90 protein-coding genes and 1 pseudogene (1 of these 91 only partly in view) are annotated in these 115,343 nt (G+C 52.8%); 47 read left to right on the top strand and 44 right to left on the bottom strand.

What is annotated here, in order from left to right:
* Window positions 1-68: 68 nt before the first annotated feature.
* Entirely contained in the window at window positions 69-1,754 is a 1,686-nt protein-coding gene (locus ACK3CJ_RS08045; protein WP_409525918.1) for an IS1634 family transposase, read from the top strand.
* Between the two features lie 321 nt (window positions 1,755-2,075).
* On the top strand, window positions 2,076-2,708 hold the full coding sequence (locus ACK3CJ_RS08040) for a C39 family peptidase (protein ID WP_409525917.1): 633 nt from the start codon (window positions 2,076-2,078) through the stop codon (window positions 2,706-2,708).
* A gap of 264 nt (window positions 2,709-2,972) precedes the next feature.
* Here ACK3CJ_RS08040 and ACK3CJ_RS08035 read toward each other — a convergent pair whose 3' ends face one another.
* The 6 genes from ACK3CJ_RS08035 to ACK3CJ_RS08010 form a co-directional block, all read right to left on the bottom strand.
* On the bottom strand, window positions 2,973-4,868 hold the full coding sequence (locus ACK3CJ_RS08035) for a propionyl-CoA synthetase (RefSeq protein WP_409525916.1): 1,896 nt from the start codon (window positions 4,866-4,868) through the stop codon (window positions 2,973-2,975).
* Between the two features lie 98 nt (window positions 4,869-4,966).
* Window positions 4,967-5,857 (bottom strand): 3-hydroxyisobutyrate dehydrogenase, encoded by an 891-nt coding sequence (gene mmsB, locus ACK3CJ_RS08030; RefSeq protein ID WP_409525915.1) that lies wholly within the window; start codon window positions 5,855-5,857, stop codon window positions 4,967-4,969.
* Window positions 5,858-5,931: 74 nt separating this feature from the next.
* Window positions 5,932-7,032, bottom strand: a complete 1,101-nt coding sequence (locus ACK3CJ_RS08025; protein WP_409525914.1) for an enoyl-CoA hydratase/isomerase family protein — start codon at window positions 7,030-7,032, stop codon at window positions 5,932-5,934.
* Between the two features lie 13 nt (window positions 7,033-7,045).
* Window positions 7,046-7,822 carry an enoyl-CoA hydratase gene (locus ACK3CJ_RS08020; protein ID WP_409525913.1) on the bottom strand — a complete coding sequence of 259 codons (777 nt, stop codon included), beginning with the start codon at window positions 7,820-7,822 and terminating at the stop codon, window positions 7,046-7,048.
* Window positions 7,823-7,836: 14 nt separating this feature from the next.
* Window positions 7,837-8,991: an acyl-CoA dehydrogenase family protein gene (locus ACK3CJ_RS08015; protein ID WP_409525912.1), complete on the bottom strand. Its 1,155-nt coding sequence runs from the start codon at window positions 8,989-8,991 to the stop codon at window positions 7,837-7,839.
* Window positions 8,992-9,055: 64 nt separating this feature from the next.
* Complete coding sequence (locus ACK3CJ_RS08010) at window positions 9,056-10,549, bottom strand: CoA-acylating methylmalonate-semialdehyde dehydrogenase (RefSeq protein ID WP_409525911.1); 1,494 nt, start codon at window positions 10,547-10,549, stop codon at window positions 9,056-9,058.
* 236 nt (window positions 10,550-10,785) lie between these two features.
* Here ACK3CJ_RS08010 and ACK3CJ_RS08005 point away from each other — a divergent pair, with 236 nt between their 5' ends.
* Window positions 10,786-11,685 (top strand): AraC family transcriptional regulator, encoded by a 900-nt coding sequence (locus tag ACK3CJ_RS08005; RefSeq protein ID WP_409525910.1) that lies wholly within the window; start codon window positions 10,786-10,788, stop codon window positions 11,683-11,685.
* Here ACK3CJ_RS08005 and hemH read toward each other — a convergent pair whose 3' ends face one another.
* From hemH to ACK3CJ_RS07970, 7 genes are all read right to left on the bottom strand, one after another.
* Window positions 11,686-12,774 (bottom strand): ferrochelatase, encoded by a 1,089-nt coding sequence (gene hemH / locus ACK3CJ_RS08000; RefSeq protein ID WP_409525909.1) that lies wholly within the window; start codon window positions 12,772-12,774, stop codon window positions 11,686-11,688.
* 152 nt (window positions 12,775-12,926) lie between these two features.
* On the bottom strand, window positions 12,927-14,063 hold the full coding sequence (locus tag ACK3CJ_RS07995; protein WP_409526564.1) for an acetyl-CoA C-acyltransferase: 1,137 nt from the start codon (window positions 14,061-14,063) through the stop codon (window positions 12,927-12,929).
* Window positions 14,064-14,161: 98 nt separating this feature from the next.
* On the bottom strand, window positions 14,162-15,157 hold the full coding sequence (locus ACK3CJ_RS07990) for a branched-chain amino acid ABC transporter permease (protein WP_409525908.1): 996 nt from the start codon (window positions 15,155-15,157) through the stop codon (window positions 14,162-14,164).
* Between the two features lie 2 nt (window positions 15,158-15,159).
* Window positions 15,160-16,047 carry a branched-chain amino acid ABC transporter permease gene (locus tag ACK3CJ_RS07985; protein ID WP_409525907.1) on the bottom strand — a complete coding sequence of 296 codons (888 nt, stop codon included), beginning with the start codon at window positions 16,045-16,047 and terminating at the stop codon, window positions 15,160-15,162.
* A gap of 104 nt (window positions 16,048-16,151) precedes the next feature.
* Window positions 16,152-17,363, bottom strand: a complete 1,212-nt coding sequence (locus ACK3CJ_RS07980; protein ID WP_409525906.1) for an ABC transporter substrate-binding protein — start codon at window positions 17,361-17,363, stop codon at window positions 16,152-16,154.
* A gap of 137 nt (window positions 17,364-17,500) precedes the next feature.
* Window positions 17,501-18,223 carry an ABC transporter ATP-binding protein gene (locus tag ACK3CJ_RS07975; protein ID WP_409525905.1) on the bottom strand — a complete coding sequence of 241 codons (723 nt, stop codon included), beginning with the start codon at window positions 18,221-18,223 and terminating at the stop codon, window positions 17,501-17,503.
* Window positions 18,223-18,996: an ABC transporter ATP-binding protein gene (locus ACK3CJ_RS07970; protein ID WP_409525904.1), complete on the bottom strand. Its 774-nt coding sequence runs from the start codon at window positions 18,994-18,996 to the stop codon at window positions 18,223-18,225. The genes ACK3CJ_RS07975 and ACK3CJ_RS07970 overlap by 1 nt, the downstream gene beginning before the upstream one ends.
* A gap of 298 nt (window positions 18,997-19,294) precedes the next feature.
* Between ACK3CJ_RS07970 and ACK3CJ_RS07965 the strand changes: the two genes are divergently transcribed.
* From ACK3CJ_RS07965 to ACK3CJ_RS07930, 8 genes are all read left to right on the top strand, one after another.
* A complete protein-coding gene (locus ACK3CJ_RS07965) occupies window positions 19,295-19,732 on the top strand; it encodes a MerR family transcriptional regulator (RefSeq protein WP_151705429.1) in 438 nt (145 codons plus the stop codon).
* 14 nt (window positions 19,733-19,746) lie between these two features.
* On the top strand, window positions 19,747-20,913 hold the full coding sequence (locus ACK3CJ_RS07960; protein WP_409525903.1) for an isovaleryl-CoA dehydrogenase: 1,167 nt from the start codon (window positions 19,747-19,749) through the stop codon (window positions 20,911-20,913).
* 21 nt (window positions 20,914-20,934) lie between these two features.
* Complete coding sequence (locus ACK3CJ_RS07955; protein ID WP_409525902.1) at window positions 20,935-22,542, top strand: carboxyl transferase domain-containing protein; 1,608 nt, start codon at window positions 20,935-20,937, stop codon at window positions 22,540-22,542.
* A gap of 12 nt (window positions 22,543-22,554) precedes the next feature.
* Window positions 22,555-23,373 carry an enoyl-CoA hydratase/isomerase family protein gene (locus tag ACK3CJ_RS07950; protein WP_409525901.1) on the top strand — a complete coding sequence of 273 codons (819 nt, stop codon included), beginning with the start codon at window positions 22,555-22,557 and terminating at the stop codon, window positions 23,371-23,373.
* Window positions 23,363-25,402, top strand: a complete 2,040-nt coding sequence (locus ACK3CJ_RS07945; protein ID WP_409525900.1) for an acetyl/propionyl/methylcrotonyl-CoA carboxylase subunit alpha — start codon at window positions 23,363-23,365, stop codon at window positions 25,400-25,402. Before ACK3CJ_RS07950 ends, ACK3CJ_RS07945 begins: the two co-directional genes overlap by 11 nt.
* Window positions 25,402-26,307 (top strand): hydroxymethylglutaryl-CoA lyase, encoded by a 906-nt coding sequence (locus ACK3CJ_RS07940; protein WP_409525899.1) that lies wholly within the window; start codon window positions 25,402-25,404, stop codon window positions 26,305-26,307. The genes ACK3CJ_RS07945 and ACK3CJ_RS07940 overlap by 1 nt, the downstream gene beginning before the upstream one ends.
* 28 nt (window positions 26,308-26,335) lie before the next feature.
* The gene (locus ACK3CJ_RS07935; protein WP_409525898.1) at window positions 26,336-26,914 is read left to right on the top strand and encodes a peroxidase-related enzyme; all 579 of its coding nucleotides are present in this window, start codon (window positions 26,336-26,338) and stop codon (window positions 26,912-26,914) included.
* 220 nt (window positions 26,915-27,134) lie between these two features.
* Complete coding sequence (locus ACK3CJ_RS07930) at window positions 27,135-28,826, top strand: AMP-binding protein (RefSeq protein WP_409525897.1); 1,692 nt, start codon at window positions 27,135-27,137, stop codon at window positions 28,824-28,826.
* Between the two features lie 85 nt (window positions 28,827-28,911).
* On the opposite strand, the gene ACK3CJ_RS07925 is transcribed toward ACK3CJ_RS07930, so the two are convergent.
* The 4 genes from ACK3CJ_RS07925 to fabV form a co-directional block, all read right to left on the bottom strand.
* Complete coding sequence (locus ACK3CJ_RS07925) at window positions 28,912-29,661, bottom strand: substrate-binding periplasmic protein (protein ID WP_409525896.1); 750 nt, start codon at window positions 29,659-29,661, stop codon at window positions 28,912-28,914.
* A 245-nt stretch (window positions 29,662-29,906) separates the two neighbouring features.
* Entirely contained in the window at window positions 29,907-31,181 is a 1,275-nt protein-coding gene (locus tag ACK3CJ_RS07920; RefSeq protein ID WP_409525895.1) for a hypothetical protein, read from the bottom strand.
* 38 nt (window positions 31,182-31,219) lie between these two features.
* Complete coding sequence (locus ACK3CJ_RS07915; RefSeq protein ID WP_409525894.1) at window positions 31,220-32,503, bottom strand: hypothetical protein; 1,284 nt, start codon at window positions 32,501-32,503, stop codon at window positions 31,220-31,222.
* A 417-nt stretch (window positions 32,504-32,920) separates the two neighbouring features.
* Entirely contained in the window at window positions 32,921-34,114 is a 1,194-nt protein-coding gene (fabV, locus tag ACK3CJ_RS07910; protein WP_409525893.1) for an enoyl-ACP reductase FabV, read from the bottom strand.
* A gap of 238 nt (window positions 34,115-34,352) precedes the next feature.
* On the opposite strand from fabV, the gene codA reads away from it, so the two are divergent.
* The 6 genes from codA (at window position 34,353) to ACK3CJ_RS07880 (ending at window position 41,702) form a co-directional block, all read left to right on the top strand.
* Window positions 34,353-35,603 carry a cytosine deaminase gene (codA, locus tag ACK3CJ_RS07905; RefSeq protein ID WP_409525892.1) on the top strand — a complete coding sequence of 417 codons (1,251 nt, stop codon included), beginning with the start codon at window positions 34,353-34,355 and terminating at the stop codon, window positions 35,601-35,603.
* A gap of 123 nt (window positions 35,604-35,726) precedes the next feature.
* Window positions 35,727-36,986 carry a hypothetical protein gene (locus ACK3CJ_RS07900; RefSeq protein ID WP_409525891.1) on the top strand — a complete coding sequence of 420 codons (1,260 nt, stop codon included), beginning with the start codon at window positions 35,727-35,729 and terminating at the stop codon, window positions 36,984-36,986.
* Window positions 36,987-37,077: 91 nt separating this feature from the next.
* Window positions 37,078-37,866 (top strand): potassium channel family protein, encoded by a 789-nt coding sequence (locus ACK3CJ_RS07895; RefSeq protein ID WP_409525890.1) that lies wholly within the window; start codon window positions 37,078-37,080, stop codon window positions 37,864-37,866.
* A gap of 6 nt (window positions 37,867-37,872) precedes the next feature.
* Complete coding sequence (locus ACK3CJ_RS07890; RefSeq protein WP_409525889.1) at window positions 37,873-38,424, top strand: cysteine hydrolase family protein; 552 nt, start codon at window positions 37,873-37,875, stop codon at window positions 38,422-38,424.
* Window positions 38,421-38,936: a GNAT family N-acetyltransferase gene (locus ACK3CJ_RS07885; RefSeq protein ID WP_409525888.1), complete on the top strand. Its 516-nt coding sequence runs from the start codon at window positions 38,421-38,423 to the stop codon at window positions 38,934-38,936. Before ACK3CJ_RS07890 ends, ACK3CJ_RS07885 begins: the two co-directional genes overlap by 4 nt.
* 144 nt (window positions 38,937-39,080) lie before the next feature.
* Entirely contained in the window at window positions 39,081-41,702 is a 2,622-nt protein-coding gene (locus ACK3CJ_RS07880; RefSeq protein ID WP_409525887.1) for a DUF2339 domain-containing protein, read from the top strand.
* A gap of 114 nt (window positions 41,703-41,816) precedes the next feature.
* On the opposite strand, the gene ACK3CJ_RS07875 is transcribed toward ACK3CJ_RS07880, so the two are convergent.
* On the bottom strand, window positions 41,817-43,586 hold the full coding sequence (locus ACK3CJ_RS07875) for an acyl-CoA dehydrogenase C-terminal domain-containing protein (RefSeq protein WP_409525886.1): 1,770 nt from the start codon (window positions 43,584-43,586) through the stop codon (window positions 41,817-41,819).
* A 190-nt stretch (window positions 43,587-43,776) separates the two neighbouring features.
* On the opposite strand from ACK3CJ_RS07875, the gene ACK3CJ_RS07870 reads away from it, so the two are divergent.
* From ACK3CJ_RS07870 to ACK3CJ_RS07860, 3 genes are read left to right on the top strand one after another with little or no spacing between them, the layout of a single operon-like run.
* The gene (locus tag ACK3CJ_RS07870) at window positions 43,777-44,235 is read left to right on the top strand and encodes a MaoC family dehydratase (protein WP_409525885.1); all 459 of its coding nucleotides are present in this window, start codon (window positions 43,777-43,779) and stop codon (window positions 44,233-44,235) included.
* Between the two features lie 3 nt (window positions 44,236-44,238).
* Window positions 44,239-45,762 carry a PAS domain-containing sensor histidine kinase gene (locus ACK3CJ_RS07865; RefSeq protein ID WP_409525884.1) on the top strand — a complete coding sequence of 508 codons (1,524 nt, stop codon included), beginning with the start codon at window positions 44,239-44,241 and terminating at the stop codon, window positions 45,760-45,762.
* A gap of 35 nt (window positions 45,763-45,797) precedes the next feature.
* Complete coding sequence (locus ACK3CJ_RS07860) at window positions 45,798-46,415, top strand: response regulator transcription factor (protein ID WP_409525883.1); 618 nt, start codon at window positions 45,798-45,800, stop codon at window positions 46,413-46,415.
* Here ACK3CJ_RS07860 and ACK3CJ_RS07855 read toward each other — a convergent pair.
* From ACK3CJ_RS07855 to ACK3CJ_RS07845, 3 genes are read right to left on the bottom strand one after another with little or no spacing between them, the layout of a single operon-like run.
* Window positions 46,399-47,184, bottom strand: a complete 786-nt coding sequence (locus ACK3CJ_RS07855) for an alpha/beta fold hydrolase (RefSeq protein ID WP_409525882.1) — start codon at window positions 47,182-47,184, stop codon at window positions 46,399-46,401. The genes ACK3CJ_RS07860 and ACK3CJ_RS07855 overlap by 17 nt on opposite strands.
* Window positions 47,184-47,597: a PaaI family thioesterase gene (locus ACK3CJ_RS07850; protein WP_409525881.1), complete on the bottom strand. Its 414-nt coding sequence runs from the start codon at window positions 47,595-47,597 to the stop codon at window positions 47,184-47,186. Before ACK3CJ_RS07850 ends, ACK3CJ_RS07855 begins: the two co-directional genes overlap by 1 nt.
* An 11-nt stretch (window positions 47,598-47,608) precedes the next feature.
* Window positions 47,609-49,261 carry an AMP-binding protein gene (locus ACK3CJ_RS07845; RefSeq protein WP_409525880.1) on the bottom strand — a complete coding sequence of 551 codons (1,653 nt, stop codon included), beginning with the start codon at window positions 49,259-49,261 and terminating at the stop codon, window positions 47,609-47,611.
* 256 nt (window positions 49,262-49,517) lie between these two features.
* Here ACK3CJ_RS07845 and ACK3CJ_RS07840 point away from each other — a divergent pair, with 256 nt between their 5' ends.
* From ACK3CJ_RS07840 to pntB, 4 genes are all read left to right on the top strand, one after another.
* The gene (locus ACK3CJ_RS07840; RefSeq protein WP_409525879.1) at window positions 49,518-49,997 is read left to right on the top strand and encodes a DUF523 domain-containing protein; all 480 of its coding nucleotides are present in this window, start codon (window positions 49,518-49,520) and stop codon (window positions 49,995-49,997) included.
* Between the two features lie 100 nt (window positions 49,998-50,097).
* Complete coding sequence (locus ACK3CJ_RS07835; RefSeq protein ID WP_409525878.1) at window positions 50,098-51,813, top strand: proline--tRNA ligase; 1,716 nt, start codon at window positions 50,098-50,100, stop codon at window positions 51,811-51,813.
* A 274-nt stretch (window positions 51,814-52,087) separates the two neighbouring features.
* Window positions 52,088-53,656 (top strand): Re/Si-specific NAD(P)(+) transhydrogenase subunit alpha, encoded by a 1,569-nt coding sequence (locus tag ACK3CJ_RS07830; protein WP_409525877.1) that lies wholly within the window; start codon window positions 52,088-52,090, stop codon window positions 53,654-53,656.
* A 10-nt stretch (window positions 53,657-53,666) separates the two neighbouring features.
* Window positions 53,667-55,055, top strand: coding sequence for a Re/Si-specific NAD(P)(+) transhydrogenase subunit beta (gene pntB / locus ACK3CJ_RS07825; RefSeq protein WP_409525876.1), 1,389 nt, complete (start codon window positions 53,667-53,669; stop codon window positions 55,053-55,055).
* A 37-nt stretch (window positions 55,056-55,092) separates the two neighbouring features.
* Here the strand turns inward: pntB and ACK3CJ_RS07820 are convergent, their stop codons facing one another.
* The 5 genes from ACK3CJ_RS07820 to ACK3CJ_RS07800 form a co-directional block, all read right to left on the bottom strand.
* Window positions 55,093-56,064, bottom strand: coding sequence for a GlcNAc-transferase family protein (locus ACK3CJ_RS07820; protein ID WP_409525875.1), 972 nt, complete (start codon window positions 56,062-56,064; stop codon window positions 55,093-55,095).
* Window positions 56,065-56,277: 213 nt separating this feature from the next.
* Window positions 56,278-58,596 carry a retention module-containing protein gene (locus ACK3CJ_RS07815; RefSeq protein WP_409525874.1) on the bottom strand — a complete coding sequence of 773 codons (2,319 nt, stop codon included), beginning with the start codon at window positions 58,594-58,596 and terminating at the stop codon, window positions 56,278-56,280.
* A gap of 688 nt (window positions 58,597-59,284) precedes the next feature.
* Window positions 59,285-59,512 carry a type I secretion C-terminal target domain-containing protein gene (locus tag ACK3CJ_RS07810; RefSeq protein WP_409525873.1) on the bottom strand — a complete coding sequence of 76 codons (228 nt, stop codon included), beginning with the start codon at window positions 59,510-59,512 and terminating at the stop codon, window positions 59,285-59,287.
* 6 nt (window positions 59,513-59,518) lie between these two features.
* Complete coding sequence (locus ACK3CJ_RS07805; RefSeq protein ID WP_409525872.1) at window positions 59,519-59,686, bottom strand: hypothetical protein; 168 nt, start codon at window positions 59,684-59,686, stop codon at window positions 59,519-59,521.
* 95 nt (window positions 59,687-59,781) lie between these two features.
* Window positions 59,782-67,797, bottom strand: coding sequence for a retention module-containing protein (locus ACK3CJ_RS07800; protein ID WP_409525871.1), 8,016 nt, complete (start codon window positions 67,795-67,797; stop codon window positions 59,782-59,784).
* 652 nt (window positions 67,798-68,449) lie between these two features.
* Here ACK3CJ_RS07800 and ACK3CJ_RS07795 point away from each other — a divergent pair.
* From ACK3CJ_RS07795 to ACK3CJ_RS07770, 6 genes are all read left to right on the top strand, one after another.
* Window positions 68,450-70,546: a BTAD domain-containing putative transcriptional regulator gene (locus ACK3CJ_RS07795; RefSeq protein WP_409525870.1), complete on the top strand. Its 2,097-nt coding sequence runs from the start codon at window positions 68,450-68,452 to the stop codon at window positions 70,544-70,546.
* A 157-nt stretch (window positions 70,547-70,703) separates the two neighbouring features.
* A complete protein-coding gene (locus tag ACK3CJ_RS07790) occupies window positions 70,704-72,053 on the top strand; it encodes a TolC family outer membrane protein (protein WP_409525869.1) in 1,350 nt (449 codons plus the stop codon).
* Window positions 72,054-72,158: 105 nt separating this feature from the next.
* Window positions 72,159-74,300, top strand: coding sequence for a type I secretion system permease/ATPase (locus ACK3CJ_RS07785; protein WP_409525868.1), 2,142 nt, complete (start codon window positions 72,159-72,161; stop codon window positions 74,298-74,300).
* A complete protein-coding gene (locus tag ACK3CJ_RS07780) occupies window positions 74,300-75,730 on the top strand; it encodes an HlyD family type I secretion periplasmic adaptor subunit (RefSeq protein WP_409525867.1) in 1,431 nt (476 codons plus the stop codon). The genes ACK3CJ_RS07785 and ACK3CJ_RS07780 overlap by 1 nt, the downstream gene beginning before the upstream one ends.
* Before the next feature lie 4 nt (window positions 75,731-75,734).
* On the top strand, window positions 75,735-76,328 hold the full coding sequence (locus ACK3CJ_RS07775; protein ID WP_409525866.1) for a response regulator transcription factor: 594 nt from the start codon (window positions 75,735-75,737) through the stop codon (window positions 76,326-76,328).
* Between the two features lie 57 nt (window positions 76,329-76,385).
* A complete protein-coding gene (locus ACK3CJ_RS07770) occupies window positions 76,386-76,727 on the top strand; it encodes a tryptophan synthase subunit beta like protein (protein WP_409525865.1) in 342 nt (113 codons plus the stop codon).
* A 48-nt stretch (window positions 76,728-76,775) separates the two neighbouring features.
* On the opposite strand, the gene ACK3CJ_RS07765 is transcribed toward ACK3CJ_RS07770, so the two are convergent.
* Window positions 76,776-78,683, bottom strand: coding sequence for an EAL domain-containing protein (locus tag ACK3CJ_RS07765; protein ID WP_409525864.1), 1,908 nt, complete (start codon window positions 78,681-78,683; stop codon window positions 76,776-76,778).
* A 59-nt stretch (window positions 78,684-78,742) separates the two neighbouring features.
* Entirely contained in the window at window positions 78,743-79,444 is a 702-nt protein-coding gene (locus tag ACK3CJ_RS07760; RefSeq protein WP_409525863.1) for a transglutaminase-like cysteine peptidase, read from the bottom strand.
* Between the two features lie 326 nt (window positions 79,445-79,770).
* Here ACK3CJ_RS07760 and ACK3CJ_RS07755 point away from each other — a divergent pair, with 326 nt between their 5' ends.
* Complete coding sequence (locus tag ACK3CJ_RS07755; RefSeq protein ID WP_151704454.1) at window positions 79,771-80,049, top strand: ArsR/SmtB family transcription factor; 279 nt, start codon at window positions 79,771-79,773, stop codon at window positions 80,047-80,049.
* A 26-nt stretch (window positions 80,050-80,075) separates the two neighbouring features.
* Here ACK3CJ_RS07755 and ACK3CJ_RS07750 read toward each other — a convergent pair whose 3' ends face one another.
* On the bottom strand, window positions 80,076-82,814 hold the full coding sequence (locus ACK3CJ_RS07750; protein WP_409525862.1) for a GNAT family N-acetyltransferase: 2,739 nt from the start codon (window positions 82,812-82,814) through the stop codon (window positions 80,076-80,078).
* Window positions 82,815-83,204: 390 nt separating this feature from the next.
* On the opposite strand from ACK3CJ_RS07750, the gene ACK3CJ_RS07745 reads away from it, so the two are divergent.
* Window positions 83,205-83,399 carry a PA3496 family putative envelope integrity protein gene (locus ACK3CJ_RS07745; RefSeq protein ID WP_409525861.1) on the top strand — a complete coding sequence of 65 codons (195 nt, stop codon included), beginning with the start codon at window positions 83,205-83,207 and terminating at the stop codon, window positions 83,397-83,399.
* Between the two features lie 132 nt (window positions 83,400-83,531).
* On the opposite strand, the gene ACK3CJ_RS07740 is transcribed toward ACK3CJ_RS07745, so the two are convergent.
* The 4 genes and pseudogenes from ACK3CJ_RS07740 to ectA form a co-directional block, all read right to left on the bottom strand.
* Window positions 83,532-84,962, bottom strand: a complete 1,431-nt coding sequence (locus tag ACK3CJ_RS07740; RefSeq protein WP_409525860.1) for an aspartate kinase — start codon at window positions 84,960-84,962, stop codon at window positions 83,532-83,534.
* Between the two features lie 60 nt (window positions 84,963-85,022).
* Complete coding sequence (locus ACK3CJ_RS07735) at window positions 85,023-85,409, bottom strand: ectoine synthase (protein WP_409525859.1); 387 nt, start codon at window positions 85,407-85,409, stop codon at window positions 85,023-85,025.
* Window positions 85,410-85,455: 46 nt separating this feature from the next.
* A complete protein-coding gene (gene ectB, locus ACK3CJ_RS07730) occupies window positions 85,456-86,730 on the bottom strand; it encodes a diaminobutyrate--2-oxoglutarate transaminase (RefSeq protein ID WP_409526563.1) in 1,275 nt (424 codons plus the stop codon).
* Window positions 86,731-86,850: 120 nt separating this feature from the next.
* Window positions 86,851-87,282 (bottom strand): annotated as a pseudogene (gene ectA / locus ACK3CJ_RS07725) (diaminobutyrate acetyltransferase); the annotation flags it as partial.
* 259 nt (window positions 87,283-87,541) lie between these two features.
* Here ectA and ACK3CJ_RS07720 point away from each other — a divergent pair.
* The 13 genes from ACK3CJ_RS07720 to ACK3CJ_RS07660 all read left to right on the top strand — a co-directional run bounded on the left by ACK3CJ_RS07720 (window position 87,542) and on the right by ACK3CJ_RS07660 (window position 101,329).
* A complete protein-coding gene (locus ACK3CJ_RS07720) occupies window positions 87,542-88,057 on the top strand; it encodes a MarR family winged helix-turn-helix transcriptional regulator (protein WP_409525858.1) in 516 nt (171 codons plus the stop codon).
* A gap of 176 nt (window positions 88,058-88,233) precedes the next feature.
* Window positions 88,234-89,295 (top strand): histidinol-phosphate transaminase, encoded by a 1,062-nt coding sequence (hisC, locus tag ACK3CJ_RS07715; protein ID WP_409525857.1) that lies wholly within the window; start codon window positions 88,234-88,236, stop codon window positions 89,293-89,295.
* A gap of 310 nt (window positions 89,296-89,605) precedes the next feature.
* A complete protein-coding gene (dctP, locus tag ACK3CJ_RS07710) occupies window positions 89,606-90,631 on the top strand; it encodes a TRAP transporter substrate-binding protein DctP (protein WP_409525856.1) in 1,026 nt (341 codons plus the stop codon).
* A gap of 87 nt (window positions 90,632-90,718) precedes the next feature.
* Window positions 90,719-91,294 (top strand): TRAP transporter small permease, encoded by a 576-nt coding sequence (locus ACK3CJ_RS07705; RefSeq protein ID WP_409525855.1) that lies wholly within the window; start codon window positions 90,719-90,721, stop codon window positions 91,292-91,294.
* A 31-nt stretch (window positions 91,295-91,325) separates the two neighbouring features.
* On the top strand, window positions 91,326-92,609 hold the full coding sequence (locus ACK3CJ_RS07700; protein ID WP_409525854.1) for a TRAP transporter large permease: 1,284 nt from the start codon (window positions 91,326-91,328) through the stop codon (window positions 92,607-92,609).
* A 10-nt stretch (window positions 92,610-92,619) separates the two neighbouring features.
* Window positions 92,620-93,060 carry a universal stress protein gene (locus ACK3CJ_RS07695; protein WP_409525853.1) on the top strand — a complete coding sequence of 147 codons (441 nt, stop codon included), beginning with the start codon at window positions 92,620-92,622 and terminating at the stop codon, window positions 93,058-93,060.
* 330 nt (window positions 93,061-93,390) lie between these two features.
* A complete protein-coding gene (gene doeA, locus ACK3CJ_RS07690; RefSeq protein ID WP_409525852.1) occupies window positions 93,391-94,578 on the top strand; it encodes an ectoine hydrolase DoeA in 1,188 nt (395 codons plus the stop codon).
* 100 nt (window positions 94,579-94,678) lie between these two features.
* Window positions 94,679-95,710 carry a N(2)-acetyl-L-2,4-diaminobutanoate deacetylase DoeB gene (gene doeB / locus ACK3CJ_RS07685; protein ID WP_409525851.1) on the top strand — a complete coding sequence of 344 codons (1,032 nt, stop codon included), beginning with the start codon at window positions 94,679-94,681 and terminating at the stop codon, window positions 95,708-95,710.
* 26 nt (window positions 95,711-95,736) lie between these two features.
* A complete protein-coding gene (locus ACK3CJ_RS07680; protein WP_409525850.1) occupies window positions 95,737-96,207 on the top strand; it encodes an Lrp/AsnC family transcriptional regulator in 471 nt (156 codons plus the stop codon).
* Between the two features lie 214 nt (window positions 96,208-96,421).
* The gene (locus tag ACK3CJ_RS07675; protein WP_409525849.1) at window positions 96,422-97,888 is read left to right on the top strand and encodes an NAD-dependent succinate-semialdehyde dehydrogenase; all 1,467 of its coding nucleotides are present in this window, start codon (window positions 96,422-96,424) and stop codon (window positions 97,886-97,888) included.
* 57 nt (window positions 97,889-97,945) lie between these two features.
* Window positions 97,946-99,349, top strand: coding sequence for an aspartate aminotransferase family protein (locus ACK3CJ_RS07670; RefSeq protein WP_409525848.1), 1,404 nt, complete (start codon window positions 97,946-97,948; stop codon window positions 99,347-99,349).
* Window positions 99,350-99,364: 15 nt separating this feature from the next.
* Window positions 99,365-100,348, top strand: coding sequence for a hydroxyectoine utilization dehydratase EutB (gene eutB, locus ACK3CJ_RS07665; protein ID WP_409525847.1), 984 nt, complete (start codon window positions 99,365-99,367; stop codon window positions 100,346-100,348).
* An 18-nt stretch (window positions 100,349-100,366) separates the two neighbouring features.
* Window positions 100,367-101,329, top strand: coding sequence for a cyclodeaminase (locus ACK3CJ_RS07660; protein WP_409525846.1), 963 nt, complete (start codon window positions 100,367-100,369; stop codon window positions 101,327-101,329).
* 16 nt (window positions 101,330-101,345) lie between these two features.
* Here the strand turns inward: ACK3CJ_RS07660 and ACK3CJ_RS07655 are convergent, their stop codons facing one another.
* The 3 genes from ACK3CJ_RS07655 to tnpC form a co-directional block, all read right to left on the bottom strand.
* On the bottom strand, window positions 101,346-102,512 hold the full coding sequence (locus tag ACK3CJ_RS07655; RefSeq protein WP_409525845.1) for a DUF5610 domain-containing protein: 1,167 nt from the start codon (window positions 102,510-102,512) through the stop codon (window positions 101,346-101,348).
* Window positions 102,513-102,960: 448 nt separating this feature from the next.
* The gene (locus ACK3CJ_RS07650; RefSeq protein ID WP_409525844.1) at window positions 102,961-103,200 is read right to left on the bottom strand and encodes an HTH-like domain-containing protein; all 240 of its coding nucleotides are present in this window, start codon (window positions 103,198-103,200) and stop codon (window positions 102,961-102,963) included.
* Between the two features lie 65 nt (window positions 103,201-103,265).
* Complete coding sequence (gene tnpC, locus ACK3CJ_RS07645; protein ID WP_409524409.1) at window positions 103,266-104,702, bottom strand: IS66 family transposase; 1,437 nt, start codon at window positions 104,700-104,702, stop codon at window positions 103,266-103,268.
* A gap of 646 nt (window positions 104,703-105,348) precedes the next feature.
* Here tnpC and ACK3CJ_RS07640 point away from each other — a divergent pair.
* Window positions 105,349-106,907, top strand: a protein-coding gene (locus tag ACK3CJ_RS07640) for an IS3 family transposase (RefSeq protein WP_409522522.1) whose coding sequence is annotated in 2 segments (ribosomal slippage) — window positions 105,349-105,835 and window positions 105,835-106,907 — 1,560 coding nt in all. Because the reading frame shifts where the segments join, the coding sequence is not laid out codon by codon here.
* An 18-nt stretch (window positions 106,908-106,925) separates the two neighbouring features.
* Here the strand turns inward: ACK3CJ_RS07640 and ACK3CJ_RS07635 are convergent.
* The 3 genes from ACK3CJ_RS07635 to ACK3CJ_RS07625 all read right to left on the bottom strand — a co-directional run bounded on the left by ACK3CJ_RS07635 (window position 106,926) and on the right by ACK3CJ_RS07625 (window position 109,987).
* The gene (locus ACK3CJ_RS07635) at window positions 106,926-107,591 is read right to left on the bottom strand and encodes an Abi family protein (protein ID WP_409526562.1); all 666 of its coding nucleotides are present in this window, start codon (window positions 107,589-107,591) and stop codon (window positions 106,926-106,928) included.
* A gap of 487 nt (window positions 107,592-108,078) precedes the next feature.
* The gene (locus tag ACK3CJ_RS07630) at window positions 108,079-108,963 is read right to left on the bottom strand and encodes a DUF6216 family protein (RefSeq protein WP_409525843.1); all 885 of its coding nucleotides are present in this window, start codon (window positions 108,961-108,963) and stop codon (window positions 108,079-108,081) included.
* 463 nt (window positions 108,964-109,426) lie between these two features.
* On the bottom strand, window positions 109,427-109,987 hold the full coding sequence (locus ACK3CJ_RS07625) for a DUF1285 domain-containing protein (protein WP_409525842.1): 561 nt from the start codon (window positions 109,985-109,987) through the stop codon (window positions 109,427-109,429).
* 148 nt (window positions 109,988-110,135) lie between these two features.
* Between ACK3CJ_RS07625 and ACK3CJ_RS07620 the strand changes: the two genes are divergently transcribed.
* Complete coding sequence (locus tag ACK3CJ_RS07620) at window positions 110,136-111,098, top strand: methylenetetrahydrofolate reductase (protein ID WP_409525841.1); 963 nt, start codon at window positions 110,136-110,138, stop codon at window positions 111,096-111,098.
* Window positions 111,099-111,102: 4 nt separating this feature from the next.
* Here ACK3CJ_RS07620 and ACK3CJ_RS07615 read toward each other — a convergent pair whose 3' ends face one another.
* The 5 genes in view from ACK3CJ_RS07615 to phrB are tightly spaced (at most 50 nt apart) and all read right to left on the bottom strand, a layout consistent with a single transcriptional unit that may run on beyond the window.
* Window positions 111,103-111,807 (bottom strand): retropepsin-like aspartic protease family protein, encoded by a 705-nt coding sequence (locus ACK3CJ_RS07615; protein ID WP_409525840.1) that lies wholly within the window; start codon window positions 111,805-111,807, stop codon window positions 111,103-111,105.
* 25 nt (window positions 111,808-111,832) lie between these two features.
* Window positions 111,833-112,207, bottom strand: coding sequence for a translation initiation factor Sui1 (locus ACK3CJ_RS07610; RefSeq protein ID WP_409525839.1), 375 nt, complete (start codon window positions 112,205-112,207; stop codon window positions 111,833-111,835).
* Window positions 112,208-112,254: 47 nt separating this feature from the next.
* Complete coding sequence (locus ACK3CJ_RS07605; RefSeq protein ID WP_409525838.1) at window positions 112,255-113,580, bottom strand: deoxyguanosinetriphosphate triphosphohydrolase; 1,326 nt, start codon at window positions 113,578-113,580, stop codon at window positions 112,255-112,257.
* A 25-nt stretch (window positions 113,581-113,605) separates the two neighbouring features.
* Window positions 113,606-114,727, bottom strand: coding sequence for a succinylglutamate desuccinylase/aspartoacylase family protein (locus ACK3CJ_RS07600; RefSeq protein WP_409525837.1), 1,122 nt, complete (start codon window positions 114,725-114,727; stop codon window positions 113,606-113,608).
* Window positions 114,728-114,777: 50 nt separating this feature from the next.
* Window positions 114,778-115,343: the end of a deoxyribodipyrimidine photo-lyase gene (gene phrB, locus ACK3CJ_RS07595; RefSeq protein ID WP_409525836.1), read on the bottom strand. The gene runs 844 nt beyond the window's last position; only the last 566 of its 1,410 coding nucleotides appear in the window; its start codon lies off the right edge, out of view; the stop codon is at window positions 114,778-114,780.

The raw sequence follows: 115,343 nt of genomic DNA, 5'->3' as shown, positions 1-115,343 counted from the left end.
CATGTAATGGCATGTCTGTGGATAACTATTTCCTTTTAATAGTGCTTTAAAATTGATATAGTCATGGCATGTTTGTCAAAGTCACTACATCCGGTCCCCGCAAATACGTTCAGCTCGTGGAAGCCTATCGAGACGAGAACGGCCGCCCGAAGCAACGTACGATTGCCACACTGGGGCGGCTGGACAAGCTCGGCGACGAGCTGGAGTCCGTTGTCGAAGGACTCTGCCGTATCACGGGTCGCTCACTACCCGATAAGCCCGACGTTGCGTTCGAGTCATCCCGTGCGCTCGGCGACGTCTGGGCGTTGACTCAGCTCTGGAATGCCCTGGGCTTTGATCAGTTACGCAAGGTCTTTCGGGGTACCCGGCACAGCATCCAGATTGAGTCGCTGATCCGCATCATGGTCATGAACCGGCTGACCTCACCCGACTCCAAACTGGGCGTCCTGCGCTGGCTGGAGACCGTGTGCATACCGGGTGTCAGCGGTATGGACAAGATCGATCATCAACACCTGCTGCGCGCCATGGATGCGCTCAATGAGCATCAGGCTGCGGTAAATGACAAAGTAACAGAGCTGCTGCGGCCCTTGATTGATCAGGAGTTGTCTGTTGTATTTTACGACATGACCACGATTCGAGCAGAAGGTCTGACACAACAGGCGAACGAGTTGCGTCAATATGGACGCTCCAAAGAGGGCGGCATCCGGCGTCAGGTCATGCTGGGTATGGTCCAGACTGCGGATGGCTTGCCGCTGTACCACGAAGTGTTCGAAGGTAACACCGCCGAGGTCAAAACCCTGCAGCCCACGGTGCAGACCATCATTGAGCGCTTTCCGGTTAAACGTATTATCGTGGTGGCTGACCGTGGCTTACTGTCGATCGATAACCTGGAAGAGCTGCAACAGATCACCCTGCCCAGCGGCCAGCCACTGGAGTTCATTCTGGCCGTGCCGGGGCGGCGATACGGCGACTTTGAACCGATACTGGAACCGCTGCAGAGCAGCGTGTTCGCCGACGCCACCGCAGAAGTGATCACAGAATCCAAATGGCAGAAACAACGCCTGATCATTGCTCATGATCCCCGACGGGCGGCGGATGAAATTGCCACCCGTGATGCGCGAATCGAAGCGCTTGAGCAGGAAGCGGAACGGCTTGCCGCCAAGCTGGATCGACAGGATGAGGGCGAGAAAGCGCGTGGCCGCAAGCTCTCAGACGGTGGGGCCACGGCCCGTCTGTATAAAGAAGTCAGCGAGTCTGGCTTGGCAAAGATCGTTAAAGTCAATCTGAAGAGTCCACTGTTCAGCTATGATGTGGATGCTTCTGCCTTGCAGCAAGCGCGCCTGATGGATGGCAAACTGCTGCTGGTCACCAACGTGCAGGATCTGGCGCCTGACGAAGTGGTCAGACACTACAAGTCGCTGGCGGATATCGAGCGTGGCTTCAAGGCGTTGAAATCAGACATTGAGATCGGGCCGGTGTACCACCGGTTACCGGAACGTATCCGGGCACATGCGATGATCTGCTTCATTGCGCTGGTCCTGCATAGAGTGATGCGGATGCGCCTCAAGGCAGCAGACTCAGCGCACTCACCGATGAGAGCCCTGGCGCAGTTGCGTCGTATCCAGTATCACCAGGCAAGCCTGAATGGCAGCCCTGTCACAGGTCTCTCATCCATGACGAGTGAGCAGTTGGATATACTCAAAGCACTGAACATCGAAAAACCGACGGTTAGCACTGATTATCTGAGTTTGTAGTGGAACGTTTTTGATCGCGATCTATATAAATCAGTTACTTATACGCTGAACTGTTGAACTCGGGGGGGCTGGGTTTTGCGCTGAATGACCGGCTTTCTGTCGGATCGAGATTTTCTTATTCACATCGCTCGAACCAGAAAGTAGATGGCGACACCATACAGGGCTCATCAACAGATCCGATGGACCTGACGCTCTCTTTTTCATATGCCCTGTCAAACGAGTGGGTGATAGTGCCGCAAGTGGCTTATGCGCTGAATGACGATGCCGGTACACCAGGCATTGCCCTGAGCCTGAAAAGGAAGCTGTAAGGTGGGCTGGAGAATGAAAGTGCTACGCTACCTGCTTGTCGGCGGTTGCCTGCTGTGGAGTATGAGTTCATTGGCGCAACCGCCATCGGTAACATCCATGAAAGCGCTGAAAATGTCCGGTATCGAGCGCCAGACACAAGACTACTCCTGTGGTGCTGCTGCCTTGTCAATTTTACTGACAGATTACTTTGATGATCCGTTGGATGAACTGACATTGTTGACCGATATGCTGTCGAGACTCAGTCCTGAAGAGGTGCAGCTGCGTATTTCTGATGGATTCTCCATGCTGGATATGAAACAACAAGCTGAGCGGCTGGGCTATATGGCAGAAGGTATTTTATTACCTCAAGAGTCTGTCCAGCATCTGGCTGGCCCTGTCATTATTCTGGTTCAGCTTGATGATCTGAAGCATTTTGTTGTCCTGAAAGGCATCACGGCAGGCCGCGCCTACCTTGCCGACCCGGCAAGAGGGAATCTGCGAATACCGCTGTATGAGCTGCTCGAGCAATGGAAAGGTGAAACGCTGGTATTGGGTAGGGCAGATATCGGACTACCGAAATATCATGGCCTGGCATTACCGACGGGTAGTGCCAGAGCGCCTGAGACAGATGTGGTGAGGTCGCTCAAATTTTCACCGATTCATTGACGTTACTGCCTAGCCCGGACTCTCCGAAGGACGGTGTGGTCGGGCCTGGCTGACCGTCTGCCGCCAAGGCCGAAAAATGCTCCTGCATTTTCGGCATTCCCGCCGTCTATGGCGGTCAGGGCGGCAGCCGAGCCCTCAGGGACGAGTTCACGGCGTGTGACAGAGCCGACCACATCGACTCAACGCCTGGAGAGTGCGATTGCCCTGCCCAAACAACCGTTCAGCTGGTTTTCGAGGCCCACTCGGTTCTGTAAACCACCAGCTTCAGTTGCCGATAAAACCCGCCTTTATCAGGTAAGCCTCTATCTCAGGCAGAATCGACTCATCATCTATGGTCGATGGCATCTTATAGGACTCACTGGCCGCGATCTTGCGCAACACCGCGCGCAAAATCTTTCCCGAGCGGGTCTTCGGAAGGCGCTGCACCACGATTGCACGGCGAAAACATGCCAATGCCCCGACCTGATCACGTACCATCTCGACCAGCTCATGTTCCAAGTCGGACTCGACTACCTCCACACCCGCCTTGAGGACGACCAGCCCGACCGGTATCTGGCCGCGTAGCTCGTCCGTAACACCAATCACCGCGCACTCGGCCACTGCAGCATGTGCAGAAACCACCTCTTCCATCTCTCCGGTGGAGAGTCGATGGCCAGACACATTAATCACATCATCCGTGCGACCGGTGATGTAGATATAGCCATCCTCATCCTTATAGCCGCCATCTCCGGTGTGATAGTAGCCAGGAAAGGCGGTCAGATAGGAGCCGGAGAAACGTTCATCATTGCGCCAGATGCTCCAGGCAAAACCGGGCGGCATCGGTAGCTTGACGCAGATATTACCCGACTGCATCGCATCCACTTCACTGCCATCGCCATCCAGCACCCGTATATCATAGCCGGGAATCGGCCGGTTGGTAGAACCCAGACGTGGAGCAGAGGGTTGATCCCACCCCATCATCGGTGCCGTCATCGGCCAGCCGGACTCAGTTTGCCACCAGTGATCCAGCACGGGTACCTGCAGCAGATCATCCAGCCAGTAGTAGGTGGAGGAGTCCAGTTTTTCGCCCGCAACAAAAACCCAGCGCAGACTACTCAGATCATATTTCCTTGCCAGATCCCCATTCGGATCCTCCTTGCGAATCGCCCGGAAGGCGGTCGGAGCACAGAACATGGAGTTGACCCCATACTCCCCGATCACACGCCAGAAAGTACCGGCATCCGGTGTTCTGACCGGTTTTCCTTCAAAGAAGATCGCGCTGCACCCACCCATCAGTGGGCCATATACGATGAATGAATGGCCAACCACCCAACCGATATCGGACGCGCCCCACCAGACATCACCAGCTTTCATGCCATAAACATTGTGCAGCGCATACTTGAGTGCCACCGCATAGCCGCCGGTATCGCGGACGATCCCTTTGGGCTGGCCGGTGGTACCTGAGGTGTAGAGAATGTAGAGCGGATCACTACCCTTGACCGGTACGCAGTCGGCGGGCTCAACTCCCTGCTGCACTTCATACCAGTCAAGATCGCGTGCTGGATCCATCTCTGCCTTCAGCATTGGACGCTGACAGACCAGTGTATGAGTGGGCTTGTGACGGGCCAGGCTGATCGCTTTATCCACCAACGGCTTGTAGGCGATCTTCTTGTCAAACTCGATACCACAGGAGGCTGTCAGAATCAGTTTGGGCTCGGCATCATCGATACGCAGCGCCAGCTCATTCGCTGCAAAACCTCCGAATACCACCGAATGTACCGCCCCTAAACGGGCACAGGCCAGCATCGCCACGGCAGCTTCGGGGATCATCGGCATATAGATCACGACAGTGTCGCCCTTGCCGACAGAGAGTTTTTTCAGCGCACCGGCAAAATGGACCACCCGCTCATGCAACTGGCTGAAGGTGATCGCCTCTTTGGTATCGGTAACCGGTGAGTCGTAATAGAGCGCCACCTGATCGCCACGCCCCTGCTCGATCTGATGATCAAGCGCCAGATAGCTCATATTCAGTTCGCCATCCGGATACCAGCAATAGGTACCATTTCCGGTTGGCTGCAGGAAGGTCTGCGGTGCCTTGAACCAGGCCAGTGTCGCCGCCTGTTCAGCCCAGTATTGCTCGGGGTTATCTAGATAAGCCTGATACTGATCCTTGTAGATCATCTGCCACCTCTGATTATTATTGTTTGCAGAATCACTGGGCGGCCATTACGCCGCCCATCTGACTGATTAGCTGATGCTGACTGGATAACGGATGCTGATCACTTATCCTTGTACAGCTTGATCAGGCTGGAAAAATCCAACCCACCATTTCCAGCCGTCTTGTGCAGATTGAACAATGCACGTGCAGCAGAACCCATCGGGGTGGGTGCAGCGCTGTGCTGACTCAGATCCATCGCCAGGCCCAGATCCTTGTACATCAGATCCACCTGGAAACCGCCCTGATAGTCGCGTGAAGCCGGTACGTTCTCCATCACACCCGGCACAGGATTATAGACCTGCAAAGCCCAGTTATTACCGGAGCTCTGCTTCATGATCTCAGAGAGAATCGCCGGATCGAGCCCGTTCTTGATTCCCATATTCAGTGCTTCACAGGTGCCGGCCATGAGGATACCGAGCATCATGTTGTTGCACACTTTAGCGATCTGACCGGCGCCATGATCACCGGCATGGAAGATGTTCTTACCCATCGCCTTCAACACAGGCTCGGCACGGGCAAACTGCTCAGCAGTACCGCCGACGATAAACGTCAGTGTACCCGCCTGCGCGCCACCGACTCCGCCGGATACCGGCGCATCAACGAAATCGATCCCTTTTTCGGCAGCCGCTGCGGCAACACTGCGCGCGGTCTGCACGTCGATGGTTGAGCTGTCGATCACCAGTGTACCCGGTGCAATATGGTTGAACAGCGCATCCTCACCGCTGACCAGCAACCCCTGAACATGGCGCCCGGCCGGCAGCATGGTGATAACGAATTCTGCACCGGCTACGGCAGTGACGGCACTCTGCGCCGCCTCACATCCGCCATCGACGGCATGCTTGAGCGCCTCTGCCGACAGATCAAACGCTTTTACCTGGTGTCCGGCTTTGGCCAGGTTCACGGCCATCGGCCCACCCATATTGCCCAGACCAATAAATGCAATTAACGCCATGATACTATCCCTCTGTTTTTATTCTGTTTTATTGGACAAGCCACTGCAGGTCAGCTGATAAATTTCTAAGCTCTTTACAAATCCTGCAGCGGGTTTACCGGCCAGGGTGATTTGAACAACCCAGCCACAAATTCCGGTTCGACCTTATCCAGAGAACTGAATACCCAGTTCGGTTGATTGTCCTTATCTACCAGCAAGGCTCGCACGCCCTCGGCGAACTCCTCGTGTCGGCAACACTGCACCGACAGAATCAACTCCTGCTGGAACACCTCTTTCAACGACAGGTGACGTGACCGTTTCAACTGCTCATGGATCATAACGATCGACAGCGGGCTGCCATGAGTGATCGCTCGTTTTGCGCGCAACACCCATTTATCATCCGACTCAAGTGCACTGAGTGCAGCCACCATACCCTGCACGGTGTCATGATCTGTGATCTGACGTATCAGCGCTTCGTGCTCGCGAATCGGCGCAGGCATCTCGGCAAGACTGGCTGCGGCTTCCTGCTCCAGCTCACGCAACACCTGACTGATCAAACCACCGGCGTCACCATTCCAGCTCAGGGTTTGCAACCGCTGCAGAAATCCATCACGCATATCGGACCTGAGCGCACGATCCGCGAGGCCAAGATACAGTGCATCAGGTGCATTGATCGGATTACCGGTCAGCCCCAGAAACAATCCACTGCGCCCCGGCATCCGGTTCAGAAACCAACTGCCGCCAACATCAGGATAGAGCCCAATAGTCACTTCCGGCATCGCCAGATGTGAGGTTTCAGTGACCACACGATGGCTGCAGCCATTCATCAGCCCCATGCCGCCGCCCATCACGATACCGCTGGCCCAGCAGATCACCGGTTTGGAGTAAGTATGCAGGGTATAGTCCAGGCGATACTCACGGGTGAAAAAGGCTTCCGGAAAATCTGGGTCACCATCCCCCTTGATAGAGCGGTATAGATTAACGACATCACCACCGGCACAGAACGCCTTGCTGCCGGCGCTGTCGAGAAAAACGGCCACTACACGTTCATCCTGCTGCCAGCGATCCAGCTGTGGCTGAATCAGATCGATCATCTCCAGCGTCAGCGCATTCAGCGAGCGCTCGGCATTCAGGCAGATCTCACCAATCAGATGACCATCAGCCGTTGGGTGTTCAGTAAAAAGGACACAGCTCATATTGATCTCCAGATCAGCGATTTTTCCATTGCGGTTTGCGCTTTTCGAGAAAGGCATTTACCCCCTCACGCTGATCTTCGGTGTGGAACAGATCAACGAACAGCTCCCGCTCCAGAATATAGCCCTGATCCAGCGTGCGAGTGCGGCCTGATTGGATCAGCGTCTTGCATGCCGATACTGCCGAAGGGCTCTGGCTACCGACCTGTTCCGCCAGTGCCAGCGCCTGCTCCAGCGACTGACCCCGCTCAACCACCTCTTCCACCAGACCGATCGCCAGTGCTTTATCCGCCTTGACCTGTTCACCGCAGAGAATCATCCGCTTGGCCCAGCCTTCGCCGACCAGCAGCGTCAGATTCTGCGTGCCACCGGCACAGGGCAGCAATCCGACCTTGGCTTCAGGCAGCGCCATGACCGCCTGCTCCTCGGCAATGCGCAGATCACACGCCAGCGCAACTTCCAGCCCACCACCCATCGCATAACCATTGATCGCAGCGATGGAGACACCCCGGAAGCGGCTCAGCGTCTCGAATGCCTGGCCGAACAGGCGCGCCATATCACGCGCGACACTGCGATCACCATCGGCAAACAGCTTGAGATCGGCGCCGGCTGAGAAAAACTTCTCACCCTGGCCTGTCAGTACCAGACTCCAGATATCACGATCGGCATTCAGCTCTTCGATAATACTGACCAGCGCCTGCAGGCTGTCTGCCGTCCAGGTGTTGGCCGGCGGGTTATTCATGGTCAGCAGTGCTACGTGACCGCGTTTTTCTACCCGAATCGCATCGGACATATCGCTTATCTCCCTCACAGTTCGTTGCTGGCATCCGCCAGCAGACGGCGTGCAATGATCACACGCATGATCTCGTTGGTGCCTTCCAGTATGCGATGAACACGACTGTCACGCAGATAGCGCTCCATCGGATACTCCTTGATATAGCCATTGCCACCGTAGAGTTGCAACGCCTCGTCACAGATCTGATAACCGGCATCGGTCGCAAAGCGTTTGGCCATGGCACAGTAAGTGCTGGCGTCCGGATCCTGTCGATCCAGTTTGCTGGCCGCCAACCTGACCATCTGCCGCGCGGCCACCAGTTCAGTCGCCATATCCGCCAGACGGAACTGCAGTGCCTGAAAATCCGCCAGACGCTGACCGAACTGCTTGCGCTCCAGCATATATTCACGCGCCTTGTTCAGCGCCTGCTGCGCCGTGCCGACCGAGCAGGCAGCGATATTGATACGCCCGCCATCCAATCCCTTCATTGCCAGCACGAAACCTTCACCTTCCTCACTGAGCAGGGCATTGGCCGGTACTTGGACATCCTCAAAGGTGATCATCCGTGTCGGCTGGCTGTTCCAGCCCATCTTGTCCTCTTCGCGCCCGTAGCTGATGCCGTTGGCTTTGGCGTCCACAGCAAATGCCGATACGCCACGCGCACCAGGACCACCGCTTCTCGCCATCACCACTAACAGGTCAGTACTGCCGGCGCCGGAGATAAACATCTTGCTGCCGTTGATGACATAGTGATCACCTTCACGACGAGCGGTTGTCTTCAAAGACGCGGCATCCGAACCGGAGTTGGGCTCAGTCAGACAGTAGGAGCCCAACAAGGCACCGGTCACCAGCCCCTCACCCCAGCGTTCGATCACCTCTGGTGTACCAAAGCTGGTCACCATCCAGGTCACCATGTTGTGAATAGTCAGATACGCCGTGGTCGAGGTGCATCCCATCGACAGACGTTCAAAAATAATGCTCGCATCCAGGCGGCTCAAACCGAGTCCGCCGACACTCTCAGGTGCATAGATGGAGCAGAAACCGAGCTCACCTGCCTTGCGCAGCACATCGACCGGAAAGGTGTGTTCATGATCCCACTGGGCGGCATGAGGCTCCAGCTCGTTTCGCGCAAACGCCGATGCCATATCGGAAAACGCAACCTGATCTTCGTTTAATTCAAAATCCATCCTATCCCCCTGAAACAGGGCGCCGAGCGCCCTGAGACTGATGACTTCACTGACTCAGAACTGACTATCTGAGCTGAATCGTCATATTGGGACCAGAGGCGATATCGTCCTCAAACCAGCGCGCCGTAACGGTTTTGGTTTCGGTATAGAAACGTACCGCCTGCTTGCCATAGGCGTGCTGATCGCCGTAGAAAGATTTACGCCATCCAGTGAAGGAGAAGAACGGCAGTGGCACAGGCACAGGCACGTTGATACCGACCTGACCGACCTGGATCTCGTGCTGATACTTGCGCGCTGCAGCACCCGATGCCGTGAAAATAGAGGTACCGTTACCATAGGGGTTCTCGTTGATCAGCTTGATCGCCTCCTCCAGCGTGTCCACCTCCAGCACGATCAGTACCGGCCCGAAAATCTCTTCACGATAGATCGACATATCAGTCGTCACATTGCGGAACAGGGTTGGCCCCACCCAGTTGCCATCCGGGAAGCCGGGCACAACGCATTCACTGCCATCCAGCAGACATTCAGCACCGGCATCCTTACCTTCCTGAATAAAGCGCAGCACACGCTCTCTTGACTGAGGATTGATCAGAGGTCCATAACCCGCTTTCGGGTCATCCCAGGCACCGGGGGTCACTTGCGCCAGTGCATCCTTCAGATCAGAGATCCACTCACTCGCCTGGCCGACAAAAACTGCTACCGAGATCGCCATGCAGCGCTGTCCACCCGCACCGACAGAAGCGCCCACCAGGTTGTTGATCACCTGCTGTTTCTGCGCATCCGGCATTATCACCATATGGTTCTTGGCACCGGCAAATGCCTGAACACGTTTCATGTGATCGGTGCCGGTTTTGTAGATATGCTCACCAACCGCCACAGAGCCGACAAAGGAGATCGCCGGCGTATCCGGATGAACCAGCAACTGATCCACCACCTCTTTGGTGCCATGCACCACCTGCAACAGTCCATCCGGCGCGCCGGCTTCCTGGAACAACTCAGCCAGACGCATCGGCGTCAGCGGGTCCTGTTCGGAGGGTTTCAGGACAAAACTGTTACCGCAGGCGATCGCCATCGGGAACATCCACAGCGGGATCATCGCAGGGAAATTGAACGGCGTGATGCCGACACAGACCCCCAGAGGCTGGGTGTAACTGTAGCAATCCACTTTGCGCGCCACGTTCTCAACTGTTTCACCCATCGACAGGGACGCGATGTTGCAGGCATGTTCAACCACTTCAATACCGCGCCAGACATCACCCTTGGCATCTTCGAAGGTTTTACCGGTTTCGCCACTCAGAATCGTGGCGATCTCATCATGATGCTCCTTCAGCAGTGCCTGATAGCGCAGCATGACACGGGCACGCTCAGATACGGGCACCTCTTTCCAGGTCTCGAATGCCGCCTTGGCAGAAGCTACCGCCTGATCCACCTCTTCAGGTGTGGCGCAGGGCACCTGAGCAATCACTTCCTGAGTGGCCGGGTTAGTCACGGGAATCCACTGGCTGGTCTGACTCTGCACCATTTTGCCGTTGATCAGGAGAGGAACTTGATGTGTCATGGTCGATACCTTCAATTAATGATTTATTGTTATTCATTGCACTTTACTGTGTTAGTTACGCCCTTAGGCAAAGGGTTCTTACGTATACGTCAAGCAAGGTGCTGAAATCGTTGTCATGCCTCTATTTTTATCACAGGGGCGGGAACGCAAGGATTGATAATATTGCTGATATGATGGACTATATTGCGCATCAATAAGGGAAATTACCCATACCAAGGTATAAGAGGTGACACAATATGAGCCATCCTTCCGACTGGCCCTTGCCACAGGACAGTATTCGCTTTGTACTGCCACGGAGAATGGTATCCCAACTTGCAAATCACCCCTTGAGCAGACAACTCTACCCATTGGGTATCGGTTACTATCAATATGCCAAAGGGCATCAGATGTCGCGCCAGCAACATGATGACAACCTGTTGATCTACTGTCTGGAGGGTCAAGGGAGGCTGGAGGCCTGCGGTAAAAAGAGAATAATCCAGCCGGGTGAACTGATGCTGCTGGCAAAAGGTATCGAGCACACCTACCATGCAGACCCCTATCGCCCCTGGACCATCTACTGGATCCACTTTGATGGTGAGCTGAGCCAGGATTTCATCGACCAGATCAATTCCGACGCTCAGAACCCGGTTGTTCCGCTGGGTCTGCATTCAAGACTGGTGGCCGACTTTGAGGCGCTGCTGGATACCCGCCAGGCCAGTCACCATCTCAATGCGTTTCTGCACAGTGCCAATCTGCTGCGCCAGATAATGACACATATTGTGCTGCTCAAACCGCTGGGCAAGCGGCAAGCCAACGACACGTTCGATCTGGAGAAGATTCACAGTCTGATGCAGGCACGGCTGCATGAGCAACTGGACGTCGACACGCTGGCAAATGCCATTTCGATGTCCAAGTTCCACTTCATCAAGAAGTATGGTGAACTCACCGGAACCACCCCGATCAACCACTTTATCCAACTCAAGATAGAACGCGCCTGCCACCTGCTGGATGTCACCAGCAAGAGCATCGCTGAAGTGGGCTGGGCGATTGGCTATGAAGATGCCTATTATTTCTCGCGTATTTTCAAGAAAATCATGGGGATATCACCCAGCCACTATCGCCGTATCCGGCTGGGCGAATCCTCCTACAAGAGCTGATCAACTGCTCTGCGCACCGGCAGCATTGGCCAGCACGGCTGCCTGCTCCGTATCTCTGGCTGGTGATGAGAGCCAGTGCTCCAGATGAGGTCTGACCAGCTCTGCCAAGGCATCAATATGTACCGGCTCGGCATTCAATGCAGGGATATATTCATAACGTTGACCACCAGCATGTACAAAGTACTCACGATTCTCTTCCTCTATCTCCTCCAGTGTCTCCAGACAATCCGCTGAGAAACCGGGGCAGAACACCTGTACCGACGTGATACCTTCGCCCGGAAGTGCCTTCAGGGTCATATCCGTATAGGGCTTGAGCCACTCTTCACGACCGAAACGCGACTGAAAGGTGGTGCGGTATTGACTGGCATCCAATCCCAGCCGCTCGGCAAGAAGTCGCGACGTTTTAAAACACTCACAATGGTAGGGATCACCATTAAGGAGATAGCGCTTCGGGATACCATGATAGGAGAGCAGCAGCAGATCCGCCCTGCCCTTGTCAGCCCAGTAAGCTTCTATATGCTTTGCCATCGCTTCGATATAGGGTGGAAAATCATGGTAGTGACTGATGAATGTCAGATCCGGAAGCCAGCGACGCTGCATGAAATCCGCTGCAACAGCATCAAAGGTCGACCCGCTGGTGGAGCCTGAGTACTGAGGATAGAGGGGCAATACCAGCAAGCGAGTCACCCCCTGCTGTTGCATTTTATCCAGCACCGAACTGATCGACGGATTACCATAACGCATGGCAAACTCGACTACCACACGATCACCATGGATCTGCTGCAACTGCTCTCGCAGCGCAGTGCACTGATCCTGAGTATGCAGCAGCAGCGGCGAACCGCGCTCGGTCCAGACCTTGCGATAAGCAGCGGCTGATCGGCGTGGACGGATATTCAGAATCACACCGTTCAGTATCAGCCACCAGACAGGCCGTGGCACTTCGACAACACGAGGGTCTGATAGAAACTCTTTGAGATACCTGCGCAGGGCTGACGGGGTTGGTTCATCCGGTGTGCCAAGATTGGTGATCAATACACCCAGCTTGTCAGCCTGACGATGAGAGAAATTTTCTACACCCTTGAAGCCCATGAAATCCTTCCTGTTTCGCGTGAAATTGCAGCCTGCTGTCAGGCTCCTGGAGATAACTAAACGCTATTTAACCAGAAATCAGATCACAGTTCGGCAAGTTTTCGTTCTCACCGCACTGTGACCCTGCAAGATCCGACAGGAATTGATGGCGATCAGATCAACTCGATCGCCACAGCTGTTGCCTCACCTCCGCCGATACAAAGCGAGGCGACACCACGCTTCAGGCCACGACGTTGCAGTGCATACATCAGCGTTACCAGAATACGTGAACCGCTGGAGCCGATCGGATGCCCGAGGGCGCATGCACCGCCGTTGACATTGACCTTTTCAGGATCCAATCCCAACTGCTGCTGGGCCAGCATGGTAACCACAGCAAAGGCTTCGTTGATCTCATACAGATCGACGTCATCTTTACTCCAGCCTGCCCTGTCCAGCACCTTGCTGACAGCACCGATCGGCGCCAGTGTGAACTCATCCGGCAGTTGTGCATGAGTTGAGTGGGCAACGATACGTGCCAGTGGTGTCAGTCCACGACGCTGCGCTTCACTCTCGCGCATCAGAACCAGTGCCGATGCACCATCGGAGATGGAACTGGCGTTTGCAGCCGTAACTGTTCCCTCCTTGGCAAAGGCGGGTTTCAGCGTACGGATCTTGTCCACCTTCGCCTTACCGGGCTGCTCATCGATCTCGACCAGCAGATCCCCACCTCGACCACTGACCGTCACAGCGGTGATCTCATCCGCAAAGTCACCCTGTTCAATGGCCCGCAGTGCACGGGTCAGTGATGAGATGGCAAAATCATCCATCGACTCACGTGTCACCTGATACTGGTCTGCGGTTTTCTGCGCATAGCTGCCCATCAGACCACCCTTGTATGCATCCTCCAGACCGTCCAGGAACATGTGATCCAGCACCTGACCATGCCCCATGCGCATCCCTTCGCGCGCCTTGGGCAGCAGATACGGCGACTGACTCATGTTTTCCATGCCACCCGCAACCATGACATCGGCGCTGCCAGCCAGCAATTGATCATGTGCCAGCATCACCGCCTTCATACCGGAGCCACACATCTTGTTGACAGTCGTGCAGCCTGCTGCGACCGGAATACCGGCAGCCAGCGATGCCTGTCGTGCTGGTGCCTGTCCCAGCCCTGCTGGTAACACACACCCCATCACGACCTCATCCACCTGATCAGCAGTAATACCTGAGCGTTCAACAGCTGCTTTGATGGCTGCTGCACCCAGCGCAGGCGCTCTTACGGAGCTGAGAGCGCCCTGCAAACCACCCATGGGTGTGCGAGCGGCACCAACGATTACAATAGCTTCTGACACTTTGATTACCTCGACTCAGCTCTGATAATACCCAAACACACTTATTCGACAGCGGATCAATTGAAGTTCTTCTTCATGAACCTCTGCACCTCACCGACAATTCCTGCACGGAATGCCAGTACACAGACAACAAAGATCGCACCCAGTATCACGTTAACCCAGTCACCAAGGGCGCTCTGCGCCAGTTGATGTTCCAGGCTGACCACAAAAGCCGCGCCGATAACTGGCCCCAGCAGCGTACCGACCCCACCCACCAGCGTCATCAGTATCACTTCACCAGACATATGCCAATGAGCGTCAGTCAGTGATGCCAGCTGGAACACTATCGTTTTAACCGAGCCTGCGAGCCCCGCTATCGCAGCAGACAGAACAAAGGCCACCAGCTTGTATCTATCCGTGTTGTAACCCAGCGAAGTGGTTCTTGCTTCGTTCTCTTTGATCGCCTTGAGCACATAACCAAAGGGCGAGTTAATGGTTCGCTGAACCAACGCAAAGCCCAGTACGAAAATCGCCAGCACAAAATAATACATGGCCATATTGTTCTGCAGATCGATAAACCCGAACAGGTTCCCACGAGGAATACCGTGCATCCCATCCTCACCACGAGTGAATTCAGATTGCACAAAGAAGAAGAAGACAAGCTGCGCCAGCGCCAGTGTAATCATGGCAAAATAGATACCTTGACGACGTATCGCGACCAATCCGAAGAAAAAGCCAAGAACCGTTGCTGCAAAGGTACCTGCCAGAATACCTATCTCCGGCGGCAGGCCACTGTAGGTTGTCAGCAGATAGCCGGTCGTATACCCCCCGGTGGATAGAAAAGCCGCATGCCCGAATGAGAGCAACCCGACATAGCCCAGCAACAGGTTGAAAGCCACAGCAAACAGCGCGAAGCAGAGGATCTTCATCAGGAAGACCGGGTAGACCACAAAGGGTGCTGCAATTGCCAGCGACAATAATACCAACTGAAGTATCAGGCGGCGACGGTCAGATCTGCGCTGCTGCTCCAGGCCGACATTATGCACAGCAACAGTAGAGAGAGCTTGTGACATGGTTACGCCTCCTTACCAAATAGCCCTGCTGGACGCAGCAGGAGTACAATCACCATCACCAGAAATATCACGGTAGTGGATGCTTCCGGATAAAACACCTTGGTCAGGCCCTCAATGATTCCCATCGCCAGGCCGGTCAGAACAGCACCGATAATTGACCCCATGCCGCCGATCACGACCACCGCAAATACGATGATCAGGATATTGGCCCCCATCACCGGTGTGACAGAATAGATCGGCGCGGCCAGTACACCCGCAAAGGCTGCCAGCATCACCCCAAAGCCATAGGTCAGGGTGACCAGTAGCGGCACATTGATCCCGAAAGCCTGCATCAATGGCGCATTTTCAGTCCCGGCTCGCAAATAGGAACCAAGCTTGGTTTTTTCAATCATGAACCAGGTACCGAAGCAAACCACCAACGCGGCCACAATCACCCAGGCTCGATAGTAAGGCAGGAACATGAACCCGAGATTCACCCCGCCCTTGAGTGCATCAGGAATCGCATAGCGCATACCTGAAACACCGTAAATATTGGTAAATACCCCCTGGATCACCAATGCGATACCAAAGGTCAGCAACAAACTGTAGATATGATCTTCATGCGCAATACGGCGCAACAGAAAACGCTCCAGAATAATTCCGAAGATGCCGACCAGTATTGGAGAGACAAACAGTGCAACCCAATAGTTGACACCCAGAGTATCGAGCAGCACCACCGCACACAAAGCACCCAGCATATACAGGGCACCATGAGCAAAGTTGATGATCTTGAGCAGGCCAAAGATAACGGCTAGCCCCAGGCTCAGTAAGGCATAGAAAGCCCCGTTAATCAGGCCCAGTAATAACTGTCCATACAGAACAGCCAAAGGCACTCCGAATAGCATGGTCATGTAATACAACCTCAAAATATGGCTTGTCAGGCAACCGGCATCCCGCCAGCCTCTGATCGACATGCCCCACCGTGTGGTGAGGCATGTCGTGTCAGTTTACCGAATCAGTTGTTAACCAGTTTGCACTGGCTTTCAGACAGCGGACGGTATGCCTCATCACCAGGAATGGTACGAATGATCTTGTACAGATCCCATTCACCGGTGGACTCAGCAGGTTTTTTCACTTCAGCCAGATACATATCATGGATCATGCGGCCATCTTCACGGATATAACCGCCTTTGGCGAACATGTCATTGATTGGCGTGGCGATCATCTGTGCACGAACCGCCTGAGCTTCATCAGTGCCAGCTTCCTTGACTGCATTCAGGTAGTGCATGGTGCTGGAGTAGATACCGGCCTGAACCATGGATGGACGCACATTGGTGCGCTCATAGAAACGATCGGACCAGGCACGTGCATCTTCATCCATATCCCAGTACCAGCCGGTAGTCAGCTGAATACCCTGAGCGGTTTCAACACCCAGCGCATGAACATCGTTGAGGAACAACAGCAGTGCAGCCAGCGTCTGACCGGACTGCGTCAGGCCGAACTCACCCGCCGTGGTGATAGCGTTGATTGTGTCGGAACCAGCATTAGCCAGTGCCACGACATTCGCACCGGACGTCTGAGCCTGCAGGATGAAAGAGGAGAAGTCGTCTGTCGGGAAAGGATGGCGAACTGCCTGTGAGACCTTGCCCCCATTAGCTTCGACAACCTTGGTTACATCGCCTTCCAGTGCGTGGCCAAACGCATAGTCAGCAGTCAGGATGAACCAGTCATCACCACCCTCATCCACAACGGCTTTAGCTGTGCCGTTAGCCAGTGGATAGGTATCATACACATAGTGAATATGGTTGGCCGTGCAGTGTTCGTTGGTGATACTGGAGGCAGCGGAACCAGACACAATACCCAGACGGTTGCTCTGCTCGAGAATCTTGGTTGCAGCAATAGTAACGGAAGACGCCACCATGCCGGCCACCAGATCGACCCCGTCATTCTCGACCCACTGACGAACCGTGCTGGATGAGACGTCCGGGCTGTTTCGATCATCAGCGCTCACTACAGTGATTTTTGCGCCATTGACCGTACCTCCGAAGTCTTCAACTGCCATTTGCAGGGCGGTCAGGCCGTTTGGACCTGCCAGATCACGATAAGTACCCGACATATCCGCCAGATAGGCGATGCGAACTTCATTATCGCTGATGGTAGCCTGTGCAGCACTGGCCATAAAAGTAGATGCGATTGCTGCAACTAACGTCTTCTTGATCATTTTCATTGCTTTCTCCGTCGCCGTACCGGCTATTGTTTTTGTTTTCTGGTAACTCTGCGAAGCCCTACAATCCCTCAGCAAAACCTGAGTTAGTTTGCAGGCATCCTGACGGTCACACGCACCTTGCGAGTTCCGCCCAGCACCTAAACACCCAGATAGGTATTCAGTAAGTCCTTCTTGGATTCCAGTTCATGGGCACCAATCTCATGCACTATCTGACCATGCTCCATCAGGTAGTGTCGGTCTGCCAGCGGAGCCGCAAAACGGAAGTTCTGCTCCACCAATACAATCGTCAGCCCTTTGGCCTTCAACCGCATCAGTACCTCTGCCAGTTTTTGCACGATAACCGGAGCAAGACCTTCTGTGATCTCATCCAGCAAAAGCATGTTTGCACCGGTGCGCAGAATACGGGCCATCGCCAGCATCTGCTGCTCACCACCTGACAAGCGTGTTCCCTGGCTGCGTCTGCGCTCATACAGATTGGGGAACATGTCGTAAATCTCATCCAGACTCATACCGTCGCTGCGTACCTTGGGTGGCAGCAGCAGGTTTTCCTCAACGTCCAGGCTGGCAAAAATGCCACGCTCTTCAGGACAGTAACCGACACCCAGTTGCGCAATATGGTGCGGGGCTGTCTGAATGGTTTCGTTACCATTGATCATGATGGAGCCGGTTCTGCGGCCCACCATATTCATGATTGATTTCAGTGTTGTGCTGCGACCTGCGCCATTACGACCAAGCAGCGTGACCAGCTCGCCGCGACGGACAGTCATGTCGATCCCATGCAGAATATGAGACTCACCGTAAAAGGCATGCAGGTCGGCAATGCGAAGCTGCTCGTAATCAGGTTTAACTGCATTAGTCATCAGTGAGCTCCCTCAACTTCAGCTTCTTCACTACCCATATACGCCTCACGCACCTGAGGATTGGCAGACACGGTCTTGTAATCGCCCTCCGTCAGTACCGACCCGCGCGACAGCACGGTAATCCGGTCACACAGCTTGCTGACGACTCCCAGGTTATGCTCAACCATCAGTACAGTTCGACCCACTGCCGCGTGGCGAATCAGCTCAACCACTCGATCAACGTCTTCATGGCCCATCCCCTGAGTCGGCTCATCCAGCAGCATCAATTCAGGCTCCATCGCCAGTGTGGTTGCCAGTTCAAGCGCGCGCTTGCGGCCATAGGAAAGTTCAACCGTCTGCGCATTGGCAAACTCCTCCAGCCCCACGGACTTGAGCAACTCATAGGCCCGCTCATTCAGGCTGTTAAGTACTTTCTGAGATTTCCAGAAATGGAAGCTGTGCCCTTCAAAGCGTTGCAGTGCCACACGAACATTCTCCAGCGCGGTCATATGCGGAAAGACAGCAGAGATCTGAAAGGAGCGCACGATACCCTTGCGGGCAATCGCTGCCGCTTTCAGTGAAGTGATATCGTTACCATTAAACAGTATCTGTCCTGAGGTAGGGGTCAGAAACTTGGTCAGAAGATTGAATACAGTGGTCTTGCCCGCTCCGTTAGGACCGATCAGAGCATGTATATGGCCACGCTGAATCGACAGATTGACATCATCGACCGCAATAAAACCCTTGAAACCCTTGACCAGATTGTGGGTTTCGAGCACGTAGTCTGTACTCATGTACACCAAGCCTCTTTTTATTTTTGTTAAAGGGGCAAATTCCCTGCTTGCGACTTACCTTAACGTAAGCCTGAGATGCAAACTAGCAATTTCCATTAAGGGATTACAACTACTACTTTAGTCTAATATACCCACAAAAAACACCACATAACAGCCTATTTATACTTTAAATTCAAATAATTAAAATAAAATTAGCACTTCTTTAAGTGAGGATATTTTTTTATTTTTCACTTTACGTTAACGTCAACTTTGATTAACCTGATTTCAACAATCCAGGTGCTATCCATGAATAAGACCTATGAATAAAAAGAAATCCTTTTCCATCAGCGAGCTTGCCAGCGAGTTTGACGTCACCACTCGCAGCATCCGCTTTTATGAAGATCAGGGGCTGCTGAAACCCACGCGCCGCGGGCAGACACGTATCTACAGCTCAAAGGATCGCGTCAGGTTGAAGCTGATCCTGCGCGGCAAGCGTCTGGGCTTCTCGCTGGCTGAAACCCGCGAACTGTTCGATCTGTGGGATGAAACCCTCGTCGGCAGCGAAAAGCAGCTCAAACTGATGTTAGCTACAGTTGACAGCAAGCGTGCGCAACTGGAGCAACAGATGAAAGATATCGCCATGGTTCAACTGGAGCTCGACAGTGCCGAGATGCGCTGTCGCGAAGCACTCAACGAACTGAAACAGCAACAGCTCTCCGACAAGCAGGCTGATCAGCAGCCACTTGAACAGCTATAACAAAGGTAATGGACATGATCTCTCAATACTCTGAACTGAACTTCGGCCTGGGCGAAACCATCGACATGCTGCGTGAGCAGGTCAACAGTTTTGCTGCCAATGAAATTGCGCCACGTGCCGAAGCGATAGATCGCGACAACCTGTTTCCTAATGATCTGTGGCGCAAGTTTGGCGATATGGGCTTGCTGGGTATCACCGTCAAGGAGGAATACGGCGGTGTCGATATGGGTTATCTGGCACATGTGATTGCGATGGAAGAGATCAGCCGTGCGTCTGCATCCGTGGGTCTGTCCTATGGAGCTCACTCCAACCTCTGTGTTAACCAGATCCATAAGAACGGCTCTGAAGAGCAGAAGCAAAAGTATCTGCCGAAGCTGCTCAGCGGTGAACATATCGGTGCACTGGCGATGTCTGAACCGAATGCCGGCTCCGATGTGGTATCGATGAAACTGTCGGCCCGTGATGCCGGTGACCACTACGTCCTGAATGGCAACAAGATGTGGATCACCAACGGCCCGGATGCCAATGTCTATGTAATTTATGCCAAGACCGATATCAGTGCCGGCCCTAAAGGGATCACGGCTTTTATCGTCGAGCGTGATACTGAAGGCTTCACTCAGGCACAGAAGCTGGACAAGCTCGGTATGCGCGGCTCCAACACCTGCGAACTGGTGTTCCAGGATTGCAAGGTACCTAAAGAGAACATTCTGGGTCAGCTGCACGGTGGTGTACGCGTGCTGATGAGCGGTCTGGACTACGAGCGCCTGGTCCTGTCTGGTGGTCCTCTGGGCATCATGCAGGCAGCGATGGATATTGCTGTTCCCTACATTCGCGACCGCAAGCAGTTTGGTCAGGCGATCGGCGAGTTCGAACTGGTTCAGGGCAAGATTGCTGATATGTACACGCGCATGAATGCAGCCAGATCCTATGTCTACATGGTGGCGATGGCGGCTGATCGCGGCGATACCACGCGTAAAGATGCGGCTGGTGCGATCCTCTACTCGGCCGAGATGGCCACCCAGATCGCGCTGGATTCCATCCAACTGCTCGGTGGTAACGGCTATATCAATGAATACCCGACAGGCCGCCTGCTGCGTGATGCCAAGCTGTATGAGATCGGCGCCGGCACCTCCGAGATTCGTCGTATGCTGATCGGCCGTGAGCTGTTCCTCAACAAATAATTCGGATATCAGGAGCTGCCCATGACGATATTGCAGAGCAAGATCAACACCCGGTCCGATGAGTTTCGGGCCAACCATGAGTCGATGGCCAGTGCGGTTGCCGACCTGCGCGATAAAGTCGCCACCATTGAACAAGGCGGTGGCCCCAGCTATCAGGAGCGCCACCTGGCACGCGGAAAACTGCTGCCACGTGAGCGTATCAACCGCCTGCTCGACGAAGGATCACCCTTCCTCGAGCTGTCGCAGATGGCTGCCTACAATGTCTACGGTGAGGATGTCCCGGCGGCCGGTATCATCACCGGTATCGGTCGTGTCTCCGGTATCGAGTGCATGATTGTTGCCAACGATGCGACTGTTAAAGGGGGTTCCTATTACCCGCTGACAGTGAAGAAACACCTGCGCGCTCAGGAGATCGCCGAGCAGAACCATCTGCCGTGCATCTATCTGGTCGATTCCGGCGGCGCCAACCTGCCCCGCCAGGATGAGGTGTTCCCCGATCGCGATCATTTCGGCCGTATCTTCTACAATCAGGCACGCATGTCCTCCAAGGGGATTCCTCAGATCGCAGTAGTAATGGGGCTGTGTACTGCGGGCGGTGCCTATGTACCGGCGATGGCGGATGAATCGATCATCGTGCGCAACCAGGGCACTATCTTCCTGGCGGGACCTCCGCTGGTGAAAGCCGCTACCGGTGAAGTGGTCAGTGCCGAAGAGCTCGGTGGTGCCGATGTGCACTGCAAGGTGTCCGGTGTTGCCGATCACTATGCCGAGAATGACCTGCACGCGCTGCAGATTGCGCGCCGCTGTGTCGCCAATCTGAATCGCCGCAAAAAAGTCGAACTGGATATTGTGGCACCGGTTGAGCCGCGCTTCAGTACCGAGGATATCTACGGCATCGTCGGCACTGATCTGCGCAAGCCCTATGATGTGCGCGAGATCATCGCCCGCATCGTGGATGGCTCCGAATTCGATGAGTTCAAGAAACTTTACGGCCAGACTCTGGTCACCGGCTTTGCACACATCTATGGCTATCCTGTCGGCATCATCGCCAATAATGGCATATTGTTCGGCGAATCTGCACAGAAAGGCGCTCACTTCATCGAGCTCTGCTGTCAGCGCAATATCCCCTTGCTGTTCCTGCAGAACATCACCGGTTTCATGGTGGGTCGCAAATATGAATCAGAAGGTATCGCCAAGCACGGCGCCAAGATGGTGATGGCCGTCGCCTGTGCCAATGTGCCCAAGCTGACTGTTCTGATCGGTGGCAGCTTCGGTGCCGGCAACTATGGCATGTGCGGTCGCGCTTACAATCCTGATTTCCTGTGGATGTGGCCCAACGCCCGCATCTCGGTAATGGGAGGTGAGCAGGCAGCCGGCGTAATGGCGACCGTCAAACGCGAAGGCCTTGAGCGTACCGGCAAGGAGTGGTCAAAGGAGGACGAATCCAGCTACAAACAACCGATTATTGATACCTACGAGCATCAGGGTCACCCCTACTACGCCAGTGCGCGCCTGTGGGATGACGGTGTCATCGACCCCATCCAGACGCGTGAAGTGATCGGCATGGGCCTGTCAGCCACACTGAACCGACCCGTGACGGAAACCCGTTTCGGCGTGTTCAGAATGTAATCGGAGACAGCCATGAGTGATAAAACAGAAGTGGTCCTGCTCAAGCGCAACCCGAATGGGGTTGCCGAGCTGATCCTGAACCGCCCGGATAAGCACAACGCTTTTGATGACACCATCATCCAGTCTCTGATCAGCCGACTGGAAGAGGTTGAGCAGGATAATGATATTCGCGTTCTGGTGCTGCGCTCCAACGGTCGCAGCTTCTCAGCAGGGGCTGATCTCGGCTGGATGAAGCGCATGGCGCAGAACAGCCATCAGGACAACCTGGAAGATGCCGGCCATCTGGCGAAGCTGATGGAGCGCCTGAACCATCTCAGCAAACCGACCATCGCTCTGGTTCAGGGTGCTGCCTATGGTGGTGCCGTGGGCCTTGCAGCCTGCTGCGATATCGTGATCGCCAGCGAGCAGAGTCAGTTTTGCCTCAGTGAAGTGCGCATCGGTCTGATACCTGCCGTGATCAGCCCCTATGTTGTGCGCGCCATTGGCGAGCGTCAGGCGCGGCGCTATTTCGTCACGGCGGAGCCCTTCTCGGCACGTGAGGCACAGCAGTTCGGCCTGGTGCATGAAGTGGTCGCAGACAATGCACTGCTGGACGACGCCTGCCAACGCTATATCGACGTGATGAGCAAGAACAGCCCCTGCGCGATGCAGGCAGCCAAATCACTGATCCATGCGGTCAGCCATAAAGTGATCACTGACGAGGTGATCGATGATACCGCACGCCGTATCGCCGATATTCGCGTCAGTGAAGAGGGACAGGAGGGCCTGAGTGCATTCCTGAACAAGCGCCAGCCTAACTGGATCCAGGAGACAGATAACCATGTTCAGTAAAATTCTGATAGCCAACCGTGGTGAGATCGCCTGCCGGGTCATCCAGACCGCACACAGGCTGGGCGTCCGCTGCGTGGCAGTCTATTCCGAGGCGGATCGCAATGCCCGTCACGTAGCCATGGCGGATGAAGCCTTTCTGCTGGGTCCAGCTCCCAGCAATGAAAGCTACCTGCGTATCGACAAGATCATCGAGATCGCAAAGCAGAGCGGTGCTCAGGCAATCCATCCGGGCTATGGCTTCCTGTCGGAAAATACCGACTTTGCACAGGCCTGTGCTGATAACAATATCGTCTTTATTGGCCCACCCTCCTCCGCTATCGCGGCGATGGGTTCCAAGTCAGCGGCCAAGTCGATCATGCAGGATGCCGGTGTACCCCTGGTACCCGGCTATCACGGTGCCGATCAGTCACCTGAACTGCTGCGCAAGGAGGCTGAAAAATGCGGCCTGCCCCTGCTGCTCAAAGCAGTTGCCGGTGGCGGCGGTAAAGGGATGCGCGTAGTTGAGTCGCTGGATGAGTTTGACGCTGCACTGGCAGCCGCTCAACGCGAAGCGAAAAACGCTTTCGGCAATCCTGACATGCTGATCGAACGCTACCTGACCCAGCCACGACATGTCGAGATTCAGGTGTTCTGCGATGCGCATGGCAATGGTGTCTATCTGGCTGAGCGTGACTGCTCGGTACAGCGCCGCCATCAGAAGGTACTGGAAGAAGCACCGGCACCTGGTCTGTCGGATACCACGCGCAAGGCGATGGGTGAATCAGCTGTTCGTGCAGCGCAGGCGATCGACTATGTCGGCGCCGGTACGGTCGAGTTCCTCTACGATGTCGATGGCTCTTTCTTCTTCATGGAGATGAATACCCGTCTGCAGGTGGAGCACCCGGTCACTGAGATGATCACAGGTCAGGACCTGGTGGAGTGGCAGCTGCGCATCGCCTTCGGTGAGCCACTGCCATTGCTGCAGGAACAGATCCGTATTCGCGGTCATGCGCTGGAAGTACGTGTCTATGCAGAAGATCCAGACAACGATTTCCTGCCAGCCACCGGTACCCTGCGTTATCTGCGCACCCCGGATGAGAGCGCTCACGTACGCGTCGACACCGGCGTGGTTGAGGGTGACGAGGTCAGTATCCATTATGACCCGATGATCGCGAAACTGATTGTCTGGGACGACAGCCGCGAGCAGGCGATCAATCGTATGGTACAGGCGCTGGAGCACTATCGCATCAGCGGTGTCAAAAACAACATCCGCTTTCTGCATGCACTAGCCGATGCCCAGCCCTTCCGCGAAGAGCAACTGGATACCGGCTTCATCACCAAGCATGAAGCCCTGCTCTTCCCGGCGCCCCGCCTCGACCCACATCGGGCGCTGGTATTGGCGGCTGGATTCTTCCTGCAGAAAAGCAAGACACAAACACAGCGCAGCAATGATCCCTGGTCGCCCTTCGGCCGCCAGAACAGCTGGCGCATGAACTCCCAGTACGCCAGACCGATGCAGTTGATGGTTGGTGAAACCCTGCACGATCTGAAGATTCTGGAGCGAGATCAGGGTTATCAGGTCTGTGTCGGTGGCAGCGTCTATGACCTGAATGCGTCACTCCAGGATGATCACCTGCAGGCCGTCATCAACGGCCACCGCATGAGTGTTCACGGCCATGTGCACGACAATCAACTGACTCTGTTCCATGAAGGCGAGAACTTTGTCTGCACCCTGCATTATGAAGATTTCGGCAGTCAGGATCAGGCAGCAGAGGGTAGCCTGCAGGCACCGATGAATGGTGCCGTTGTTGCCGTGATGGTGAAAACAGGCGATGACGTGAAAGCCGGACAGACCCTTGTCATCATGGAAGCGATGAAGATGGAGCATGCGATCAAGGCACCCAAGGCAGGTGTGGTGAGCGAGATCTACTTCCTGGAGGGTGACATGGTTGCAGAGGGTGCAGAGCTGATTGCCGTGACTGTTCATGACGAGACTGTTCATGACGGGACTGAGCATGACAAAGCAGAGAATAAAGAGGAGGAAAAGTAATGGCCTTTCCGACTCAGGTACGCCTGTTTGAGATGAGCCCCCGTGATGGTCTGCAGAACGAAGCAGGCCCGGTGATTGCCACCGATATCAAGGTTGAACTGATCAACCGCCTGAGCGCCTGTGGCCTGACCCATATCGAGGCCGCCAGCTTTGTGTCACCCAAGTGGGTCCCCCAGATGGGGGATGCTGCAGAGGTGATGGCAGGTATTGAGCGCAAATCCGGTGTGGTGTACTCCGCCCTCACTCCCAATTTGAAAGGGATAGAGGGAGCGATCGCTGCACAGGCTGATGAGGTGGCGGTTTTCAGTGCTGCCTCCGAAGCCTTCACCCAGAAGAACATCAACTGCACCATCGCCGAAAGCCTTGAGCGTTTCGTGCCGGTGATTGAAGCAGCCAAGGCTCAGGGGATACGAGTGCGTGGTTATGTCTCCACCGTACTCGGCTGCCCCTATCAGGGCGAGATAGCGCCAGCTCAGGTCGCAAGCGTCGCACGTGAATTACTCGATATGGGCTGCTATGAGATCTCACTGGGTGACACCATCGGTGTCGGCACGCCCCTGAAAGCCAAGCGGATGCTGGAAGCCGTGACGCGGGAAATTCCGGTTGAAAAGCTGGCCGCTCATTTCCATGACACTTACGGCCAGGCACTTTCCAACCTCTATGCCGTGCTGGAAGAGGGTATCAGTGTAGTCGATGCCTCCGTGGCCGGCCTTGGTGGTTGCCCCTATGCAAAAGGTGCCTCCGGCAATGTCGCCAGCGAAGATGTGATCTACCTGCTGCAGGGGTTGGGCATTCAGACCGGTGTCGATCTGCAGCAACTGGTCAACACCGGCTACTGGATCACGCGCCAACTGGGCCGACCTAACGGCTCCAAGGTCGCTCAGGCACTGGGTGAGAAAATCTAACTCAAGCAAATAAGATATGGAGCAACTGATGTCACAGTCAGAACGGATTACAGCACTCGACCTACCCATCCCACAGACCGCTGATCTGCCGGAGAATGTGCAGAAGTACTTTGCCAAGTGTGATGAAAAGCTCGGCATGATCCCCAATGTGCTCAAATCCTATAGCCAGAATCTGGCCCAGTTTGAGGTGTTCACACGCTTTTACAATGAAATGATGTTTGGCGAGAGCGTTCTGACCCCGCTTGAGCGGGAGATGATCGCCGTGGTGGTCTCCTCCGAGAACAAATGCTTCTACTGCCTCACCGCCCATGGTGCCGCCGTACGTGAATATTCCGGCAATCCGATGCTCGGCGAGCAACTGGTCATGAACTACAGAACAGCAGAGCTTGATGCACGTCAACGCGCCATGCTCGACTTTGCCTGCAAACTGACCCAGTCACCCGATGCCATCATCGAGAGCGATCGCGCAGCGCTGCGTCAGGCTGGATTCGATGACCGGACCATCTGGGATATCGCCAATATTGTCGGTTTTTACAATATGACCAACCGGATCGCCAGTGCGGTGGAGATGCAACCGAACCCGGAGTACCACGCACGCTTCCGTTAAACCAGATTTTTCAGGCCTTCACCTGTTGATTTCTGAATTGGTAGTTTAGAGCGTATTCCGGAGGCCTTGAGTGAGTGTATGCCGCAGGGACGCGGCATCCAAGCCTACAGGGATGTATCTACGGCGCCTCACTCAAGGCGTCTGGACTACGCCTGCACATATAAACAGTTGACAGTGAAGCCAAGAATCCAGGAATAACAAAAACAATTGGAGTCAGAACATGAGTAAAACGCTACCCAGCTATACCAGTGGCACAGCAGAACAGCCTCTGATCGGCATGACGATCGGCGACATGTTTGACGCAACCGCCAATCGCTACCCGGACAATGACGCGCTGATCGTACTGCACCAGAATATTCGCTGGAGCTACCGGGAACTGCAGGCAGAAGTGAACCGCTGCGCCCGCGCCCTGCTCAGTATCGGTGTCAAACCCGGTGATCGCATCGGCGTCTGGTCACCCAACCGCTATGAGTGGACAGTAAGCCAGTTTGCCACCGCCAAAGTCGGCGCAATACTGGTCAATATCAACCCCGCCTATCGCCTGCATGAGCTGGAGTATGCGCTGAACCAGTCAGAAGCACGCTTCCTGATCTCGGCAGACAGCTTCAAAAGCTCAGACTATCGCCATATGATCTACGAACTGGCCCCAGAGCTGAAGATGTGCGCAGAAGGCCAATTGAAATGTGCCAAGCTGCCGCATCTTCAAGGCGTTATCAATCTGGACAGCAACAAGCACCCAGGCATGTGGAGCTGGAACGAGTTCATGCTCGGCAGCGAAGCAACCTCTCAGGAAGCGGTCGATGAGGTCCAGGCGCAACTGCAGTTTGACGATGCGATCAATATTCAATACACCTCCGGCACCACCGGCTTCCCGAAAGGGGCTACGCTGTCACACCACAATATTCTGAACAACGGCTTTTTTGTGGCCGAGAGCATGCGCTTCACCGATCAGGATCGTCTGGTGATACCGGTACCTCTGTACCACTGCTTCGGCATGGTGATGGGTAACCTGGGCTGCGTCACACACGGCGCCACCATGATCTACCCTGAAGAGGGTTTTGAGCCAGGCGCCGTGCTACGTGCTGTGCATCAGGAGCGCGCAACAGCGCTGTATGGCGTACCGACCATGTTTATTGCCGAACTGGAGCACCCTGAATTCAACGATATGGATCTGTCATCCCTGCGCACCGGCATCATGGCCGGCTCCATCTGCCCGACCGAGGTGATGAAGCAGGTGATCGAGAAGATGCATATGAGCGAAGTCCAGATCGCCTACGGCATGACCGAGACCAGCCCTGTTTCCACCCAGACAGGTGCGGATGACCCGATTGCCAAGCGCGTCTCCACTGTCGGTCGTACCCAGCCCCACCTTGAAAGCAAGGTGATCGACCCTGCCACAGGCCGCATCATGCCTCGTGGCGAGATCGGCGAGCTATGCACGCGTGGTTACAGTGTGATGCTGAAATACTGGAATAACGACAAGGCGACTGCCGAAACCATCGACGAAGCTGGCTGGATGCACACAGGTGATCTGGCGATCATGGATGATGAGGGTTATATCCAGATCGTAGGCCGCATCAAGGATATGGTGATTCGCGGTGGAGAGAACGTCTACCCGAAAGAGGTGGAGGAGTATCTCTACACCCACCCGGCCATATCCGATGTACAGGTGACCGGCGTACCCGACAAGAAATATGGTGAAGAGCTGATCGCCTGGGTAAAACTGCACCCGGGTGCAGAGGACGTAACGGCAGAAGCGCTGCGTGAATTCTGCAAAGGCAAAATCACTCACTTCAAGATCCCGCGTTACTTCAAGTTTGTCGATCAGTTCCCGATGACGGTGACTGGCAAAATACAGAAGTTCAAGATGCGTGAGATCTCCATTGAGGAGTTGGGGCTGAAGGACGATTAATCAGTTCTTCTCTGGATCAGCTGGAGGTTAGCAGGAGAGGTGTCTGAAGCACCTCTCCTGCTGCGCTCTGATACGCAGATTGCAACTAACGAGCAAATATTGCATCAAACGTACCGTCGCTCTTTATCGACCTCAAGCCAGCATTGAATTTTTCCAGCAAGTCGGTGGCATCATTATTGGCTCTGGAAAAAACCAGATAAGACTCAGAGGCTTTCAGCGGCTTCTCACTGATTGTCACTCTCGCCAACTCATCCTCAGACAGTTTTTCCTGAAACATCTGCCACCCCACTACCTCATCCATCGGCAGCATATCTATCCGACGTGACATCAACATCAGCAAACCCTGTTCATCAGACGAAATCACCTGCAGATGCAATAACTTACGCTGACCTAATGACCAGAATTCGGGGGTGTAGGTGTAGCCCTGGGTTGCCCCGAAGGTAAGATGAGAGAGGTCAGACAGCTCCTGCCAGTTCGGGACTGCAAGATCCTTGAGGTGAAAAAATACTTCGCGATGCTCATGAATCGGGTCGCTAAGCAGATAATCCTTTTCCAGATCAGGGCTGTAATACCAGAATGAGCTGGCATCACTCCCCCCGACCACAACACTTTCCAGCGCTCTGGCCCAGGGCAGAAACTGATACTCGGCCACCACACCCTCACGCCTGAAGGCCTCGGTTATCGCCTGATTGATCAGGCCATAATGTTCATGCTGCTCTGTCGTGAAAGGTGCGTACTCACCGGTGCTGATTGTGATATGAAGCTCATCGGCCTGGAGGTTGGCACTCAATATCAGCAGTACACTGCCCAGTAATCTGATCAAAGCTGACAACATGACGACATGTCCAAAAATGGGATGTCTAAGTATTGATCAAAAATGATGATGGCGCTTTAACTCTGGCGACAAAAAGCTGTCTGTATACTCCTTTATACGTATGGAGGATGCTTTATTTTCGGGGCGGGTCACAGCTTAGCGGGTAATCGCTGCTTCACTGCAACTGGCTGATCATCCGTGAAAATAAAAAGGCGCTCATAAGAGCGCCTTTTACAGCCATTACAACACCTCAACGTGTGTCAATATCAGTGTTCAACATGCCTTTTCATGATGGCATAGTTGGCTAGAACGCTCCCGCCCTGCAGAGTGCCATTTTGAAAGCTGGTAAGCTTATAGGCGACAGCAGCACGGCCATACCTGGCTGGACTCCACCTCACATAGCTCACGCCCTCAATCAACTCATTGCTCGCAATGGCGTAATGTCTCACATCACCCTCATCAATGATCATGGCGCCCTGGTCACCGAAGCTGACCACATTCACGCCATAGCACAGCGCCGGCTCAACCTGAACAGGTGGAGGAAGTGGGGTTACGTCAGCGAGAAACTCCAACAGACCCTCCTGATGACTCAATGCAGGTACCCTATCCATCTGCCACAGAGCCACGTGTGCTGGTGTAAGACTCAGACTTGCTTCTCCCGGCTTGGCAGGAAATACGAATGAATCACACTGTCTCAGTTCACCATTGATCATCACTTCACCCCATGATGATGGCTCTTCATATCCAATTAAGGGGTAGCTGATGATCCAATCTGTCTGAGCATTGATACTTGCATCCATCGTGACATCATTACCGAGCATGTCCTCAGATACCTGTAACAGCTGATTCAAACGATACGCCCCCTCCCTCGTACTGCTCAGATCAGGCTTGTCTGCCTGTGGCTTAGGGTGCACAGGGTTGTGCATGAACTCACGAAACGCAATAGCCGGATATTCAGTTGCCAGCCCCTTGGCGACATTCACCAGCATCATTTCGCCAGACAGTTCAGCATAGGGGGCTACCAGTGTTTGTTGTGCAACACCTGATAGCCAGCGCCCATCTCGCGACCAGTCACCTATCTGGTCGCAGCTTTCACCCACTGTTTCCGCTGATGTTGGCAAAGCGTATACCTCGATCATCCCCATAGAGGTCGACAGGGCAATTTCTGCACCGGCTCCCTCTATCTGAGTTGACCCTGTCACCAGACAGCCACCCTCGGCTACCCTCAGCACACTCCCATTGCCTTGCGCACTCAGGCTGGCACGCCAGGTTGAGCTGTTATAGACATTGAAGCTGGTGACCTTCTCGCCATTATATCCTTCACGGATCAAGACGCGGAAAGCGCCGCTGTCACCCGGCTGATGGCTGATATTCAGATAGGAGTCCCACCCCTGCTGCGTACTGAAAAAGGAAAACAGCAGTACCTCTCCCACCCCATCATCACCCAATACCTGAGCCTGACCCGGCAGTGCGTTTAACAGCAGGCTTCCAGCAGCAAGCGCTTGCAGGCCCCAGGTTTTGATCTTTGATTGACTTTTCATCATCTCATCCTTGTTTCTATTCTGTCATTGTCAAACTATCAGGGATTCTGTGTCTGATGCTGCTGCATCACGGCGTAGTTGGCCAGTACACTGCCACCTGAGAGCATCCCATTTACCAGGGTCGTCAGTCTGAATGCCACTACCGGCTGAGGCTGTGCCATTGTCCACTTGACCCTGTTGGATTGACCGACTAATAGATCTGCGGGGATACGGTTAAGCAGGCTGCTCTGCTCATCAGCCAACCAGGATTGCTTATCACCGAATGCAACGAAGTTAACGGCATTGCACAGCGACACATCCGCTTCAGGCGAAGCGTTGCTTACCTGAGAGTCGGTCCCGGCACTGCTGATCAACATCCCTGTTTGCACCGCGGGAACCAGCGTAACAGAGGGGCGGCCAGCTTTGGCCGGCAGCCCGAAGGTATCACAATAGCGTTGAACGCCATTCAGTGTGACCTGATAGGGCTTGGTATAGCCATAGCCCTGCAACGGGTAGCTGATGATCCAGTCAGTGCGCGCATCGACGCTGTCCAGTAACGTGACATCATTCGTTAATGAGGAGGCGCGCAGGGCATCGGCAACCAACTCCAAGCCTTCTGCCGGGGTAACATCACCCCACAGTGGGGGATCAAAACTGTTCAAGCGCGGCCTGGCATCTGTCAGGTTGGGGTGCGCACTGGAAGGGGCTGTATGAGGCAAGCCTGCATTGAATCGGTTTAGACCAACTGGAATATACTGAGCGGCAAGCCCCCTCTGAACATTGATCAGAATCATTTCGCCAGTCAATGTGCTAGGGTAACCAATGCTGGGAGCGTTTGCTGACCAGCTTCCTCCCGGCCCCCAACGCCCTGAAATTGTAGAGCAACTGAGGGAACGGATGTTTTCCCATTCAACAAAATTTCCGCTTTCAGCATCACCTTCTGAATAGACTTCAACCATCCCTACAGATGCACCGATCTGAATTTCAGCGCCAGCTCCCTCTACAAAGCCGTCCTCATGGACCAGACAGCTCCCTTCGGCCACTCGCAGGGTGGTACCACCTGCCTGCTGGCTGAGACTGGCACGCCAGACAGAGCTGTTATAGACATTAAAGCTTCTGACTACGGTTCCCGACTCTGCATCACGAAACACAATGCGGGCAAAGCCATGTGGGCTTTGAATATTCAGATAGGAATCCCAGCCCTGCTCAGTGGTATAAACCGGGAAAAGCAGAATATTGCCTCTACCGGACTCAACAGTGACTGCCTGAGCAGACAGACTACCGAGCATGGCAGCAGTGGCAATACCTAATTGCAGAGTGTGTTGTTTGAAGTGCTTCAGCATGATCAGATCCTTGATTCTATTCAGACATCCATGCCCTTTTGATGGCTTAAGTTCAAGCCAGCACTACTGATAAGGCTGCTTATAAAAATCAGCAAGCGTATATCAAACGCATACAGCTTTCGGGAGGCTGTCCGAGAATAGCGACCGTAGCGAGGTCGAAACTGATTCAGTCAGATTTTTCGGTCATTTGAGGCGAATAGTGGTTCTATTCAACGAAAATGAGCGGAAAATCTTACGAATCAGGCTCGACCGCAGTAGGTCAGACTATTCTCGGACAGCCTCCTAACCATCATGCGTGGTGTCTGAGCAACTACGTTGAAAAAAGGCCTGCAGTACTGAATAAACTGCAGGCCGATACTTGCGACTATCCTGATATTCGATTTACTTGTCACCTGATAATAACAAGCAACATCACTATCAGATCTCAATTACATCAAACGGCACTTCCGGATTCACATCCGCTTCGTAATCTATACCTTCGATGCCAAATCCAAACAGCTTGAGGAACTCATCCTTGTACAGTGCATAGTCCGTCAGCTCGAACAAGTTTTCACTGGTGACCTGTGGCCAGATCTTGCGGCAGGCGTCCTGCACGTCGGCGCGTAGCTCCCAGTCATCCAGGCGGTAGCGCTGATCTTCATCCATCTGCGCGCTGCTGCCATACAGACCGGTGCTGAACAGACGATAGACCTGCTCCATGCAGCCCTCATGAATGCCCTGCTCGCGCATCACCTTGAACGCCATCGCCAGATAAAGCGGCATGACCGGAATTGCGGAGCTTGCCTGAGTCACAACAGACTTGAGCACAGCAACATTGGCCTGGCCATCGAGACTGCTCAGGTGCTGACCCAGACGCTTGGCGGTATCATCCAGATGCTGCTTGGCCTTACCCAGTGCACCATCCCAGTAGATCGGCCAGGTGATGTCTGAACCGATATAGCTGTAAGCCACCGTTTTGCACCCTTTAGCCAGCACGCCAGCATCCGACAGTGCTTCAATCCAGAGCTGCCAGTCTTCACCACCCATGACGGTTACGGTGTCCGCCACTTCCTGCTCGGTTGCAGGCTCGACGGCAGTCTCGATGATCACATCTTTATTGGTATCAATGGCGGTTGAGTGGTAAGGCTTGCCAATCGGCTTCAGTACAGAGCGCACCACTTCGCCACTATCGGGCAACTTGCGCACCGGCGATGCCAGCGAGTAAACCACCAGATCAACTTGCTGCAGGTCGGCGCGGATCAGCTCAATCACCTTCGCTCGTGCTTCATGCGAAAAGGCATCACCATTGATACTCTTGGCGTAAAGACCCGCTTCATGAGCCAATTTTTCAAAGGCTGCGGCATTGTACCAACCGGCAGTGCCTGGTTTTTTATCCGTTGCAGGCTTTTCAAAAAACACACCCAGTGTCGCCGCTCCCGAGCCGAAAGCAGCCGCAATACGCGACGCCAGGCCATAGCCGCTGGATGCACCGATAACCAGAACCCGTTTGGGTCCATCCTTGATCTCGCCCTGCTGACGAGTGTAGGCGATCTGTTCACGCACATTGGCCTCACAGCCAACAGGATGAGTGGTTGTACAGATAAAGCCGCGAATCTTAGGTTTGATAATCATATCGGTCGTGATTTCTTTGTTAGGTCTCAGGGTTTGGAGATATCGTCAGCTCGACGAATCGAAACAGTGAGTTAAGATAGCCTATTTCGTTATTTTTTGACAGCAGATGTGCCCCGGCGCTTAACAGACATATGACAGGGTAGCCCTACGTGACATCCAAAACTGGTATATGCTTCCAAACAACACGGTTTGTACAAATGCTGTCTCACCACATCATAGGAAATCAGAGGAGACCTTCATGGATATTATCAACGCACGCCTTCGACAGAACCCATCTCTGTATAGAATACGTATCGACAATGGACTGTTCAGCAGCATAGAGCGCCAGAACGGTACGCTGAAAGGGTCAGACGGACAACTGGATGCCAACGGAAAACTGCTCTGCGCTCCTTTTATTGAACCACATATTCATCTTGATGCAGCACTCACCGCAGGCGAACCGGAGTGGAACCACAGCGGCACCCTGTTCGAAGGCATTGAGCGCTGGAGTCAGCGCAAGCCGATGCTAAGTGCTGCTGATATCCGCAGCCGCGTGTTCAAAACGCTGAACCTGCTGATCAATAATGGTGTTCAGCATATTCGTACGCATGTTGATACCACAGATCCGAGCCTACTGGGGCTGCATACGCTGTGCGCGCTGCGAGATGAGTTGGAGGATCGCATCGATATTCAGGTGGTCGCATTTCCTCAGGAGGGGATTCTCTCCTATCCGGATGGGGCGAAGTTGCTTGAATCTGCCATAGAGGCCGGTGCTGATGTCGTGGGAGGCATCCCACACTTTGAGTATACCCGTGAGCTGGGTGAAGCCTCAGTCAAAACACTGATTCAACTGGCCCTTAAATATGACAAGCTGGTCGATGTACATTGCGACGAAACGGATGACCCTGGTTCTCGCTTTCTGGAGGTGTTGGCCGCAGAGGCACTGTTCAACGATATGGGTTCCAGAGTCACGGCCAGCCATACAACCGCCATGCACTCCTACGACAATGCCTACTGCTCAAAACTGTTCCGCCTGCTGGGCCGTTCCGGTATCAACTTCGTATCCTGCCCGACAGAAAGCATCCATCTGCAGGGGCGCTTCGATACCTTTCCAAAACGCAGAGGCGTGACGCGCGTAAAAGAACTGCACGCAGCCGGAATCAATGTCAGCTTTGGCGAAGACTCGATCTTCGACCCCTGGTACTCGCTGGGTAACGGTCGCTTACTGCGCACACTCGATTTTGGGCTGCATATCTGCCAGATGATGGGTTATGAAGACTTCAGCCATGCACTTGATTTCATCACCGACAACAGCGCCCGTACGCTGGGGATACAGGACAGTTACGGTATAGAGGTGGGCAAACCGGCCAGCTTTATCCTGCTGGATGGTGAGGATGATTATAGCGTCCTGCGCATGCAGAGCGAGGTGTTGATGTCGGTAAGAAAAGGCAAGGTGCTGATGCAGAAAGAACCCGCAAAAGTGATAACACCTGCACTTTTTGATATCTGACGCGGTCCAAAGAATCAGCTCCTGTTAATGTCTCATGCAGTAGAGTCCAGTTGATAAAGGCTCCAGGCACCCATTAAGTGGTGCCCATTGAAAGGTGCCCATTAAAGGTTTCGGGAGAGATTCATGACGATCAGATGCTTGCTCTTTTTAGGTTTCGCTATTGTGCTATCGGCCTGCTCGATCTACCCGAAAACACCCGAGGCACAGGCGTCCTATCATGCCAAACAGGCCGCATCTGCGATCGCCAAGGATCTCTGCATCAATGCAGTCGCCCATGTTGATAGCGCCATGTCCCGAGCGACAGGAGAGGAGAAAATCGGTGAGTTGATGAACAGTAATGCTGCTCTGCTGGCATGCTATCTCGATCATCTGGAAACCGCCTCACGCCAGATCACCAACCCTGCCCATGCCAACACCACTCATGAAAGAATCATCAAGGCAGCATCGGCAGGCTTTCTACCTGCAGCTCAGGCCCATGCTTTGCATGAACAGCTCAACATCACGGTTGCAGAGGGAAACAGATCCCGCGCCATCGCATTTGATCTCGGAGATGACCTGGGTTACTTCCCTGCCCTGCAACAACCCGAACATCAAACCCTGATGATGAGACAAACCATCAGAAACCTGCAGAACCCCGAGTATCAGCCCCGATCAGTATCACAGTTAATCGCCTATGCTGGCCAACAACCTATCGGCTCCGAAACACGTCAGTATATTGAAAACCAGCTACCGAACCTGAACATCAGGCGCGACGAAATTGCAGCAGTCAGTCCGCTGTTTCCGGATTTCGCTGCCAAGCGACTGCGGGAAATAACCGCAGAGGTACACCTGCTGCTCGTTCAGGGTGACAGACTGTTGGAGGATGATCTGATCCAACTGATGCAGGAGAATATTCGCGGCATAGCCTGGCGCTCGGCACCTGAGCCCGGTGTCATCACGTTGGAGATAGAGCGAGTACGACACGATGAACAACGCGCGCCCGAAGCCTTGCAGAGTGTTTACTACTCGGAAGAACCACTGTTTCTTTCCAGCGCATTTCACTCCAGGCACCAGAACGTGATCTATATGCACGAGGTTCGTGCCGGCAAGTTTGAGATCGAGTATGGCTATGTTGTGCGCGCCCGCCTGAACGATCAGATCATTCACGACAAAGTACTGCGCGGCACAGTAAAGAATGACTATACCAACTGCCAGAGTGTACAGATACACCATCTCTTTGGAACAGCAATGCCTGCCCACTCAGGCTTCAGTTATGCCGGTCATGCGCAGTGTCGAGGCAATGAGCCAAGCGGCTTCGAGCCCTTGCGTGAGGAGATACTGACGCTGCTGGTCGATGAGGTACTCAGCATCCCCGAGATCAAGCGGGTACATGCGCTGAACTGAAACTTGAGGGTATCTGCTGCTTGTCTGGCGGGGAACATCGGTGTAATAAAGACAGGGAAAAGCTTTTTCTGAACTCTTAAGGAAGAGTCCCATGCACCGATTCAGAAGCATGCTCTATCGACAGCTGGCTCCAGAGGGCTGGAATCAACCTGGACTGTCCCCGTCAAACCTGTGCATCAGTCTGCTGATTATTGTGGCCGCCTTCATCGCCATTATCGAAACAGAGATCACTGTCCAGTCGCTCTACCCCCCGGCTTTTATCTGGCTTGAATATCTGTTCGTGATCATCTTTTCTGCAGAATACCTGGCCCGACTTTATGCCGCTGGCGAAGACCCCCGCTATGCTGGGATATCTGGCAGAGTCAGGTATCTCTTCAGCCTATGGGCAATCATTGACCTGATCGCGATCCTGCCTTTTTTCCTTGGTTTCCTGACCACCAGCAATGTGTTCATGCTGCGCCTGCTGAGAATTGCCAGATTGCTGCGACTGGCAAGACTCGGGCGCTTCAGCCGAGCCTGGAGCGCACTGGCAGAAGCCCTCTCAGCACGAGTTTATGAGCTGCTTCTCAGTGTCGGACTGGCAGCCCTGCTACTGCTTTTTTCATCAGCTTGCCTCTATGCTGTTGAAGCATCCAACCAACCGGAAGCCTTCGGCAGCGTACCCAGAGCTTTATGGTGGAGTATCGCAACACTGACCACAGTAGGCTATGGTGATGTAACACCCATTACATCCTGGGGGAAACTCTTTGCAGGTATCACAGCAGTCGCAGGGATAGGTATTATCGCTATGCCCACGGGAATTCTGGCTGCAGCGTTCAGCGATGCATTTCAGAAAAACCACTCCACCACCAACAAGTCAGATATGACTAGCACGGATTAGCCTACAATGGACACCACAGCACTTATCATTATCGATATGCAACAAGGCATGAGCACCCCTGAGGCGGGTGAGCGAAATAATCCGGATGCTGAGCAGACAATCGCTAAATTGCTTCAAAGCTGGCGAGACAGGTCTGCGCCTGTGGTGCATGTGCGGCATATTTCCCGAACGCCGGGATCTCCTTTCTGGCCGGGGCAGTCAGGTGTTGAGTTTCAGCCGGCGCTGGCACCCTTGGATACAGAACATGTGGTGGAGAAAAACGTGCCGGATGCCTTTACCCATTCAGGCCTTGAGCGCTGGCTGCGTGTGCGCAATATTAACTCGCTGGTGATCGTTGGCGTCAGTACCAACAACTCGGTTGAATCCACTGCGCGCAGTGCCGGTAATCTGGGTTTTGACGTGATCGTGGTATCCGATGCCTGCTTTGCATTTGCTCAGACAGACTTTGAGGGTCTTGAGCGCACGGCTGCTGAGGTTCACGCCATGTCGCTCGCCAATCTACAGGGTGAATATGCCACTGTTATCGATGCTGAAGCACTATTAAGGAGATGGCTTTGATCACGATACGTCGGATAACAACAACCGAACCAGATACTCTTGTGCAGCTCAGTGAACTGCTTATTGATGCGATTGAAGGCGGCGCATCAGTCGGTTTTCTGTCGCCTGTATCACGCAGCAGCATTGAAAATTATTGGCAGGGTGTTTTTGCAGCTCTGGCCAATGGATTTGTCTTGTTGATTGCAGAGGAACAGGGAAGGATTGTCGGCTCCGTTCAACTTGACCCCTGCCAGAAGGAGAACGGTCGACATCGTGCCGAGGTTCAGAAGCTATTCGTGCTGAGAAGTCATCGTGGCCATGGTATTTCATCCTTGCTGATGCAGGCGGTTGAACATCAGGCCGTTGAACTGGATCGCAGCCTGCTCCATCTGGACACACTGGCCGGATCAGCAGCAGAATCAATCTATCAGCATCTGGGCTGGCAGCGCGCCGGTGAGATTCCTGATTATGCCGCCGAACCCGGTGGTGTGCTGTTTCCAACGGTGATTTTCTACAAGCAGCTAGCCCTATAATGAAAAGCCTCCGGTTATCACAGCATGAACTCAGCTGGGAAAAGGCATTCGTTCTCGGAGGATTGCAATTCATAAGCTGACTCATTAGAGTCTGATTTTTGATCACTACAATTTCGATCACTACAAGGATGTGACGCTAGGTTTATGGGCGCTGAGTTTTTCTTTGGTTCGTTATTTCTCCTTCTGATAATTTCCAGCATCGTATTGAGTTGGGTTAATTTTTTTACCCTGCAAAAGCTCAAGAGCACCCTTGCTGAACTGGAGCAGCAGAAAGCGTCAACCTCGCAACCTGCCATTCAACCAACATTCGCAAATGATACCCTCATCGTGGATGAGATAGTTACGCCGCCCAAGGGTATTACTTCGCTTGATACACAACCCTTGGCAGCATCACCGGCCCCAGTAATCGATATTTGGGGTAGACAGTCTCACCCAGAGAGTCTCCACCAAAAGACTCCCCACCAGAAGGCTCAAAAAACCAGCTCTACCAAATCTGGGCATTGGATGGTTTGGTTGGGCGGGCTCTGTGTCGCTTTATCTGGCATTTTCCTCGCTCGCTACTCGATTGAAGAGGGGCTACTCGGTCCTACTGCGCGCATCACGCTGGGTATCATCACAGGGCTGGGGCTATTGGTCGCTGCTGAGTGGCTTAGACGTAAAACCCAAGTCGCTTTTTCCGCTGTTGCCGCCTTGGCAGGGGGCGCCAGTGTGATGCTATACAGTGTGATTTTAGCGTCATTGCACTTATATCAGCTCTGGCCACCGCTTTTGGTGTTCGCCTTGCTTGCACTTGTCTCTCTGGGAAGCATGTTACTGGCTTTATGGCATGGACCGGCACTGGCTGTCATCGGGATCACTGGCGCTTATCTCGTACCTTTGTTATTGGGCGAAAGTGATGGCGACCCCTTACTGGTTCAAATCTATGTATTAATCATTACGGCTGCGGCCCTTTTCCTGCAACAATATGTACAAAGAACCTGGCTGCTTGCAATCACCCTGGCGGGCATTTTCGGCTGGTGGTGGTTGATGCAAATCACTGGTTCAGGACTTGAGTCGATGGGGCTTTATTTAACCCTGGCAGGCTATTGCCTGATCAGTATCCCCCATGCCAATTTCAGTTTGAAAAAGATTTTTCCTGATCAGCCCGTCAAGCGATCACTTCGTGCTTTTTTCCGTATCAAGTCGCTTGATCAGCAACAGTTAGTTATCGGATTAGCCTTAACGCTGCTGGCTCAGGCCATCAGCATTCTGCTCAACCCTGCCTGGGAAAGTGCGCTTGTGACATGGACGCCTCTGTTACTGCTCGTACTTATCGCCAGTACGCGAAATGAAAACCTGAAACTGCTCCCTTGGCTCAGTGCCTTGCTGATGATACTGGCGATAGTCTTTAGTCTTTTATCCACCCAGCTCTTCATGGGAATCCGTATCACGGCAGAGCATTCCGTCGCTTTGCAACAACTGCTGCTCGTTTGGACGTTGATCTATGTTGTGTTTGCCACGATGCATAGGTGCAAGACTCGCTACCCTGCTCTCACCCTATCCTTAGGTACTCTGTTTCCGTTACTTGCCCTGGCGCTCTTATGGCAATTCACTAAACTCCCAATACATTCGAGTTTTGTCGCTGCCACATCGTTAATCCTGGGCTTGGCCTATATAGGACGTGGACACATGCGTCAACAAAGGGATCCCAGCAAAAGCTGGCTGATCTTTGCTGGACACTTAGGCTACTCATTGGCGATGGTCATTTTTTTCGACACCGCAACACTCACACTCGCATTGGCCGCACAGGTCGTCTCACTGGCGTGGCTCCATCAACAACACCCCAACGGCTTGCTGAGTGGCTTAATGAAGATCATCTTAATGTTGATCATGGCACGCCTGACACTACTACCTTGGGTTGGCCCACAATTTGAAACTTCTCTGCTGATTTATGTGGGTTGTTTTGCACTGGCCGTCATAGCTTCAAGAATGAATCAAAGCCCCAGTTTGCGCTCATGGCTGGAAGGTGCCAGCCTGCATCTAGGCGTACTTTTGTGTGCGATGGCGCTCCGATATTTCCTCTACGATGGCGACATGTTCAGGCGTCAATTCAATCTGACTGAGGCTTCTCTCAACGGCCTGCTTTGGGGCTCGCTTGGATTGGTTTACTATTACCGTGGTTTTCTATCCGATTATTTGAAACCCTTATACCATCAAGCGGCTGAGTTGTTGTTGATAGCTTTCGTGTTCAGCTATGTTCTCACGTTAACCTGGTTTAACCCTCTTTTTAACGCAAATGACCTCGTCAGCAGCACCCCCATCGCAAATATGTTGTTGCTTGCCTACGGGGCACCCCTGCTGTTGTTTATACTTGCAGGAAGGTTCTACAAAACTTCATATCGAACAGGTTTTTATGCGTTGGCGGGTATCGGCACCTGGATCTTTTTAAACTTTGAAATACGACATCTTTGGCAAGGTGAATTATCTTTTTATCCTCGTGCCGAAAGCGGTGAACTGTACACCTACTCATTGGTTTGGTTAGTGATGGCCGCCGCGAGTTTACTCTATGGTACCTTGCGCCAACACCAGAAACTCTATCAGACTGGTATGCTGCTATTGATGGTGACTATCGGCAAAATATTCCTTATCGACATGTCAGGTCTGACGGGGTTACTGCGGGTGGCTTCATTTATGGGGCTTGGGTTGTGCTTGTTAGGCTTAGCCTTTACGCATCAGTATTTAGCGCGCTCGCAAAATACAAAGCGCGCTGAAATGGCCCCTGAATAAGAGTTGTCTAGCTTAGAATTAAGCTATTAAGAGCTGTTTGATAATAGTGTCAAAAGGGAGGCACTTTGGCCTCCCCTTTTCTGGTATCAATCAGTTGCTCTCAGACCTGGCTGACTACCAGGCACTGCTGAACTGATCTTCCGGCAGCTCGGTGATAGTGGCGCTGCCGGATTTGATCATTTCGGCAAAGCCCAGATTCCGCGGCAGGATCTGTGCGAAATAGAAGCGGGTTGTGCTCTGCTTGGCCGCATAGAAGCTGTCATCACTGCTCTGCTGCATAGCCTTGGATGCTTCCGCTTGACGCAGAAGCTCCCAGCCACCGGCAACCGTGCCAGCCAACATCATGAAGTTGTAGGCGATGGCACCCGGCAGCTGCGCATCTGCCTCGTACCCCTGCAGTAACAGATCACGGGCGGCTTCCAGCGCCTTGACGCCACTTTCCAGTTCAGTTGCGAGATCGGCAAAATGCTCAACACCGGTGATGGTCGCACGCATTTCAGCGATCAGGGCTGTCAGCGCACGACCTTTATCCATAGTGGTTTTGCGACCAACCAGGTCCAGCGCCTGAATACCGTTGGTGCCTTCATAGATCGGCAGGATACGTGCATCACGGAAGAACTGTGCAGCCCCGGTCTCTTCAATAAAGCCCATGCCGCCGTGAATCTGAACCCCCAGAGAGGTGACTTCCTGAGCAATTTCGGTACACCAGCCCTTGACGATTGGCGTCAGCAACGCCGCTCGGGCACGCTCATCTTCACGTTGTGGAGCATCCTCGGCATGCTCGGCAAAATCCAGGCTGCCACAGGCATCATAGGTCAGAGCACGTGCCGCTTCGGTCAATGACTTCATCGTCAGCAGCATGCGACGCACATCACCGTGGCGAATGATCGGACCCGGCTCACGGGAGCCGACTGCAGGCCCCTGAATACGCTCACCGGCAAAGATCAACGCCTTCTGATAGGCCCGCTCAGAGATGGATACACCCTGCAGACCGACACCCAGGCGGGCATTATTCATCATGGTGAACATGCAGGCCAGACCACGATTGGGCTCTCCGACGAGATAGCCGATCGCACCATCAAACTCCATCACACAGGTCGGGCTGGCATGGATACCCAGCTTGTGCTCCAGCGACAGGGCACGGGCAGCGTTACGTTCACCCAGGGAGCCATCGGCATTCACCAGAAACTTGGGCACCAGGAACAGCGAGATACCCCGCACGCCAGCCGGTGCATCCGGCAGACGAGCCAGCACCAGATGCACGATATTCTCGGTCAGGCTGTGATCACCCCAGGTGATGAAGATCTTTTCACCCGAAATCAGATAATAATCGTCTTTCGGTTCTGCCTTGCTGCGCACCTGAGACAGATCGGAACCCGCTCCACCTTCGGTCAGGTTCATGGTACCTGCCCACTCACCGCTGATCAGCTTGGGCAGGTAGATATTTTTCAGTTCATCGCTGGCATTCAGATAGAGGCACTCAACCGCGCCCTGACTCAGCAGTGGGCAGAGACCCCAGGAGAGGTTGGCCGACTGCCACATCTCCATAACGGGTACAGACAGCAGGTAAGGCATCCCCTGGCCGCCATATTCGGGATCAAACTGCAGTGAGCCCCAGCCACCTTCCGCGTACTGCTGGTAAACGCCATGAAAGCTTTCAGGGCAGACAACACCATCCGGGCCGAGCTTGACGCCCTGCTGATCACCCTCCCAGTTGGTGGGAGCAATTACATCACGGGAAACGCGGGACGCTTCTTCCAGAATCGCATCAACCATATCGGCCGATGCATCTTCAAAACGCGGCATTGCCGATAGCTGCGTCATCCGTGCAACCTGATTCAGAGCCAGTTTCATGTCTTTCAGCGGTGCGTTATAGTCAGCCATACATCAACCTTCTGTTACTGTTCAGATTTTTGCTATTGATCCATCACCCATCTGCGTTGTGATGATGCCGCAGCGTTAATAGGGTTTTTACCTATTCTAGCATGACAAATGTGACGAATAAGTACAAAATCACCCAGATTGGTGCTGAACATGAACCATTTTGATAATTGATTACCCGAGGAGTTAAATAATGCAGGATCTGCATGGCTACTATCTTGAAGACCTTGAGGTCGGAATGAGCTCATCTTATGCCAAAACCGTTTCCGAGGCCGATGTGTATATGTTTGCCGGGGTATCGGGTGATAACAATCCGATTCACATCAATGAGGAGTACGCCAAAACCACGCCCTTTGGCACGCGTATCGTGCACGGTATGTTCAGTGCTGCATTGATATCAACAGTCGCCGGTACCCGTCTGCCTGGCCCCGGTGCGATCTATATCGATCAGCAGATCAAGTTCAAGGCACCGGTGCATATCGGTGATACGGTCAAGGCGACACTGACTGTAACAGAGATTGATGAGCGCCGCCGTCGGGTCAAGATGAAAACAGAAGTAACAGTAGGTGAAACCGTTGTTGCCACCGGCGAGGGGACCTTCATGGTCGACAGACGCCCGACAGACACCCAACAGACAGACGCTGGCGAGTAATCCGTGGACCGTATCAGCGAACTGGAACAGGAACTGGCGGAGTGTCGCCGCAAGGCGGATCGCTATCGTCTGTTGGCTGAGCAGTCCACTGATATGATCTCACGCAATGCCGCGACGCCCGACTGGACCTATATTGATGTCAGCCCGGCGGTCGAGCGCATTCTCGGCTATCGGGTGGATGAGATCATCGGTATGTCAGGCTATGCGCTATTTCATCCCGACGATGCCGATAATCTTAAGAAACGCGCCGACAGCGTTCGTTACAGCCGCGGCATGTACACCAATACCTACCGATATCGACACAAAAATGGGCATTACATCTGGCTGGAAACCACCAGTCGCACCATCCGTGATGAAGATGGCAAACCGTTGGAGGTGATCTGCGTTTCACGCGATATCACTGAACGGGAGCTGGCTCAGCAATCTACCCGTCGCCTCGCTCGCGTGGTCGAAGCAGCCTCGGATATGATCCTGTTCTGCAACCATCGCACACATCAGCTCACCTATATCAACGAATCAGCCTACCGGACTCTCGGCTGGGAGCAGGAAAACCCGGTCGTGCTCTATCTGGACCAGCTCTTCCCAAAGCAGATTCTGCAGGAGATGATCGAACCGGCGCTGCAACACGCTGCGTTGCATGGTGTCTGGTACGGCAGCATTCCTCTGTTACCGCCCGGCAGCCTGGAGCGGGTCGCTGAGCTACGTGAGATCATCGCGCATCGCAGCCGTAATGGTAATCGACAGGTGGAGTACTACTCCATTATCGGGCGCGATATCACTCTGCAGCGCAAGGCCGAGGAGCAGTCCAAGCGTCAACAACTGGAGATGGCGCACATGTCGCGGGTGCTGTCGGTCGGCGAGATGGCCACCGAACTGGCGCACGAGATCAATCAACCCCTTGCCGCCATTCTGAACTACTGCAACGGAACTCAACGACGTATCGAAGAGGGCAAGATCCGCGAAGTGAGCGAAGTCGCCCAGGCGATGGAGTTGATTTCACGTCAGGCGCACCGATCCGCAGAGATCATCAAACGGATTAGACGTTTTGTCCGTCGCACCGACTATCAGCGTATTCTGTTTCCGATCAATGAGACCTGTGAGGAGGTCATTCGCTTCCTGCATCAGGAGGCCAGTGACTACCACATCAAATTCAAATTCCGTTTTGAAGGCAATCTGATGGTGGAGGCCGACCGGGTTCAGATCGAACAGGTGCTGCTCAATCTGGTCAGGAATGCGATTGAAGCTTACGATAAACAGCAGGGACGCGAGCGTCAGGTCATTATCCAGACAAAACAACAGGACCAGCACCTGCAGGTCAGTGTGATTGACAAGGCCTGCGGTATCTCTGAAGAGCGATTGCAGGGATTGTTCGAGCCTTTCATGACGACCAAGGCGAATGGTCTTGGCATGGGGTTATCAATCTCGCGCACCATCATAGAACAACACGGGGGCCAACTCTGGGCCGAGAGCGATCCGACATCGGGCACCCGATTTCATTTCAAGCTGCCATTAAAGAGCGGCGAATAAGAAAAATATACGCATACAACACAAAGGGCATCAACATGAATACATCAGCTCAGGAATCAGTGTTTATCGTCGATGATGACGATGACTTTCGCGAATCGGTGAAGTGGCTGCTGGAGTCTTCCGACTACCCGGTTGAAGCCTTTGCCTCTGCACGGGAATTTCTCGAGGAGTATGACGGCAGACAGGGCTGCATGCTGCTGGATGTGCGCATGCCGGAGATAAACGGCCTGGCGCTGCAGCAGATCATGAAGGATCGGGAGATACTGCTGCCGATCATTGTGATCAGCGGGCACGGGGATGTCCCGATGGCGGTGAACGCGATGAAGAACGGCGCTGTGGATTTCATCGAAAAGCCGTTTGATGAGCAGCAGATGCTTAAGCTGATCAACAAGGGGCTGCAGGAGGCGGAAAAACGTTTTCAGCAACTGCGTCAGCAACGTCAGGTACAGGCTCGCTACGATAGCTTGAGCCAGCGTGAGCGCGAAGTGATGCAACTGGTGGTGAACGGCAAGGCTAACCGAGAGATCGCGGATATTCTGGGTATCAGCCCGAAAACGGTGGAGGTGCACCGTTCACGAGTGATGAGCAAGATGCGTGCGGATAACCTGGCACAACTGGTGCGTATGAGCGCCGATATCAAAGCGCCAGAATAAAACGCCGAATCTCTTCAAGACAGATCTCTGGCTGCTCCAGATGAGGACTGTGGCCGCACTCAGGAATGAAATGAGGCGTTGCCTGCTGGCCGATGCCACGGGCAATCTCTGCCACCTGTTCCGGCAGGCCATAACTGTCCTTCTGCCCTTGCATGATCAATGCGGGGCAGCCAATCTGCCCAAGCCAGGGGGTCAGGTCGAACGAGGTCTGAAAACTATCCCGCAGCCAAGTTTCATACCAGGCGCGGAACAGTAGATCGGTACGATCACCATGGTAACGCGCCAGACGCTCCGGCAGATCGGAGTTCTGGTAACGCTCAAGGGTTTGTCTTATCCCTGCCAGCGTCAGATTATCCACCTGAATATGGGCCGCCATGGTGATCAACCCGATGACACGGGGTGACACCGCTGCGCCCACCAGTGCAACCGAGCCGCCATCACTGTGGCCCAGCAGTATCGCCTGTTCCATCTCAAGTGCATCCAGCAGCTTCGGCAGCCAGATGCGCCCTTCCTGCTCCAGATAATCATCCGGTCGGGGTAGCGTGATCGGGGTTGAAGCGCCATAGCCAAGCCGCTCATATACCAGCACATCCAGCCCTGTTGCCTCGCTGATTTGCTCGGGAAAACCGCGCCATAGCGCGATATTGCCTAGCGCTTCATGCAGCAGCACCAGCGTCGGCCCACCACCGACCCGCTCGATATGACGAACCTGAAGCTGCACCTCCGGGCTCAACTGAACGGGATAGTCTCGTACCACCGGTGTCATCATCAATGCTCCGGAATAGAATAGGTCAGAGTGGCGTGGGCAACCGGGTCATCACTACCATCAGAATAGAGATAAACCTCCCCCATTCCCAGCCGACGCCCCACCTTGAGCATACTGGCCTTGGCCAGAATATCCCTTTCAGGCGAAGGCTTGCGTAGAAAATTGATATTCAGATTAATAGTGACCGCCAGTGCTACTGGCCCTATCCGACTCAACAGCGCACCGTACAGGGCGACATCTGCCAACGCCATCAGAGAGGGACCGGATACGGTAGCACCGGGGCGCAGATGCTCATCGCTGATCGGCAGCCTGAAGTGCGCCCAACCATCCCCTGCTGCTTCTATCTGACCAAAGCGAGCCCCCTGGGGGAACTGCTCGGCCAGAAATGTCTGCAATGCCTGCAGATCCATTTTCATAGGTTTGCTCCTCAGATCGCCTGATCAAACTCTTCACGGGCGCGGTTACGCAGAATAAAGCGCTGAATTTTCCCGCTGGGAGTTTTCGGCAGCTCCGTTACAAACTCGACTTCGCGAGGAAACGCATGGGTTGACAGCCTTTCACGTACCAGCGTCTGCAACGATTGCTTGAGTGAATCATCGGCATCGTACATTGGCTTGATCACGACATACGCCTTGATGATAGCCCCCCGCTGAGGATCTGGCTTACCCACTACGCCGGATTCGGCCACCGCCGGATGCTCCAGCAGAGTACTCTCAACATCGGCAGGCCCGACACGATATCCTGCGGTAGTGATGATATCGTCGTCCCGACCCGAGAAAGAGAAGCTGCCATCACCGTGAGAGATCACCACATCACCGGTCAGATAGTAGCGCCCCTGAAAAGGATCTTTCTCGCCCCAGGTATAACCATCAAAAAAGAAGAGTGGTGAAGACTGTACATCCACCGCCAGTTGGCCTGTTTCGCCCGCTTCGATCTCCTCATAAGCACCATTAAGTGCCACAACGCGATGTCCGGGCATGGAATAGCCCATCGAACCGGCACGTTCCAGGTGTTCAAGAGCGTGATGGTTGCAGCAGGTCATACCGGTTTCAGTCTGGCCATACTGATCCATGACCGGGCAGCCCAAGCGACGTTTTACCCAGCTCACCACTTCGGGATTTAAAGGCTCACCGGCACTGCTGGCTACTCGCAGCCCCATGCTCTCCCCTTCCGGCAACAGATGATCGTTTACCATCAGCAGTCGATAGGCGGTCGGCGCAGCCGCCAGATTGGTGATACCGTACTTACGAATCATCTCGTAGGTCGTATCAGGCGTGAAACCATGCTCATTGAAATGCGTGGCATGCCCCAACAACAGCGGGCCGGTCACAGCATAATAGAGGCCATAAGCCCAGCCGGGATCCGCCACATTCCAGAATTTGTCTTCCGGGCGCAGATCCAACGCATACTTCATGTAGACATAAAAGGAGAGCAAGGCTCTGGCAGGCACAGCCACCCCTTTGGCCTTACCCACAGTACCCGACGTGAACATCTGCAGGAAGGGGTCATCACCTGCGATCATCACCGGTTCAAACTGGTCGGATTGCTGCTGCAACTGGGCATGGAAGTCAGCATCCTCATGGGTAGCGGCTCCCTCTTCTGTCACTCTGAGTATCGTCGGGCAATCCTTCACGCCATCAAGTTTGCTGCGGTTGGCACTATCCGTGACGACCAGACGCGTATCCGCGCGCTCGAAACGATAGGCGATGGCACCAGAGCCGAAGGCTGTGAACAAAGGTTGATACACGGCACCGGCACGAAGCGTACCAAGAATCACGATCAACAATTCAGGACAGCGAGGTAGCAAAGCGGAAACTCTATCGCCCTTTCCGATACCCTGGGACTTGAGATAGTTGGCAAAACGGGCGGCTGAGGTTTGCAGCTGCGCAAAAGTCAGAGCCTGAGCCGGGCGCTCTACCCCCTCATAGTACAAAGCTACTCGATCGGGATCACTCGCCCACTTGTCGCAGATCTCGACACAGACGTTGAGCCCCGTGTCCAGACTCCCCTGCAGCACCTCGGCCGCCAGTTGCTCCGGATTGAATCTGGCATAAAAAGCTGAATATGCCTCTGTACTCATGCTGAAAATCCTCTGCTTGCCGCACGTGTACATCCAGCGCCCTCGGCCTGACGTACATCCTGTACAGCTTGTTGTTATTAGATATAAGCGATTAGATATAAGCGATTAGGGTTATCCCCTAAGTAATATCACTTATCAGACTTTACGACAACACTCTTTTGCAGCACAATGCGCACAAAATTCGCCAGCCATGCAATAAGACGGTAAAATTTGCAGCGGATAATAATAAAAATCACCAATCAAGAGCTTAAGCGTTATGGGTAATATTCTGGTCAGTGCCTGCTTCATGGGCGAAAGAGTCCGTTATGATGGCAAACATAGTCTTCTGGACCACCCTGCACTGAAAAAATGGAAGGAAGAGGGCCGCATTGTGATGGCATGCCCTGAGGTGCTGGGAGGACTCCCTACCCCTCGTCCGCCCGCCGAAACACAATCACGGTTTCCTATTCTGATACAGACCAGCGAAGGTGAAGATGTCACCCCGCAGTATCTCGCTGGTGCCGAGGCCGCGCTGGAGCTGGCACGCAAACACAACTGCTGCTGCGCACTGATGAAATCGCGCAGCCCCTCCTGTGGTAACAAGCAGATCTATGACGGCAGTTTCTCCGGCAAACTGACCGATGCGCCGGGCGTTGCTGCAGCCGAGCTGATTCGTAACGGGATTCCGGTTTTCAACGAACGTCAGATCAATGAGCTGATCACTTTTATGGAACAACAGGGTCATGCTGCGGCCTGATATCCAGCTTCTATTGGGCAGAAAATCAACTACGACTTGTTACCGCTTCGATAGCCCCCTAAAATGGGGGCTATTTTTCGTCTAATACGGATCCCAGATAATGCGTGCGAGTCAATTCCTGATCTCTACCCTCAAAGAAACCCCCACCGATGCCGAAGTGATCAGCCATCAGCTGATGTTGCGTGCCGGCATGATCCGCAAACTGGCATCAGGCCTCTATACCTGGTTGCCGATGGGCCTGCGGACGCTGCGCAAGGTTGAGCGTATTGTTCGCGAAGAGATGGAAGCCGCAGGCGCTCTGGAAGTGTTGATGCCAGCCATTCAGCCGGCAGAGCTGTGGCAGGAATCAGGCCGCTGGGAAAAGTATGGCCCTGAACTGCTGCGCCTGAAGGATCGCCATGACCGCGATTTTTGCGTCGGTCCGACACATGAAGAGGTGATCACCGACATGATACGTCGTGAGATCAAGAGCTATAAGCAGCTCCCTGCCAACTTCTATCAGATACAGACAAAATTCCGTGATGAGATACGCCCACGCTTTGGTGTCATGCGCTCACGTGAATTCATTATGAAGGATGCCTACTCCTTCCACAGCAACCGCGAGTCGTTGCAGGAAACTTACGACAGGATGTATGAAGCCTACGTGCGTATCTTTACCCGTCTGGGTCTGGATTTCCGCCCTGTACTGGCTGACAACGGCTCAATCGGCGGCAACTCATCGCATGAGTTCCATGTCCTGGCCTCCTCTGGCGAAGATGATATCGCTTTCTCGGACAGCAGCAGCTACGCCGCCAATATTGAGAAGGCAGAAGCGGTTGCACCAGCCGGAGAACGCGCTGCGCCTTCTGAAGAGTTGCGTCTGGTGGATACGCCTGATGCCAAAACGATCGCGCAACTGGTCGAACAGTTCGATCTGCCGATCGAGAAAACGATCAAGACCCTGATCGTGCTGGCAAGTGACGAAGTGGACGCTGATTTTGTCGCGCTGCTGATCCGTGGCGATCATGAACTGAATGAAGTCAAAGCTGAAAAACTACCACAAGTAGCAGCCCCCCTTCAGTTCGCTACCGAAGATCAGTTCCGCCCGATCATCGGTGCAGGCCCAGGTTCACTTGGCCCAATCAACATGCCGATTCCGGTGATCATCGACCGTACCGTAGCGAAAATGGCAGACTTCGGTGCCGGTGCCAATATTGATGACAAGCACTATTTCGGCATCAACTGGGAGCGAGACCTGCCACTGCCCGAAGTCGCCGATCTGCGTAATGTTGTAGCCGGTGATCCGAGCCCCTGTGGTGAAGGCAAGCTGGAGATCAAGCGCGGCATCGAAGTCGGCCACGTCTTCCAGCTCGGCAACAGCTATTCCAGTGCCATGAATGCAACCGTACTGGATGAGAACGGTAAAGCCGCTATCATGGAGATGGGCTGCTACGGTATCGGTGTCACCCGTGTGGTCGCTGCATCCATTGAGCAGAACCATGATGATAACGGCATCATCTGGCCATTGGCGCTGGCTCCTTTCACCGTCGCACTGATCCCGCTGAACTACGATAAATCTGAAGCCGTTCAAGTGAAGGCAGATGAACTGTATGCCCAGCTTCAGGCGGCCGGTATTGATGTGCTGCTGGATGATCGTAAAGAGCGCCCCGGCGTCAAGTTTGCGGATATGGAGCTGGTTGGTGTTCCGCATCGCGTGGTGATCTCTGAGCGTGGTCTGGGTAACGGTCAACTGGAATATAAAGGTCGTCGTGACAGCGAATCTCAGGATATCGCTGTTGATCAGGTCCTGACCTTCCTGCAGCAACAGCTGAACTGATCACTCCCTCTGCCACATGCAGGTTCCGGCTGTAACCCCTAATGCAGCCGACCTGCTCTTTTCTTGTACCGACCTCTCGCACCTCTCTCGCACCTCTGTTTCAACAAAATACTTGCTAATCCTGACGTTATGTACAACGCTTATCATGCAACCCGGTGCTGAACGGTTCCTCCCAGGAACAAGCGCACCCGATACGACCGGCTATCACCAACAAAAATAACATCTGATGCTGAAAGACAAGGGCCTCCTTCGTCGCCAGTATGGGAGCTACTGCATGCCATTAACCGTTGCTATCCCCAAGGAAACCAGTAAAAACGAAACCCGTGTCGCCGCCACCCCAGATACAGTCGCCAAACTGATCAAACTGGGCTACTCGGTTGTGGTTGAACGAGGCGCAGGTGCCACAGCTCACTTCACTGATGAAGCCTATGAAGCCGCAGGCGCCGAGATCACCACACCGGCCAAAACCTATACTCGAGCTGATATTCTGTTCAAGGTGAACGCCCCTCAGATTCGCCCTGACCTGAAAAACGGTGATGAAGTGGCCCTGATGAAACCAGGCACCTACTTTGTCAGTTTTCTGCAACCGGCGCTCAACCCTGAAATGCTGCAGAAGCTTGCCGATAGAGGCGTTACCGCCTTTGCCATCGATGCAGTCCCCCGTATTTCACGTTCACAGAAGATGGATGCACTCAGCTCGCAGGCCAATATTGCGGGTTATCGCGCCGTGATAGAAGCTGCCAACGTGTTTGGGCGCTTTTTTACAGGCCAGATCACTGCGGCAGGTAAGGTCCCGCCTGCGAAGGTAATGATCATTGGTGCTGGTGTAGCAGGTCTGGCTGCCATCGGCACAGCCAAATCGATGGGTGCAATCGTGCGTGCCTTCGATACCCGCCCGGTAGTCAAGGATCAGATCGAGAGTATGGGCGCAGAGTTTCTGGAACTGGATTTCAATGAAGATGGCACAGGTGCCGGTGGTTATGCCAAGGAGATGAGCAAGGAGTTCATCGAAGCTGAGATGGCCCTGTTCCGTGCGCAGGCGAAAGAGGTCGATATCATCATCACCACTGCCCTCATTCCCGGCAAACCGGCACCGAAATTGATTCTGGCCGATATGGTGGAATCGATGAAGGATGGCAGTGTCATTGTGGATCTGGCCTCTGCCAATGGCGGTAACTGTGAACTGACAGAGCCTGGCGAGGTTGTTGTTCGACATGGCGTCACCATCATCGGCTATACCAACCTGCCTGCGCGGCTTGCTGCTCAGTCGTCACAGCTCTATTCAACTAACCTTGTACACCTGCTGAGCGACCTGACACCCGAATCCAATGGCGAAATTCTGCTGGATATGGAGGATGAAGTGCAGCGCGGTTTCACGGTCGTGCACCAGGGAGAGATCACCTGGCCACCGCCGGTTCGCCCTGCACCTCAGGATGGCGGCGCCAAACCGGCGGCAGCAGCTCCACCCATTGAGAAACCAAAAGAGAAACCAAAAGCTTCCGGCAAAACCATCGCCGCTTACTGGGCTATTGCCGGCGTATTGCTGCTTTCTCTGGGATCAGTCGCGCCACCTGATTTTGTCGTTCACTTCTTTATTTTTGTGCTCGCCATTTTTATCGGCTGGCAGGTGATCTGGAACGTGAAACACAGCTTGCATACACCGTTGATGAGCGTGACCAATGCAATCAGCAGCATCGTGATCGTCGGGGCTTTGCTGCAGATCTCGGTTGAGGGTAGCGTGATTGTCCCGATACTGGCCACCATTGCCGTGTTTGTTACCAGTATCAATATTGCCGGTGGCTTTTATGTCACTCACCGCATGCTGAAAATGTTCCGGAAATAAGGAGAGCATAATGATAGGCACTATCTCAATGGCGTACCTTTTTTCCGCCGTGATGTTCATTTTGAGCCTGGGAGGGCTGAGCTCACAGGAAACCGCCAAACGCGGTAACTGGTATGGTGTCACCGGTATGGTGGTGGCTGTGCTCGCCACCATCTTCAGCGCGTCGGTACAGGCTTACTGGCTGATCGCACTGGTGATGACGATCGGCGCGGCGATTGGCCTCGTCCTGGCACATCGTGTCGAAATGACCGCGATGCCGCAGCTGGTTGCCCTACTGCACAGCTTCGTCGGTCTGGCCGCCGTGCTGATCGGCTGGAGCAGCTATCTGGATCCTGACTTTCATTACACCGGCTCAGCGATGGTGATCCATAATACCGAGATCTATCTGGGTATTTTCATTGGCGCTATCACCCTGACCGGCTCAGTAGTCGCATTCGGCAAACTGCAGGGCTTTATTTCCGGCAAACCGCTGACGCTGCCTGCGCGTCATCTGCTGAATCTGGTCGCCTTGATCGTGACTGTGCTGATGCTGTTTATCGTGGTGCCTCAGTCACCCAATGGCGGCGCTGCCTTCCTGATTCTGGTGATGACCATCATCGCACTGCTGTTGGGTATCCATCTGATCGCGGCTATCGGTGGTGCCGATATGCCGGTCGTGATATCCATGCTCAACAGCTATTCAGGCTGGGCAGCCGCAGCCACAGGCTTCATGCTGTCGAACGATCTGTTGATCGTGGTCGGCGCACTGGTCGGTTCAAGCGGTGCAATCCTCTCCTATATCATGTGCCGTGGCATGAACCGATCATTCATCAGTGTGATACTAGGTGGATTCGGTACTGACTCCTCCACAGCAGGCGGTGATGAGGACCATGGCGAAGTGATCGCCACCACCGTTGAAGAGCTGGGCGATGCACTGGATGCGGCCGACAGTGTGATCATCGTGCCAGGATTCGGCATGGCAGTCGCCACCGCCCAGACCGCAGTCAGCGACCTGACCGACGTTCTGCGTAAAAAGGGCAAGACGGTACGCTTTGCGATCCATCCGGTAGCGGGTCGTCTGCCTGGCCATATGAACGTACTGCTGGCTGAGGCTAACGTGCCCTATGATATCGTCATGGAGATGGACGAGATCAACCAGGACTTCAAGAATACCGATGTGGTACTGGTGATCGGCGCCAACGATATCGTCAACCCTGACGCCATCGAACGACCCAACAGTCCGATCGCTGGTATGCCAGTACTCGAAGTCTGGAATGCGCGCCTGTGTGTGGTGCTCAAGCGAAGCATGGCAACCGGCTATGCTGGCGTGCAGAACCCACTGTTCTATAAGGAGAACACGCGGATGCTGTTTGGGGATGCAAAGGATAGTGTGCACAAGATTGCGCATGTGCTGGGGTAATTAAAAGCGCATAGCGAACGCCCTCATTCGGTTTTCGCTATGCTGTTTTCTCCTGCAGACTGATTTTTTCAATCTCGGTCGGCCGGATCTCTTTAGCCTGATAATCAATTCCGCTGAGCTGTGAAAACTGCTCCACGCTTCGCTGTGAACCCAGATTCCACGGAGCGGGCAGCCCATTACGTAGAATCAACACACTCAAACGCTCTGTTGCTTTCTGTCTGCGTTGAGTCCATTTGACCGTTCGCTTCTCCTCAAGATCCTTACGCCAATGATGTGACTCGTAGGACTCACCGGATTTTTTATATAGATGAAAAAGCGGAATATCGACGTGTCTGGGGTGAAAAATATCCCAGCCATGTGTATAAGCACGGATAGCCAGACACTGCTCTTCCCCATGAAAATACAGATTGGGATCATAGGGGATCTGTTCAACAAAACTACCGAGAGTGAAAATAAACCCACCGGCAAGATGAAAGCCTCTTGTGTACTCAGCATCTGGAATATGCACGACATGGAACTTTAATACCAACGACTCGTCAGTGAGTACCTGATCCTCTTTAGGGAGCAGGGAATAGATATGATTTGAGGGCTTCAGTGTAGTGAAGGGTACGCCCTTTTCATCAAAATCAAATGGAGGCGGGTAGGTACTGATAATCGGTTTCGGACTGATCACACGCAAACTATTAAGCGCATCGACCAACTTTTTGTCCCAATCCTGCTTGAAAAAAGTATGAGAATCTATTTGAAGAAAATAGTCCTCTCCGTCATAAAGCTGCCCTGCAAGGCTTCTGGCCCAACACACACCTCTGGAATGAAAAGGGTCAACATGCAGATATCGGACTCTCTTCTCTTTATCAAACGCCTCAAGCCAGCCAGAAATTGAGCTATGATTCTGATCCACAACACCGATAAAGATGTCATGCTCTCCGCTCGCGCTTTCACATAAAGAGTTGAGCGTAAACTTCAAATTCTCATCACAAAAAGACGCAATACTGACAAATATCGACATTAAGTTATCCATAAGCAGAATGTTTGCCAGGTGGCTGATTGATTCACAATCAATACTGCACACAGCTCACTAACGTTCATATCGATTATAGGTGCTGACTTCTGCTCCCGCTATACAAATAGCCATGAAAATCCATGCATTACACACCAGAATGCAAAAACCCGGAGCCATTTCTGACCCCGGGTTATTTTTCAGCTATGACTGTTCAGTGTATCACTGATCAATTGCTGGTGGGTTCAGCAGCTCACCAAACGCCTCACCCGTGAAGGTCACATCAAAGCTGGCAGTATCAACATCTTCATCCCAGTCAGATGCACTGACACCTACCTCAATGGTGATATCCTGCAGCTCTGTCGAGACTTCAACAAATTTGCCTGAGAAGTCCTGAATCCGGTAGCCGTTGGAGCCCGACGGGGTAACATCCTCAAAGACAACCTTGGCGAAGCCGCCAGGAATATTAATATCTATCACCTGATCAGAGTTAGGGCTCGACCCACTGCCGACACCCGCGACATCATCTGTACCGACGACATTGCCATCGATGTCATAGGCGGTCCAACGCAATGTTTCACCATTATCCAAGTGATCAGCAGTGAAGCTGAACTCAGTGATATTTAATGGAGATCCATTAACATCCTGAATTTCAAGAATTAATTCTTCATCAGGATCGATTTTCGCCCCCGTACTTACACCCAACCCCTGGTTTGAGTAGTTCACACTACCAGTGCTACCGTCAGCGTTGGCTGTAAAGACCATTTGGGCATCGCTGCCATCAATATTGAAGGTGACAACGTTACCACCGCCGCTACCACTTCCACTCCAGGTAAATGGAGTTTCAACAGTTGTGATAGCCTGATCCAGCAGATCCAGCAACTGCACTGAATATTGTTGATTTTCATCATCCGGGGTAATTATGAAGACAGAGTTTCCATCCTCATTTTTAGCCACTAACTGACCACCCTCCCAGTAGTAAGTCAGGCTTTGCCCGTTAGATGTCAACGCAGCCTGAGAGCCATTAATAGTGCCCAGAACAGTACCTGTGTTCGTCAGACTCAGCGACCCTGGGCCATCACCACCATAAGTGAAGCTTAATTCCAGATCATCAGCTAGCAAACCGCTCAGTGAAGCATTCTCAATACTCCCGATGACCGGTGAGTCATCTTCGATATTCACTGTCAGGAATGTTGTTGTAGTCAAATCACCATCAGAAACATGTACATCAAACACCAGTGGAATGATGTCCTCAACCGTTGTATCCGGGTGATCTACAGAGCCACTCAGCGCAACATCAAATTGACCTGCGTTATTGATGGTGACTCTGATCACTTCATCTTGACCGGCAAAGCCTATCAGCTCATTAGTGCCATCACCTGTCCATACAACCTCAGTACCACCAGAAGAGATGGTTGCACTTGGGGCTCCCAGTGTAACTGTCAGATCATCACCATCTGGGTCAGACAACTGAATAGTGCCGCTGGCTGTAGTGCTGTTGGTTGTATCTTCCGGATCACCGACTGAATCAGGATTACCATCAGGTAGCCCCTCTTCAGATACTGAAACAGATGCGGACTCTGCAGCTGGTGGGTTATTCGGAGCTTCGGTTGGAGCCTCAGTTGGGGCTTCGGTTGGCGCTTCGGTTGGGGCCTCAGTTGGAGCTTCGGTTGGGGCCTCAGTTGGAGCTTCGGTTGGAGCTTCGGTTGGAGCTTCGGTTGGCGCTTCGGTTGGAGCTTCGGTTGGCGCTTCGGTTGGCGCTTCGGTTGGCGCTTCGGTTGGCGCTTCGGTTGGGGCCTCAGTTGGAGCTTCGGTTGGGGCCTCAGTTGGAGCTTCGGTTGGAGCTTCGGTTGGAGCCTCAGTTGGAGCTTCGGTTGGAGCTTCGGTTGGGGCTTCTGTTGGAGCCTCAGTTGGAGCTTCGGTTGGAGCTTCGGTTGGAGCTTCGGTTGGAGCTTCGGTTGGAGCTTCGGTTGGAGCTTCGGTTGGGGCCTCAGTTGGAGCTTCGGTTGGAGCTTCGGTTGGGGCTTCTGTTGGAGCCTCAGTTGGAGCTTCGGTTGGCTCCTCCAAAGTTTCAGCAGGTGCTGGCGTCAGCTCAAAACCATCTGTTTCCGTACCTTCAAATGCGTACTCTTGGCCACCAACAGTTTCACTGATACGATCCAGTCGAACAAAGCCATGGCCATCACCGCCATCACCTCCTTCAGTTCCGGCAGCAGGCGCTTCGAGATCGTCCAGCAGATCGCCTTCGCCTTCAAGTGCAGCCAGAAGGTCATCAATACTCTGATCCTGGACAACATTTTCATCAGACGAAGCAAGGCTTTCTGCTGCCATACTCTCGGTCAAAAGCATAGTCTGACCGCCTGCGAGAATAACCGGGTCACCACCGCCAAAATCCAGCAGTACTTCTGCGCCAGTTTCCGTCACGATCGTTTCACCCGAGAAAACCGTGTCACCTGCCTGCAAGGCTCTTAAGGTTCCATCGGCGGCTTGCGCCCAGACGTCTCCCTGGACCGACGTGACAACTGCAATCGCAATACTCATGACTGAATCCTCTTACTATTGTGATTGTGGCAAGGCGAAATGGGTGAATACCGAAGACGCACTTTAGCCTCTGATCAATTATTGATCGCTGGTTAAAAAATGATCACTGTACTAAAGGACAGGTACGGCTGAATTAATTGCATCATGCCACGCCAACAAAGGACTGAAACTCATGTCTGACTTCTGCTCTCGCTATACAAACAGCCCTGATATCCGAGTTTTACATACCGGAGGACTTACGACCTCCGTCCTCTCACACCACCGTACGTACGGTCCCCATACGGCGGTTCATGTTAACACTGGAACTGTCGATGACATTCCAGCAGTGATATTAAACCCAGCCTTCCAAACAGGCCTTTCCTGAGCGCCTGATGCATATGACTGGCTCCCGCGTTCCACCAAAGCCCTCGTTGATTACAAGCTGGCCTCCACGCCCTGACGTCATCAAGCCCCGCTTTCATCAATTTTCTGGCTCGGGTATAAGGTCGTTTCCATTGCCGGGTGTGTAGAGGACTTTCACCTCCAAGTAATCTGCTAGACCATCACAGTCAACATATAGCGCCCTTTAAGGCACTGCGCGCCATGCCCGGCGCACAAACGAAAAATGCCCCGGAGGTGAGTCCGAGGCATTTTGTTTGTCATGCTTGGAGGAGAGCGCATTGCACACCTCCCCATGTTGGATCAGCTATCAGTCGATATTCAGATTACCGTTTGCAATCAAGGCTTGAGAGATCGATTGATCATCCACACCCAGAGTGGTCAGGTTAACACCCTCCAATACGATCAGCTGAGTATCACCAGTACTACCATCATGATTGACCGAGACAATGATGTCGCTTCCGTTGTAGTCAAAGTGCAGGAAGTTAGCGATTGTGGCCTCACTTTCACCCTGAAGCAGATCCGCCAGATTCAGCACATCGCCTTACGACATGTTGAAATCGACTACCGTATCCACCGCCGGGGTATCTACCGTACCTTGGTCGCCAAAATTCCAGACAAAGATATCCGCCTCCTCTGTACCAAGCATGACATCATTACCAGAGCCGCTGCTGGTCAGAACGACAACAGCTGGATCTTCATCGTCAAACAAGACGAGATAACCGAACGCTTAGCTGCATGGCCTAATACCGCACCAAACTAAAAGGCCAGGTAAAAACCTGGCCTTTTTGACAGTAACTCTCCTTATTACTCCAGAGGAATACTCTGGGAGGCCAAATGAGAGATCACCTCTTCCATCGTCGTGTCCACTACCACAATAGTTTGATCAGTACTGCTACCCAGATCACCACCAGTACTGATCTGGATGACTGCATCACTACCGGATTGAGACACCTGCAGATAGTCTCCGATATTCTCCGAAGTCAGACTAATGCCTTGCAGCATGTCGGAGATATCCAGTTGATTATTACCAGTACCGAAATCCATCACAAAATCGGTACTGCCGTCAGCATCGCCCAGGCTCCATTTGAACACATCATCTCCGGCGCCGCCAAAGAGGATGTCACTTCCACCGCCGCCAATCAACGTATCGTTGCCTGCACCACCTTGGATGGTATCATTGGTGCCGCCGCCTTGGAGGATCTGATTATCCTGACCATCAACTTCCACTGTATAGCTAGCAGCCTCATAGCTGGCACTAGCCTGAACGCTGATCGAACTAAGCAGACTGCTGTCGAATTCATTATCAGACTCAAGTATCACCTGGACAGTACCATCACTATCAAGCGTCAGAACATAAGTTCCATCAGATTCTGCAGTCATATCCGTAATACTAAAGCCACCAGGCAACGTCAATACCACGGTATCCGAAAGCTCACTCACAGCATCATTGGCCAGCGATGCATTGATCGTAATCTGAGTTTCATAGCCAATCACAGTCACGATAAAGACATAAGGATCAGTGAAAAGTTCTGAATTCAAATCATTAAAGCCAAACGTATCATCTGCTTGATTTGCTAGCGGATCACTGCGGTTTCCGTTGATAGACGCTCCAATATAATTGCCATTGGCATCGTAGACAGATGTTCCCGCCTTGATGTAATAGCTTTCAACAGTCGCACTATACTTCGCTTCGATCGCGGCAATGAACTGAGTGGGGTCAGTCGGATCCTTGATATCCTTAGTAGCGTAGTAGTCGTCAATCTTGACAGTAGTGCCATCGCTGAGGAAGTACTTCACATGTGAGATCGCCTGCTGAGGCAGCATCTGGTAGCTGCTATCCACTACCTCTTCCGAGTCCCCCACGGTAAGTGCTACAGCAGGCATATTATTCACTGTGACCGGCTGCTCTGGTGTTGGCTCTGGTGTTGGCTCTGGTGTTGGCACCTCGACAGTCACAGTTTCACTGGCGGAGGCCGTGGCAGGTTCGTCCGCACCAGGATCCTCAGCCGTTGCAATAGCTGTTACGATCAACTCCTCACCTTCATAATCGGAAGGAACAGTCAACGTCAGCCCACTAACCGTGACAACACCAGTAACCGGATCTATCTCAATAGAATTGGTGTGTCCACCACTGCCGTCCAACAGCAACTCCCAAGTGGTAATACCATTAGCGGTACCATTATACTGCGCACCAGACAGAGTAACGCCTTCAGGAGTCTCGACTACAAGATTAGTAATGCTCTCTGAATAGTCTACATCTGTCGGAGTAGCCTTGATGTCCACAACGTAAGTGATTGTTGAAGACTCATAGGATACTGTGTGCACCAAATAGTCACTTGTGCTCACCCGATCACCTTCGGTCGGAGTAGAAAACACAATCGACGTAATCGTATCACCTTCTGGAGCATCAACAGTTATGGCTGGGTCGATACCATCACTACCACCGGGTATTACAATGACCTGTGGCTCTCCATCAGAGTAGTGCACAGTAATGACAGCAGTTTCGTTTGAACCATTCAACCATGCCAACTGGAAGGTTACCGAAGTAGCCGGTGTATTCAATGTGACATGCAGTTCCTCATCCTTGCCGATTTCCGAGTCTGCACCATTGCTGGCAGGCCCCGCTACACCAAAGCCAGTCGGGGACCCTGTATCCCTGATGGATACCTCACCCAACACGCCATCTTTGTAAGCGACAACCGTGAAGCCTGCTGGATTACCGCCCTCCTCAAGCACGTTAGACAGATCCACACCATACAGTGAGGCTGTAGAGCTATTCGTCAGGGTCAACTCGACTAATGGAGTGTCCGTCACCGGTATCACATTAATGTTGGCTGTAGCTATTTCGGAAAGCTGACCAACATCATCCTGTGCCTGATACTCGAAGCTGAAGGTAGCAGTGTTATTGCTCAGATCCGGTGTTGGTACAAAAGTCAGCGTCGCTGATCCAGCGATAGCGTCTACCACATCACCTTCTTGCAACTCCTCGTCGTTCAGCAGCAGCGTGCCATTAATGCCACTCAGGTCACCGATAATGAAGTTCGTTACCGTGCCATCATCTGTCGCCGACAGGATAACCTCGATACCCGCACTGTCTTCAAGGCCCTCGCCAGAGGCCTCGTTGGTCACTGGTTTGTTGTTGACATCGACACTGGTAATACCGGTAGTGACAAGATTTTCATATTCAGTACCACCGGATGCAACACTGGTAATACTGTTGCTGATACTGGTCACATCAGTAATATCGTTATCAGTATAGACGCTGGTATAGGAGCCGCTTGTTTCTCCCTGAGAAATTGTTACTTGATCGCCGTTTGCCAGATTAAATACCAAGTCCGTATCAGGATCGATATCACCCGGGCCACCACTCAAAGTAACGGTATAAACGACGCTGCCACCTGATTCATTAACTTCGGTTGTGGACGTTGTCAGTGTCGCAGTCACCTTGTCGAGGGTGTCGCCAATCACTACTGGCGCACTGCTATTCTGCACCTGCAGGTTTTCATAGTTGCCACCATTATCAACCACGGTGACACTGTTCACTTCCAGGCTGAAATCTTCTTCCAGATACACATCCGAGTCCGGATAGCCATCCAGTACCAACGTGTCGTTGGTGGCTTCATCACCCCAAGCCAGCGTCACGCTGCCAGTGAGTTCATCTCCTGCAACCGTGATCGCCACGGTCTGGCCATTGTTCAGTGTCAGGCTGAACTGCTGATCACCTTGTGGTGCCGCACCTTCAGGCAGCGTCACGGTATAGGTGACAGAACCATGATCCTCATTACCGGTACCAATGCTGCTGAGCACCGCCACTGTTGGATCAGTATCATCCACCACTGTCGTGCTGGTAGTGCTGTCCGTGTTCAAGGCTTCGTAGTTGCCGCCTTCGGTGCCCTCAATGCTGAAGGTGACGGATTCATCACCCTGCACATAGACATCGTCTTCACGGGTGTCCACATCGATGGAGGCACTGCTCTCACCGACCCCAATGGTGATGCTCAGATCGTTACCCAGATCAATCACCAGTGGCGTACCGGTGACCGGATTGTTCACGGTCGCAGTCACAGTGATCATGTCACCTTCCGTGACCTGCTCAGTAGAGGTCAGGGTGACGGTGGTCACATCGGCATCATCCACCACTGTCGTGCTGGTAGTGCTGTCCGTGTTCAAGGCTTCGTAGTTGCCGCCTTCGGTGCCCTCAATGCTGAAGGTGACGGATTCATCACCCTGCACATAGACATCGTCTTCACGGGTGTCCACGTCGATGGAGGCACTGCTCTCACCGACCCCAATGGTGATGCTCAGATCGTTACCCAGATCAATCACCAGTGGCGTACCGGTGACCGGATTGTTCACGGTCGCAGTCACAGTGATCATGTCACCTTCCGTGACCTGCTCAGTAGAGGTCAGGGTGACGGTGGTCACATCGGCATCATCCACCACTGTCGTGCTGGTAGTGCTGTCCGTGTTCAAGGCTTCGTAGTTGCCGCCTTCGGTGCCCTCAATGCTGAAGGTGACGGATTCATCACCCTGCACATAGACATCGTCTTCACGGGTGTCCACATCGATGGAGGCACTGCTCTCACCGACCCCAATGGTGATGCTCAGATCGTTACCCAGATCAATCACCAGTGGCGTACCGGTGACCGGATTGTTCACGGTCGCAGTCACAGTGATCATGTCACCTTCCGTGACCTGCTCAGTAGAGGTCAGGGTGACGGTGGTCACATCGGCATCATCCACCACTGTCGTGCTGGTGGTGCTGTCCGTGTTCAAGGCTTCGTAGTTGCCGCCTTCGGTGCCCTCAATGCTGAAGGTGACGGATTCATCACCCTGCACATAGACATCGTCTTCACGGGTGTCCACGTCGATGGAGGCACTGCTCTCACCGACCCCAATGGTGATGCTCAGATCGTTACCCAGATCAATCACCAGTGGCGTACCGGTGACCGGATTGTTCACGGTCGCAGTCACAGTGATCATGTCACCTTCCGTGACCTGCTCAGTAGAGGTCAGGGTGACGGTGGTCACATCGGCATCATCCACCACTGTCGTGCTGGTAGTGCTGTCCGTGTTCAAGGCTTCGTAGTTGCCGCCTTCGGTGCCCTCAATGCTGAAGGTGACGGATTCATCACCCTGCACATAGACATCGTCTTCACGGGTGTCCACGTCGATGGAGGCACTGCTCTCACCGACCCCAATGGTGATGCTCAGATCGTTACCCAGATCAATCACCAGTGGCGTACCGGTGACCGGATTGTTCACGGTCGCAGTCACAGTGATCATGTCACCTTCCGTGACCTGCTCAGTAGAGGTCAGGGTGACGGTGGTCACATCGGCATCATCCACCACAGTCGTGCTGGTAGTGCTGTCCGTGTTCAAGGCTTCGTAGTTGCCGCCTTCGGTGCCCTCAATGCTGAAGGTGACGGATTCATCACCCTGCACATAGACATCGTCTTCACGGGTGTCCACGTCAATGGAGGCACTGCTCTCACCGACCCCAATGGTGATGCTCAGATCGTTACCCAGATCAATCACCAGTGGCGTACCGGTGACCGGATTGTTCACGGTCGCAGTCACAGTGATCATGTCACCTTCCGTGACCTGCTCAGTAGAGGTCAGGGTGACGGTGGTCACATCGGCATCATCCACCACAGTCGTGCTGGTAGTGCTGTCCGTGTTCAAGGCTTCGTAGTTGCCGCCTTCGGTGCCCTCAATGCTGAAGGTGACGGATTCATCACCCTGCACATAGACATCGTCTTCACGGGTGTCCACATCGATGGAGGCACTGCTCTCACCGACCCCAATGGTGATGCTCAGATCGTTACCCAGATCAATCACCAGTGGCGTACCGGTGACCGGATTGTTCACGGTCGCAGTCACAGTGATCATGTCACCTTCCGTGACCTGCTCAGTAGAGGTCAGGGTGACGGTGGTCACATCGGCATCATCCACCACTGTCGTGCTGGTAGTGCTGTCCGTGTTCAAGGCTTCGTAGTTGCCGCCTTCGGTGCCCTCAATGCTGAAGGTGACGGATTCATCACCCTGCACATAGACATCGTCTTCACGGGTGTCCACGTCGATGGAGGCACTGCTCTCACCGACCCCAATGGTGATGCTCAGATCGTTACCCAGATCAATCACCAGTGGCGTACCGGTGACCGGATTGTTCACGGTCGCAGTCACAGTGATCATGTCACCTTCCGTGACCTGCTCAGTAGAGGTCAGGGTGACGGTGGTCACATCGGCATCATCCACCACAGTCGTGCTGGTAGTGCTGTCCGTGTTCAAGGCTTCGTAGTTGCCGCCTTCGGTGCCCTCAATGCTGAAGGTGACGGATTCATCACCCTGCACATAGACATCGTCTTCACGGGTGTCCACGTCAATGGAGGCACTGCTCTCACCGACCCCAATGGTGATGCTCAGATCGTTACCCAGATCAATCACCAGTGGCGTACCGGTGACCGGATTGTTCACGGTCGCAGTCACAGTGATCATGTCACCTTCCGTGACCTGCTCAGTAGAGGTCAGGGTGACGGTGGTCACATCGGCATCATCCACCACAGTCGTGCTGGTAGTGCTGTCCGTGTTCAAGGCTTCGTAGTTGCCGCCTTCGGTGCCCTCAATGCTGAAGGTGACGGATTCATCACCCTGCACATAGACATCGTCTTCACGGGTGTCCACATCGATGGAGGCACTGCTCTCACCGACCCCAATGGTGATGCTCAGATCGTTACCCAGATCAATCACCAGTGGCGTACCGGTGACCGGATTGTTCACGGTCGCAGTCACAGTGATCATGTCACCTTCCGTGACCTGCTCAGTAGAGGTCAGGGTGACGGTGGTCACATCGGCATCATCCACCACTGTCGTGCTGGTAGTGCTGTCCGTGTTCAAGGCTTCGTAGTTGCCGCCTTCGGTGCCCTCAATGCTGAAGGTGACGGATTCATCACCCTGCACATAGACATCGTCTTCACGGGTGTCCACGTCGATGGAGGCACTGCTCTCACCGACCCCAATGGTGATGCTCAGATCGTTACCCAGATCAATCACCAGTGGCGTACCGGTGACCGGATTGTTCACGGTCGCAGTCACAGTGATCATGTCACCTTCCGTGACCTGCTCAGTAGAGGTCAGGGTGACGGTGGTCACATCGGCATCATCCACCACTGTCGTGCTGGTAGTGCTGTCCGTGTTCAAGGCTTCGTAGTTGCCGCCTTCGGTGCCCACGATGCTGAAGGTGACAGATTCTTCACCTTGCACATAAACATCATCTTCACGGCTGTCGACGTCGATTGAGGCACTGCTCTCACCGACCCCAATGGTGATGGTCAGGTCGTTACCCAGATCAATCACCAGCGGCGTACCGGTGACCGGATTGTTCACGCTGGCTGTGACCGTGATCGGCTCACCTTCGGTGACCTGCTCGCTGGAAGTCAGCGTAACTGTGGTTACATCTTCGTCATCAAACACAATGACGCTGGCTTCAGCAGAACTGGTATCAACGTCTTCGTAATCACCACCATTCGTGTCAACAACGCTGACAGTGATGGAATCATCTTCTTGCTGATAAACATCATCCGGGCGGATATCAAGTGGTGTGAAGCCGGATGTTTCACCTACTGGGATAGTAATGGTGCTGCCGTTGCTGAGTGTCAGCTCAAGCGGCGTATTAACTGGTGGGTTGTTTACGATAGCAACAACACCCACCGGTGAGCCTTCAACAACGCCCTCAGAAACCAGGATAAAGTCGCCGTTATCATCCAGCAGTGGCTGCCCATCTTCTCCCAATTCGACAATAATCAGCTCGACGCTGGTCGGATCCTGATCATCAACCACTGTGAAGTTGCTGGAAGAGGATGTGTCCAGATTGTCGTAACCACCACCGGTAGCATTTTCGATAGTAACATTGATGACATCATCATCTTGCAGATAGACATCATCTTCACGGATATCGATGGGTGTGAACCCTGAGGTTTCGCCAACAGGAATTGTGATGGTGCCCAGTCCGTTACCCAACTCAATAACAAGTGGTGATCCCGATGGTGGAATATCAACGGTTGCGACAACCCCTACGGGGGTGCCTTCAATAACACTGTCGCCATCAACGACAATGAAGTTTCCACCTTCATCCAGGAGGGGGTTTCCTTCCTCATCAAGTAAAACAGGAGTGAGAGTAACCGTACCGTTAATTGGCTGGGGGACTTCTGTTGGTGACTCTGTAGGCGTTTCAGTCGGAGCTTCGGTAGGCGCTTCGGTTGGAGCCTCAGTTGGTGCTTCGGTAGGCGCTTCTGTCGGTGCCTCAGTAGGAGCCTCTGTTGGCTCCTCAGTTGGCTCTTCTTCTGTCAGTTCTGCCGCTTCAAACGGTACTTCGAAAGTATCAGTCTGCGTACCTTCGAACTCGAATTCCTGATCGCCGACAGTTTCTTCAATTCGATCAAGACGGACAAAGCCATGACCATCACCGCCATCACCACCTTCTGTGCCAGCAGCAGGCGCTTCCAGATCATCCAGCAGATCGCCTTCGCCATCGAGCGCAGCCAGCAGGTCATCTATGCTCTGATCCTGCACCACATTCTCAACTGGCGATGCAGCTGTTTCAGCCGCCATGCTTTCCGTCATCAACAAGGTCTGGCCTGATGCCAGAACAACCGGCTCTCCGCCACCAAAATCCAGCAGCACTTCAGCACCGGTTTCCGTAATAACCGTCTCACCGGCCAGAACTGTATCTCCCGCTTGCAAAGCTCTGAGGCTTCCATCGGCGGCCTGTGCCCAGACATTCCCCTGGACCGACGTAACAACTGCAATAGCAATACTCATGACATCATCCTTTTTCCATCATTTTGATTAAACCTCATCGTTGCTTCACGTCCATGAGGTTCCATCCAAAGCATAAATACGATTTTTATATCAGAGGTCGATTCTAACCAGTATGACAAGCATTCATACTGTACTGAGGTACAACACGCGGTATATTTATTAAAAAGAAAAATTAATCAGATCATTGAGATGACTGACACGATCAATAAATATTACTCGTGTTAACATGACCTCCATACAGATTGAAAAGGGATATCCTGCTGTGAGTCAGTCAGAAGAAAAAATCATCATCTCGCTGCTTGGAACGCCAAACATCGAGATCGGGGGGCAACACTTCCCCATCCTGACCCGCTACAGAAAAACACTCGGCCTTCTCGGCTACCTCGCAGCAGAGCCTGACAAACCCCGCAGCCGCGATCAACTCTCGGCCCTGTTCTGGCCTGAGTTAGATGACTCATCAGCAAGAGTCAATCTACGTCAGATACTCTCTTCTCTGACGCGCACTTTTACCACAGCAGGTGTTGAGTCTCCTATCATTGCTGATCGTCAGAGCATCCACTTTCAGCAGCGAGATGATGTATACCTAGACCTGTTAGCACTTGAGTCATCTCAGAGCAACTGTCAAGCTGACTGCCGTTCAAAAGGCTGTCTTATGCAACAGCAGGTACATAGTCGGTTCTCTGAAAGCCTGTTAACCGGCGATTTTCTTGCAGCCTACACACTTCCAGGCTGCGAAGAGTTTGAAGAGTGGTTATCCATGCGCAGGGGCCAGTTGCGCATTAGACAAGTCAATTTACTGCAAACCCTGACCAACTGCGCTCGTACTCAGGGTAATATCGAAAAGGCAATTACCTATATTCAACGCCTGATCAAACTTGATCCGGATGATGAGTCGCATCTCAGGCTCGCTATGTGCCTTTATATAGAGGTCGGAAGACGAGAGGCCGCACTCAAAATCTACGACACTTTCACCCAAAGGCTTGAGCGAGAACTTGGAGTACAACCACAAGCCCCCACCGTTGCCCTGCATGAAACAATTGCCTCTTCGCCTGCAGCACTGGACAACCCTACATTTTCCGGAAAAAAGACCTTTCCTGCCATACAAAAACTATCATTGGTAGTTGTCCTCAGAATTCAGTGGGTAAGCCTGTCCCAGGATCCGGAAGAGACAGCTCAATCATTATATGATGCTGATCAACTGGCCAAATCGATCCTGACTGACAAGCTGAAAGCTTTCCCATTATCCGGAGCAGGCAAAGGGACCCTCTTCTACTTCGGGTGGCCGAAAGCTCAAGATGATGCAGCCTGGTGCGCAGCAAGGGGGGCCATGCGTTTTTTGTCCGTTCTCAAGCTCAGCTTTCCACTGATCTCTGCTCGCATCGGCATTCATGCCGGCCGCCTTTTATCAGGTACGGATGAAATGATTCCCGATCTGATAGGTGATATCAGTGAAGAGGTATCTCACCTGACCAATTGCGCCCAACCCGGCGAAATCATGATTAGCCACATTGTCCAGCAACTGCTGAGCAGTCGGATTGACTCTCACAGAATAGGTGAACGCAGGAGGCAGATAGATGGGAGCATCCAAAGTGTGTATAAACTTCCCGAAGGACCAGGCACACAGGCACTGACAGATATCACGCACCATTTTGTCGGCAGAGAAAAAGAGATCGACCAACTTGATACAGCTTTAGAGTTCAGCCGGCACAGTGGCAGAGGGCGCACAATCGCTATTGAAGGAGCGCCTGGTGTAGGTAAAACTGCGCTGACAAACCACTGGATCAATCTTAACAGGGTGGATATTGGCAAGTCGGCCAACCTGCTGAAAATCCTATGCACCCCAGATGCCTGCATGGACACTCTGTACGCCACTATCTGCAGCCTGAGACAGCACATCGGATTAAATACGGAAAGTCCTCAGATCAACCAGAGCGAACTCCAGACATGCCTGCAAACATGCAGCTACAACCAGACCGGTGATTCTCGACATCTCCTTAAGGCGCTGTCCCGGTTCAGCACACCTGAGGCCGCTTTAATGGAGCAACTTTACCTGGAGATGTCTGAGTTATTGAAGCAGACACTAGCTCCCACCGGCTCAGTATTGTGGCTGGAAGACGCTCACTGGTCAGATAAGGGAACTCTGGGCTTTATAAAGTACCTTGAAACACATGCGAACTTCCCACTATTGATAGTAGTTACTCAAAGAACACGGTTATTCTCGTCACTGGACAAGATCAACCTTGACCCGCTGGACCGCGAGCAGTCTAAAAAACTCTTAAGCAAACTACCGCTGCATATGAAAGAACACTACGCAGACAAATCCATAACAGATGCAGCAACACTCAGTCATGGAAATCCATTTTTCATGCTCGAACTGACTAAAAATGCCGTTTTCCGAGATAAGCTTCCTGACACCATCATCGCTCATTTCAGCAAATTAATTGATGACCTGGGCGATTATCGCGAACAAGCGATGTTTATCGCCGCCGCATGTAGCGAAATCAGTTTCAAGGAGCTAGAGTTAGTCACAGAGAAGCCTGCCAGACAGCTGCAACACTCGCTTGAGCAATTGATTAGTAAAGGCATCCTGGTCAGACAGGATAAAACTCGCTATTCATTTACCCATCCGCTGCTGCATTTGGCTCTGGTTGAACTGACAACCAACAGTCGACAACGTCATTTCAGGCAGATAATCTCAACCAAATTGACAAAAATCAGGCGCGAGACACTGTTTTTAACAGAGAATTAATATAATAAAGCTGGATGATTACGCTTTGCTTACGCAAGGATGTTAGTCTACCTTGAACTTACCGAATGCACTCTTTTTTCAACTCTGCGTGGGCTATAGGGATATGAACAAAATACTTAAAAAAACGACGCTTTCACTGCTGATTTCTGGCGTATGCATGTTCTCAGGAACGATTTACGCTCAAACAGCATCAGATGTTGCGAAACTCGCTATCGATACCAACCCTGAAGTGCAGGCCAACTGGCATGCATTTATGGCATCTGGGCATGATGTCGGCATTGTCAGTGGTGGATATCGCCCTACTGTGGATTTTCTTGCAGGCTATGGGCGTGAGTGGCGTGATGACAATACTGGTGGCAGCCGCAGCTACAATGCAGGCTCTGCAGAAATCACTCTGACACAAATGTTGTTCGACGGGTTCAGAACCCGTAGTGAAGTCCAGCGTTTTGAGAGTGCCCAGTTAGTACGCTATTTTGAACTGCTGGAAACCGTTGAGGGCACCGCCCTGGATGCCGTTGTTGCATACCAGGATGTGATGCGTTTCCGGGAGCTGTTGTCACTGGCTGAAGAAAATCTCGAACAGCATATCGGCGTATTTGATACGATTCAGGAAAGTGCACGTGCCGGAGTTGCACGCGGTGCCGACCTGGAGCAGATCAATGGCCGTCTGTCTCTGGCTGAAGCCAACCTGATTACCGAAATTTCCAACCTGCATGATGTCAGCGCACGCTATCTGCGCATCGTGGGCGAACTGCCACCGGCATCACTTTCTCCCACCAATCTGAGCGCGTCAGTTCTGCCGGCGGATATCCGCGAAGCGATCCAACTGGCATATGAGGGCAGCCCTACTTTTCATGCGGCGCTGCGTAATATCGAAGCGTCAAAAGCTGGCGTGGAAAGCAGACGCTCCTTTAACCGTCCAGAGCTGAATCTGGTAGCTCGCGTTGGTGTTACAGATAACGAAGATGGTATAAGCGGCACTCGTGAAGACGCTCGGATCGGTCTGCAGCTGCGTTACAACCTCTATCGTGGTGGTTCCGATTCGGCGGCACTGAACAAGTCACTTGAAGAAGTTAACCTGGCCAAAGATCAGCGCGATACAGCGTGCGTGAATGTTCGTCAGACAGTACAGATCGCTTATAACGATACTCGCAAACTGAATGAGCAGCTGCCCATTCTGAATCAACACAAAATCTCGTCTGACCGTGTTCGTGTAGCCTATAAAAACCAGTTTGATATAGGTGAGCGTACGCTGCTTGACGTTCTGGACTCTGAAAACGAGTATTTCCAGGCCAGCCGTGCATATTCCAACGCACTTTATGATCGTGAAATTGCAGTCGCTCGCACTCTTGCCACCATGGGACAACTGCTACCTGCGCTGGAAATTGTTCGTGAAGGCTTGCCATCACTCAGCGATCTCAATACTGAAGAGATGGTTGTTGATGCTGAATCAGCATGCCCTGCCTACGATGTGAATGAATCGCTGGCAAGAACAGGTCTGCGCTGATAGACCAGCTATCTGGTCAACGTAATACAAGTGCCGGACTCACGGTAATGATACTGTGAGTCCGGCTCATGTTCTCTTGCTGTAAAGCTTGTTGTAGAGATAGCTATGTCGAAGTTTGACTATTCCGAGCACCAGGGCGGCCCGCTACTTGAATCATTGTTAGTCCTGTGCCGCATGCATGACCGCCCTCTTTCCAGGCAATCCGCACTGGCTGGGCTTCCACTTGAAAATGGCTTACTTTCCCCAGCAACCTTTGATCGGGCTGCCAAACGGGCTGGATTGATTTCAAGTGTTGCTGAACAACCCCTCAGCAAACTGAACGCGACACTGCTACCTGCAGTATTGTTGTTAAAAGAAAACAGCGCCTGCGTACTGATCAGTCTGGACAAAAAAAGCAAAAATGCTCAGGTCATCTATCCTGAATTGAGCGATGCCATCGTTGATGTACCTCTGGACGACCTTTTGCCCCTTTATACTGGGCATGCCATCTATGTTCAGCCCGAATTCAAGTTTGATTCTCGCGCACCCCAGATAAAAAAACTGCGCGAACGCCACTGGTTCTGGAGCGTAATTGGCGAAAATCGCAGACTATATCGTGATGTACTGCTGGCAGCTGTCATGATCAACATGTTTGCTGTTGCCATGCCACTGTTTGTCATGAATGTTTACGATCGGGTAGTCCCCAATCACGCTACTGATACCCTATGGGTATTGGCTGCGGGTATATTTGTCGTGCTCACTGCCGATCTCATCCTGCGACTGATGCGCAGCTGGTTTGTTGATCTCGGTGCAAGCCGCGCTGATATCAAGTTATCAGCCAATATCATGGAACGTGTACTCGGCATGAAAATGGAAAACAGGCCCGCCTCAGCTGGCTCATTTGCTGCCAACGTACAAGGGTTTGAGTCTGTTCGCCAGTTTATAGGCTCTATTACGGTTGTAGCACTCGTTGACCTTCCATTTGTGCTACTTTTTGCAACCGTGATAGCGTTGATCGGCTTACCACTCGTCTTCCCGATAATTATCGGTGCTCTATTAGTCCTCATATATGCAATGACCGCTCAGGGCAAGATGCATAGTCTGTCTGAAGTATCCATGAGAGCTGGCTCCCAACGTAATGCAACGCTGGTCGAGAGCCTATCCAATCTTGAGACACTGAAAAGCTTCAACGCTGAAAGCAAAGTCCAGAATATCTGGGAAAAATCCACCGTATTTCTTTCCCGTACTGGCGCGCAGATGCGTCTGATATCATCCTCCATCAGTAATGGCGCCATATGGACTCAGCACACGGTTGCTGTATCTATCATTATCATCGGCGTCTATATGATCATCGAGGGAGATTTGACTCAAGGCGGGTTGATTGCCGCTTACCTGCTCTCTTCAAGAGCTATGGCTCCTATCAGCCAGGCAGCTGGCCTGCTGGCCCAATATCATCATTCTGCCACTGCCATGACATCGCTGAATGAGATTATGGACAGACCAGTAGAGCGTCCGCCAGGAAAAAACTGGATCAGCCGCCCAGTGATCAACGGCGATATCGAGTTCAAGAACGTGACTTTCCAGTACCCTGATGACCAGAGACAAGCACTGAATAATGTCTCTTTCAAGATCAAGGCAGGTGAGCACATCGCAATACTCGGCCGCAACGGCTCAGGGAAGACAACACTGGAGAAACTGATTCTTGGACTCTATCAGCCGTCCTCTGGTGCCATTTTATTAGATGGCGTTGATCTGCGTCAGATAGATCCTGCAGAGTTAAGGCGTAATATTGGATATGTACCTCAGGATGTGTCACTCTTCTTTGGTACTTTGCGTGACAACATCACCACAGCCGCACCTCATGCGGAGGATGCCGAAATTATCAGAGCTGCCGAAATCAGTGGCCTTGGACCCTTCATCAACTCACACCCGGCAGGCTTTGATATGCCAGTCGGGGAGCGGGGCCAGCTTTTGTCGGGCGGACAGCGTCAGTCAGTGGCTGTTGCTCGTGCTTTAATCAACAACCCACCCGTACTGTTACTGGATGAGCCGTCAGGATCACTGGATCACTCCAGCGAGGAGCAACTGAAGCAAAACCTGACCACCTACTCCAAAGGTAAAACAATGGTGGTCATCACGCACCGCAGCTCTTTGCTGACATTGGCTGACCGTATTCTGGTCATAGATGGCGGCAAGGTGATGGCCGATGGACCGAAAAACGATGTGATGGAAGCACTACGCCAAGGTCGAGTAGGGAGTGCATCCTGATGACTGACATGAAAAAGGCAGATAAATCAGTCGAACAACGTGGTTTTGAAGCCGTTGGATCGCTATCTGGCGCTGTTGGCTCCTATGGCCGCCCTATGATGGACCGTGTCTTCAGCCGCTGGATATCCTCCCCTGAAGGCACAAGTTGGGCTCAGGATGCACAGTGGGCCAAAATGCAGCAGGAGCCTCTGAAAGCAAGAGCTCTACTATATGGGATCGTTATCACAGTAATCCTACTGTTGGTCTGGGCAGGTCACGCACCGCTTGATGAAGTCGCCCGTGGTGATGGACGTGTTATTCCCTCAAGACAACTTCAGATCGTTCAGTCCCTCGACGGTGGTATTGTAGAAGCCATTCACGTCAGGGAAGGACAGATTGTTGAAGAGGGTGACTTGTTGCTGCGTATCGACCCCACTCGCTTCATATCCACCCTGAGGGAAAGCCGCTCTCAATATCTGGCTATGGATGCAGAAGTCATTCGATTGACAGCACTGACAGGCGGGACAGAACCAGTTTTCCCTGAGGAACTGCTCGAAGAAGCACCGGGAATTGTAGCTCACGAAATGCGACTTTATCAAGCAAGCCTGGAAGAGCTGAATGAACAGATATCGATTGTAGAAAACCAGCTTACGCAACGTGAACAGGATCTCGAAGAGGCTCTTGCCCGGCGTGCCCAGTTCGCACGGGCACTGGATCTCAGTAATCGTGAGCTGTCGGTGACCCGACCACTGCTGGCATCAGGCGCTATCTCTGAGGTAGACATCATCCGACTGGAGCGTGAGGTATCCAATGCCCAAGGTGAAGTGAGTCGGGCCAATGCGATCATATCCAGAAGCCGCGCTGCTATCGAAGAGGGACGGAACAAGATTCGCGAAGTAGAGCTGGGTGTCAAAAACCGCTGGCGCAATCAGCTCTCTGAGTCCAGATCCCGACTCAGTGCACTCACTGAGGCCGAAACCGGGCTGGCTGATCGTGTTCGGCAGGCTGAAATACGCTCGCCTGTCAGAGGCACCGTGCAGCGGATGTTCGTCAACACGGTCGGCGGTGTGGTTTCGCCCGGCCGTGATATCATCGAAATCATTCCACTGGATGATCAACTGATTATTGAGGCCCGAATTCCACCGAAGGATATAGCTTTTCTACGACCAGAACAGCCTGCGGTAATCAAGTTCACTGCCTATGATTTTGCAATATATGGTGGGCTTGATGCACAAGTTGAGCATATCAGTGCGGATACCATCACTGATGAGCGGGATAATACCTACTACCTTGTTCGACTGCGCACACATGAATCAGGCTTTGAAGGCCAGCTACCCATTATTCCCGGGATGACTACCCAGGTGGATATTCTTACCGGCAAGAAAACGGTTCTGGAGTTTTTGCTGAAACCTGTTTTACGAGCCACTTCTCAGGCATTGACGGAACGATAATAATATGAATCTGTTTATAACCGATAAGGGATTTGTAATTTCACGCTGGACTGAGGCCTTTCCTGATGCCCGAGTTCAGCTTGCCGCTGAAGCCGATCATCTGATTTCCTCACTGGACCGTGTCTGGATATTGACAGACACACCCAATTGGAAGGAACGGATAACTTTTTTTTCCGAAAAAGGGATCAAGGTGATTGCGCTCACTCGCGCAGAGGAGACGACCGAGTTACGCTCTGCACTTAATGCAGGTGCGCGCGCCTATCTGAACGCACTATCAAACCCTGCCATTCTGCAGCAGGCAGCACAAACGGTCGATAGCGGTGGGCTCTGGTTGCCATCTGAAATGATTAACAAGGTAATCAGAGTGATATCCGGTCTCCTGAGCGATCAGGAAAAGCCTTCGTGTGACCTGTCGGCACTGACAGATCGTGAGAAAGAAGTCGCCACTGCTGTGGTCAAGGGTGGCAGCAATAAGGAGATCGCTAACGAACTTGATATTACCGAGCGTACCGTCAAGGCACATCTGAGCTCCGTTTTTGAAAAGCTGGGTGTCAGAGACCGCATGCATCTGCTGCTGATCATGAAAGGGCGCGGCTGATCACGATCGCCTGAAGCTATCGCAGGCAGGTTCATTTCCTGAATGGGGAGAAAACAGATGTACATACGCCGAGATAACAGCGGTGCCATCATAGCAGTCAGCAGCATTCCGGCTATCGACTTTACTGAAGAGATTGCGAGTGACTCTGCTGAGCTGTTCAACTTTCTCAATCAGCACTCTCAGGCAATGCCGGAACAGCAGGCTCTGATCAAATCCGATACCGAACTCGTCCGAGTCGTAGAGGACTTGATAGAGCTATTGACTGACAAGGGTGTTATTCAGTTTACCGACCTGCCATCCGCCGCTCAGAAAAAGCTGATGACACGTCAATCATTGCGAAAAAGAGTCAATGGCCTCCAGCTTTTATCAGATGAAGATGATGAGCTGACACCACTGTAATAATTAATAACAGCAGTTAAAAAAGAGCCCTTTCGGGCTCTTGTCGTATCAGCCGATAATCGGCCCTGTCATGGCATCCACACCACAATCACGCAATGCTGCTATCTCCTGCTCGGTCTGAACCCCTTCGGCAATCACCAGCATACCGATCGAGTGAGCAACCGTTGCCAGTCCGCGTACAAAGTTCTGATTGCCCACATTATCAGGCAGATCACGAACAAACGCGCTGTCTACTTTGATATAGTCCAGCCCCAGGTCCTGCAACTCGCCAATCTCAGAGAATCCAGCACCCGCACGCTCCATACCGATTTTTACACCCAGAGGCTTGATCACCATACAGAAATCCCGGAAGGCTTCCAGGCTGTTCAATACTGATTTTTCCGGGAGTTCCAACCAGATCCTGTAGCACAGATCCGGCACCTCTTTGAGCTGCTCAACCAGTTGCCGCCGGAACCCGGCATCTGAAATCGCCTCTACAGAGAGGTTTACTGCGAGATGCTCTGATGCCCCACTCTTCAGTCTGTCTATTGCAGCAGCGGCCACCGCCAGATCGAGGCGAGGCATCAAGTTCAATCGCTTCGCCCAGGGGATGAAGTAACCGGCAGAGCGCAACTCACCATTCAGCTCAAGCCTCATCATTGCCTCATCATGTATCACCTCGCCGCCTGGCGATTTAACCGAAAAGGTATGGATGCGCACACCCAGCGTTTCCAAGGCATACTCCAGCGCTTCGCGCCACTTGTCAGCGCTCTGGAACTGCTCTTCGGTACCGGTTGTCTTGATAATTTCAGCGCAGGTATCTTCCCGTTGCTCAGCTATCGCCAATGCGTTATCACCTCGCATCAGCACCACACCACGTGATTCAGACTTGACATAGCAGCAGGCTGACAGAGGCAGATATACCTTATCCTCAGTCACACCTTCGGCCAGCCTTCTCAAGGCACTGACCAGCTCATCACTGATATTAACCAGATCATCATTGCCCGGTATCAATAAGGCAAAGTCACTACCATTCAATCGCCCACCAAAAGCATCTGCATGCTTCGCTGTCGCCTCTTTGATCAGATCTGCAATAGCGCACAGAAGTTGGTCGGTTTGCTTATAGCCCAGTGATTTATTGATCTCTGCCAGATGACTCAGCCTGACCATAAACAAAGATCCATGACCAGCAGCATCATCACGCGTTAACTGTGCATCCAGTAAGTTGAGGAAGTATTCACGATTTGGCAATTCCGTCACTGAATCATGCTGGTTCTTGAAGCGCATATCCTCCAGACGCCGGGCTTCAACATCCAGCATATGTCGTATCCGCTCAGAGAGTATATTCATGGCACGCACCACGCGCCCGAACTCCAGCGTACGTGGCTCATGGGAGGTGATAAAACGTCGTCCGCCAATCGCTTCAGCCTGCAAAACCACATCATCCAGCGGCCGCGTGATCATTTTCAGAATCAATGTACCCAACAGACCACAGCCAAACGCCACCACAAAGAACGAAAGCAAGAGCTCTTTGGTCGTTGTCCAGAGCGCCTCATGGGCAAAACGGGTATGACTTTCCAGACGCAGCACACCATACTGATTCCAGCCATCCTGAACCAGTGCCACACCGGTATCGACATTCAGCGGTGCTATGCGGATAAACCAGTCGGGCGCTGTATACTCACTCGCCCCCTCCTGCTGCTTACGCTGAATCACCTCGCCTTCCGGATCGACCAACTCGATGAACTGATAATGCCCAGTATCAAATTGAGCAGCCAGTAGCAACTCGATCGTTACCGGATCCTTTTCAAGCTGGGACAGTGTCAGCCCGAGAGAGTTGGCGTTGTCGATATTTTTCAGATGCAACTGCTCTTCAAAATACTGTCTAGCCGAAAAAATACTGATCGACAGGCTACTGAAGAACGCTATCGTCATTAGAATGATGACGGCAATCCATAATTGTTTGATAAGGGACATACTAGCTCTTCTCCCTGTTGAATAATCTGACCTCAGTCACCTGTTTCATATGCGTGTATTCACCAGACTAACCCTTCATTTTCAATTCGATCAAGCACACTACGCCAACGTGACAAACGGGCAGTGGGGCTCGCCACCGAGGTTGTCCCTCCGGGGGTCCACAAGCCGGCTGCATTAAAGCTGAAAACAGGTTGCAGGTCCGGACGGTCTCTGGCGGGCTGAATATCTCGCACCAGACTATCCAGAATCAAAGGCTCGGCATTTGGCTGAGGATAGTAACCCAGCACCATATGTGCCTGGGTGATCGTGCTACGGGAGCCACCGATACGTGCCTGAACATAGATCATCCTGAGGTTGGCATCACTGATTCCCAGCATCCGCAGACTGACATACTTGGCAATGGCATAATCTTCACAATCACCCAGCCCATGCCCCAGCGTCTCCAACGGTGAAGCCCAGTAGTCTTCCATGCCATACAGATTAATATCGAGCCGATAACGTACATACTGATGAAAGAACTGGCTGACCATCTGTACTTGCTCCAGTTCAGACCGCTCTACCGCCGCACGCAGCATCTGCTCCCAGGCACGCGAGACGACGACACGTTGAGCACCAAACTGACTATCCATCATACGATGAAAACGTTCAAAATCAGCCGTCAAACGCCCACTGGCGGTTCTCACCGACATAAGCGCAGGCATGCCAAGCATCAACCCGGCGCAAAATAGCCCTCGGGTTATCGCCCTTCGCCTGGCATTCATGTACATGCGTCCTGATGCGGGTTCATCTACTGTCTCATGAAAGATCTATTATCCAAGTCAGTCGGTAACGAAACTGAATCCTGACATTAGCTTATCAATAACATAGCAGCCCCCCCGCACCCTGTCACGGTACAAAGGGATAATTGACAAGTGATATCGCACCGAACATGTGCTATTTTTGCATACGCATTTCGATGCGTCATAATAATAAACAGCACTCCGCTTATAACCTGATAAATCAGGAGTTCAAATTGGCAGCCTTACACACAGAAACTCACCCAAGCAGCGCGCCGCTGCCTTCGCTTTCTCCGGAAAGTCTCGAACAGATGAAATCAAACGCAGCCAAAGCTGCAAAACTCATGAAAGCGCTCGGCAATGACAGCCGCCTGCTCATTCTGTGCAACCTGAATGACCGCGAAATGTCAGTCACTGAGTTGAATGGCAGGCTGGATCTCAGTCAATCGGCGCTGTCTCAGCATCTGGCGGTACTCAGGCGAGACGGCCTGGTCAAGACCCGTCGCGAATCTCAGACCATCTATTACTCACTCAACGGTGACAAAGCGATAAAGATCATCAACACCTTGCACGAGATGTTTTGCTCCTGAACTTGTTCTGGGGCTTATCAGCCTGCTCAGGACTGCTGAAGACGGTATATCTGCCAGTCTTCAGCAGGCTCATGTAAAGCCAACTTCATATCCACGACATCCTCTTCCATATTGTAACTGACGCTGAAGCCCAGTTTACGTGCCAGCGCCTGCATACTTTTGTTCGCTGGCAGGGTTGAGCCCAAGATCATCAGGGTTCCCTTGCTGCGGCAATACTCGATAACCTTCTCCATCAGCATAACCCCCAGCCCCTCTCCCTGAAGATCATCCCGGATAACGATGGAAAATTCACTGCGAATATTGTCAGGATCTGTGACGGCTCTTACCACACCCAGTGTTTCATTCCCCTGGCCATCCTGTCTGGGTCGCGTAACGATGAAGGCCATCTCCCTGTCATAATCTATCTGTGTCCAGTTGGCCAGCTCATGATGTGTCGGCACCCCGCGGCTGTAAAAATATCGTAGCCTGATAGATTGCGGCGAGAGGTGATTGTAAAACGCCAGATGTTCGGGCTCATCTTCACCACGAATCGCTCTAAGTATTGCCTTCTGGCCGGACTTTCTGAGCGTGACGGTTTCGGTAAGATATTCAGGATAGGGTGAGATGGCTGAGGATACCGGTTCACCTAGCGAGACGGTCATATCAACAGCTAACAGACCACTTTTGTTCAGCAACAGTGGATTTATCTCCAGGGCTTCTAACTGGGGCAATTCTACCGCCATCTGCCCCAGCGTCATCAATATCTCGCACAGATGATCGATATCGCGCTCCGGCTGATAACTGTTTTCGGTGACGATGCGATAAACGCGTGAGCGCATCACCAGTTGGCGCGCCAGCGCAGAATTCAGTGGTGGCAGCATCACCTGACGATCGGCTAACACATCCACCTGATAGCCACCAACTCCAAATACGATAAGAGGCCCGAAAACCGCATCACGGGTAATACCGATGTTGATCTGCAGTGATTGAAAGCCTCGCTTCATCTGCTGGACAACAAATCCATGCGTCTGCTCCGGTGGGTAGCGCTCACTGACCCGATAGGCAAGCTTGGTTACGGAGTGCTTCACCTCAGGAAGCGAATAGAGATCCAGCGCCAGATCCAGCCAGCGCTGATGACTCTTTTTATCATAACTGAACGGATAGATATTCCCCTGATGCAGTGCTTTAACCGCAATTGAACCTCCCAACTGGCGGGCCGACTCAACCACCTCCTCAATGGTGCGACAGTAGGACGTACGCGGAGTTGGAATGTCGTACAGCTCCAGCAGATCACAGCCCTCGGCATGTGTCAGATAATCTCTCGACTCCTCCGCGACACTCTCCAGTAACGCTTTGGCCCGTTGACGATTGGGCTGGTGATGCATCTGATAGGCCGTGGGAGTCTGGCGCATCGCTTCCTGGTTGCGGCGGTAGTCAACCATGTGCATGAAGGCATCCACGGCTTCTTCCGGCGTCAGAAACGTCATGATGCCCGCACCGTTGCACAGATTACGCGCGGCAATGGCAGAAGCTCTGCCCATCCAGCAGGAGAGAACATTGCGTGGTGTTTTGTGAGCGGTATCGATCACGGCCCTTGCCGTATCCAGACCCGGAGCCATATGTGTCGGGGCATGGATCGACAGCACAGCATCCACCCCCGGATCCTTGCACAGAAGTTGGATGGCAGCGGCGAATCGCTCAGCAGTGGCATCGGAATCAAGATCGACCGGGTTGCATCCATTCCAGTGTGCAGGCAACAACTCACTCAGTGCTGTGACTGTCTCGTCACTGAGCGTTGCCAGTACACCGTTTTTCTTCATCAACCGATCATTGGCCAGTGCATTCGGCCCCATCCCATTACAGACGATTGCCAGGCGCTCTCCACGCATCGGCTTCATACGATTCAGTGTTTCGAGGGCATTGAACAGCTGATCCGATGTTTCAACACGCACCGCCCCTGCACGCCTCAGCGCAGCATCATAAAGAATATCATCATCGGCAATACCATCTGCCAGCACCTTAACCATGCGGCCATCAGGTACTATCCCGGATTTCAAAACCAGTACCAGTTTGTTACGCGATGCAGCACGCAGTGCGGAGATGAAGTCTCTGGCCGAGCCCACCACACGATCCATCTGCAGCAGGATCGCATGTGTCATAGGATCAGAAGCCAGATAGTCAATAATGGAAGGAAGGTCTACGTCAACGCCCTCCCCCAGGGTCAAAAAGTGAGAGAAACCTATCTCCTGCCCATTCGCCCAATCGATGATGGCCGTACCGATAAGCCCCGACTGTCCAATATACGCCACCTTGCCCTTGCGGATATTAGTGTGGGCATAACTGGCATTCATATTTGAGCCCGGCACCAACATCCCCATGCAGTCCGGCCCCAGAATTCTGATACCATACGAGCGGGCAGCATCTCTGATCTCATCTTTCAGAGTCCTGCTCGACAGATCATCCACAATAGATAACCCGCCTGTGAGAATCATGGCTGCGCGCACCATATGTGCACCGAGTTTTCGGATGATTCCTGCTACTGTATCCGGTGGTGAGCAGATGATAGCGAGATCCGGAACCAGTGGGAGTTCGGCAACACCGGTGTAGCAGGTGACACCGTGCACCTGCTTTGCACCTTTGGGATTGACCACCATCAGCTTACCTTCGTAACCACCTTCGAGCAGATTTCGAAGCACCACACCACCCATGCTGTCACCACGCTCCGATGCGCCGAACACCACGATCGAAGTGGGCTTGAAAAAGCGTTTCAGGTATCTGGTTGACATTCGTCTGCTCCCGGCATGAGATGACGCCGTCATCCTGCTCGATAGGTTTATCGTGGTTACATTCTAGCTATTTCGCACCTGCAGCAAAAGTGATGATGTATTGAGGGCATCACGAATTCGGCATCTACCATCATCACGAAGTCGCAACCACTTCTTTAATAGCCATTTATAGTTAAAAAATTAAATTTCAATAAATTATTTTAATTTTGTGGATGACATCAAAGCTGCTTATATTCGCGCTTATCAGCCAGATCAATTTCAGGCGCAGAAAGAACAGAGCCACTGGAAGTGTAGTCTGATTTTTTTGCTATATTGAGGGTGAGTGGTCTGAGTGTATGAACCCGAGGCATTAACGCCAATATCAACACTTAATCTGTGAGAGCAGAACCGATGGGCACAAAGATTCGTGTCGATCAAGTCGCTGTCGATGAGATAGACGACTGGAACGAACAGTTTACCGAAGAGGAAGAGTTAGGCCGTAGCCGTTTGAAATACAATGGAAAAAGACGACGTGAAATTGAAGACCTGATGGAAGAACGCAGACTGATGCGCCAGATCCAGGATGTCTACGACGAACACGCCTGATACGGTTTAACCTGAGCAGTGATTGCTGACCCGATCAGTATCCATCACTGCGCCTCCAGATCGTACACTGAGGTATGACCGGAGTCATCCCGGCCATACCCTTCAGTATGGAGCAGATGTGTGATCTGCGCATCAAGCTGCGCAGATCACATCCCCATGTCCTTCCTGTTCAATCAGGGCATGATGCAGCGCCTTGACGGCACCTTCGTAATCATCCTGATCGATAACACACTGCATCTCGACCTGACGCATCGACTGATGCAATGCCTGAACACTGATCCCAGCCCCTGCCAGCGCATTGACTGTTCGAGCCAATATCCCGGACACTTTCAGATCAGAACCTATAGCGGAAACAATAGCCACCTTATGCAAGCTGACCTCAGCCGATGGATAATACTCACTGATCAAACGCAGTGCTCGATTAACCATCTTGCGCGACCCTGCAACATAATAGGTGATGCTGTTGGCATCCGAATCGCGGTTAACAACATAGAGTTTCAACTGATGCAGCAGGCGAGACAGCTCGATATCGTAGTTGCTGTCACCCAGCATCTCCTGATCGAATATTTCGATACCGAAGACATTACGACGACCCGCAATGATCTCGACACAGGGCTCTGCGCTGCGATAGTCCTGGCAGATCACTGTTCCATCGTGATCAGGCTCAAACGCATTTTTGATGCGCAACCTGATACCCTGCTGACGCAACCCCTTGGCCGCCTTGGGATGGATCGCTTCCATGCCCAGATTCGATAGCTGATCTGCGACATCGTAGTTGGTACGACCTATCGTGACAATCTTGTCCATATCAACCACCGCAGGGTCAGCGCTGCTAAGGTGATACTCTTTGTGTATCACTGCTTCAGTGGCATTGGTGACCGTTGCGATTTTGCTGAAGGTCATCTCACTGTAGCCGCGATCAAAGGTACGCATCAGCCCTTCGGCACAATGCGTGTACCCAGTCACTACCGGCAGCTCTGAGGTCAGATCCACATCTTCAAAGTGATTACGAATCATCTCATCAAATGGCAGGTGCTGCTCCTGATGCCAACCACTGAGATCGACCAGGCGCGCATTGACACCCGCACGCTTCAGCGCCAGCACGCTGTTGTAAGCACTGTGAGCCTCGCCCAGTGAGGCAAGCATCTCACGCACCTTCATCAGATGCTCATCCAGCTTGAAGTGACCATAGGAACAGAGTTTCTGCAGACTATCCATACAGGCTTCGGCATCATCAATGCGCTCAAGAATAAACCTGTCTGCCCTGGCGCGATCTGTCCCTTCAGCAAAGAGTTCGGCATTTTTTGCCAGCATGCTCTCTTTCACTTTGGTCAGCGATATACGCCAGGCGTGCTCACTCTCGGCATCTGCAAAGCTGGCATAGACGCCGGGTTTACCCGACTTTTTATGCTCCAGCAGTTGGTTGGTGATGCCGCCATAGGCAGACACCACAAAAATTCGGTTATAGAGATCGGCACCTTCACGGCCGCCGATCAGAATCGTATCCATCAGTTCCTGAAAGCGGCTCATGGATGTGCCGCCAATCTTTTCAACAGTATGCATTGGACTCCCTGTTCAGGTTAATCCCACGCTGAATGCGCTTTGTTTTGAGGTGTCCCCTGCTCAGTCACACAGGGGATAAACACCATTTTCATCATGAACCTCACGCCCGGTAACCGGCGGATTGAATACACAGGCCATGACCATATCTTCAGTGGTTGCTCTGAGCAGATGCTCATCGTGCTTATCCAGGATATACAGCGTACCCGGCTCTATCGGATAGATTTTGCCATCCGCGATGGTTTCGACCTCACCCTGGCCACTGACGCAGTAAACCGACTCAAGGTGATTCTGATACCAGATATGCGTTTCAGTGCCCTTGTAGATGGTCGTGATATGGAATGAAAATCCCATATTGTCATCCTTGAGCAGCATGCGTGTGCTTTCCCAGGTTTCGGTTACAACACGACGCTCAGTCTGCTGGCACTCTTTCAGAGTACGTACGATCATTGATGTTTTCCTTAATGTAATGAGTTAGGTAGTGTAAGTCAGCTGATCAAGACGCTTTACGATCCTGCTCTGACAGTGTTTCGGCAAACGCCTTATCCAGCACACGCAGACCAAATTCGATATGTTCGTCGCTGATTATAAGCGGAACCAGACACTTCACAACCTGTCCACGCGATCCACTGGTCTCGATAATCAGACCCAGCTCGAATGCACGACTGGTCACCTTATCGGCCAACTCACCGGATTCGCACTCAATACCACTCATCAGGCCGCGCCCCTTGAGCGTCATGCTTTTCTGCCCATGGCGACGGATCAACGCCTGGAGACCGTCACGCATCTTCTGCGCCTTGCGCTGCACCTCTTTGGCAAAAGTTTCATCAGCCCAGAAAGTTTCGAACGCTTTGGCCGCCGTCACAAACGCATGATTGTTGCCACGGAAGGTGCCGTTATGCTCACCGGGCTTCCAGATATCCAGCTCACTGCGGAAAAGGGTGACGGCAAAGGGCAACCCATAGCCACTGATTGATTTAGACAGCGTCACGATATCCGGCTTGATGCCCGACTCTTCAAAACTGAAGAACTGACCCGAACGGCCACAACCGGACTGTATATCATCCACTATCAGCAACATGTCATGTTTGCGACATACCTTTTCCAGGTTGCGTAGCCAGCTGCTGGACGCGGCATTCAAACCACCCTCGCCCTGAATTGTCTCAACGATAACCGCAGCAGGTTTATCAACGCCACCGCTTGGGTCACACAGCACGTTATCCAGATACTCAGTCGTGTCGACACCTTCGCCCAGGTAACCATCAAACGGCATGCGCGTAACGTCGTTAAGTGACGCACCCATACCGCCACGATGGTGCTGGTTACCGGTGCAAGCCAACGCGGCACCCGACACACCATGGAAGCCATTGGTAAAGGCGATGATATTGCTGCGGCCCTTAACCTTACGAGCCAGCTTGAGAGCGGCTTCTACCGCATTGGTGCCGGTCGGACCGGTGAACTGTACGCGGAAGTTTTCCATCCCACGCGGCTTCAGGATCAGGTTATGGAAGGTATCCAGAAAACGACCCTTGGCACTGGAGTACATATCCAGGCCATGTGTGATGCTGTCAGACGCAATATAGTCGATCAGTGCTTCTTTCAGCTCTGGGTGGTTGTGCCCGTAATTCAAGGTACCGGCACCGGCCAGGAAGTCGATGTACTCCTTACCATCCTCAGTAAAGAGAGATGCACCCTTAGCCTTATTGAAGACAACTGGAAAAGAGCGTGAGTAAGAGCGTACTTCTGATTCTACCTGTTCGAAAATATTCATCTGTGTTTCCTTTTTTAAATTCTGCTTCATGACGGGGCGGCTGGTGTGATGTTTCAGAATGAAGGGACCAGCGCGGTACAGCACCTCATCATCATGCTTATCTTCAAAGTGCTCACTGCTCGAAAACAGCACTTCTTCGCGAACCGGGGCGTAGAGCTCCTTGAACACACGGGCAAACAGCGCTTCCGAAGCGGTGTTGCCGGGTGAAATGGTCGTCTCTATATAACGCACACCAAAGTCAGCATTGGTTCGGTTGATCAACTCCGTCAGCATCCGCTTGGCCAGACTCTGACCGCGGCACGAAGGATCAACCGCCACCTGCCAGACAAACAGCGTCTTGTTGCGCGCAGGTGGAATGTAGCCGGAGATGAATCCGACCAGCTTTCCATCACTGTCCTCAGCCGCTATTGAGGTGTTGGCAAAGTCATAGCACTGCAGCAGGTTGCAGTAAGTTGAATTTGTATCAAGAGGCGGGCATCTCTCCACCAGCTCATTCAAAGACAGCCCGTCGGTTGGGAGGGGCTTCCGCAATGTGATTGTTTTGATATCCATAGCCTTTCATTTATTTAGTAATACTATGGGTTTTATTATAAAACATATCATCAGATGAAATTCAACCCATCAACCTATAGCCTAAAAGGCGCTTAAGTAGTGAAATAATTGATAAATACGGCCTGAAGTGCTACATATATATAGCATTGCGTTACAAAATATTTTTCTGGAGGTGGTCAAAATCAATTTGCATTATTTGAACAATCACGCTAAAAGTCGCCCTCCATTGAACGAAACACATCAAAGTCTGGCGAGTCTTATGCAAAAAAGTCACGAGGTCCTGGTACTTCTGCGACAGATTATTCGCGCAACCGATCTACACGATAAGCATCTGAGCCGGATGACCGGCCTGACCATGCCACAACTGATGCTGATGCAGACGCTGCGGTTGCATGGCCCTGTGACGGTTGGCGTACTTGCCAAAGAGATGAACCTGGCTCAGGCCACCGTCACCAGCATCCTTGATCGACTGGAGCGTAAACAGCTGGTCAGACGTGAGCGCAGCCAGGAAGACAAGCGCAAGGTGCACGTTGTACCGACAGATGAAGGGCAGGAGTTACTGAAATCGGCCCCTACCACCTTACAGGATATGTTTATTCGTCAGTTTGATGATATGCATGAGTGGGAGCAATCAATGGTTGTCGCATCCCTGGAGAGAGTGGCCCATATTCTGGGTGCACACCATATCGATGCCGCCCCGATGCTGGATATCGGTGCACTGGATCGTGGCGACGACAATCCTCTTCCGGAGTATCTGCACAACCAGTCATCCTGATTGCAGCAGCCATTTCGATCTTCAGCGCCCCCAAACCAGACGTGACACAGTACCGATCTTTCACCTTCTGTATTGTGTCCTGTGCATCCGGCCTTTGTTATGATGTGCCAAACTGATAATCAGCCCATCTATTTACACACCCATTAACACGCCCATTTATGCCGGTGATACTGACAATGAGTAAATTCTGGAGTCCTGCGATCCGCTCTCTGGTGCCCTATACACCGGGCGAACAGCCAAAAGTACAGAACCTGATCAAGCTCAACACCAATGAAAACCCCTACCCACCGTCTCCAGGGGTCGAACGTGTGCTGCGCGAATTTCAGGTAGAGCGCCTGCGCCTCTACCCTGATCCGGAATCCACAGCGCTGAAACAGACCGTTGCCAGGCGTTTTCAGATTAACGTGAGCCAGATATTTGCCGGTAACGGTTCCGATGAAGTTCTGGCCTTGGCATTCATGGCATTCTTCCGCCAGCCGCGCCCCCTGCTTTTTCCTGACATTACCTATAGTTTCTACGATGTTTACTGCAATTTACTGAATATAGAGCATGAAAAAATCAGGCTGCGAGATGATTTCAGCATCAACCTGAACGACTATCCGACTGAAAATGGGGGAGTGATTTTTGCCAACCCCAATGCACCAACCGGTATTCTGCTATCACTGGCAGAGATTGAAGCCTTCCTTCAGCGCAATACTGAAAGTGTCGTGATTGTCGATGAGGCTTATATAGATTTCGGTGGCGAAAGCGCTGCCGGTCTGATTGGTCGCTTCCCGAATCTGTTGGTGATTCAGACCCTGTCCAAATCAGGTTCACTCGCGGGCATGCGCGTCGGCTATGCAATGGGCCAGGAGGAGCTGATAGCAGGTCTTGAAAGAGTCAAAAACAGCTTTAACTCCTACCCGTTGGATATGCTGGCAACAGCAACGGCTGTTGCGGCGCTGGAAGATGATGACTATTTTCGCAACACCTGCAATAAGATCATCAACACTCGCGATACAACGCGGACTCAACTGGAGGCATTGGGCTTTCAAGTCCTGCCATCAGCTGCCAACTTCCTGTTTGCCACTCATCCGCAACAGGATGCAGCCGAGCTGATGGCTTACCTGCGCAACCTCGGCATTCTGGTCAGACACTTCAAAAAACCGGGCATCGACCAGTTCCTGCGCATCTCTATCGGTACCGATGACGAGATGCAAAAGCTACTGGAAGCCTTGGCAGCCCACCCGGGTCTGTAAGCGCAACAACCCGACAGGCAGGAGCTGCGCTGATCGCACACCTGCCTTCTTCCCCTCCATCACCGCCTCAAGCCCGCCCTAGCGATACAACTTGTCCTCCGCCTTTACCCGCTGCAGGCCCTGACATCATGCGGCAAACGCAGAAAAAACCTCATTTCACACCCTCTGAAACAGAAAAAATCGCAACTCACATCAAGCGTTACAGAAAAAAAGTCCTCCTGCGTCTCTGTATAGTTAATCAATGGTCTGGGTTTCAGGCATGTTTCTGAAGCGAATCACAACAGAGAAAAAGACGACGAGGGATTGAATCATGAGTAAGAAAACACTTCTAAGCACCGCACTGGCTGGCGTACTGATGGCCGGCATGGTGAGCTACAGCGTTGATACTGAAGCCGCAAACTGGCGCTATGCGCATGAGGAGTTTGAGGGCGATGTACAGGATGTATTCGCGCAGAAGTTCAAGGAATATGTTGAGGAAAACTCCTCAAACACGGTTCAGGTTTTCCGCTTTGGCGAACTGGGTGAGTCAGATGACATCATGGAGCAGACTCAGGCAGGCATACTGCAGTTCGTTAACCAGTCTCCCGGCTTTACCGGCGCCATCATTCCGGAAGCACAGATCTTTTTCATCCCCTACCTGCTACCAGTTGAAGATGCTCAGATCATAGAGTTTTTCCGCACCAGCAGCGCGATCAACGACATGTTCCCCGAACTCTACTCCGAGCAGGGTCTTGAGCTGCTGACCATGTACCCAGAAGGTGAGATGGTGGTCACAGCGGATACTCCCGTACGCACACCTGAAGAGTTCCGTGGCAAAAACATACGCACCATGACCAACCCACTGCTGACCGAAACCTATCGTGCCTTCGGCGCAACACCCACCCCGCTGCCGTGGGGTGAGGTCTATGGTGGCTTGCAGACCAACATCATTCAGGGCCAGGAAAACCCGATTTTCTGGATCGAATCCGGCGGTCTTTATGAGGTTTCTCCAAACCTGATTTTTACCGGCCATGGCCAGTTCACCACCGCCATGATGGCAAACAAACGCTTCTTCGACGGTCTTTCTGATGAGGACAAGCAACTGGTCCATGATGCGACTGCACACGCGTTTGACTACATCACAGAATATGTACCAGGGCTCAGCGAGCAGTCGCTGGAGAAAATTCTGGCAGCCAAACCTGATGTCACAGTCACACGTCTTACTGAAGAGGAGCGCCAGGCTTTCCGTGATCGTGCACCGCAGGTTGAGGAGCAGTTCATTGAGATGACAGGAGAGCGTGGTCAGGAGCTGCTTGAGCAGTTCAAAGCCGATCTTGAGGCGGTAACAGGAAGCTGAAGCCACACTGAAAGTGGCGGGCCAAAGTGTATCAGACACTTTGTGCCCGCTTGTGATTCAGAAACCCTGTGATAGTAGAGGTGCCGCATGACAGATGACTTAAATGATCAGGACGTATCCGGGCTACCGGGAATCCTGGGCAAGATCGACATTCTGATCAGTCGAGTAGAAGCGGTGATACTCGCCGTCGGTGTTCTATTGATGGCAGTGAATACAGTTGCCAACGTCGTCGGTCGATTTGCCTTCGGCGAGAGCCTGTTCTTTTCCGAAGAGGTGAACCGGATACTGATCGTCATGATCACGTTTGCCGGCATTGGTTACGCAGCCCGACATGGTCGCCATATCCGCATGTCTGCCCTCTACGATGCCCTGCCCGTCAAAGCCAGGCGTGTGCTGATGATAGTGATCGCATTTTTTACTGCCGGCGTGATGTTCCTGCTTTGCTATTTTTCGGTCGGATACATTCAGAGCACCTACAACACAGGCCGTTTGTTGCCCTCTTTGTCGATTCCGATCTACCTGATGTACCTATGGGTTCCGATCGGTTTTGCCGTGACAGGGATTCAGTACTTCATGACAGGCATCAAGAATATCAGTTCAGAGGATGTATACCTGTCGACCCATGTTGTCGATGGTTACGCCGATACTGAAACTGAAGTTTGATCCAGCAAGCCAAGGGTGAGGGATAATAATAATGATTACGATAATGCTGGGCACCATGATCCTTCTGTTGCTACTGGGATTCCCGATGATGATCCCGCTCGTGACAGCTGCATTGATCGGCTTCTACATGATGTTCGATGGTTTCGGCCAGATGAACACCCTGATTCAACAACTGATGGGTGGCATCCGACCCGCCGCCCTGATCGCCGTTCCAATGTTTATTCTCGCAGCCGATATCATGACCCGCGGTCAGTCAGCTAACCGGCTGGTTAATATGGTGATGGCCTTCATTGGCCATATCAAAGGCGGCCTGGCAGTCAGTACAGCCGCATCCTGCACCCTGTTTGGTGCAGTTTCCGGTTCCACTCAGGCCACTGTGGTTGCGGTGGGTTCCCCTTTGCGGCCGCGCATGCTCAAGGCTGGCTATAAGGACTCTTTCACACTGGCGCTGATTATCAATTCCAGTGATATCGCTTTCCTGATTCCACCCAGCATCGGCATGATCATCTATGGTGTCATCTCCGGCACGTCGATAGGTGAGCTCTTTATTGCTGGGATAGGTCCCGGCCTGCTGATTCTGCTGCTGTTCTCCATCTATTGTATCGCCTATGCCATCATCCACGATGTGCCAACCGAGCCGAAAACCGGCTGGATGGATCGTCTCAAGGCGGTTCAGGAAGCCCTCTGGCCACTGGGATTCCCGGTAATCATCGTCGGTGGTATCTATGGTGGTGTATTCAGTCCTACCGAAGCCGCAGCTGCTTGCGTACTCTACGCTGTGATTCTGGAGTTCATCGTATTCCGATCACTGAAGGCGATGGATATCTACAAGATTGCCAAATCCACTGGCTTGATCACTGCCGTGGTCTTTATTCTGGTGGCGGTCGGAAACGGTTTCTCCTGGATCATCTCATTTGCTCAGATACCCCAGGCCCTGCTGGGTACCTTTGGTATCAACGAAGCAGGACCTACCGGTGTGCTGATCGCTATTGCAATCGCTTTCTTCATCGCCTGCATGTTTGTCGATCCGATTGTGGTCATTCTGGTTCTGACTCCGATTTTTGCACCCGCCATCTCCTCAACCGGGCTGGATCCGGTACTGGTCGGCATTCTGATCACGCTGATGGTGGCGATAGGCTCCGCGACGCCGCCCTTCGGGTGTGACATATTCACGGCAATTGCGATCTTCAAGCGCCCTTACTGGGAGGTGATCAGAGGCACTCCACCCTTTGTCTTCATGCTGGTGTTGTCAGCTGCATTGATCATCATCTTCCCGCAAATCTCGCTGTTCCTGAGGGATCTGGCGTTCCGCTGAGGAGAGTATCATGTTTAAACGTATTCTGGTTCCGGTCGACGGCTCTGAAGGCGCACTGGCTGCGCTGGACAAGGCCGTTCAACTGCAACAGCTGACATCAGCCGAAATCTTGCTGCTCTGTGTGTATAAGCATCACAGCCTGTTCGAGGCCTCGATGTCGATGGTGCGCCCCGAAGATCTGCATTTTCCTGACGCGGCACTTAAGGAGTTTGCCACAGATGTAGCAGAACACGCCAAGCGCTATGCCATTGAGCGTGGCGCAGAACCGGTCAGGGCCTTCGTCAAGGGAGGAAGGCCCTCTAAAACGATTGTCAAATTTGCCAAGTCCAGAGATGTTGACCTCATTGTAATGGGCTCTCGTGGCACCAATGGCGATGTGGAGGGGTACTTTTTGGGAAGCGTATCACAACGGGTGGCCAGCACCGCAAAATGCCCTACACTGGTGGTATAGCTCTTGAGGATGGACGCCAGTAATAACATGGAGCGTATGGATCTGATCGAAACCGATATGCATGTCGAGTTTCATGCAGCAACTACCGCTAAGCGGCGTGTATATCAGTTTTGCTTGATGTAAAACAGGTAACCGACTGACTTTTTCAGCCAGGAAAAGCCAGCCGGTTACCGCAGGTCTGCGGCTACATTCGCCAGCCGCTACCTGGTTTCAAAAACGTGCTTACTGGACATCCCCCTCCTTCAGGTGGTATTGGTGGCCCATCAGCACAAAGATGTTTCTTTCATCAACCCGTCCTGCTGATCGCAGGCTTTAGAAGAATCAGACTATATGCATGAGATTTACCTGTCATTCAGTCTCGAAGAGTATTCCGAGCGTCTGGCCAAGGTTCGCACCGCCATGGCAGAGCAGGAGATCGATACTCTCATCGTTCATGACCCTGCCAATATGGCGTGGCTGACCGGCTATGATGGCTGGTCATTCTACACGCCGCAGTGTGTCGTTATTGCCCAGACGGGCAACCCACTGTGGTATGGGCGCGGTATCGATGCCAACGGTGCGCGCCGCACGGTTTACATGCCGGAAGAGGATATCACCTCCTACCCGGACAAGTATGTGATGAACCCGCCCTTTCATTCGCTGGATTATCTGTGTGAAGAGGTCTTGCCATCACGTGGCTGGAACAAGGGCGTGTTCGGTGTCGAGATGGATAACTACTATTTCAGCGCCAAGGCCTATGGTGCACTGGTGCGCGGTCTGCCAGATGCCACGCTGATTGATGCGACAGGTCTGGTGAACTGGTGTCGCACCATCAAGTCGCCTCAGGAGATCGCCTATATGAATGTGGCGGCCCGTATAGTAGAAAACATGCATCGAAGTATCTTCGAGATGATCGAACCGGGCATGCCGAAGAATATTCTCGTCGGTGAAATCTATCGTGTCGGCTGTATGGGCCATGATGGCCATAACGGCGACTACCCTTCCATCGTCCCCATGTTGCCATCCGGCAAGGATGCATCGGCACCGCATCTGACCTGGGACAACAAGCCTTTCGTGAAGGGCGAAGGCACCTTCTTTGAGATTGCAGGCTGCCACAAGCGCTACCACTGCCCTCTTGCACGCACTGTTTTTCTGGGCGATCCGCCAATTGAGTTCAGACGTGCCGAAGAGGCGATCAATCTGGGGCTGGAAGCCGGACTTGCTGCTGCCAAACCCGGCAATGTCTGCGGTGATATCACGCGCGCACTGAATGAGACCCTGATGCGTTTCGGTTTTGATCGTGGCGATGCACGCTGCGGCTATCCTATAGGTCTGAGCTACCCCCCCGACTGGGGCGAGCGCACCATGAGCTTGCGCTGCAGTGACGATACTGAACTGAAACCGGGTATGACCTTCCATTTCATGCCCGGCCTGTGGATGGATGACTGGGGGATCGAAACGACAGAAAGCATTCTGATCACCGAAAATGGTGCGGAAACCTTCTGCAGCTACCCACGCCAGTTGTTTGTAAAAGCCTGAGATCCCGGACCCCAGAACCTGTTTATCAATGTGCATGGCCGAGCGCTGCAGATCGTAAACAGGTTCTCAGGTTCTGCCTGTAAATGGAATATGACACTCTATGAATCACAGCACACCAGCCAGAGAGGCAACCTTGCGCGATACAACCATTACCCCCACTGTCGACTTTGATCGTGAAGGCACTCAGTATGGCTTTCTGAAGCTGCCCTACTCCAGCGACCAGTCGGCCTGGGGCTGCATCATGATTCCTGTCACCGTACTGAAAAACGGTGACGGGCCCACAGCTCTGCTGACTGGTGGCAATCATGGCGATGAATATGAAGGGATCACCGCGCTGCTGAAACTGACGCAGACATTGAAAGCCGAGGACATTCAGGGGCGCGTGATTATCGTGCCCGCAATGAACTATCCGGCAGTCTGCAGCGGCACCCGCACCTCCCCGATCGACAAGGGCAATATGAACCGCGCTTTCCCCGGCGATCCTCAGGGCAGCATCACGGAGCGCATAGCCGATTATTTCCAGCGTTACCTGATCCCTCAGTGCGACTACGCGCTGGATATTCATTCTGGTGGTAAAACGCTCGATTTCATCCCCTTCTCCGCCGCTCACCGCCTGCCCGACAAGAAGCAGGAAGCGCTTTGTATTGAAGGTGCCCGCTGTTTCGGTACCCCTGCCACGATGATCATGTTCGAGCTGGATGCCGACTCGCTTTACGATACTGCCGTGGAATCTCAGGGTAAGGTGTTTGTCACCACTGAGCTCAGGGGTGGAGGCACCACGACACCCGATTCGATGCGTCTGGCAGATACCGGGGTCAGTAATTTCCTGAAGTTCGCAGGGATTCTGCCGGGCAAACCGGTGCTGCCGGATGCACCCGTGATGCAACTGGATATGCCGGATGCCAGCTGCTATGTGATCAGCACGCATAAAGGCATACTGGAACTCACCCGAAATCTGGGCGACACTGTTATCAAGGGCGATCTGATTGCACGTATCCATCCACTGGAGCGTACGGGTACTGAACCGGCCGAATATCATGCTCAGCGCAGCGGAATTCTGGCGGCACGTCGCTACCCCGCGCTTGCCGACATGGGTGATACGCTGGCGGTTATCGCCGATCTAATTCCTTGATTTCGTTCTGATTAACAGGATACTCAATGCGTCTGGACAACTACGACCTTAAAATTCTGCGCATCCTTCAGCAGAACGGTCGCATTACGAAAAGTGGCCTGGCAGAGGCAATTAATCTGTCGGTCACACCCTGCTGGGAGCGGGTCAAGCGGCTTGAAGATTCCGGTATCATTCTCGGCTACAGCGCCCGAATCAATACCGAAATTCTGTTCAAGCAATCAACTGTTCTGGTTGAGATCAGCCTCAAAAAGCACAACCTGGAAGCGTTCAAGCGCTTTGAGTCCACCATGCAGGAGTGCCCGCTGGTCACCGAGTGTTACGCGACGGGTGGCGGAATAGACTATCTGCTCAAGGTGGTGGCGATGGACATCGATCAGTATCAGCGATTGATCGATGAGTGGCTGCAGGCTGATATCGGTATTGAGCGCTATTTCACGCTGATTGTCACCAAAATGATCAAGCATGCCCCACCACAACTGGAGCCGGATGACTCTTAGCTCTTTATGACTGTAGCAGATGGCTTTTGATGGCTGATGGCTCTTAATGGCTGATGGCTCCTGCCAAGGGCAGCATCAGCGCCAGAAAAAACACACTGCCAGCCTGTCGTAAACAGAAAAAACACCACGCCCCTGCACGGGTAACAGAAAACTTTCATCAAGCCCTTTCTGTAAAGTAGACACATCAGTAGTCAACGAAGAGAGGGCCTACGCCATGCATTTTTTACAGGATCCGCGCTTATTGCGCCAGTTGGCCTATATCAATGGTAAATGGGTGGCCAGCAGCAATGGACACGACACATCTGTCTCCAATCCGGCTGATGATTCATTTATCGGCCGGATTCCAGACCTGCAACCGGAACAGATCAGCGCTGCCATCGAACAAGCCGATAAGGCCATGATCGGCTGGCGTGCAATGTCTGCTGACGCCCGCGCTGTCAAACTGATGAACTGGCATGAGCAGATCTTGCAAAATCGTGAAGATCTGGCACTTCTGATCACCCTTGAACAGGGCAAGACACTCAGGGATGCCCGGGGCGAGATCGACTATGGTGCCTCATTCATTCGCTGGTTTGCCGAAGAGGGTCGTCGTGCCTATGGCGAAACCATGCCCAGCCATATACCCAATGCACAGCTGAGCACGGTGCGTGAACCCATCGGCGTCGCCGCACTGATCACGCCCTGGAACTTCCCTAACGCGATGATCACACGCAAGGCTGCGGCAGCACTCGCTGTAGGCTGCACGGTACTGGTCAAACCCGCCAGCGAAACGCCCTTCTCGGCACTCGCGCTTGCGGAACTGGCCGACAGAGCAGGCTTACCGGCAGGTGTCTTCAATGTGATCACCGGTGATCCAGCAATGATTTCAGCGATCCTGTGTAAGCATGAAACAGTCAAGGCGATATCCTTCACCGGCTCCACACGCGTCGGCCGCCTCCTGCTGGAGCAGGCCGCCAGCACGGTCAAGAAGTGCTCGATGGAGCTGGGCGGCAACGCTCCCTTCATTGCACTGCCGGATATGGACCCGGACGAGGCAGCCAAAGCAGCCGTGGATGCCAAGTTTCAAACCAGCGGTCAGGACTGCCTGGCAGCCAATCGCATCTTTATTCACCGCGACAGCTATGATGCATTTCTCGAAGCTTTTGCCCGTCGCATGGCACAACTGAAAACCGGCAATGGCCAGGACCCCGACACAGACCTCGGGCCACTGATCAACCAGCAGGCGGTCGACAAGGCGGCATCATTGGTTGATGATGCCATGAGCAAGGGTGCACGTCTGGTTGCAGGTGATCAGTTCGACGCACCGGGTCGTCACTACTTCATGCCGACCCTGCTGGCCGATATCACACCGCAGATGCGCGTGTTCCGGGAGGAAAATTTCTGCCCGGTGGCTGGCGTCATGCCTTATGATGATCTGGAACAGGTCGTTACCCTGGCCAATGATACCGAATATGGCCTGGCTGCCTACATCTATGGCAATGATATCCGCCAGATCTGGGGATTGATGCAGCAACTCGAATTCGGCATGGTCAGCGTTAACTCAGTGAAGATGACTGGGCCGCCGATCCCCTTTGGCGGGATCAAGCAGTCCGGACTCGGACGCGAAGGTTCACGACACGGGCTGGATGAGTTCAGCCAGATCAAATACTACTGCCTGGGCAATCTGGCCGCGGGTTTTTAAGCACACTTTATTCAGAACAGCAGTCGCCAGTGTTTGGCGGCAGACGAGGACAACATCATGATAGATACCAAGAAACTGATCGAGATCGATCGCCAGAATGTGTTCCATGCTTCCACTCACCTGAAGCAGCATGCACATGGAGAAAGCCCTGCACGCATCATCACCGGTGCCAAAGGCATCTATATTCATGACTCCGAAGGCGTGGAACTGCTCGATGGTTTTGCCGGTCTGTATTGCGTCAATATCGGCTATGGCCGCGACGAAATGGCAGAAGCTATCTATGAGCAAGCAAAACAGCTGGCCTATTACCACACCTATGTTGGCCACACCAACGAAGCACTGGTGAAGCTCTCCGAGCGGATCATCAAGCTCGCCGGTCAGGGTATGAGCAAGGTGTACTACGGTATGTCCGGATCGGATGCCAACGAAACCCAGCTCAAACTGGTGTGGTACTACAACAACATTCTGGGCCGTAAAGAGAAGAAAAAGGTGATCTCACGAGATCGCGGCTACCATGGCTCCAGCATCGCTGCCGGCTCGCTGACCGGTCTGCCGGTCTTCCATGCGCACTTTGATCTGCCGCTGGATCGCATCAAGCACACCGTTGCGCCCAGCTACTATCGCCGCCCGGACGACAGCATGAGCGAAGAGGATTTCTCACGCTACTGTGCCGATGAGCTGGAAAAGATGATTCTGGCCGAAGGCCCGGATACTGTCGCGGCCTTCATTGGTGAACCGGTACTGGGTACCGGCGGTATTGTTCCACCACCCGCCGGCTACTGGGCCGAGATCCGTAAGGTGCTAGACAAATATGACATTCTGCTGATCGCTGATGAGGTGGTATGTGGTTTCGGCCGTATCGGTGTTGATTTTGGCTCACAGTATTATGAGATGAAGCCCGACCTGATCACCGTAGCCAAGGGTCTGACATCCGCTTACCAGCCACTGTCTGGCGTGATTGTGGGTGACAAGGTCTGGCAGGTGCTGGAAACCGGTACTGATAAATTCGGTGCCATCGGCCATGGCTACACCTATTCCGGTCACCCGATGGGTGCTGCGGCGGGTCTTGCCAACCTGGATATCATCGAACGCGAAAACCTGACCGCCAATGCACGTGATACCGGTGCCTACCTGCAACAGCGCATGCAGGGCACCTTTGCAGACCATCCACTGGTGGGTGAAGTACGCGGCATCGGCCTGCTGGCGGCACTGGAGTTCTCCAGCAACCGCAGCAAGCGTGAGCATTTTGATCCGAACCTCAAGATCGGCCCTCAGATCTCCGCGGCCTGCTTGCAGGAAGGATTGATTGCCCGTGCCATGCCACATGGTGACATCCTCGGCTTTGCACCACCACTGATTATTACCCGTGATCAGGTGGATGATGTTGTGGCCCGTGCCGAACGTGCCGTGAACAAGGTCATGGATCAACTGGTCACCAGCGGCAGCTGGCAGCCGAAGTAAATTGGAGTCGCAAGGATGCACAGTGTCACCCTTCGCGATATCTACCTGGCTCGGCACCTGTTGCAGGGCCAGGTTACCCGCACGCCACTGATCCATTCCGAAGCGCTGTCACGGCGCTTCGGTTGCGATGCCTGGCTGAAGCTCGAAAACCTCCAGCCTATCGGAGCCTTCAAACTGCGCGGCGCCAGTTATGCGATCAGCAGGCTGACACCCGAGCAGGCTGCAAAGGGTGTCGTCACCTGCTCCACAGGCAATCATGGTCGGGCCATCGCTTACGCGGGTCAACGGCTCGGTATACGCACGATCATCTGCATGTCCAACCTTGTACCAGATAACAAGGTACGTGCCATTGAGGCACTGGGCGCCGAGGTACGTATCATCGGGAACTCACAGGATGAAGCCGAAACCGAAGCGTTGCGGCTGGTTGCTGAAGAGTCCATGACCTACCTGCCCCCCTTCGATCACCCGGATATTATTGCTGGCCAGGGCACGATCGCGCTGGAGATTCTGGAAGATCTGCCGCAGGTCGAGATGATCTTTGCTGGCCTGTCCGGTGGAGGGCTGCTCAGCGGGATCGGACTGACTGCCAAAGGTATTAACCCGGATATCCGCATTATCGGTGCCACCATGGACAAGGGTGCGGCTATGATCGCAAGTCTGGAAGCCGGCCATCCGGTTCAGGTCACCGAGTATGAAACCCTTGCCGATAGCCTTGGCGGGGGAATAGGTCTTGAAAACCGATACACCTTCGCTCTGGTGCAAGAGGTAGTGGACCAGTACTGGAAGGTATCTGAAGAAGCGATTGCCCGTGCCATGCTGAACTTTCTTGAAGAGGAAAAAATGCTGGTTGAAGGCGCTGCGGTTGCCGCTATTGCGGCCATTGAGGAGCATCGGATCGATGTTCGCGGCAAGCAGATCGTGCTGGTGATCAGCGGACAGAATGTCGCACTCGACACCTTTGATCAGGCGAGGCAGCTCGCCACACACTCTCACTCCTGATTTCGTAGGGCTTTGCAAATGAAGATCTATAACAAACAGCAAATCAGCACCGCTGCCAGGCTGAATCATGATGCCCTGCGCGCCGTTGAAGAAGGCTTTGTCGCACTCGGTCGTGGCGAGGTATCCATGCCACCGGTACTGAGCATGAATATCACCGAAAGCAACGGTGACATGACTGGCGAGGTGGATATCAAAACCGCTCATATCAAGGGTAATGAGCGCTTTGCGATCAAGGTCAGTACAGGTTTTTTCAATAACCCGGCGTTGGGCTTACCCAGCCTCAGTGGGCTGATGGTACTTTTTTCTGCCCGCACAGGGGTTGTCGACTCGGTACTCTTTGATGAGGGCTATCTGACCGATCTGCGCACGGCTCTGGCCGGTGCACTGGCTGCGAAATACCTGTCCCGGGAGGATTCCCACAGTGTGGCAGTGATCGGTGCCGGGCTGCAGGCAGAGCTCCAGGTCGCAGCCCTGACGTTGGTGCGTGGTATCGATCAGGTACATCTGTATGCTCGCAATCCCGAGCGCATGGCTGCCTATCAGCAGCGCATGAGCGAACATCACGGTCTGGAAGTCATACTGCATGATTCAGCCCGCTCAGCCTGTGCCAAAGCGGATATCGTGGTGACCACCACTCCTTCAACCGAGCCTGTTCTTCACTGGGCAGATCTCAAACCCGGCACGCATGTCACGGCCATGGGCTCAGACAACAGCCACAAACAGGAACTGGAATCGACTATTCTGGACCAAGCGGATTTTATGGTGGTGGATAGACGCAGCCAATCGGAAAGCATCGGCGAACTGCATCACTTTCCCGGAGAGTTTCATGGCCAGGTACATGAACTGGGCGATCTGATTGCCCGTCAACACTATCTGAGAACAGATCCGGCACAGATAACCGTCTGTGATCTCAGTGGAACGGGTGTACAGGATACGGCTATTGCCAACTATACGGCGGGCAGGTTAAGTGCTGCCGTATAGTCGATCAAGCACCGATTTATGGCGCCTCGTTGACCGCTCCCAGCAGACTCTCCATATTATCCTGATAACGTGACTTCTGCTCGGCATCAGCGTCTTTGAAGCGGGTATCCTGCTCGGCCAGAGACTGCATGATGGATGCCCCGGCAGAACGCGAGTCTTCCAGGAAGGAGAGCATAGAGTTGTTGAACTGCTGATACAGCTCTTGCATCAACTGCTCCAGCAACTGACCACCGCGATTTTCCTGTGGCTGATCCAACTGTTCTGTCTGTTGATACTGACTGGCAGCACTGTATTGCTCAACCCGCATCATCTTCAGATCCATTGACGCCAGTTGAGTGCCATCAAAGGAGAGGTCGTTCGCCTGCTCAAATGCTTTCTGAATATCACCATTGTAAAACTCATCGGCCAGTTGACTGACATCACGGATCAGATTCTGGATCGCATCGATCTCATCCTCATTCAGATCACCTTCGATGGTGAAGCTGAAACCTGTGCTTTCACTACGACTGATATCAAAACGGCTGACGCTGTTACCTTGATCATCTGCAGCCACGGCAGCGGTGGCTGAGTAGTCCACGGATCGATTAAAGTTGATGGTGACCTTATCACCCTCTCGCGTGTTCAGCGTCAACTCAAAATCATCCGCTTGCTGATAGCGCTCTGCCACCGACATACCCACAGTACCTGCCAGTGCCGCATTTTTACCATTAGGTGACAACGCATCAAGTGCTTCAAATGTAAGCTTTTCGGTTTCTGCCACCTGATCCTTGATAACGCCATTAAGCAAGTTCAGACCAGAAAGGATCTCTTTGGCTTCGGCAAACCCCTGCTCTACCCCTTTCATCGCACGGTCATAGAGTGCCTGAACCTTCTCTTCTGATTCACCGCGGGCTCTTGCCTGCTCAAGCCCCGCCGCGACAAATTTGCTGATACGATCCGCGACCTTTTCAGGTGTGAACTCATTGGCATCGAGCTTTTTGAAGCCGCCCGCATCCATTCCAGGTATCTTCGTGGCCAGCTTCTCCAGCAGAAAGCTGTGCATTGCTGAGAGTGTGCCTGGACCATTACCGGACTTCGCCGCATTGGCCAGTCCAGCAGCAACGCCCGGAGGCTGATGCGCTTTCTGGCCGGGGTTACTCAGACCTTGAGATCCCTTGGCAAAGGGTGAATTGATACTGATCATGACAGACTCCAATCGGACAGACAGGACTGGCCGGGCTTTGTTATGGTTTGGACACCTTGCGCGAGCAACCTTGCGCGATAAGTTGTATCCAGTATAGCCGACCTGACCAACTGCCAGGATCCGGCAAATATAGAGGGCTATCGGCCAGAACCACGAAAACTTGAGCCTGTACCCTCTCAGAGTTTATTGATGCCAGCACTTGTTTTTACCGGAGAGTTTTTACCAAAACATTTCTATCAAAGCATTTATGTCAGAGTTCATCCAAAAATGAAATAGCGTCTCATATACGTGCATATGGAAGGTAAGCAATGGGATGGACTCCTCCTCACCTCACCGGTATCTACGTGCCAAAATGGTGAGTGAACAGTCAACCATCATAAAGATGAAAACCAGTTGGCTCAGGCTGCCTGAAAATGATTTATCGGACAACAACCTTGAAAACTCCGTCTTATAGAAGGTCTGTATTCAGTCCAGCTGATTTCAAGCTCTGAGTGAGGTTTCGCATTTTGCTGAACTCAGTACCAAAACTAGGCTTGAGCCCCACACCCTCGCAGAACTCTTTAGAGGTCACGTTCTTAAGCTGGTCTGCGTACTTAATCATTTGCAGATGCATCTCGACGGTGTACTGGTTGCGAGGCGCATCGGCCAGCGCTTTGCGGATCTGCTCATAGATCTCGGATTCGTTCATTTTTTAACCTTCAAGACCTCACCTTAGATAATTGTAACTATTCAGCCATTATAGACCCAGCAGGTTTATTTATTATCATCGGCAGCATTCATAAAAGGTAACAGCTCTCCTTTAAAAAGTGATGCCATAGCCTGCGAGCCGCTGACTCCTTGCTTGCGTGCAGTCGATAAATAACTCCGGACACGACAGAAGATATGAGCACCTTCCAGCGACCGGAAGCACCCTGATATTTTCTGCTGCACCTTGAGCATCCGGATATCCCGTTCACCTTGGTTGTTGGTAAAGGGCACATGGGGATCCTCTAAAAATCTAAGCACATCGGCTTCGAAGTTCCTCAGCCTCTCAAGTAGATTTCGTGCCGTTGAGCGCTTAAGGCGACCGCGTTTGCCGTCTCGTTGTACTTCATCGGGTGGCGGACATTCAATATCCGCTTTCTTTAAACAGTCTCTATAAGCTTTACGCCAACCTTCCGCTTGATCGGCAGGTACTGACCCGCCAGCATTGATGACGGCATCATTCATGGTGCACAGTAATGTCTGCATGCGCTGTGCCCAGGCTTGTTTGTCCTGCTCCCAGACGCGTTCAAGTTCACGCAAATGGTGAGCATTACACAGTGCATGCTGGCAATCGGTATAGCGGTAATAGGGTTTCCAGTGATCATGACACAGCGTACCGGTAAAGCGCGGTAAGATGCCGATCTGATCCATGGCTTCACTGCCTCGTTTTGAGTGAGGTGCTAACCACGTGAGTGACTCATTGGATGCACAATGCAGCCAATGACGCTTTCCACCAATATTGATACCGGTTTCATCGGCATGGATCACCTGCGCCTGAGTCAGACGCTGTTTGACCCATGACTCAAACGGCGCGGCTTTATCGAAGGCTTCTTTATTGAAGTTAAATAACGAACCGACACTTAACGGAATACTGAGCTGATCTTCAAAGTACTCACGTACGCGGTCATACGGCAGTAACTGATACAGGGATAAGTAAACCGCATGAGCCTTTAATACAGGGCCATATTGAACTGACGATTTCACACCCTCTGGAAAGGGCGCGGTGACACGATTACCCTGTTCATCTTCAAGGATTTCAGCACGGTACTCTGTGACGAGACGACTGATATCGATATCAAAGACCTGCCGAGTCTCATAGCCAGCGAACGTGTAAGTGCTCCCCTTGGGCAAGGTGCGACGATCGATTTTAACAACGTTGATCTCATCTGGATCATCCACGGGTTGTAATGTTTTCCCGATACGCCCCTGTTGGCCGCCGGGTTTACGATCACTTTTAGCGCGTTCTTTTTTAACGCGATCAGGATCCTGAGACGGGGGTTTGCTGCTATTGCGACTGTTGGTGTTGACGCGTCCTAGCAGGATTGGAATGATTAACAGGAGTATCTCAAACGTTGATCGTAACGATGGAGAAATAGATGCATCATCTTTAAGTTGCTGCCTTGCATTCGCTATGATCGCGTCGACATCAATATCACTGATCTTCATGAGATAGACCTGAATCCTGCTGTTTGATGGCTTATTATCGCACGCTTTTTTCAGATCGGATTTTTCGCTCTGTGATGCGTTCTAAGCGGTTTTAAGCATTCATCCTCGCAGGGAGTGATATCGTCTGATCTGTAACGACTGCGGGGCTAAATGGTGCGCTTGGTAAGTACATATGATGGAAGCCAGGGCGGCGATGAGATCTGGACGTTTTTAGCCAAAAACACTGTCAAGTACTTTTTTAGTTATTTTGGGCTGAATAGATACAGATAATTTAGCTAAATTATATACACAACCAATTTAGTCCAAGCACTACCAGGCTTTTAGCTGGTCGGATTTATCGGAGTATCGAGTAGTAAGTGCCTACCGGGCGGTCTTTACGACTGACCGTTATCATAGCCTGACGCGTTAGGAGGCCATTGAGCTCCCGCTTGAAGCGGGACATCGGCATTTTCACTTCTGGCTCCATCTGCTTGTAGGCGGCCAAACCTTCGACAGAGCAAATCCAGTTAAAATGGCTCTCTACGTAGCTGGTCATGTAATCGCTGTATCGATCAGGTGATAACCATTTCCCCGCCGTGTCAGAGTAGTTGTCCGGTCTTCTTTTCACAATAGTTAGTGTCAGACGGCGGGTGGTTAGCAGGTTCAAATGGCTGTTTATTCACCAGTAAGAAAAGAAGCAATATTAAAGAAGTTATTACCGCCGTTAAATCGCTCCGTGGCGCAGTTGGCTACAGAGGAAGGCATTTCTGAGCAGACGCTGTACAATTGGCGCAATCAGTTAAAAGCTCAAGGATATGCCGTGCCGGTCAGTGGACAAAAGCCTGATGATTGGTCAGGAGAAGCAAAGTTGGCGGTGGTGATTGAAACTGCCCCGTTATCAGAAACCGAGTTAAGCCAGTATTGCCGAGAAAAAGGCTTGTTGGTTGAGCAGGTTAAAGAGTGGCGCAGCGCCTGTGTGATGGGCAATGTGAGCGAGGTTCAGCACAAGGCTGCTGAGAAAAAGCAGGCCAGAGAAGATAAAAAGCGGATTAAGCAGTTAGAGCGCGAGCTAAACCGTAAAGAGAAAGCTCTGGCGGAGGCGGCAGCGTTGCTGGTCCTGCGAAAAAAGCTCAGAGCGTACTACGGCGAGGAGGACGAGGACAGTTAACGACGGTGAGCGAGCGCAACTTAAACCTAAGCTGGTTTGATGAAGCCGTGTTAGCGGGAGCCAGGCGCGATAAGGCCGCTCAGGAGCTTGAGATACCATTGCGCTCACTTCGCCGTTGGCGCGATGAGCAAGGCGCTGTGCTCGAAGATAAGCGGCCCACGGCAATAAGACCAGAGCCGAAGAACAAGCTTAATGAAGCCGAGCGCGAGCAGATATTAGCAACGTGTAATCGCGACGAATACGCCAGCTTGCCGCCATCACAAATTGTGCCACGGCTGGCAGATGATGGTGTCTACTTGGCCTCGGAATCGACGATGTACAGGGTGCTTAAAGCGGCAAATCAGCAACACCACCGAGGCAAAAGCAAAGCACCGGTGAGCCGAGCTAAGCCTACCAGTTACAGTGCTTCAGCACCAAACCAGGTGTGGTGTTGGGACATCAGCTATATGCCGTCTGGTATTCGAGGGCTGTACTGGTATTTATACGCGATCATCGATATTTACAGCCGAAAACTGGTCGCGTGGGAAGTGCACGAAAAAGAATGCAGCCAGTTGGCCAGTGAGCTGGTACAGCGCGCGTTACTGCGTGAGCAATGCTTGTTTAAGCCACTGGTGTTGCACTCGGATAACGGTAGCCCGATGAAAGGCAGCACGCTCAGGGTAAAATTGCAGGAGCTGGGTGTAACGTCCTCGTACAGCAGGCCCAGAGTGAGCAATGATAACCCGTATGTGGAATCGTTGTTCAAAACGGTGAAGTACTGCCCACAGTGGCCATCAGGCGGCTTTGCTACCTTAGAAAGCGCCAGAGTATGGATGATGGGTTTTACGACGTTCTATAACCATGAGCACCGCCATAGCGGTATACGGTTCGTGACACCGGTGCAGCGCCACAAGCAGCAAGACGAGGCACTTCTGGCAAAACGGAAGTCGGTGTATGAACAAGCGAAATCAGAGTATCCAGAGCGATGGTCTGGCAGAGCAACAAGAAACTGGACGCCTATAGGCTCAGTAAGTCTGAACCCAGATCGGGAAATCGTACCGGTTCAGGCAGCAGCGTAAAACGAGAAAATCGGACAACTACCTTGAAAAACTCCGTTTCAGCAACTCTGTGATGCGATCATGTATAAGTTTGAGCCTTTGGATTGCATCGGAAGGTGTGATCGGTGCATTTTGAACCAAGGCAGGAGTCGGACTACCTTGGCGATACCGTCGCTCTTCGTATAGGTCACCTTGCTTCCATACAGGCTCAAAGTGGGCTATCCGGTTTCTGATTTTGTTTACCAGATCCATCCTCGAATAAAGGGCATCTTGGTTTCGCAGCACAGACCAATGCGCAGAAGTAGTATAACGATGCCCCGGAACAATTTGAGGAATCAAATTCCCCCAAGGTAAAGCTGCGTCAAAAAGTTTTGGCCAAAATCCAAAGGTCATTCTTGAGACGACATCGTTTGCAGAAGGAGCGGGGACTTTCGGTCTCAACTGTCCAGTTCGTCGATGTCTAGTATGAGTTTCCTTTTGAATTTTTTGTGCTGACTTTGGCGGCAATGTAATGTAGTAGTACCAGTCATTGGAGTCGTTTCTGCCTACAGACCGGTGGCTGTGCAGGTGTAAGCTCAACGCAGTGTGGAAGCGGTTGCGCATAACAACCTCAGTGATTGAAATCAAGCGGAATAGCGTTGCGGAAAGGGCCTCGTTCCAGCAATATATGCCATACAGCTCGTGATCGTTTGCGCCGTGAAACATAGCCCGATAGCTGGACAGCCGGGCAACAGATATGTCTATGTGAGTCTGGTGAATATTGGCGGGTTGCACTCGCTGGCCTCCTATCCTATACTAGATCCCGTAAGCACTTGGGTTTATATCTTTTCTCTGCTCACTTCGGTCAGCTTGAAGGGGTCCAAGATGCGAAGATTTAATCAGAAAGACTCTCCGAAAGGAGGGTCTTTCTGCTTTTAAGATCAATAAGTTACAAACTCAAGCCGCTCTATATAATTTAGCTAATTTATATAGACTCCAATCAAAACACAAGCTTTAATCCTCGAAAACAATAAGCCTCCTCCCTCCTGTCTACTTACAGAAGGGTATCTCAATATAGATAAACGGGACATTAATCCAGTCAATTAACTTCATTACTCGCCAGAGTAAGGGGTACCTATGTCTTCAAACGGTTGATGCTAATTGGGATCAGCAGTTGAGGCAGAAGGTATATCTATCTAGTGAGGTCGGAGGGCTATTGTGATGGGGCGCTGTCACCATCTTCTGAATCTAGAGCTTGAGCCCGTGCTGCTGTGTCTCCGAGCTTTTTCTTTAAGTAACTCTTGGCTTGTCTCGCAGAGTTCAGTCGTAGAGCGGAGTTAAAGCAATAGAGAAAGAGCGGCAGGAAAGCCAATGCAAGCCACACGAATGATTTCTGGTTGTTGATTATTTCATCAATACGTTGGATGTCTTTTGCATTTGTGAAGGATTCGCAAATATTCGTAATGTTTTCTGGCTTCAGTTTTGCCTGCGCGGCAAATGACTCTTTGTCCAACGGTGTTTGGGAACAGGTTTCTGCTGTCAGTCGCCAGTCTTGGGCTCGGTCCCGGAAAGGGTTGTAAGCTGTACTGTATGCTGCATCGTGGCTCAACCACATCCATTGTGTTTCATCGTTGAATTTGATCAAGGCGGCATCTTTCCTTGCTAGCTCCATTAGATAGATTGAAAGTAAAACAAGAACAAACCCGACGACTGAAAAGAAAATGGTGGCTAGGCGATACGAGCCTTTCTTAACCTCCCTTTCTTCCATATCAAAGAGGTCATTCAGTTTAGCGAGCCTTCGGAGATCCAAGTCATTTCTATTAATCCATTTTATAAAAAGGTTCACCTCTTTGAGTGACTTGGCTCTGGTATTGAACAGCGCATTGAAACGCTCAACGTCTTTCCTTTCATTCCAGAACTCTGTGACAGAATTATCATGGAACTCCTTACCGCCGATCACTATAGCATAGAGCCGGTTTATCAACCCATATGATGTCCCGGCTCTGAGACGAAACCAGATCACGGCGAATACAGTCAAAAGAACAAGTGATAGCCAGGGCGAGATATCAGCTACTATTTTTAAGGTTTCTACCTCCATGGCGGTTACTCCTTGTGTTGCGATTAGATTTTAAGAGCTGTTAGCTTATCTGAGAGAGGCAATTTGCGGAATCCCTCGCACTCGACATAGCAATAGAGGCTTGAAGGTGAGCTACCAGCGTCTGACAGAACAAGAGATAAAAGATCTCAGGAATGAGATGAAGCAAGCAGGCAAATGGATGAAGGACGAGCTCAAGCGCCGGAGGCAGAGCAAATCCTCAGATGTTCAGGTGGAGAGTTTTACATATAAGTCGTCCCATCTGAAGATCAAGTCATAAATCCGATTGTAGCCCGTCCAGTCATCGGAGTGTTTATAACTCGCTGAATTTTATTCTGTTTCATAACATATGAGATTTTGTGAGCTTCATCGCAGCACCCATGAGATTTTTCGTGCGCACGAAGGCCGATAAGTAGTTGTTTTCAGTGAGCGATGATTCTCAAAGAGAGAGATCCGACAATTTTTATCAAAGCTTTCCTAAAACAAAACGCTGCCCGGCACTGTAAACCACCAACTCATCACCATCCGGCGCCAGCTCAGTTGCCGCCATCTCCACCAGTTCATAAAACAGGTTGCGCGACAGGCGCCCTTCCATACCAAAGCGGATCAGAAGATAGGGGCTGGGCTCACCGGTTTCCGTGTCTGTTGCCACCCGTATCGGGTGCTCTGCACCGGCCTCAATACGATCGCCAGTAGAAGTCGTGAATACCAGCGTTTCACCGCGATCTGCATCCGGCTGTCGCTCCATCAGGATCACACTGAAAGGCACATCTTCAACCTGGATACCGACCTTTTCCACCGGCGTTTTCAGAAAATACTGATCACCTTCACGCCAGAGTACACGCGAAAAGAGTCTGACCATCGCTTCACGTCCGATGATCGATCCTTGATAGTACCAACTGCCATCTCGGGCAATACGCATATCGATATCACCACAGAAAGTGGGGTTCCACTTTTCCAGAGGGGGAATCCCCTGCGTCTGCCCGATCTGACTGGCCAGTCCAGCCGGGTCAAATGGTTTCTGCACGCTTTAAGCCTCCTGTTTCGATAGGGGTATGAACGTCGCTCACAACAACACTAAAATATTTCAACTGTGATAATACACAAATGAATCATATTCATTGTTAGAATAACCGCCATCGGATGTTATAACCACTGCGGAAACCTGTGTTCTAATGAATAACCAACTTGCTGCAAAATTTGCCAACCCTGATCAGGGTGTCTACTTCATCGGAACCACGCCCCCCAAAGCGAGTACCGAAGATGCCAGCATGCTGGAGATCGCCGACAAGCTGTTGGCACGTCTTGCTCAGGTCGAGTTTGACGGTCTGATTGTCTATGACATTCAGGATGAGAGCAGCAGAATCGACAAGCCACGCCCTTTTCCATTTATGTCCACCCGCGATCCACGTGAGTATGCTGCCATTCTGAGCCAGCGCTCCGGTCGGTCAACCATCACTTACAAGAGTGTAGCTCAACGCGACGCTACCGAGTTCACCGATTGGCTGCAGGAAACCGATCAGACCTATGGTCAGAACAATATTGTACTCGTCGGTAGCCCCTCCTCCGATGGTAAGGTGCGCCTGCCACTGAACAGCGCCTATGAAATCCTGACCAGTCAGCCACAGCAGTTTCATCTCGGTGGCGTGACCATTGCCGAGCGCCATGCCAGCAAGGGAAATGAGCATCTGCGCCTGTTGCAGAAAGGTCGTCAGGGGTGTCAGTTTTTTGTTTCTCAGGCAGTCTACAACCCACAGGCCACTATTGATCTGCTGACCAGTTATGCCCGTTCCTGTCGTCAGCTGGATATTGAACCGCGTCGCATTATTCTGACATTCACACCCTGTGGCAGCGCCAAAACGCTCGAGTTCATGCAGTGGCTGGGCATATCAGTACCGGAAGCCACACGCTGGCGCATTCTGGATGCCGAAAAACCCCTGGCTGAGTCGATTCGTATCTGTCAGAACAATCTGGAACAGATACTCAACGCCTGTCTGTCGCTGGGGATACCGCTGGGATTGAATATCGAGAGTCTGACCAACCGGAAAGAGGAGATAGATGCAGCAATTCAGCTCTATCGACTACTGAAGGCCACTATGGAGTTACAGCTGGCTAAGCGCGAGCTTGATCAGGCCTGAAGGCTCACTCCTCGAAGGTAGTGAGCAGCATCTCGCGCGCATCCTGGAGCTCCTGATAGCGCGAAGGCTCCCAGACAATCATGCCGCGATCAAAATCGATGCGATACTCCACCTGGCGTAAAAAATCCATTCCCAGAAGGCCATCATACCCTGTGCCCTGAAAGTCGATAATCAGTGCACTCTGGTTTTCAAGTTTGAAGGGGCCTATCTCGATTCTGTCGAAGGATACCGACTCAGTTGGAATTCGTTGACCACTGGCAACCTGGGCATAACCAGCCGGTCTCGGACTCAGTGGCAGGGCCGCCAAGGAAGCGCGATGAAACACCGTTGCCGACGCACCGGTATCCAGCAGCAGTTGACTCTCAACTCTTCGACCGCCATGCACCGCCCTGACCGGAATATAAACCATATTACCGCGAATGGTGACAGGCACCTCCATAGTGGCCAGCAGTTGATCGACGCGCCTTAGCTGCTCCCGTCGGGCCTGCTCACTGAGCAGATCCGCACGCAGCAGCTCCTGCTGCAGCCTCTCCTCCTCACTGACCACCCTGCCCCGGGTTTCTATCTGGTCACGATATTCAGGAGGGATCTGACTGAGACGGTCAACAAAAATACGCCGCCCTTTATCATCCGTATAATGATATACCTGAGCGAGCACCGGTGTGGCTATCAGCAACCCAGCACATATCAGCCACAAAAGACGTTTCATGAGGTTTCACTCATTTTGGGCAGTATCAACCACCTGCCAGTTTTACCTTATAGCCTTCAGCTTCCAGCATCGACTTCAGCAGTTCACGATGATCACCCTGTATCTCGACCACCCCATCCTTAACCGACCCACCGGTGCCGCAACGTTGCTTGAGTTTTTTGGCCAGCTCTTTCAACGCAGGTTCCGCAAGCGGGATACCAGTCAAGGTCGTGACACCCTTCCCCTTGCGTCCGGAAGTTTCACGACGAATGCGCACAATGCCATCCAGTGTCGCCAGCCGCTGCTGCTCACTCAATTGATCACAGATACAGGCATCCAGTGCCTCTGAGCAATCCGGGCACAAACGCCCCTTATCTGTAGAATAGACCAGACCACGCAACTGATCCTGTAATGATGCCACTGTGTTGCTCCTGTATCGCTGCCGTATAGAAACCCTATTGCTACTGCCTAGACCCGAATCCCACCACCGATCTGACGTGCCAGGTATTGTGCGTAATTATCGGTCATTCCAGCAATAAAATCGATGGCGCGCATATAGCTCTGATATAGCGTCCAGTCAGCACCGGGAGCATGAATACCCATCAGGCCAATGATCTTCTGGCTGCGATAGCCCATCTCCTCGCCTCCCGTTCTATGCAGTTCATAAACGGCATCACAGAAGGCATCCAGCAGTACACCCAGGGTGGTGTAGGCGCCGACCTCCAGCTCTGCTTTGCGCGTATCGGGAAATACGCGCTCGCGGGCAATGGACTTGGCTGTTGCCAGCCCATCGCGCACCATTGGATCGCCATCCCTGAGCAGCTCACCGTCATACTCGCCCGCCATGATCTGCTCATAGTGGCGCATGAAGGCTCCCAGTGCCGAGTTGACCATATTCTCCATCGCCTTGCCGCGCAGGGCCGAGATCTTGCGCCTTGCCGAGGCCTGGGAGTTGAAGATCTCGGCATCAAAATCGAGATCACCACAGAGCTGCAGCAGTATCGGTTTGACCTCGTCAAAGCTCAGAATATGCAGCTCGATTGCATCTTCCAGATCCAGAATGGCATAACAGATATCATCGGCGGCCTCCATCAGCCAGGTCAGCGGATGGCGTGACCAGTGGTGAGGCCCGAGCCGTATCAGCCCCAACTGCTTACCCAGTGTATCGAGAATATCCAGTTCGGTCTGAAAACAGCTGAATTTGCCGCGCTTGCCGCCCTTTTCCACTGTCCAGGGGTATTTGAGCAGCGTGCCCAGTGTCGGGTAGGTCAGGCGCAAACCACCGTCGAACAGGTTGTTTTCGATCCGGGTGACCACCCGCAATCCGTGTGCATTGCCTTCAAAGGTGCTCAGATCAGCCAGTTCCAGCTCGGACAACCCCTGGAGCCGCGGGTCCGCGACATGGCGGCGAAACCAGTCACGAATGGCATACTCGCCGGCATGGCCAAATGGCGGGTTGCCGATATCATGCGCCAGACAGGCTGACTGCACGATGGTACCCAGATCATGCGGCGTCACCCAGGGTGGCAGTTGATCGGCTATCTCCTCACCGATACGGATACCGAGGCTGCGCCCGAGACTGCCGACCTCTATTGAATGGGTCAGGCGGGTATGGATATGGTCATTCAGCGACAGCGGATGGACCTGGGTTTTACGCCCAAGACGCCGAAAGGCGCTGGAGAAGATGATGCGGTCATGGTCCTTGTGAAAGTGGCTGCGCCCCACCTCCTCCGGCGTCAGCGACTCATGACCGTACCGCTTGGTTGTCAACAACTGAGACCACTGCATCTGCATGCTGAATCCTTACCAGAAGGCTGTATTAAAAGCTGAGCTGGGTGCCCGGCTTGATATGTGTCTCTTCGCTGGCAATCATCGCAATATGTGATCCGGGGAAGGACAGATGGTTGACAGCGATGCTGAACAGTATGCCGCTGGTCGGTGCATGGACAGCTATACGTTCCGGTTGATCCTTATCCAGCAGGACGATATCCGCCAGATGATCACCTGGCTGAAGCATCTCACCCAGTTGCCGATGATACACCACCAACCCTGCGGCACTGGCATATAGCACCTTGACCTGGTCCACACTGATCGCCTGAGTGCTGCCTGCCTGTTCCTGATGCTGAGCACCACTGGCTTCGACATACCCCTGGGATTCGAGAAACGCCAGAATACCTTCAGCGTCACGACTGGCCAGCGCATCACTGACACTATGCTGACCACGCAACTCGATAGTGGCGGCAAAGCAGGGATCGGCAAAGGGAGCGTCTGTCGCTTCCATCAACCTTACCCAAGGCTGCGTATGCGTGCCATCAAACGCGACAGTCCCTCTGACATCCTCCTCCAGACGGATCGGGAAACCGAGACAGTCCGACAGTAAGGTGCCTGTCTCTCGCTGATGCGTGCCATAAAACACATGCGGCAGTGAATCATAATCGCAATGCAGATCCAGCATCAGATTGGCATCCAGCGACAGACCCAGCAGCGTCTTGTGCAGTATCTCGATCTCGTAATCGGCTTTTTTCTCACTCGCCAGTTGCACCAGCGCTTCACGCACCTTGCGATCATTGGCTGCCGCATCTTGCCCCAGCTCCGGTAGAACACGCTCAATCAGCACCTCGGGAGGAATCGCCATGCCACGATTGAAGTTCTGCCCGGTGGTACCGTCAAAACGACCCAACACACGCCCAGCATGGCGTTGACTCAACCCCACTGGATTGGCGTAGGGCAGAATCTGAATGCGCTGTTTGATTTGACCGGCTGCTTCAAGCGCCTGAAGACGCGTAATCAGATGTTGCAGGGTAAGCAGGCCGGGCCATTCATCGGCGTGCAGGGCTGCCTGTAGATAGGCTTTCTTTTCACCGCTGCCGAATTCATGGACCGTCAGAAAGCGCTCATGGCCCGGCGCATGGGCTGGTAAAGGAATACGTATTGTTTTCATTGTGACACTCTCTGCACAAAAACTTACTCGCTACTCTAGCAGAGTCCTGGTCAATTGTGAGCAGCATAATCATCCAGAGCGGATTGTCGCGCTGAGCGATAGTCTACTATCGGTGCCGGTCGGCCCAGAGAGTGACCTGCTCCGGGCAAGTGGCACTTCGCCGCCGGCAATGAAGCCAGCTCAGGCAGCCAGTTTTTGATGAAGGCGGCATCCGGATCAAATCTCTCACTCTGGCGCTGAGGATTGAAGATTCTGAAATAGGGGGCGGCATCCGCACCGACCGATGCACACCACTGCCAGCCACCAAGATTGGAGGCGAAATCACCATCGATCAAATGCTGCATGAAGAAAGCAGCCCCTCGCCGCCAGTCCACACGCAACAATTTGGTCAGGAAAGAGGCCACCAGCATCCGCAGCCGATTATGCATCCAGCCGGTGTGCAGCAGCTGCTTCATTGCTGCATCCACCAGCGGATAACCGGTTTCGCCCCGGCACCAGGCAGCAAACGCCTCATCCTGATGTTGCCAACTGATGCGCGCCTCTACTTCTGGCCGAAAGGGTTCAAGCCGACTCTGGCCGGGAAACGCCACCAGCAGATGGCGGTAAAACTCACGCC

The sequence above is a fragment of the Nitrincola salilacus genome (assembly GCF_046271865.1).
Classification (GTDB): Bacteria; Pseudomonadota; Gammaproteobacteria; order Pseudomonadales; family Balneatricaceae; genus Nitrincola; species Nitrincola salilacus.
The sequence above is the reverse complement of the archived record's forward strand: the minus strand, read 5'-3'. Positions and strand labels throughout refer to the sequence as shown.

What these genes read in the sequence shown, in the direction of transcription:
- ACK3CJ_RS08045 (WP_409525918.1), top strand. Translation starts at nt 69, where the DNA reads ATGTTTGTCAAAGTCACTACATCCGGTCCCCGCAAATACGTTCAGCTC.
- ACK3CJ_RS08040 (WP_409525917.1), top strand. Translation starts at nt 2,076, where the DNA reads ATGAAAGTGCTACGCTACCTGCTTGTCGGCGGTTGCCTGCTGTGGAGT.
- ACK3CJ_RS08035 (WP_409525916.1), bottom strand. Translation starts at nt 4,868, where the DNA reads ATGATCTACAAGGATCAGTATCAGGCTTATCTAGATAACCCCGAGCAA.
- mmsB (WP_409525915.1), bottom strand. Translation starts at nt 5,857, where the DNA reads ATGGCGTTAATTGCATTTATTGGTCTGGGCAATATGGGTGGGCCGATG.
- ACK3CJ_RS08025 (WP_409525914.1), bottom strand. Translation starts at nt 7,032, where the DNA reads ATGAGCTGTGTCCTTTTTACTGAACACCCAACGGCTGATGGTCATCTG.
- ACK3CJ_RS08020 (WP_409525913.1), bottom strand. Translation starts at nt 7,822, where the DNA reads ATGTCCGATGCGATTCGGGTAGAAAAACGCGGTCACGTAGCACTGCTG.
- ACK3CJ_RS08015 (WP_409525912.1), bottom strand. Translation starts at nt 8,991, where the DNA reads ATGGATTTTGAATTAAACGAAGATCAGGTTGCGTTTTCCGATATGGCA.
- ACK3CJ_RS08010 (WP_409525911.1), bottom strand. Translation starts at nt 10,549, where the DNA reads ATGACACATCAAGTTCCTCTCCTGATCAACGGCAAAATGGTGCAGAGT.
- ACK3CJ_RS08005 (WP_409525910.1), top strand. Translation starts at nt 10,786, where the DNA reads ATGAGCCATCCTTCCGACTGGCCCTTGCCACAGGACAGTATTCGCTTT.
- hemH (WP_409525909.1), bottom strand. Translation starts at nt 12,774, where the DNA reads ATGGGCTTCAAGGGTGTAGAAAATTTCTCTCATCGTCAGGCTGACAAG.
- ACK3CJ_RS07995 (WP_409526564.1), bottom strand. Translation starts at nt 14,063, where the DNA reads ATGGGTGGTTTGCAGGGCGCTCTCAGCTCCGTAAGAGCGCCTGCGCTG.
- ACK3CJ_RS07990 (WP_409525908.1), bottom strand. Translation starts at nt 15,157, where the DNA reads ATGTCACAAGCTCTCTCTACTGTTGCTGTGCATAATGTCGGCCTGGAG.
- ACK3CJ_RS07985 (WP_409525907.1), bottom strand. Translation starts at nt 16,047, where the DNA reads ATGACCATGCTATTCGGAGTGCCTTTGGCTGTTCTGTATGGACAGTTA.
- ACK3CJ_RS07980 (WP_409525906.1), bottom strand. Translation starts at nt 17,363, where the DNA reads ATGAAAATGATCAAGAAGACGTTAGTTGCAGCAATCGCATCTACTTTT.
- ACK3CJ_RS07975 (WP_409525905.1), bottom strand. Translation starts at nt 18,223, where the DNA reads ATGACTAATGCAGTTAAACCTGATTACGAGCAGCTTCGCATTGCCGAC.
- ACK3CJ_RS07970 (WP_409525904.1), bottom strand. Translation starts at nt 18,996, where the DNA reads ATGAGTACAGACTACGTGCTCGAAACCCACAATCTGGTCAAGGGTTTC.
- ACK3CJ_RS07965 (WP_151705429.1), top strand. Translation starts at nt 19,295, where the DNA reads ATGAATAAAAAGAAATCCTTTTCCATCAGCGAGCTTGCCAGCGAGTTT.
- ACK3CJ_RS07960 (WP_409525903.1), top strand. Translation starts at nt 19,747, where the DNA reads ATGATCTCTCAATACTCTGAACTGAACTTCGGCCTGGGCGAAACCATC.
- ACK3CJ_RS07955 (WP_409525902.1), top strand. Translation starts at nt 20,935, where the DNA reads ATGACGATATTGCAGAGCAAGATCAACACCCGGTCCGATGAGTTTCGG.
- ACK3CJ_RS07950 (WP_409525901.1), top strand. Translation starts at nt 22,555, where the DNA reads ATGAGTGATAAAACAGAAGTGGTCCTGCTCAAGCGCAACCCGAATGGG.
- ACK3CJ_RS07945 (WP_409525900.1), top strand. Translation starts at nt 23,363, where the DNA reads ATGTTCAGTAAAATTCTGATAGCCAACCGTGGTGAGATCGCCTGCCGG.
- ACK3CJ_RS07940 (WP_409525899.1), top strand. Translation starts at nt 25,402, where the DNA reads ATGGCCTTTCCGACTCAGGTACGCCTGTTTGAGATGAGCCCCCGTGAT.
- ACK3CJ_RS07935 (WP_409525898.1), top strand. Translation starts at nt 26,336, where the DNA reads ATGTCACAGTCAGAACGGATTACAGCACTCGACCTACCCATCCCACAG.
- ACK3CJ_RS07930 (WP_409525897.1), top strand. Translation starts at nt 27,135, where the DNA reads ATGAGTAAAACGCTACCCAGCTATACCAGTGGCACAGCAGAACAGCCT.
- ACK3CJ_RS07925 (WP_409525896.1), bottom strand. Translation starts at nt 29,661, where the DNA reads ATGTTGTCAGCTTTGATCAGATTACTGGGCAGTGTACTGCTGATATTG.
- ACK3CJ_RS07920 (WP_409525895.1), bottom strand. Translation starts at nt 31,181, where the DNA reads ATGAAAAGTCAATCAAAGATCAAAACCTGGGGCCTGCAAGCGCTTGCT.
- ACK3CJ_RS07915 (WP_409525894.1), bottom strand. Translation starts at nt 32,503, where the DNA reads ATGCTGAAGCACTTCAAACAACACACTCTGCAATTAGGTATTGCCACT.
- fabV (WP_409525893.1), bottom strand. Translation starts at nt 34,114, where the DNA reads ATGATTATCAAACCTAAGATTCGCGGCTTTATCTGTACAACCACTCAT.
- codA (WP_409525892.1), top strand. Translation starts at nt 34,353, where the DNA reads ATGGATATTATCAACGCACGCCTTCGACAGAACCCATCTCTGTATAGA.
- ACK3CJ_RS07900 (WP_409525891.1), top strand. Translation starts at nt 35,727, where the DNA reads ATGACGATCAGATGCTTGCTCTTTTTAGGTTTCGCTATTGTGCTATCG.
- ACK3CJ_RS07895 (WP_409525890.1), top strand. Translation starts at nt 37,078, where the DNA reads ATGCACCGATTCAGAAGCATGCTCTATCGACAGCTGGCTCCAGAGGGC.
- ACK3CJ_RS07890 (WP_409525889.1), top strand. Translation starts at nt 37,873, where the DNA reads ATGGACACCACAGCACTTATCATTATCGATATGCAACAAGGCATGAGC.
- ACK3CJ_RS07880 (WP_409525887.1), top strand. Translation starts at nt 39,081, where the DNA reads ATGGGCGCTGAGTTTTTCTTTGGTTCGTTATTTCTCCTTCTGATAATT.
- ACK3CJ_RS07875 (WP_409525886.1), bottom strand. Translation starts at nt 43,586, where the DNA reads ATGGCTGACTATAACGCACCGCTGAAAGACATGAAACTGGCTCTGAAT.
- ACK3CJ_RS07870 (WP_409525885.1), top strand. Translation starts at nt 43,777, where the DNA reads ATGCAGGATCTGCATGGCTACTATCTTGAAGACCTTGAGGTCGGAATG.
- ACK3CJ_RS07860 (WP_409525883.1), top strand. Translation starts at nt 45,798, where the DNA reads ATGAATACATCAGCTCAGGAATCAGTGTTTATCGTCGATGATGACGAT.
- ACK3CJ_RS07855 (WP_409525882.1), bottom strand. Translation starts at nt 47,184, where the DNA reads ATGATGACACCGGTGGTACGAGACTATCCCGTTCAGTTGAGCCCGGAG.
- ACK3CJ_RS07850 (WP_409525881.1), bottom strand. Translation starts at nt 47,597, where the DNA reads ATGAAAATGGATCTGCAGGCATTGCAGACATTTCTGGCCGAGCAGTTC.
- ACK3CJ_RS07845 (WP_409525880.1), bottom strand. Translation starts at nt 49,261, where the DNA reads ATGAGTACAGAGGCATATTCAGCTTTTTATGCCAGATTCAATCCGGAG.
- ACK3CJ_RS07840 (WP_409525879.1), top strand. Translation starts at nt 49,518, where the DNA reads ATGGGTAATATTCTGGTCAGTGCCTGCTTCATGGGCGAAAGAGTCCGT.
- ACK3CJ_RS07835 (WP_409525878.1), top strand. Translation starts at nt 50,098, where the DNA reads ATGCGTGCGAGTCAATTCCTGATCTCTACCCTCAAAGAAACCCCCACC.
- ACK3CJ_RS07830 (WP_409525877.1), top strand. Translation starts at nt 52,088, where the DNA reads ATGCCATTAACCGTTGCTATCCCCAAGGAAACCAGTAAAAACGAAACC.
- pntB (WP_409525876.1), top strand. Translation starts at nt 53,667, where the DNA reads ATGATAGGCACTATCTCAATGGCGTACCTTTTTTCCGCCGTGATGTTC.
- ACK3CJ_RS07820 (WP_409525875.1), bottom strand. Translation starts at nt 56,064, where the DNA reads ATGTCGATATTTGTCAGTATTGCGTCTTTTTGTGATGAGAATTTGAAG.
- ACK3CJ_RS07815 (WP_409525874.1), bottom strand. Translation starts at nt 58,596, where the DNA reads ATGAGTATTGCGATTGCAGTTGTCACGTCGGTCCAGGGAGACGTCTGG.
- ACK3CJ_RS07800 (WP_409525871.1), bottom strand. Translation starts at nt 67,797, where the DNA reads ATGAGTATTGCTATTGCAGTTGTTACGTCGGTCCAGGGGAATGTCTGG.
- ACK3CJ_RS07795 (WP_409525870.1), top strand. Translation starts at nt 68,450, where the DNA reads ATGCAACAGCAGGTACATAGTCGGTTCTCTGAAAGCCTGTTAACCGGC.
- ACK3CJ_RS07790 (WP_409525869.1), top strand. Translation starts at nt 70,704, where the DNA reads ATGTTCTCAGGAACGATTTACGCTCAAACAGCATCAGATGTTGCGAAA.
- ACK3CJ_RS07785 (WP_409525868.1), top strand. Translation starts at nt 72,159, where the DNA reads ATGTCGAAGTTTGACTATTCCGAGCACCAGGGCGGCCCGCTACTTGAA.
- ACK3CJ_RS07780 (WP_409525867.1), top strand. Translation starts at nt 74,300, where the DNA reads ATGACTGACATGAAAAAGGCAGATAAATCAGTCGAACAACGTGGTTTT.
- ACK3CJ_RS07775 (WP_409525866.1), top strand. Translation starts at nt 75,735, where the DNA reads ATGAATCTGTTTATAACCGATAAGGGATTTGTAATTTCACGCTGGACT.
- ACK3CJ_RS07770 (WP_409525865.1), top strand. Translation starts at nt 76,386, where the DNA reads ATGTACATACGCCGAGATAACAGCGGTGCCATCATAGCAGTCAGCAGC.
- ACK3CJ_RS07765 (WP_409525864.1), bottom strand. Translation starts at nt 78,683, where the DNA reads ATGTCCCTTATCAAACAATTATGGATTGCCGTCATCATTCTAATGACG.
- ACK3CJ_RS07760 (WP_409525863.1), bottom strand. Translation starts at nt 79,444, where the DNA reads ATGAATGCCAGGCGAAGGGCGATAACCCGAGGGCTATTTTGCGCCGGG.
- ACK3CJ_RS07755 (WP_151704454.1), top strand. Translation starts at nt 79,771, where the DNA reads ATGAAATCAAACGCAGCCAAAGCTGCAAAACTCATGAAAGCGCTCGGC.
- ACK3CJ_RS07750 (WP_409525862.1), bottom strand. Translation starts at nt 82,814, where the DNA reads ATGTCAACCAGATACCTGAAACGCTTTTTCAAGCCCACTTCGATCGTG.
- ACK3CJ_RS07745 (WP_409525861.1), top strand. Translation starts at nt 83,205, where the DNA reads ATGGGCACAAAGATTCGTGTCGATCAAGTCGCTGTCGATGAGATAGAC.
- ACK3CJ_RS07740 (WP_409525860.1), bottom strand. Translation starts at nt 84,962, where the DNA reads ATGCATACTGTTGAAAAGATTGGCGGCACATCCATGAGCCGCTTTCAG.
- ACK3CJ_RS07735 (WP_409525859.1), bottom strand. Translation starts at nt 85,409, where the DNA reads ATGATCGTACGTACTCTGAAAGAGTGCCAGCAGACTGAGCGTCGTGTT.
- ectB (WP_409526563.1), bottom strand. Translation starts at nt 86,730, where the DNA reads ATGAATATTTTCGAACAGGTAGAATCAGAAGTACGCTCTTACTCACGC.
- ACK3CJ_RS07720 (WP_409525858.1), top strand. Translation starts at nt 87,542, where the DNA reads ATGCAAAAAAGTCACGAGGTCCTGGTACTTCTGCGACAGATTATTCGC.
- hisC (WP_409525857.1), top strand. Translation starts at nt 88,234, where the DNA reads ATGAGTAAATTCTGGAGTCCTGCGATCCGCTCTCTGGTGCCCTATACA.
- dctP (WP_409525856.1), top strand. Translation starts at nt 89,606, where the DNA reads ATGAGTAAGAAAACACTTCTAAGCACCGCACTGGCTGGCGTACTGATG.
- ACK3CJ_RS07705 (WP_409525855.1), top strand. Translation starts at nt 90,719, where the DNA reads ATGACAGATGACTTAAATGATCAGGACGTATCCGGGCTACCGGGAATC.
- ACK3CJ_RS07700 (WP_409525854.1), top strand. Translation starts at nt 91,326, where the DNA reads ATGATTACGATAATGCTGGGCACCATGATCCTTCTGTTGCTACTGGGA.
- ACK3CJ_RS07695 (WP_409525853.1), top strand. Translation starts at nt 92,620, where the DNA reads ATGTTTAAACGTATTCTGGTTCCGGTCGACGGCTCTGAAGGCGCACTG.
- doeA (WP_409525852.1), top strand. Translation starts at nt 93,391, where the DNA reads ATGCATGAGATTTACCTGTCATTCAGTCTCGAAGAGTATTCCGAGCGT.
- doeB (WP_409525851.1), top strand. Translation starts at nt 94,679, where the DNA reads ATGAATCACAGCACACCAGCCAGAGAGGCAACCTTGCGCGATACAACC.
- ACK3CJ_RS07680 (WP_409525850.1), top strand. Translation starts at nt 95,737, where the DNA reads ATGCGTCTGGACAACTACGACCTTAAAATTCTGCGCATCCTTCAGCAG.
- ACK3CJ_RS07675 (WP_409525849.1), top strand. Translation starts at nt 96,422, where the DNA reads ATGCATTTTTTACAGGATCCGCGCTTATTGCGCCAGTTGGCCTATATC.
- ACK3CJ_RS07670 (WP_409525848.1), top strand. Translation starts at nt 97,946, where the DNA reads ATGATAGATACCAAGAAACTGATCGAGATCGATCGCCAGAATGTGTTC.
- eutB (WP_409525847.1), top strand. Translation starts at nt 99,365, where the DNA reads ATGCACAGTGTCACCCTTCGCGATATCTACCTGGCTCGGCACCTGTTG.
- ACK3CJ_RS07660 (WP_409525846.1), top strand. Translation starts at nt 100,367, where the DNA reads ATGAAGATCTATAACAAACAGCAAATCAGCACCGCTGCCAGGCTGAAT.
- ACK3CJ_RS07655 (WP_409525845.1), bottom strand. Translation starts at nt 102,512, where the DNA reads ATGATCAGTATCAATTCACCCTTTGCCAAGGGATCTCAAGGTCTGAGT.
- ACK3CJ_RS07650 (WP_409525844.1), bottom strand. Translation starts at nt 103,200, where the DNA reads ATGAACGAATCCGAGATCTATGAGCAGATCCGCAAAGCGCTGGCCGAT.
- tnpC (WP_409524409.1), bottom strand. Translation starts at nt 104,702, where the DNA reads ATGAAGATCAGTGATATTGATGTCGACGCGATCATAGCGAATGCAAGG.
- ACK3CJ_RS07635 (WP_409526562.1), bottom strand. Translation starts at nt 107,591, where the DNA reads ATGTTTCACGGCGCAAACGATCACGAGCTGTATGGCATATATTGCTGG.
- ACK3CJ_RS07630 (WP_409525843.1), bottom strand. Translation starts at nt 108,963, where the DNA reads ATGGAGGTAGAAACCTTAAAAATAGTAGCTGATATCTCGCCCTGGCTA.
- ACK3CJ_RS07620 (WP_409525841.1), top strand. Translation starts at nt 110,136, where the DNA reads ATGAATAACCAACTTGCTGCAAAATTTGCCAACCCTGATCAGGGTGTC.
- ACK3CJ_RS07615 (WP_409525840.1), bottom strand. Translation starts at nt 111,807, where the DNA reads ATGAAACGTCTTTTGTGGCTGATATGTGCTGGGTTGCTGATAGCCACA.
- ACK3CJ_RS07605 (WP_409525838.1), bottom strand. Translation starts at nt 113,580, where the DNA reads ATGCAGATGCAGTGGTCTCAGTTGTTGACAACCAAGCGGTACGGTCAT.
- ACK3CJ_RS07600 (WP_409525837.1), bottom strand. Translation starts at nt 114,727, where the DNA reads ATGAAAACAATACGTATTCCTTTACCAGCCCATGCGCCGGGCCATGAG.